This window comes from Arsenicicoccus piscis (assembly GCF_022568835.1).
Lineage (GTDB): Bacteria > Actinomycetota > Actinomycetes > Actinomycetales > Dermatophilaceae > Arsenicicoccus > Arsenicicoccus piscis.
The window spans coordinates 1-115,343 of record NZ_JAKZHV010000010.1; the positions used below are offsets into that span (position 1 = coordinate 1).

At 71.8% G+C, this 115,343-nt stretch carries 101 protein-coding genes, 1 tRNA gene and 1 riboswitch (1 of these 103 running past the window's edge); of the genes, 52 read left to right on the forward strand and 50 right to left on the reverse strand.

Annotated features, from left to right (window positions below; all coding sequences use genetic code 11):
* The 6 genes from MM440_RS15140 to MM440_RS15165 all read right to left on the reverse strand — a co-directional run.
* A partial coding sequence (locus MM440_RS15140; protein WP_241445420.1) for a DUF4350 domain-containing protein occupies positions 1 to 1,241 on the reverse strand: 1,241 nt, incomplete at its 3' end.
* Entirely contained in the window at positions 1,238 to 1,933 is a 696-nt protein-coding gene (locus MM440_RS15145) for a DUF4129 domain-containing protein (protein WP_241445422.1), read from the reverse strand. The genes MM440_RS15140 and MM440_RS15145, both read right to left, overlap by 4 nt.
* Before the next feature lie 11 nt (positions 1,934 to 1,944).
* On the reverse strand, positions 1,945 to 3,165 hold the full coding sequence (locus MM440_RS15150) for a DUF7847 domain-containing protein (RefSeq protein ID WP_241445425.1): 1,221 nt from the start codon (positions 3,163 to 3,165) through the stop codon (positions 1,945 to 1,947).
* Positions 3,166 to 3,222: 57 nt separating this feature from the next.
* Entirely contained in the window at positions 3,223 to 3,831 is a 609-nt protein-coding gene (locus MM440_RS15155; RefSeq protein WP_241445434.1) for a uridine kinase family protein, read from the reverse strand.
* Positions 3,828 to 5,603, reverse strand: coding sequence for a phospho-sugar mutase (locus MM440_RS15160; RefSeq protein ID WP_241445858.1), 1,776 nt, complete (start codon positions 5,601 to 5,603; stop codon positions 3,828 to 3,830). Before MM440_RS15160 ends, MM440_RS15155 begins: the two co-directional genes overlap by 4 nt.
* A gap of 71 nt (positions 5,604 to 5,674) precedes the next feature.
* Positions 5,675 to 6,532, reverse strand: a complete 858-nt coding sequence (locus tag MM440_RS15165) for a purine-nucleoside phosphorylase (protein ID WP_241445436.1) — start codon at positions 6,530 to 6,532, stop codon at positions 5,675 to 5,677.
* 182 nt (positions 6,533 to 6,714) lie between these two features.
* Between MM440_RS15165 and MM440_RS15170 the strand changes: the two genes are divergently transcribed.
* Both MM440_RS15170 and MM440_RS15175 read left to right on the forward strand, forming a co-directional pair.
* A complete protein-coding gene (locus MM440_RS15170) occupies positions 6,715 to 7,092 on the forward strand; it encodes a phosphomannose isomerase type II C-terminal cupin domain (protein WP_241445438.1) in 378 nt (125 codons plus the stop codon).
* Between the two features lie 27 nt (positions 7,093 to 7,119).
* Complete coding sequence (locus tag MM440_RS15175; protein ID WP_241445440.1) at positions 7,120 to 8,553, forward strand: NAD(P)H-quinone dehydrogenase; 1,434 nt, start codon at positions 7,120 to 7,122, stop codon at positions 8,551 to 8,553.
* Between the two features lie 645 nt (positions 8,554 to 9,198).
* On the opposite strand, the gene MM440_RS15180 is transcribed toward MM440_RS15175, so the two are convergent.
* A complete protein-coding gene (locus MM440_RS15180) occupies positions 9,199 to 11,001 on the reverse strand; it encodes an acetyl/propionyl/methylcrotonyl-CoA carboxylase subunit alpha (RefSeq protein WP_241445441.1) in 1,803 nt (600 codons plus the stop codon).
* Between the two features lie 85 nt (positions 11,002 to 11,086).
* Here MM440_RS15180 and MM440_RS15185 point away from each other — a divergent pair, with 85 nt between their 5' ends.
* Complete coding sequence (locus tag MM440_RS15185; RefSeq protein WP_241445443.1) at positions 11,087 to 11,923, forward strand: aldo/keto reductase; 837 nt, start codon at positions 11,087 to 11,089, stop codon at positions 11,921 to 11,923.
* Here MM440_RS15185 and MM440_RS15190 read toward each other — a convergent pair.
* Complete coding sequence (locus MM440_RS15190) at positions 11,920 to 13,041, reverse strand: vWA domain-containing protein (protein ID WP_241445445.1); 1,122 nt, start codon at positions 13,039 to 13,041, stop codon at positions 11,920 to 11,922. The two genes, MM440_RS15185 and MM440_RS15190, sit on opposite strands and share 4 nt — an antisense overlap.
* Positions 13,042 to 13,220: 179 nt before the next feature.
* Between MM440_RS15190 and MM440_RS15195 the strand changes: the two genes are divergently transcribed.
* Positions 13,221 to 14,600, forward strand: coding sequence for a UTP--glucose-1-phosphate uridylyltransferase (locus tag MM440_RS15195; RefSeq protein ID WP_241445446.1), 1,380 nt, complete (start codon positions 13,221 to 13,223; stop codon positions 14,598 to 14,600).
* A 48-nt stretch (positions 14,601 to 14,648) separates the two neighbouring features.
* On the opposite strand, the gene MM440_RS15200 is transcribed toward MM440_RS15195, so the two are convergent.
* The gene (locus tag MM440_RS15200) at positions 14,649 to 15,092 is read right to left on the reverse strand and encodes a MerR family transcriptional regulator (RefSeq protein ID WP_241445454.1); all 444 of its coding nucleotides are present in this window, start codon (positions 15,090 to 15,092) and stop codon (positions 14,649 to 14,651) included.
* A 118-nt stretch (positions 15,093 to 15,210) separates the two neighbouring features.
* Between MM440_RS15200 and MM440_RS15205 the strand changes: the two genes are divergently transcribed.
* Both MM440_RS15205 and MM440_RS15210 read left to right on the forward strand, forming a co-directional pair.
* Entirely contained in the window at positions 15,211 to 16,404 is a 1,194-nt protein-coding gene (locus MM440_RS15205; RefSeq protein WP_241445860.1) for an acyl-CoA dehydrogenase family protein, read from the forward strand.
* Positions 16,405 to 16,433: 29 nt separating this feature from the next.
* Positions 16,434 to 17,984 carry an acyl-CoA carboxylase subunit beta gene (locus tag MM440_RS15210; RefSeq protein ID WP_241445456.1) on the forward strand — a complete coding sequence of 517 codons (1,551 nt, stop codon included), beginning with the start codon at positions 16,434 to 16,436 and terminating at the stop codon, positions 17,982 to 17,984.
* A gap of 46 nt (positions 17,985 to 18,030) precedes the next feature.
* On the opposite strand, the gene MM440_RS15215 is transcribed toward MM440_RS15210, so the two are convergent.
* The 6 genes from MM440_RS15215 to MM440_RS15240 form a co-directional block, all read right to left on the reverse strand.
* Positions 18,031 to 18,717: a Maf family protein gene (locus MM440_RS15215; RefSeq protein WP_241445466.1), complete on the reverse strand. Its 687-nt coding sequence runs from the start codon at positions 18,715 to 18,717 to the stop codon at positions 18,031 to 18,033.
* The gene (locus MM440_RS15220) at positions 18,714 to 19,544 is read right to left on the reverse strand and encodes an alpha/beta fold hydrolase (protein WP_241445473.1); all 831 of its coding nucleotides are present in this window, start codon (positions 19,542 to 19,544) and stop codon (positions 18,714 to 18,716) included. Before MM440_RS15220 ends, MM440_RS15215 begins: the two co-directional genes overlap by 4 nt.
* A gap of 6 nt (positions 19,545 to 19,550) precedes the next feature.
* Positions 19,551 to 21,410, reverse strand: a complete 1,860-nt coding sequence (locus MM440_RS15225) for a Na+/H+ antiporter (protein WP_241445482.1) — start codon at positions 21,408 to 21,410, stop codon at positions 19,551 to 19,553.
* Between the two features lie 9 nt (positions 21,411 to 21,419).
* Positions 21,420 to 23,102 (reverse strand): DUF885 domain-containing protein, encoded by a 1,683-nt coding sequence (locus tag MM440_RS15230; protein ID WP_241445484.1) that lies wholly within the window; start codon positions 23,100 to 23,102, stop codon positions 21,420 to 21,422.
* Positions 23,103 to 23,195: 93 nt separating this feature from the next.
* Complete coding sequence (locus MM440_RS15235) at positions 23,196 to 23,405, reverse strand: acyl-CoA carboxylase epsilon subunit (protein WP_420914179.1); 210 nt, start codon at positions 23,403 to 23,405, stop codon at positions 23,196 to 23,198.
* 112 nt (positions 23,406 to 23,517) lie between these two features.
* Entirely contained in the window at positions 23,518 to 25,128 is a 1,611-nt protein-coding gene (locus MM440_RS15240) for an acyl-CoA carboxylase subunit beta (RefSeq protein ID WP_241445488.1), read from the reverse strand.
* Positions 25,129 to 25,190: 62 nt separating this feature from the next.
* On the opposite strand from MM440_RS15240, the gene MM440_RS15245 reads away from it, so the two are divergent.
* Positions 25,191 to 25,973, forward strand: coding sequence for a biotin--[acetyl-CoA-carboxylase] ligase (locus MM440_RS15245; RefSeq protein ID WP_241445490.1), 783 nt, complete (start codon positions 25,191 to 25,193; stop codon positions 25,971 to 25,973).
* Between the two features lie 88 nt (positions 25,974 to 26,061).
* A complete protein-coding gene (locus MM440_RS15250; protein WP_241445492.1) occupies positions 26,062 to 27,165 on the forward strand; it encodes an adenylate/guanylate cyclase domain-containing protein in 1,104 nt (367 codons plus the stop codon).
* A gap of 42 nt (positions 27,166 to 27,207) precedes the next feature.
* Here MM440_RS15250 and MM440_RS15255 read toward each other — a convergent pair whose 3' ends face one another.
* The 3 genes from MM440_RS15255 to MM440_RS15265 form a co-directional block, all read right to left on the reverse strand.
* Positions 27,208 to 28,032, reverse strand: a complete 825-nt coding sequence (locus MM440_RS15255) for an enoyl-CoA hydratase/isomerase family protein (RefSeq protein WP_241445494.1) — start codon at positions 28,030 to 28,032, stop codon at positions 27,208 to 27,210.
* 103 nt (positions 28,033 to 28,135) lie between these two features.
* Complete coding sequence (locus MM440_RS15260; protein ID WP_241445496.1) at positions 28,136 to 28,765, reverse strand: hypothetical protein; 630 nt, start codon at positions 28,763 to 28,765, stop codon at positions 28,136 to 28,138.
* A 35-nt stretch (positions 28,766 to 28,800) separates the two neighbouring features.
* A complete protein-coding gene (locus MM440_RS15265; RefSeq protein WP_241445498.1) occupies positions 28,801 to 29,364 on the reverse strand; it encodes a GtrA family protein in 564 nt (187 codons plus the stop codon).
* Between the two features lie 39 nt (positions 29,365 to 29,403).
* Between MM440_RS15265 and MM440_RS15270 the strand changes: the two genes are divergently transcribed.
* Entirely contained in the window at positions 29,404 to 30,648 is a 1,245-nt protein-coding gene (locus MM440_RS15270; protein ID WP_284284603.1) for a 5-(carboxyamino)imidazole ribonucleotide synthase, read from the forward strand.
* A complete protein-coding gene (gene purE, locus MM440_RS15275; RefSeq protein ID WP_241445500.1) occupies positions 30,645 to 31,175 on the forward strand; it encodes a 5-(carboxyamino)imidazole ribonucleotide mutase in 531 nt (176 codons plus the stop codon). The genes MM440_RS15270 and purE overlap by 4 nt, the downstream gene beginning before the upstream one ends.
* 183 nt (positions 31,176 to 31,358) lie before the next feature.
* On the opposite strand, the gene MM440_RS15280 is transcribed toward purE, so the two are convergent.
* From MM440_RS15280 to MM440_RS15290, 3 genes are all read right to left on the reverse strand, one after another.
* Positions 31,359 to 32,570 (reverse strand): CapA family protein, encoded by a 1,212-nt coding sequence (locus tag MM440_RS15280; RefSeq protein WP_241445501.1) that lies wholly within the window; start codon positions 32,568 to 32,570, stop codon positions 31,359 to 31,361.
* Positions 32,571 to 32,715: 145 nt separating this feature from the next.
* Complete coding sequence (locus MM440_RS15285; protein ID WP_241445503.1) at positions 32,716 to 34,377, reverse strand: bifunctional UDP-2,4-diacetamido-2,4,6-trideoxy-beta-L-altropyranose hydrolase/GNAT family N-acetyltransferase; 1,662 nt, start codon at positions 34,375 to 34,377, stop codon at positions 32,716 to 32,718.
* Positions 34,377 to 35,114, reverse strand: a complete 738-nt coding sequence (locus MM440_RS15290; RefSeq protein WP_241445511.1) for a cytidylyltransferase domain-containing protein — start codon at positions 35,112 to 35,114, stop codon at positions 34,377 to 34,379. The genes MM440_RS15285 and MM440_RS15290 overlap by 1 nt, the downstream gene beginning before the upstream one ends.
* A gap of 76 nt (positions 35,115 to 35,190) precedes the next feature.
* On the opposite strand from MM440_RS15290, the gene pseB reads away from it, so the two are divergent.
* The 3 genes from pseB to pseI are packed head-to-tail and all read left to right on the forward strand — an operon-like array spanning position 35,191 to position 38,405.
* The gene (gene pseB, locus MM440_RS15295) at positions 35,191 to 36,174 is read left to right on the forward strand and encodes a UDP-N-acetylglucosamine 4,6-dehydratase (inverting) (protein ID WP_241445513.1); all 984 of its coding nucleotides are present in this window, start codon (positions 35,191 to 35,193) and stop codon (positions 36,172 to 36,174) included.
* A 2-nt stretch (positions 36,175 to 36,176) separates the two neighbouring features.
* A complete protein-coding gene (locus tag MM440_RS15300) occupies positions 36,177 to 37,313 on the forward strand; it encodes a DegT/DnrJ/EryC1/StrS family aminotransferase (RefSeq protein ID WP_241445515.1) in 1,137 nt (378 codons plus the stop codon).
* Between the two features lie 27 nt (positions 37,314 to 37,340).
* Positions 37,341 to 38,405 carry a pseudaminic acid synthase gene (gene pseI / locus MM440_RS15305; RefSeq protein ID WP_241445524.1) on the forward strand — a complete coding sequence of 355 codons (1,065 nt, stop codon included), beginning with the start codon at positions 37,341 to 37,343 and terminating at the stop codon, positions 38,403 to 38,405.
* Between the two features lie 96 nt (positions 38,406 to 38,501).
* Here the strand turns inward: pseI and MM440_RS15310 are convergent, their stop codons facing one another.
* Positions 38,502 to 40,757, reverse strand: a complete 2,256-nt coding sequence (locus MM440_RS15310) for an FG-GAP repeat domain-containing protein (RefSeq protein WP_241445526.1) — start codon at positions 40,755 to 40,757, stop codon at positions 38,502 to 38,504.
* A 120-nt stretch (positions 40,758 to 40,877) separates the two neighbouring features.
* Between MM440_RS15310 and MM440_RS15315 the strand changes: the two genes are divergently transcribed.
* From MM440_RS15315 to MM440_RS15325, 3 genes are read left to right on the forward strand one after another with little or no spacing between them, the layout of a single operon-like run.
* A complete protein-coding gene (locus MM440_RS15315; RefSeq protein WP_241445528.1) occupies positions 40,878 to 41,912 on the forward strand; it encodes an LLM class F420-dependent oxidoreductase in 1,035 nt (344 codons plus the stop codon).
* The gene (locus MM440_RS15320; RefSeq protein ID WP_241445530.1) at positions 41,909 to 43,315 is read left to right on the forward strand and encodes a lipopolysaccharide biosynthesis protein; all 1,407 of its coding nucleotides are present in this window, start codon (positions 41,909 to 41,911) and stop codon (positions 43,313 to 43,315) included. The genes MM440_RS15315 and MM440_RS15320 overlap by 4 nt, the downstream gene beginning before the upstream one ends.
* Positions 43,316 to 43,324: 9 nt before the next feature.
* A complete protein-coding gene (locus MM440_RS15325) occupies positions 43,325 to 44,728 on the forward strand; it encodes a hypothetical protein (RefSeq protein ID WP_241445532.1) in 1,404 nt (467 codons plus the stop codon).
* Positions 44,729 to 44,763: 35 nt separating this feature from the next.
* Here MM440_RS15325 and MM440_RS15330 read toward each other — a convergent pair whose 3' ends face one another.
* Both MM440_RS15330 and MM440_RS15335 read right to left on the reverse strand, forming a co-directional pair.
* Complete coding sequence (locus MM440_RS15330; RefSeq protein WP_241445540.1) at positions 44,764 to 46,023, reverse strand: cupin domain-containing protein; 1,260 nt, start codon at positions 46,021 to 46,023, stop codon at positions 44,764 to 44,766.
* Positions 46,024 to 46,028: 5 nt separating this feature from the next.
* Complete coding sequence (locus MM440_RS15335; RefSeq protein ID WP_241445542.1) at positions 46,029 to 46,886, reverse strand: hypothetical protein; 858 nt, start codon at positions 46,884 to 46,886, stop codon at positions 46,029 to 46,031.
* A 123-nt stretch (positions 46,887 to 47,009) separates the two neighbouring features.
* Between MM440_RS15335 and MM440_RS15340 the strand changes: the two genes are divergently transcribed.
* Both MM440_RS15340 and MM440_RS15345 read left to right on the forward strand, forming a co-directional pair.
* Positions 47,010 to 48,176 (forward strand): acyl-CoA dehydrogenase family protein, encoded by a 1,167-nt coding sequence (locus MM440_RS15340; protein ID WP_241445544.1) that lies wholly within the window; start codon positions 47,010 to 47,012, stop codon positions 48,174 to 48,176.
* A gap of 3 nt (positions 48,177 to 48,179) precedes the next feature.
* Positions 48,180 to 49,991, forward strand: coding sequence for a glycosyltransferase family 2 protein (locus tag MM440_RS15345; RefSeq protein WP_241445552.1), 1,812 nt, complete (start codon positions 48,180 to 48,182; stop codon positions 49,989 to 49,991).
* Positions 49,992 to 49,993: 2 nt separating this feature from the next.
* Here MM440_RS15345 and MM440_RS17440 read toward each other — a convergent pair whose 3' ends face one another.
* From MM440_RS17440 to MM440_RS15360, 3 genes are read right to left on the reverse strand one after another with little or no spacing between them, the layout of a single operon-like run.
* Positions 49,994 to 51,274, reverse strand: a complete 1,281-nt coding sequence (locus MM440_RS17440) for an LCP family protein (protein WP_241445554.1) — start codon at positions 51,272 to 51,274, stop codon at positions 49,994 to 49,996.
* Positions 51,267 to 51,719: a DUF2304 domain-containing protein gene (locus MM440_RS15355; RefSeq protein WP_241445556.1), complete on the reverse strand. Its 453-nt coding sequence runs from the start codon at positions 51,717 to 51,719 to the stop codon at positions 51,267 to 51,269. Before MM440_RS15355 ends, MM440_RS17440 begins: the two co-directional genes overlap by 8 nt.
* On the reverse strand, positions 51,716 to 52,399 hold the full coding sequence (locus tag MM440_RS15360; RefSeq protein ID WP_241445558.1) for a glycosyltransferase family 2 protein: 684 nt from the start codon (positions 52,397 to 52,399) through the stop codon (positions 51,716 to 51,718). Before MM440_RS15360 ends, MM440_RS15355 begins: the two co-directional genes overlap by 4 nt.
* A 67-nt stretch (positions 52,400 to 52,466) precedes the next feature.
* Here MM440_RS15360 and MM440_RS15365 point away from each other — a divergent pair, with 67 nt between their 5' ends.
* Together MM440_RS15365 and MM440_RS15370 are read left to right on the forward strand one after the other, a co-directional pair.
* Positions 52,467 to 53,612 (forward strand): glycosyltransferase family 4 protein, encoded by a 1,146-nt coding sequence (locus tag MM440_RS15365; protein WP_241445560.1) that lies wholly within the window; start codon positions 52,467 to 52,469, stop codon positions 53,610 to 53,612.
* 26 nt (positions 53,613 to 53,638) lie between these two features.
* On the forward strand, positions 53,639 to 54,844 hold the full coding sequence (locus MM440_RS15370; RefSeq protein WP_241445569.1) for a hypothetical protein: 1,206 nt from the start codon (positions 53,639 to 53,641) through the stop codon (positions 54,842 to 54,844).
* A 638-nt stretch (positions 54,845 to 55,482) separates the two neighbouring features.
* On the opposite strand, the gene MM440_RS15375 is transcribed toward MM440_RS15370, so the two are convergent.
* Positions 55,483 to 56,976, reverse strand: coding sequence for a polysaccharide biosynthesis protein (locus tag MM440_RS15375; protein WP_241445571.1), 1,494 nt, complete (start codon positions 56,974 to 56,976; stop codon positions 55,483 to 55,485).
* Positions 56,977 to 57,101: 125 nt separating this feature from the next.
* On the opposite strand from MM440_RS15375, the gene glf reads away from it, so the two are divergent.
* Genes glf through MM440_RS15400 form a run of 5 tightly spaced genes read left to right on the forward strand, consistent with a single transcriptional unit; the run spans position 57,102 to position 63,990 of the window.
* Positions 57,102 to 58,289: a UDP-galactopyranose mutase gene (gene glf / locus MM440_RS15380; protein ID WP_241445573.1), complete on the forward strand. Its 1,188-nt coding sequence runs from the start codon at positions 57,102 to 57,104 to the stop codon at positions 58,287 to 58,289.
* Complete coding sequence (locus MM440_RS15385; RefSeq protein ID WP_241445581.1) at positions 58,286 to 60,253, forward strand: glycosyltransferase; 1,968 nt, start codon at positions 58,286 to 58,288, stop codon at positions 60,251 to 60,253. Before glf ends, MM440_RS15385 begins: the two co-directional genes overlap by 4 nt.
* A gap of 6 nt (positions 60,254 to 60,259) precedes the next feature.
* Positions 60,260 to 61,150 carry an ABC transporter permease gene (locus tag MM440_RS15390; protein WP_241445590.1) on the forward strand — a complete coding sequence of 297 codons (891 nt, stop codon included), beginning with the start codon at positions 60,260 to 60,262 and terminating at the stop codon, positions 61,148 to 61,150.
* Positions 61,151 to 61,897, forward strand: coding sequence for an ABC transporter ATP-binding protein (locus tag MM440_RS15395; RefSeq protein WP_241445592.1), 747 nt, complete (start codon positions 61,151 to 61,153; stop codon positions 61,895 to 61,897).
* On the forward strand, positions 61,894 to 63,990 hold the full coding sequence (locus MM440_RS15400) for a DUF6541 family protein (protein WP_241445594.1): 2,097 nt from the start codon (positions 61,894 to 61,896) through the stop codon (positions 63,988 to 63,990). Before MM440_RS15395 ends, MM440_RS15400 begins: the two co-directional genes overlap by 4 nt.
* Positions 63,991 to 64,033: 43 nt before the next feature.
* On the opposite strand, the gene MM440_RS15405 is transcribed toward MM440_RS15400, so the two are convergent.
* The 3 genes from MM440_RS15405 to MM440_RS15415 all read right to left on the reverse strand — a co-directional run bounded on the left by MM440_RS15405 (position 64,034) and on the right by MM440_RS15415 (position 69,471).
* A complete protein-coding gene (locus MM440_RS15405; RefSeq protein WP_241445596.1) occupies positions 64,034 to 65,977 on the reverse strand; it encodes an N-acetylmuramoyl-L-alanine amidase in 1,944 nt (647 codons plus the stop codon).
* Between the two features lie 113 nt (positions 65,978 to 66,090).
* Positions 66,091 to 68,238 carry a SpoIID/LytB domain-containing protein gene (locus tag MM440_RS15410; RefSeq protein WP_241445598.1) on the reverse strand — a complete coding sequence of 716 codons (2,148 nt, stop codon included), beginning with the start codon at positions 68,236 to 68,238 and terminating at the stop codon, positions 66,091 to 66,093.
* A 450-nt stretch (positions 68,239 to 68,688) separates the two neighbouring features.
* Positions 68,689 to 69,471 carry a TIGR03089 family protein gene (locus MM440_RS15415; RefSeq protein ID WP_241445870.1) on the reverse strand — a complete coding sequence of 261 codons (783 nt, stop codon included), beginning with the start codon at positions 69,469 to 69,471 and terminating at the stop codon, positions 68,689 to 68,691.
* 73 nt (positions 69,472 to 69,544) lie between these two features.
* Between MM440_RS15415 and MM440_RS15420 the strand changes: the two genes are divergently transcribed.
* Together MM440_RS15420 and MM440_RS15425 are read left to right on the forward strand one after the other, a co-directional pair.
* On the forward strand, positions 69,545 to 70,843 hold the full coding sequence (locus tag MM440_RS15420) for a hypothetical protein (protein WP_241445600.1): 1,299 nt from the start codon (positions 69,545 to 69,547) through the stop codon (positions 70,841 to 70,843).
* Positions 70,840 to 71,799 carry a DNA-3-methyladenine glycosylase family protein gene (locus tag MM440_RS15425; protein ID WP_241445602.1) on the forward strand — a complete coding sequence of 320 codons (960 nt, stop codon included), beginning with the start codon at positions 70,840 to 70,842 and terminating at the stop codon, positions 71,797 to 71,799. Before MM440_RS15420 ends, MM440_RS15425 begins: the two co-directional genes overlap by 4 nt.
* 42 nt (positions 71,800 to 71,841) lie before the next feature.
* Here MM440_RS15425 and MM440_RS15430 read toward each other — a convergent pair whose 3' ends face one another.
* From MM440_RS15430 to MM440_RS15450, 5 genes are all read right to left on the reverse strand, one after another.
* A complete protein-coding gene (locus tag MM440_RS15430) occupies positions 71,842 to 73,476 on the reverse strand; it encodes a S8 family serine peptidase (RefSeq protein ID WP_241445604.1) in 1,635 nt (544 codons plus the stop codon).
* Positions 73,401 to 74,504: a protease inhibitor I9 family protein gene (locus MM440_RS15435; RefSeq protein WP_241445606.1), complete on the reverse strand. Its 1,104-nt coding sequence runs from the start codon at positions 74,502 to 74,504 to the stop codon at positions 73,401 to 73,403. The genes MM440_RS15430 and MM440_RS15435 overlap by 76 nt, the downstream gene beginning before the upstream one ends.
* A 93-nt stretch (positions 74,505 to 74,597) precedes the next feature.
* Complete coding sequence (locus tag MM440_RS15440; RefSeq protein WP_241445609.1) at positions 74,598 to 75,884, reverse strand: RNA polymerase sigma factor; 1,287 nt, start codon at positions 75,882 to 75,884, stop codon at positions 74,598 to 74,600.
* A 77-nt stretch (positions 75,885 to 75,961) separates the two neighbouring features.
* Complete coding sequence (locus MM440_RS15445; protein WP_241445616.1) at positions 75,962 to 76,336, reverse strand: YciI family protein; 375 nt, start codon at positions 76,334 to 76,336, stop codon at positions 75,962 to 75,964.
* 178 nt (positions 76,337 to 76,514) lie between these two features.
* Positions 76,515 to 76,586, reverse strand: a tRNA-Arg gene (locus MM440_RS15450).
* A gap of 82 nt (positions 76,587 to 76,668) precedes the next feature.
* On the opposite strand from MM440_RS15450, the gene MM440_RS15455 reads away from it, so the two are divergent.
* Complete coding sequence (locus MM440_RS15455) at positions 76,669 to 77,091, forward strand: response regulator (protein ID WP_241445632.1); 423 nt, start codon at positions 76,669 to 76,671, stop codon at positions 77,089 to 77,091.
* 201 nt (positions 77,092 to 77,292) lie between these two features.
* Here MM440_RS15455 and MM440_RS15460 read toward each other — a convergent pair whose 3' ends face one another.
* A complete protein-coding gene (locus tag MM440_RS15460) occupies positions 77,293 to 78,075 on the reverse strand; it encodes a transglycosylase family protein (RefSeq protein ID WP_241445634.1) in 783 nt (260 codons plus the stop codon).
* Positions 78,076 to 78,078: 3 nt separating this feature from the next.
* Positions 78,079 to 78,226, reverse strand: a riboswitch (cyclic di-AMP (ydaO/yuaA leader).
* Positions 78,227 to 78,525: 299 nt separating this feature from the next.
* On the opposite strand from MM440_RS15460, the gene MM440_RS15465 reads away from it, so the two are divergent.
* The 7 genes from MM440_RS15465 to MM440_RS15495 all read left to right on the forward strand — a co-directional run bounded on the left by MM440_RS15465 (position 78,526) and on the right by MM440_RS15495 (position 88,034).
* Positions 78,526 to 79,449 carry a hypothetical protein gene (locus MM440_RS15465; protein WP_241445636.1) on the forward strand — a complete coding sequence of 308 codons (924 nt, stop codon included), beginning with the start codon at positions 78,526 to 78,528 and terminating at the stop codon, positions 79,447 to 79,449.
* A gap of 85 nt (positions 79,450 to 79,534) precedes the next feature.
* Complete coding sequence (gene lysA / locus MM440_RS15470) at positions 79,535 to 80,965, forward strand: diaminopimelate decarboxylase (protein ID WP_241445638.1); 1,431 nt, start codon at positions 79,535 to 79,537, stop codon at positions 80,963 to 80,965.
* A 128-nt stretch (positions 80,966 to 81,093) separates the two neighbouring features.
* Positions 81,094 to 82,416, forward strand: a complete 1,323-nt coding sequence (locus tag MM440_RS15475; RefSeq protein ID WP_241445872.1) for a homoserine dehydrogenase — start codon at positions 81,094 to 81,096, stop codon at positions 82,414 to 82,416.
* Between the two features lie 3 nt (positions 82,417 to 82,419).
* Entirely contained in the window at positions 82,420 to 83,517 is a 1,098-nt protein-coding gene (thrC, locus tag MM440_RS15480) for a threonine synthase (protein ID WP_241445640.1), read from the forward strand.
* Positions 83,518 to 83,535: 18 nt separating this feature from the next.
* Complete coding sequence (gene thrB, locus MM440_RS15485; protein ID WP_241445649.1) at positions 83,536 to 84,513, forward strand: homoserine kinase; 978 nt, start codon at positions 83,536 to 83,538, stop codon at positions 84,511 to 84,513.
* Between the two features lie 345 nt (positions 84,514 to 84,858).
* Positions 84,859 to 86,973, forward strand: coding sequence for a transcription termination factor Rho (rho, locus tag MM440_RS15490; RefSeq protein WP_241445874.1), 2,115 nt, complete (start codon positions 84,859 to 84,861; stop codon positions 86,971 to 86,973).
* Between the two features lie 116 nt (positions 86,974 to 87,089).
* Positions 87,090 to 88,034, forward strand: a complete 945-nt coding sequence (locus MM440_RS15495) for a beta-1,6-N-acetylglucosaminyltransferase (RefSeq protein ID WP_241445651.1) — start codon at positions 87,090 to 87,092, stop codon at positions 88,032 to 88,034.
* Here the strand turns inward: MM440_RS15495 and MM440_RS15500 are convergent.
* The 5 genes from MM440_RS15500 to MM440_RS15520 form a co-directional block, all read right to left on the reverse strand.
* Entirely contained in the window at positions 88,025 to 88,843 is an 819-nt protein-coding gene (locus MM440_RS15500; RefSeq protein ID WP_241445652.1) for a transglutaminase-like domain-containing protein, read from the reverse strand. The two genes, MM440_RS15495 and MM440_RS15500, sit on opposite strands and share 10 nt — an antisense overlap.
* A 166-nt stretch (positions 88,844 to 89,009) precedes the next feature.
* Complete coding sequence (locus MM440_RS15505) at positions 89,010 to 89,300, reverse strand: DUF3349 domain-containing protein (RefSeq protein ID WP_241445889.1); 291 nt, start codon at positions 89,298 to 89,300, stop codon at positions 89,010 to 89,012.
* Between the two features lie 42 nt (positions 89,301 to 89,342).
* Entirely contained in the window at positions 89,343 to 89,711 is a 369-nt protein-coding gene (locus MM440_RS15510; RefSeq protein WP_241445655.1) for a DUF3349 domain-containing protein, read from the reverse strand.
* 7 nt (positions 89,712 to 89,718) lie between these two features.
* The gene (locus tag MM440_RS15515) at positions 89,719 to 90,018 is read right to left on the reverse strand and encodes a hypothetical protein (RefSeq protein WP_241445657.1); all 300 of its coding nucleotides are present in this window, start codon (positions 90,016 to 90,018) and stop codon (positions 89,719 to 89,721) included.
* Positions 90,015 to 91,337 carry an inorganic phosphate transporter gene (locus MM440_RS15520; RefSeq protein ID WP_241445659.1) on the reverse strand — a complete coding sequence of 441 codons (1,323 nt, stop codon included), beginning with the start codon at positions 91,335 to 91,337 and terminating at the stop codon, positions 90,015 to 90,017. The genes MM440_RS15515 and MM440_RS15520 overlap by 4 nt, the downstream gene beginning before the upstream one ends.
* A gap of 395 nt (positions 91,338 to 91,732) precedes the next feature.
* Between MM440_RS15520 and rpmE the strand changes: the two genes are divergently transcribed.
* The 14 genes from rpmE (at position 91,733) to atpD (ending at position 103,630) form a co-directional block, all read left to right on the forward strand.
* Complete coding sequence (gene rpmE, locus MM440_RS15525; protein WP_241445661.1) at positions 91,733 to 91,948, forward strand: 50S ribosomal protein L31; 216 nt, start codon at positions 91,733 to 91,735, stop codon at positions 91,946 to 91,948.
* Positions 91,949 to 92,025: 77 nt separating this feature from the next.
* Positions 92,026 to 93,129 carry a peptide chain release factor 1 gene (prfA, locus tag MM440_RS15530; RefSeq protein ID WP_241445670.1) on the forward strand — a complete coding sequence of 368 codons (1,104 nt, stop codon included), beginning with the start codon at positions 92,026 to 92,028 and terminating at the stop codon, positions 93,127 to 93,129.
* A gap of 5 nt (positions 93,130 to 93,134) precedes the next feature.
* Positions 93,135 to 94,085 (forward strand): peptide chain release factor N(5)-glutamine methyltransferase, encoded by a 951-nt coding sequence (gene prmC, locus MM440_RS15535; protein WP_241445672.1) that lies wholly within the window; start codon positions 93,135 to 93,137, stop codon positions 94,083 to 94,085.
* A gap of 85 nt (positions 94,086 to 94,170) precedes the next feature.
* Positions 94,171 to 94,836 carry an L-threonylcarbamoyladenylate synthase gene (locus MM440_RS15540; protein ID WP_241445674.1) on the forward strand — a complete coding sequence of 222 codons (666 nt, stop codon included), beginning with the start codon at positions 94,171 to 94,173 and terminating at the stop codon, positions 94,834 to 94,836.
* 9 nt (positions 94,837 to 94,845) lie between these two features.
* The gene (locus MM440_RS15545) at positions 94,846 to 95,991 is read left to right on the forward strand and encodes an MraY family glycosyltransferase (RefSeq protein WP_241445676.1); all 1,146 of its coding nucleotides are present in this window, start codon (positions 94,846 to 94,848) and stop codon (positions 95,989 to 95,991) included.
* A gap of 32 nt (positions 95,992 to 96,023) precedes the next feature.
* On the forward strand, positions 96,024 to 96,500 hold the full coding sequence (locus tag MM440_RS15550; RefSeq protein ID WP_241445678.1) for a hypothetical protein: 477 nt from the start codon (positions 96,024 to 96,026) through the stop codon (positions 96,498 to 96,500).
* Positions 96,497 to 96,748: an AtpZ/AtpI family protein gene (locus MM440_RS15555; protein ID WP_241445680.1), complete on the forward strand. Its 252-nt coding sequence runs from the start codon at positions 96,497 to 96,499 to the stop codon at positions 96,746 to 96,748. The genes MM440_RS15550 and MM440_RS15555 overlap by 4 nt, the downstream gene beginning before the upstream one ends.
* A 76-nt stretch (positions 96,749 to 96,824) precedes the next feature.
* Positions 96,825 to 97,637: a F0F1 ATP synthase subunit A gene (atpB, locus tag MM440_RS15560; RefSeq protein ID WP_241445682.1), complete on the forward strand. Its 813-nt coding sequence runs from the start codon at positions 96,825 to 96,827 to the stop codon at positions 97,635 to 97,637.
* Between the two features lie 130 nt (positions 97,638 to 97,767).
* A complete protein-coding gene (gene atpE, locus MM440_RS15565) occupies positions 97,768 to 97,974 on the forward strand; it encodes an ATP synthase F0 subunit C (protein WP_241445691.1) in 207 nt (68 codons plus the stop codon).
* A gap of 47 nt (positions 97,975 to 98,021) precedes the next feature.
* The gene (locus tag MM440_RS15570; RefSeq protein ID WP_420914180.1) at positions 98,022 to 98,624 is read left to right on the forward strand and encodes a F0F1 ATP synthase subunit B; all 603 of its coding nucleotides are present in this window, start codon (positions 98,022 to 98,024) and stop codon (positions 98,622 to 98,624) included.
* Entirely contained in the window at positions 98,624 to 99,436 is an 813-nt protein-coding gene (locus MM440_RS15575; protein ID WP_241445692.1) for a F0F1 ATP synthase subunit delta, read from the forward strand. Before MM440_RS15570 ends, MM440_RS15575 begins: the two co-directional genes overlap by 1 nt.
* A gap of 68 nt (positions 99,437 to 99,504) precedes the next feature.
* Positions 99,505 to 101,139 (forward strand): F0F1 ATP synthase subunit alpha, encoded by a 1,635-nt coding sequence (gene atpA / locus MM440_RS15580; protein ID WP_241445694.1) that lies wholly within the window; start codon positions 99,505 to 99,507, stop codon positions 101,137 to 101,139.
* A gap of 77 nt (positions 101,140 to 101,216) precedes the next feature.
* Positions 101,217 to 102,146 carry a F0F1 ATP synthase subunit gamma gene (locus MM440_RS15585; RefSeq protein ID WP_241445696.1) on the forward strand — a complete coding sequence of 310 codons (930 nt, stop codon included), beginning with the start codon at positions 101,217 to 101,219 and terminating at the stop codon, positions 102,144 to 102,146.
* 23 nt (positions 102,147 to 102,169) lie between these two features.
* Complete coding sequence (gene atpD / locus MM440_RS15590) at positions 102,170 to 103,630, forward strand: F0F1 ATP synthase subunit beta (protein WP_241445698.1); 1,461 nt, start codon at positions 102,170 to 102,172, stop codon at positions 103,628 to 103,630.
* Between the two features lie 111 nt (positions 103,631 to 103,741).
* On the opposite strand, the gene MM440_RS15595 is transcribed toward atpD, so the two are convergent.
* From MM440_RS15595 to MM440_RS17445, 4 genes are all read right to left on the reverse strand, one after another.
* Positions 103,742 to 105,052, reverse strand: a complete 1,311-nt coding sequence (locus MM440_RS15595; protein WP_241445700.1) for a glycosyltransferase family 4 protein — start codon at positions 105,050 to 105,052, stop codon at positions 103,742 to 103,744.
* An 82-nt stretch (positions 105,053 to 105,134) separates the two neighbouring features.
* Positions 105,135 to 106,013 (reverse strand): glycosyltransferase family 2 protein, encoded by an 879-nt coding sequence (locus tag MM440_RS15600; RefSeq protein WP_241445702.1) that lies wholly within the window; start codon positions 106,011 to 106,013, stop codon positions 105,135 to 105,137.
* On the reverse strand, positions 106,006 to 107,022 hold the full coding sequence (locus MM440_RS15605; protein WP_241445704.1) for a glycosyltransferase family 2 protein: 1,017 nt from the start codon (positions 107,020 to 107,022) through the stop codon (positions 106,006 to 106,008). Before MM440_RS15605 ends, MM440_RS15600 begins: the two co-directional genes overlap by 8 nt.
* On the reverse strand, positions 107,019 to 108,257 hold the full coding sequence (locus MM440_RS17445) for a WecB/TagA/CpsF family glycosyltransferase (RefSeq protein WP_241445713.1): 1,239 nt from the start codon (positions 108,255 to 108,257) through the stop codon (positions 107,019 to 107,021). The genes MM440_RS15605 and MM440_RS17445 overlap by 4 nt, the downstream gene beginning before the upstream one ends.
* 259 nt (positions 108,258 to 108,516) lie before the next feature.
* On the opposite strand from MM440_RS17445, the gene MM440_RS15615 reads away from it, so the two are divergent.
* The 3 genes from MM440_RS15615 (at position 108,517) to MM440_RS15625 (ending at position 112,021) form a co-directional block, all read left to right on the forward strand.
* A complete protein-coding gene (locus MM440_RS15615) occupies positions 108,517 to 110,139 on the forward strand; it encodes an MATE family efflux transporter (RefSeq protein ID WP_241445715.1) in 1,623 nt (540 codons plus the stop codon).
* 72 nt (positions 110,140 to 110,211) lie between these two features.
* Positions 110,212 to 110,766: a serine O-acetyltransferase gene (locus tag MM440_RS15620; RefSeq protein WP_241445737.1), complete on the forward strand. Its 555-nt coding sequence runs from the start codon at positions 110,212 to 110,214 to the stop codon at positions 110,764 to 110,766.
* A 61-nt stretch (positions 110,767 to 110,827) separates the two neighbouring features.
* Positions 110,828 to 112,021 (forward strand): hypothetical protein, encoded by a 1,194-nt coding sequence (locus MM440_RS15625; protein ID WP_241445739.1) that lies wholly within the window; start codon positions 110,828 to 110,830, stop codon positions 112,019 to 112,021.
* A 19-nt stretch (positions 112,022 to 112,040) separates the two neighbouring features.
* Here MM440_RS15625 and MM440_RS15630 read toward each other — a convergent pair whose 3' ends face one another.
* The 4 genes from MM440_RS15630 to MM440_RS15645 all read right to left on the reverse strand — a co-directional run.
* Positions 112,041 to 112,583: an acyltransferase gene (locus tag MM440_RS15630; RefSeq protein ID WP_241445741.1), complete on the reverse strand. Its 543-nt coding sequence runs from the start codon at positions 112,581 to 112,583 to the stop codon at positions 112,041 to 112,043.
* Complete coding sequence (locus MM440_RS17450) at positions 112,583 to 113,956, reverse strand: O-antigen ligase family protein (RefSeq protein ID WP_241445743.1); 1,374 nt, start codon at positions 113,954 to 113,956, stop codon at positions 112,583 to 112,585. Before MM440_RS17450 ends, MM440_RS15630 begins: the two co-directional genes overlap by 1 nt.
* Complete coding sequence (locus tag MM440_RS15640; protein ID WP_241445746.1) at positions 113,953 to 114,900, reverse strand: Wzz/FepE/Etk N-terminal domain-containing protein; 948 nt, start codon at positions 114,898 to 114,900, stop codon at positions 113,953 to 113,955. The genes MM440_RS17450 and MM440_RS15640 overlap by 4 nt, the downstream gene beginning before the upstream one ends.
* Before the next feature lie 108 nt (positions 114,901 to 115,008).
* Positions 115,009 to 115,343, reverse strand: the 3' end of a protein-coding gene (locus MM440_RS15645) for a glycosyltransferase family 2 protein (RefSeq protein ID WP_284284575.1). Its footprint extends 643 nt past the window's final position; 335 of the gene's 978 nt are visible here — the last part of the coding sequence; its start codon lies off the right edge, out of view; the stop codon is at positions 115,009 to 115,011.

Consider the following 115,343-nt stretch of genomic DNA (forward strand, 5'->3'; position numbering starts at 1 on the left):
CCTCCTGCAGGGCTGCGAAGGGCATGGCTGCGCTCGCGCGACTTCGCGTAGAGCCGGCCGCGGCTGCGGGTGGTCTCGATCGCCCGCACCACGACGGGCAGCGGCTCGACGACCAGTCGGCCGAGGCGGCGCCCCCGCCACAGCATGGTGGCGAGCACCGCGATCCCGAGCAGATAGACCAGCGGCGTGAACCACACCGGCAGCACCGCGAGCGGGTCGGCGTCGCGCTCGACGGGCGCGCCCGCCTCCGCACCGCCGTCGTCGCTCGGGACGAACCACACGACCCGCGGGTTGTCCGAGAGCAGCCGCAGCGCGAACGCCGCGTTGGTGTCGGAGGTGGTGCTCTGGTTGGTGAGCGGCCGAGTGGCGCCGAGGACGTCCACCGCAACGGAGTCCTTCGTGCCTTGCGTGCTCAGCAGGCCGTACCCACCGCTCACGGGGAAGCAGCTCTGCCAGCCGAGCTCGCTCTGTTCGCCGAACGCGTTCGCCCTGAAGATGTAGCTGCCCGGCCCGGTGGTGATCGTCGTCACCTGGTCGAACCGGGGGTCCGCACAGGTGGCGAACGTCGATGCCGACCCGGAGCCCCCGGAGCCCGAGCCGCTCGACCGGTCGTCGAACCCCGCGTAGTCGCCCTCCTGCACCGGGAGCCCGGTCGCCTCGTCCACCGCGGCGGCGGGCAGGCCGGCCAGCACCAGCCGCGCATAGCTGTCCCGCACCGACGCGATGGTCGTCATGGCGTCGCTGTAGACCTCGCTGCTGTCCGACACGACCAGCGTCGCGCCGCGTCGGTCAGCGTCGGTCGAGGCCGCCGAGGCCGTCGAGGCCGTCGAGGCCGTCGAGGCCGTCGAGGCCGTCGAGGCATCCGAGGCATCCGCCGACGCCGACGCCGACGCCGACGCACCCACGGACTGCGTGATGGCCCTCAGCTCGGCCTGGGTTCGCACGACGTCCACGCGGATCCCCTTGGCGCGCAACACCTCCACCAGCGCCTTGGTGCCGAGCCGCCCGGCGTTGTCGGGGTCGAGCGGGGTCTGGTTGCCACGGGGCCAGGTCGTCACCGCGAGCACCGCGACCGCTGCCACGACGACCGCGGCCCACAGCAGCGCGGACCGGATCTTGCCGCCGAGGCCGCGCTCGACGGGGCGCGCGGCACCGCTCGGTCGTGCCGTGTCGCTCGGGCCCGCAGCGCCGTGCGCGCGTGCGGTGTCGACACCGGCTGGAGGCACCCGCGTGCTGCTCATCGGGTCACCCTCGTCGTCGGGTGGCCCGGGTTGTCCTGGTGGTCCAGGTGGCCCGCCGCGGCGTGAGCACCGCCCGTGCCGTCGGCGTGCACCGGCCTGGCCGCGGCGAGCCGCTCGCCCAGGTCGAGCACGGCGACGACCTGATCCCGGCTGCTGCGCTCCTCGGCGCTGGAGCGATGACCGTAGGCCGCGCAGTCGAACCACCGTGCGGCGTCAGCGATCTCGTCGCGCTCGTCGGGGAAGGTGCGGCCCGCGACGGCAGCGATCTCGGTCACCGTGCGGCCCGGCACGTCGCCGAGGACGGCCCGACGGTCCAGGTCGGACACGATCGCGCGGAAGGCATCGACCAGCGCCGAGTCCAGCCGACCGTGCGCGAGGTGGTCCGTCGCGAGCGCGCGATAGTCGGCGGAGGTGAGGCGAGGGTCTACCAGATCAGTGGCGCGAGCGTCCTTGGCCGACAACGGATCCCGCCGAGCCGTCCGCAGGTAGCGCCAGGCGCCGGCGGCCAGGACGAGCACGAGGAGGGCCAGCACCACCCAGCCGAGGAGCGGCGACCCGCCCTCGCCACCGGCCAGCGCCTCCTGCAGCCAGTTCCACAGGCGTTCGAGCAGGCCTGGGCCAGAGTGATACTCGGGCTTGGCGAGCTCCTCGGCGAGCCACGATCTGGCCTCGTCGGGACCGGGCTCGAGCACCTGGACCAGCATCACCGTTGCGGCTGGCTCTGCCCGAGGCTCTGCAGGAGGGTGATGTCGAAGCCTTCCTTGCGCATCCGCTGGTCGAGGTAGAGCAGGCAGACGACCGCCGCCGCGAACGGCGACACGATCGCGGTGGCGAGCACCTGGGAGAGGAGGCTGCTGATCATGCTGAACACGAAGGCCATCGTCTGGTTGTTGGGGTCGATCATCAGCGGCGCGGCGACCCCACCGATGAGCTGCAGCGGGAAGCTGAGCACGCTCGAGGCCACCGACGTGATCAGGCCGCTGACCACGAGGATGCCGAAGATGCGCCAGAACGAGCCCGACACCAGGCGCCACGACCGCCGGAAGGCCTGCAGCACCGGCGAGCGCTCAAGCACGATGACGGGGGAGAGGAACATCCAGCGGGTGTAGAGCCACACGGCGATGACGACCAGCGCGATGGCCACGAGCACGGTGACCAGGACGGCGAGGCCGCTCGGCGCCGTCTCGAAGGAGTTCGAGCTGCTGATCAGCGCCCACAGCGCCACGCCGCCGAGGCCCAGCACCAGGACGAGCCACACGATGCTGGTGAGGATCGAGGCCCCGACGCTCGGCAGGATGCGGCTGCGGGCGGCCCGCCACGTCTCGCCGATGGTGGGCTTGCGACCGAGCACGGCCTCGCTCGCCACGTGTGTGAGCAACGCGGTGAGGACGATGCCGGACAACCCGAACGGCAGCATCGCCGCGGCCAGCCCACCGCCGAGGGAGAGCACCGAGCGGGTGTCGGGGACGGCGTCGGCGTTGGTGGTGGAGAAGATCGACCAGTCCACCCCCGACGCGAAGAGCCCGAGCAGCGGCAGCGAGATCACCAGGGCGACCAACTGCACGACGAGCGCCAGCCCGATGGTCGAGGCGGGGTTGAAGCGCAACAGCTTGATGGCGCCGTCGAGGATGTCACCGAGCGAGAGCGGCCGGATCGGCACGATGCCCGGCTTGAACGCCTGCCACGACGGGTAGCCCTGCTGGTAGCCGGGCTGCTGGTAGCCCGGCTGCTGGTAGCCGCCCTGCTGATAACCCGGCTGCTGGTAACCCTGCGCGTAACCCGGCTGCTGGTAACCGGGCAGCGGCGGTGCGGGCGGCGGCTGGGTGGGCTGCGGCGAAGGCTGCTGGTCCGGCTCCGGCACGGGTGCCGTGGGATCGCTGGGCTCGCGCCCCTGCCCCGGTGCCTGCCAACCCGAGTCGCTCATGTCCACCCCTGTCGAGTCGGGGCGTGACGATCACTACCCCCGTCTGTGGAGACGCTATCAGCGCCGGGCCAGCGCCTCCGCGCGCGACTCGGCCCGTCGCGGCGTGAGCGGGGTCGCCCCGAGTCGCCGCTGCCGGGCGATCACCTCGGGTTCCTGGCGCTTGAGCAGCAGCCCGCGCCGCCACAGCGTCAGCGGTGGCTTGCGGTGCTCGCGCAGGTCGCGGGCCAGCCGCAACCAGAAGGTCAGTCGCGGGTCGCGGCACACGCACCACGCGTCGGCGAGCAGGCCCTCCTGGCGCAGCACGGCGATCGCCTCCGCCGCGAAGATCCCCTCCGCCAGCACGTAGTCCGTGGGTCGAGCCTGCAGCTCGTGCTCACCGACGCGCCGCGACGCACTGATGTCGTAGACCGGGAGGCGGGCGCTGCCGGTGTGCACCAGCTCCGCGAGGACGGCTACGGCGCCGACGAGGTCCCAGCTGGCCGGGTCGTCCCAGTCGGGGATGCCCAGCTGGCCGATCGGCAGGCGGGGGTCGTCGCCGTCGAGATAGAAGTCGTCGAGCCGCACGATCGGCCAGCCGTGCCGCTGGGTGAGCCGCTCGCACAGCCGCGACTTGCCGGCGCCGCTCGGCCCGCAGACCACGACGACCCGCGCCGCCGCACCCCTCACGGGGCCGTGAGCGCGCGGAACGCGTCGACGAGCGCGGCGAGTCGTTCGGCGGCACGCCGGCGCGCCTCGGGCAGCCCGTCGTCGCCCGCACCAGCTGCACCGGCACCACCACCCGCACCACCACCCGCAGCCGCACCACCGGCCGCCGGCTCGATCACCTCGAGATAGACCTTGAGCTTGGGCTCGGTGCCGCTCGGGCGGACGATGACCCGGCTGTCGTCGTCGAGGTAGTAGCGCAGCCCCTCGGTCGGTGGCAGGTCGGGCGAGCCGACCGTCAGGTCGTCGGCACGCGAGACCTGGTGCCCGGCAACGGTGCTCGGCGGGTTGGCCCGCAGCCGCGCCATGATCTGCCCGATGATCGCGAGGTCGTCGACCCGCACCGAGAACGCATCGGTGGCGTAGACCCCGTGCCGGCGAGCGAGGTCGTCGAGGACGTCCAGCAGCGTGCGTCCCTGACCGCGCAGGATGGCGGTCATCTCGGTGAGCAGCAGCGCAGCGCTGATGCCGTCCTTGTCCTGGACGTGCTGCGGGTCGACGCAGTAGCCGATCGCCTCCTCATAGCCGTAGGTCAGGCCCGGGACCCTCGCGATCCACTTGAAGCCGGTCAGCGTCTCGGCGTGGGCGATGCCGGCGTCACGGGCCATCGCGGCGAGCAGCCGCGACGAGACGATCGAGTTCGCGAACACCGCGCCGTCGCCGCCCAGCCCACCCGCGCCGACCCCGTCGACGCCAGCAGTTGCATCAGCACGACCAGCAGCACCACCACCAGCAGCCAGCCGGTCGATCACGTGCTGACCGAGCAGCGCCCCGAGCTCGTCGCCGCGCAGCATCCGCCAGGTGCCGTGGTCGTCGACGGCCGCGGCGCACCGGTCGGCGTCGGGGTCGTTGGCGAGCACCACGTCGGGGCGGACCGAACCGGCGAGGGCGAGCGCGGCGTCGATCGCGCCCGGCTCCTCGGGGTTGGGGAAGGCCACGCTGGGGAAGTCGGGGTCGGGCGCCTGCTGGCTGGACACCTCGTGCGGCGCGGGGAATCCCGCTGCGGCAAAAGCCTTCTCGACGGTGGCGGACCCGACGCCGTGCAGCGAGGTGTGCACGACGGATACCGCGCGAGGCGCGTCGGGACGGACTACCGAAGCAGCCGCGTCGACGTAGGCCTGCTCGATCTCGTCGCCCAGGGTTTCCCAGCCGTCCTCCACCCGCGGGACGGACGCGACCGAGGGGACCGCCGCGATGTGCGCGGCGATCTCGGCGTCGACCGGGGGCACGATCTGCGAGCCGTCGCCGAGGTAGACCTTGTAGCCGTTGTCCTGCGGCGGGTTGTGGCTCGCGGTGACCATCACGCCGGCGTGCGCGCCGAGGTAGCGGATCGCAAAAGCCAGCACGGGCGTAGGGAGCGGGCGGGGGAGCACCATGGCCCGGCCACCGGCCGCGACGACGACCGCCGCTGTGTCACGGGCGAATTCGTCGGACTTGTGTCGCGCGTCGAAGCCGATGACGACGACCGGCTCGGGCTCGCCGCCCTCGTCCTTCAGCCAGGCGGTGAGGCCGGCCGCGGCGCGGATGACGACGGCGCGGTTCATCCGGTTGGGTCCGGCACCGATGGCACCGCGCAGCCCGGCGGTGCCGAACTCGAGCATCCCGGCGAACCGGTCCGCCAGGTCCACCGCGGCCGCCTCGTCGCCACTCTGCGCGGCGGCGATGACGGGCGCGAGCTCGCTACGGGTGTCGGGGTCGGGGTCGTCGTCGAGCCAACGCGTCGCCAGTTCGACCAGCTCGCCGGCCTCGCCGGCCTCGGTCGGCCTGCCGGCCTCGGTGGGCCCGCCGGCTGCGGTCGACTCGCCGCTCACTGGTCGTCCCCCTCGGCGATCGTGCGCACCACCTGGGCCAGCAGCAGGCCGCAGCGCGACGCGGCCTCGCGACCGGCGTCCAGGACCTCCTCGTGCGACAGCGGCTGGTCGGAGATGCCCGCGGCGAGGTTGGTGACCAGGGACACCCCGAGCACCTCGAGGCCGACGTGGCGGGCGGCGATCGCCTCCAAGGTGGTGGACATGCCCACGAGGTCACCCCCGATGGTCATCGCCATCTGCACCTCCGCCGGCGTCTCGTAGTGCGGCCCGCGGAACTGGACGTAGACCCCTTCGTCGAGCCCGGGGTCTACCGTCTTGGCGATCTCGCGCAGGCGAGGGGAGTAGAGGTCGGTGAGGTCCACGAAGGTCGCGCCCTCGAGGGGCGAGGTCGCGGTGAGGTTGATGTGGTCGCGGATGAGCACCGGGGTGCCCGGGCCCCACGCGGGGTTGAGCCCGCCGCAGCCGTTGGTGAGCACGATCGAGCTGCAGCCGGCGTCCGCCGCGGTGCGCACGCCGTGCACCACCGCGCGCACACCGCGTCCCTCGTAGAAGTGGGTGCGGGTCCCGAAGACCAGCGCCCGGCGACCGGTGTCACCGATCTCGACCGAGCGCATGACGCCCGAGTGCCCGGCGACGGCCGCCTTCGCGAAACCCGGCACGTCGGTGTTGTCGATCGTGGCCTTCGTCTCGCCGATCAGGTCGGCCGCGCCGCCCCAGCCCGAGCCGAGCACGAGGGCTACGTCGTGCCGGTCCACCCCGGTGCGGTCCGCGATCACCGCGGCCGCGGCCTGGGCCACCGCGAACGGATCGGTGGCGGGGTCGCTGAGGTCCAGGGCAGGCGCGTTCGTGCTCATGGGGGTCAGCCTACGGCGCGGGGGTCCCGGGCGTGGGCGCAGGCAGGGCTCCCACGAGGCTCGACGCCGCACGAGACGCAGCTAGAGTTGCGCTGGTCACAGTGGGTGGCCCGGCGACGGGCTACCCTGCGCAAGCCAGCAGACCCACCAGCCTCCCGCTGCCGAAGCAAGGACGTAGCACCATGCCCCTGGACGACCCCCGCACTCGGGTCTTCGTCGCCGAGCGTCCGTGGGGCCAGTTCGAGCAGTTCGTCCACAACGAGCGCGTGACGGTCAAGATCATCACGGTCCTTCCCGGACGCCGCCTGTCGCTGCAGCGCCACGAGAACCGTGGGGAGCTGTGGATCGTCCTCGACCACGCGATGCGGGTGGAGGTCGGCGACCAGGAGTGGGACGCCATGCCCGGCGAGCAGGTCTGGGTGCCCGACCACACGCTGCACCGCCTCAGCAACACCCTGTCGACCCCCTGCCGGGTGATGGAGGTCGCGTTCGGGCCCTTCGACGAGGCCGACATCGAGCGACTCGAGGACGACTACGCGCGGGCCGACCCCGAGGCCTGAGCGGCCCGATGATGGTTGGATAGAGCCGTGATCGAACGCACCTCGTCCGTCGTCATCCTCGGTGGTGGCCCCGGTGGCTACGAAGCCGCCCTCGTCGCCGCCCAGCTCGGCGCCTCCGTCACGGTCGTCGACCGCGACGGCCTCGGCGGCTCGTCGGTGCTCACCGACTGCGTCCCGAGCAAGGCCCTGATCTCCACGGCGTCGTTCATGACGCGCCTGGACGACACGCGCGCCCTCGGCGTGCACCTCGAGGACCCCGTCTCCGGTCACACCTCCGACCCCGAGGTCGACGACGTCGCCGTCGCCGACCTGCCGATCATCAACCGGCGCATCCTCGACCTGGCGTCCGCCCAGAGCGCCGACATCCAGGCGCGCCTCGAGAGCGAGGGCGTCCGGATCCTGCGTGGCGTCGGCCGGCTCGTCGGGCCGCTCGAGGTCGAGGCCACCCCGGCCGACGGCGGCGACCCGGAGCGGCTGACCGCCGACGTCGTGCTCGTCTGCACCGGCGCCACCCCCCGGGTGCTGCCCACCGCGATGCCCGACGGCGAGCGCATCCTCACGTGGAAGCAGATCTGGGACCTGCCCGAGGTCCCCGAGCGGCTCATCGTCGTCGGCTCCGGTGTCACCGGCGCCGAGCTGGCGCACGGCTACCTCGCGCTCGGCTCCGACGTCACCCTCATCTCCTCGCGCGAGCACGTGCTGCCCGGTGAGGACCAGGACGCCGCCAAGGTCATCGAGGACGTGTTCCAGCGACGCGGCATGACCGTGCTCTCCCGCTCGCGCGCCTCCGCCGTGGAGCGCCGCGGCGACGGGGTCGTCGTCACCCTCGACGACGGCCGCACCGTCGAGGGCTCGCACTGCATCATGGCCGTCGGCTCCGTCCCGCAGACCGACGGGCTCGGGCTCGAGGAGGCTGGGGTAGCCCTCGCACGCTCCGGACACATCGAGGTCGACCGCGTCTCGCGCACGACGGCGCGGGGGGTCTACGCCGCGGGGGACTGCACCGGAGCGCTCCCGCTCGCGTCGGTCGCCGCCATGCAGGGCCGCACCGCGATGTGGCACGCGCTCGGCGACGCCGTCGCGCCGATCAACCTGCACGGCGTCTCGGCCACGATCTTCACCGATCCCGAGATCGCCACCGTCGGCGTCTCCCAGCGCGAGATCGAGGACAAGAACCTCGACTGCGCCACCATCACCATGCCCCTCGGCACCAACCCCCGCGCCAAGATGGACCGCGTCACCGATGGCTTCATCAAGCTCTTTGCCGCCTCGGCCTCGGGCGTCGTCGTCGGCGGTGTCATCGTGGCGCCCAAGGCCTCCGAGCTGATCTTCCCGGTAGCCCTCGCCGTCACCAACCGCCTCACCGTCGACCAGGTGGCGCACACGTTCACGGTCTACCCGTCGATCACCGGCACCATCGCGGAGGCCGCCCGCCGTCTCCACCCCTCCAGCGAGGTCTAGGCTGCTCGCCGGCCGCTGCCCGGCGCCCGCGCCGAGACGTCGGTTGGTGACCGAGACGGCGGTTAGCCACGCGCAGGGCCTCGACATGGTGGTTAGCCACCGAAACGGCTGTGACAGCGCGCATCTCGGTGCCGAAGTGCCGCGTCGGCGTGCTTGGCGTGACGAAGTGCCGTCTCGGTGGCCACGTGCCATCTCAAGCAGGGGTAGACCGTGGCCTCTGCGCCCGCGTCGGCGTTGGCTGCGTGGGTGGGCAGCTAGGAAGCCTGACCGAGCCCGACGCCCGTGCTGACATGGCGGTTAGCGACCGAGACGGCGGTTAGCCACGCGCGGCACCGCGCCGACACGGCGGTTGGTGACCGAGACGGCGGTTAGCGCCCGGCGCCCGCGCCGACACGGCGGTAGGTGACCGAGACGGCGGTTAGGAACGCCCCGCGCCTCGACATGGTAGTTGGCCACTGAAACGGCTGTGACAGCGCGCGTTTCGGTGGCGAAGTGCCGTGTCGGCGCGCTTGGCGTGACGAAGTGCCGTCTCGGTGACCAAGTGCCATCTCACGCCCGACGCAGGCGCGTCACCCACGACACGCGTCACCCACGACACGCGTCACCCACGACCCGCGGAAGCGACCTGAAAGCAACCGAGAAGGGCTACTCGGCGTCCTTGATCTCGACCAGGACGGCGCCGTTGGAGACGGTCTCGCCGACGTTGGCGGCGATGGAGGTGATCACGCCGGCCTTGTGGGCGTTGATGGGCTGCTCCATCTTCATGGCCTCGAGGACGAGCACGAGCTCGCCGGCCTCGACCTGCTGGCCCTCCTCGACGGCGATCTTGACGATGGTGCCCTGCATCGGCGCGGTGAGGTGGTCGCCGGACGCGGCCGCGCCGCCACGCGAGCCGCCACCGGCGCGGCGGGGGGCCTTCTTCTTGGCCGCACCACCAGCACCACCAGCACCGCCGCCACCCAGCGACAGGTCACCGGGCAGTGAGACCTCGAGGCGCTTGCCGCCCACCTCGACCACGACGGTCTGGCGCGGACCGGACTCCTCGGCGCCCTCAGCACCCTCGGAGCCGCCGGCGTAGGGCGGGATGTCGTTGTCGAACTCGGTCTCGATCCACCGGGTGTGGATGCGGAACGGCTCGGCCGGGTCCTCGGGGGCGAACGCGACGTCGCTCACGACCTTGCGGTGGAAGGGCAGCACGGTCGGCATGCCGTCGATCTCGAACTCCGCGAGCGCGCGGCGGGACCGCTCGAGCGCCTGCTGGCGGGTGCGGCCGGTGACGATCAGCTTGGCGAGCATCGAGTCGAAGTTGCCGCCGATGACGTCCCCGGTCACGACGCCGGAGTCGACGCGCACGCCGGGGCCCGACGGCGGGTTGAAGACGGCGACTGTGCCGGGGGCCGGCAGGAAGTTGCGGCCGGCGTCCTCGCCGTTGAGGCGGAACTCGAAGGAGTGGGCGTGCGGCTCGGGGTCGTCGTAACCGAGCTCCTGGCCCTCGGCGATGCGGAACATCTCGCGGACCAGGTCGATGCCGGTGACCTCCTCGGTGACCGGGTGCTCCACCTGGAGGCGGGTGTTGACCTCGAGGAAGGAGATGGTGCCGTCCTGGGCGACGAGGAACTCGCAGGTCCCGGCGCCGTGGTAGCCGGCCTCCTTGAGGATGGCCTTGGACGCGCGGACGAGCTCGGCGTGCTGCTCGTCGCTGAGGAAGGGCGCGGGGGCCTCCTCGACGAGCTTCTGGTTGCGCCGCTGCAGCGAGCAGTCTCGGGTCGAGACGACCACGACGTTGCCGTGCTGGTCGGCGAGGCACTGGGTCTCGACGTGGCGCGGCTTGTCGAGGAAGCGCTCGACGAAGCACTCGCCGCGGCCGAACGCGCTGACCGCCTCGCGGACCGCGGAGTCGAACAGGTCCGGGATCTCCTCGATGGTGCGGGCGACCTTGAGGCCACGCCCGCCGCCGCCGTAGGCCGCCTTGATGGCGACCGGCAGCCCGTGCTCCTTCGCGAACGCGACGACCTCGTCGGGACCCTCGACCGGGTCCTTGGTGCCGGGCACCAGCGGGGCGTTGGCGCGGGTGGCGATGTGGCGTGCCTTGACCTTGTCGCCGAGGGCGTCGATCGCCTCGGGGGAGGGGCCGATCCAGATCAGCCCGGCGTCGATCACGGCCTGCGCGAAACTGGCGTTCTCGGCGAGGAATCCGTAGCCCGGGTGGACGGCGTCCGCGCCCGACCGCTTCGCGATGTCGAGGATCTTGTCCTGCACGAGGTAGGTCTCGGCCGAGGTGCTGCCGTCGAGGGCGTAGGCCTCGTCGGCCACCCGGACGTGCAGCGCGTCGCGGTCGGGGTCGGCATAGACGGCGACGGACGCGATGCCGCTGTCGGTGCACGCACGAGCGACGCGGACCGCGATCTCGCCGCGGTTTGCGATCAGAACCTTGGAGATGGACGCCATGGCCCGGACTCTAGTACGGACCGAGCACGCCCACCCGTCGGCAAGAGACGGATCTTCGTCACATCCCGGGCTAGGGTGGGGAGACATGAGCGTGCCTCGCATCTTCCTCAATGACGGCCACAGCATCCCCCAGGTGGGCTTCGGTGTCTGGCAGGTGCCGGACGACGAGGTCGCCGAGGCGGTCCACGTAGCGCTGGAGGTCGGCTACCGCCACATCGACACCGCCGCGATCTACGGCAACGAAGAGGGCGTCGGCCGAGCCCTCAAGGTCACCAACGTCCCTCGCGACGAGCTCTTCGTCACCACGAAGGTGTGGAACTCCGACCAGGGCTACGACTCGACCCGCAAGGCGCTGGACACCTCCCTCGCCAAGCTGGGGCTGGACCACGTGGACCTCTACCTCATCCACTGGCCGTGCCCCGAGGCCGACCGGTACGTCGACACCTGGAAGGCCATGCTCGAGCTCAAGGAGTCCGGCAAGGCGCTGTCGGTCGGCGTCTGCAACTTCCAGCCCGCGCACCTGCAGCGGCTCATCGACGAGACGGGGGTCGCGCCGGCGATCAACCAGATCGAGCTGCACCCCTACCTGCAGCAGGACGAGCTCCGGGCGTTCAACGAGGAGCACGGCATCGTCACCGAGGACTGGAGCCCGCTGGCCTCCGGCAAGGACGTCATGGACGACGAGACGATCTCCGAGATCGCCGAGGCGCACGACGTCACGCCCGCCCAGGTGATCCTGCGCTGGCACGTCCAGCTCGGCGACGTCGTGCTGCCGAAGTCGGTCACGCCCGAGCGGATCCGCTCCAACCTGGACCTGTTCGACTTCGAGCTGTCCGGCGAGGAGATGGCCGCGATCGCGGCGCTGGACCGGGGCATGCGGACTGGCCCGGACCCCGACACGTTCAACGAGGGTGCGCGCTAGTCCCGACCGGACGGCTTGAGCCAGAAGAACAGGATGATCAGCAGGACGGCGGTCACGAGCGCGCCGGCCGTGGGTCGGCCGCTCGCCGCCGTGCTGCTGACGTCAGCAGTGCGCGTCCCGCCGGTCGTCACGGTCGAGTCCGTCGTGCCCGTAGACCCCGTGGTCCCGGTCGTGCCCGTAGCGCCGCTGGTGCCGCTGGGGTTCGAGCCGGCCCGGGCGGCGGCCAGGACGGACTGCAGCGTCCGGGTCAGCTCCCAGCTGGTCGAGGCGTCCTGGTAGGTGCCGTTGGAGGCCGACGCGATGCACTGCAGCTGGCTTCGCGCGGCCGAGTCGACCGCCAGGCCGACCGTGTGGATCGTGACGCCGATGCCGCGGTCCTCGAGCGCCTTGACGGCGTCGCACGGGTCCTCGTAGCACGACTCCTTGCCGTCCGAGACGAGGATGACCGTGCGCCGGCCGCCCGACCCGAGGTCGTCGGCGGCCTGCCGCAGTGCGTAGCCGATCGGCGTGTCCCCATGGGGCGTAAAGGAATTCACCAGGCGCTTCAGCGTGGGGCGGTCCAGCGGGCCGACCGGGTGCACGAGCCGGCTGTCGCGGCAGGCGGCTGCCGTCGGCGGTCCCTTGACCTTGATCGTCGAGCCGTAGACCCGCAGGCCCACCTGCGCGTCGTCGGCCGTCTCGTCGATGATCCGCGTCAGCGCGGTGCGTGCCGCCTGCATTTTGGTCTCGCCGCTGCCTGCCGGCTCGGCCATCGATCCGGAGTCGTCGAGGAGCAGCAGCACGCGGGCCGGCCCGGTCGCCACCTGCTGGTTGGAGCCCTGCTGGTCGGTGCCCTGCTGGGTGGTGGCCTGGCCGGTGGGGTTCTGCGCGCCACCGTCCGCGCCGGGCACCACCGCGCTGGCCAGCGGGCCGGGCGTGACGGGTGCGGCCGTCACGGTCCGGGTGACGGTGGGGACGACGGTCTGCGTGACGGTGGGCCGCGCCGTCGCGGTGAGGGTCGGGAGCGCCGCCGGAGTGGCCGTCGTGGCCGGGTCGCCCGCGCCGAACGGGTCGGCGCAGCCGCTCAGCAGCACCAGGCCGGTGACGGCGACGGTGGCGGCGAGCGGGCGGCTGGGCATCGGATCCTCCGACGTAGGCGAGGGCAAGGGAGCGAGGCGGCGAGGTGGACGGTCTACGTCAGAGTCGCATGCAACTGGGACAGAAGGGACATGAGTGACGCGGTGCGCTCCACTCGTGACCGACCCGCAACCCATCTGCAACCGCCACCGCCACCGCGGGCTACCCATAAACTGGCGCCATGAGCGCGCAAGGTCTTCAGCAGTCCGTCGACAAGATGCGAGCGGCCGGTCAGGCCGAGGAGTCCATCAACGCCTTCACCCACTACTACCGCCTCCTCGAGGAGGGCTACCAGGGGACCATCGCGGAGGACGAGATCGAGCCGGTCGAGGGCCTCGACGCGCTCGCCGACCTGCACTTCTCCGACGAGCAGCTGAAGGACGCGATCGCCAAGACCGTCGTCATCAAGCTCAACGGCGGCCTGGGCACGTCCATGGGCATCACCGGTCCCAAGGCGGCGCTGCCGGTCATGGAGGGGCTGACCTTCCTCGACGTCATCGCCAAGCAGGTGCTCGCCATCCGCGAGCAGTACTCCGTAGAGCTCCCGCTCGTCCTGATGCACTCCTTCCGCACCCGCGACGAGTCGCTACAGATCCTCGCGAAGTACCCCGACCTCGCGGTGGACGGCCTCGACCTGGACTTCCTGCAGAACGCCGAGCCCAAGCTCACGGCCGACGCGCTGGAGCCGGTCGAGTGGGCCGCCAACCCCGACCTCGAGTGGTGCCCGCCGGGCCACGGTGACCTGTTCGTGGCGATGCAGGCGTCCGGCGTCCTCAAGGCGATGCGCGACAAGGGCCTGAAGTACGCCTTCATCTCCAACTCCGACAACCTCGGTGCCGTCCCAGACGCCCGGGTCGCGGCCTGGATGGCGGCGTCCGGGGTGCCCTTCGGGATGGAGGTGTGCCGGCGCACCCGCTCGGACCGCAAGGGCGGTCACATCGCTCGCCGCAAGGCCGACGGACGCCTCGTCCTGCGTGACACCGCGATGGTTGTCGAGGGCGAGGAGGACCAGTTCCAGGACATCTCCAAGCACACGCTGTTCAACACCAACAACCTGTGGATCGACCTCGACGCGCTGGCCGAGATCCTCGACGCCAACGGTGGGGTGATGGGTCTACCGATGATCGTCAACCACAAGACCGTCGACCCGGCCGACAAGAAGTCGACCAAGGTCATCCAGATCGAGACGGGCATGGGCACCGGCATCGAGGTCTTCGAGGGCGCGGATGCCGTTGTCGTGGAACGCGATCGGTTCAAGCCGGTCAAGACGACCAACGACCTGCTGGTGCTGCGCTCGGACTTCTACGAGCTCGACCTGGCCGGCCGGCTGGTCGCCTCGCGCTCCGGTGACGAGCCCTTCGTCGACCTGGACGGCGACCACTACAAGGTGCTGGCGCAGTTCGACGAGCGCTTCCCGCAGGGGGCGCCCAGCCTCACCGCCTGTAACAGTCTCAAGGTCATCGGCGACGTCACCTTCGGCGAGCGGGTCGTGTGCACCGGCGACGTCCTGATCGAGGCGCAGACCCCCACCTTCGTCGAGGACGGCGCCGTCCTGTCGTAGACCGGACCGGGGCGGCTCGGGGTCGCCGCCGCGAGCTCGCGGGAGTGGCTACGGGCTGACGCTTCTCGCCGACCGCCGCGAGGTCTGCCCTGCAGTGTCGGAGGCCAGCTCGGCGCGGCAGCGCGCCTCGAACTCGCCGAGCTCGCGCAGCGCCTCCTGGACGTCCAGGAGGCGCTGCTCCAGGTCCGCCCGCCGGTCACCGATCTGACCGAGGACGTACTCCAGCTGGGCGCGCTGGCCGTGGACGTCATCGTAGAGGTCGACGATCGTACGGATCTCCTCGAGCGGGAAGCCGAGCCGCTTGCCGCGCAGGATGAGCTGCAGCCGGGTGCGGTCGCGGCGGCGGAAGACGCGCACCGTGCCGCGCCGCTCGGGGGAGAGCAGGCCCAGCGACTCGTAGTGCCGCAGGGTCCGGTGGGTCACGCCGAAGTCGTCGGCGACCTCGGCGATGGACCACTCGTCCTGTGCCGTGGTGGTCTGCGGGCTTGTCATGCCGACCAGGATGCTTTACGTTTACGTCAACGTCAAGAATGCCCCGCACACGTCGCCGCACCCACCCCTCCGCGGCGACGACCCGGCCACCACCGTCGCTGCCGAAGGGACCCGCCCCATGTTCGAGCTCACCCGTGACCACGAGGACTTCCGCCGCACCGTGCGCGAGTTCGCCGAGGCCGAGATCGCCCCGCACGTCGCCGAGTGGGACCGTGAGCACCACTTCCCGGCGGACCTGATCCCGAAGCTCGGTGAGCTGGGCCTGTTCGGCCTGGTCGTCCCCGAGGAGCTCGGCGGCCACAAGGACGCGAGCGGCGAGGGTGGCGAGTTCACCTACCTCTGCCTCGCCATCGAGGAGCTCGGCCGGGTGGACCAGTCCATCGGCATCACCCTGGAGGCCGGGGTGGGACTCGGCATCAACCCGATCCTCACCTACGGCACGCAGGAGCAGAAGGAGCGCTGGCTGCCCGACCTCGCCGCCGGCCGCACCCTCGCGGGCTTCGGCCTGACCGAGCCGGACGCCGGCTCCGACGCCGGGGCCACCAAGACCCGCGCTCGCCTCGAGGACGGCGAGTGGGTCGTCGACGGCGCCAAGTCGTTCATCACCAACTCGGGCACGAACATCACGTCGCTGGTCACCGTCACGGCGCGCACCGGCGAGACCGAGGACGTCAAGCCCGAGATCAGCACCATTATGATCCCTTCTGGCACACCGGGATTCACCGTCGCGCCGCCCTACCACAAGCTCGGGTGGAACATCTCCGACACCCACGGCCTGTCCTTCGAGGGCGTCCGCGTCCCCGAGGCCAACCTGCTGGGGAAGCGCGGGCACGGCTTCAAGCAGTTCCTCGCGACCCTCGACGACGGACGCATCGCCATCGCCGCGCTCGCCGTCGGCTGCATCCAGCGGATGCTCGAGGAGTGCGTCGCCTACTCCTCGACCCGCCTCGCCTTCGGGCGGCCGATCGCGGTCAACCAGGGCATCTCCTTCCAGGTCGCCGACCTCGCCGTCATGGCCGAGACCGCCCGGCTGCTCACCTACAAGGCCGCCTGGCTCAAGGACGAGATGGACGCCGGTCGCCGCACGGCCAAGGAGGTCAAGCAGGCCGCGTCGATCGCCAAGCTCTACGCGTCGGAGGCGGCGGTGACCTCCACCCGGGTCGCCACGCAGGTTCTCGGCGGCAACGGCTTCATGGAGGAGTACCCCGTCGCGCGGTTCTACCGCGACTGCAAGATCCTGGAGATCGGTGAGGGCACCTCGGAGGTGCAGCGCATGCTCATCGCCCGCGGTCTCGGGCTCCCCGCCGCCTGACGGCCGTCCGCAGAAAGGACCCGGTAGAGATGACGCAGGCTTCCGACCCCAAGGTCGCGCAGGTGCGTGCTCGGCTCCAGGCCGCGCACGACGCGTCCGCAGCGCCGACCGAGCAGGCCGCAGCCAAGCTCGCCAAGCAGGGCAAGCTCTATGTGCGAGAGCGGATCTCGTTGCTGGTCGACGACGGGTCGTTCGTCGAGGACGGACGCTACGCCAACGCCCTGGCGGACGGGCTGCCGGCTGACGGGGTGGTCACCGGGCGGGGCACCGTCGACGGCCGGCCGGTCATCGTGGTTGCGAACGACCCGACGGTCAAAGCGGGTTCGTGGGGTGCGCGAACGGTCGAGAAGATCGTGCGTGCCACCGAGACGGCGCTGCGCGAGGAGCTGCCCGTCTTCTGGTTCGTCGACTCGGCCGGTGCGCGCATCACCGACCAGGTCGAGATGTTCCCCGGGCGGCGCGGCGCCGGGCGCATCTTCCACAACCAGGTCGCGCTGTCCGGCAAGGTGCCCCAGATCTGTTGTCTCTTCGGGCCGTCCGCGGCCGGCGGTGCCTACATCCCCAGCTTCACCGACCTCGTGATCATGGTCGACGGCAACGCGTCGATGTATCTCGGGAGCCCCCGGATGGCCGAGATGGTCGTGGGGGAGAAGGTCACCCTCGAGGAGCTCGGTGGCGCGCGGATGCACTGCACCGTCTCCGGCGTGGGCGACCTGCTCGCCGCCGACGACGCCGAGGCGATCGAGCTGGCCCGGCTCTACTTCTCCTACCTGCCGCAGAGCTGGCGCGGCGAGCTGCCCGTCTTCGACCCCGAGGCGCCGATCGAGCCGCTCACGGCCGAGCACGTGCCCGAGGTCGAGTCGGTGCCGTTCGACATGCACGACGTCATCGACCGGCTCGTCGACGACGAGCAGTTCTTCGAGGTCAAGCCCGACTTCGCCGCCGAGCTGATCGTGGGTCTCGGGCGGATGGAGGGCCGGACGGTCGGCTTCGTCGCCAACAACTCGGCCGTCAAGGGTGGCGTCCTGTTCAGCGACTCCGCCGACAAGGCAACGCGATTCATCACGATGTGCGACGCCTACTCCATCCCGATCGTCTACCTCGCCGACGTGCCCGGCTTCATGATCGGCTCGGAGGTCGAGCGTGGCGGCATCATCCGGCACGGCGCCAAGATGGTTTACGCCGTGTCGATGGCGACCGTCCCGCAGATCTGCGTCGTCGTCCGAAAGGCTTACGGCGCAGGGCTCTACGCGATGGGCGGGCCCGGTTTCGCCCCCGACGCCACGATCGCGCTCCCGACGGCGCGGATCGCCGTGATGGGGCCCGAGGCCGCGGTCAACGCGGTCTACGCCAACAAGATCGCCGCCATCGAGGACCCCGCCGAGCGCGAGGAGTTCGTCCGCACGCGGCGCGAGGAGTACCTCGAGGACGTCGACCTCGAGCGCCTCGCCGCCGACCTCGTCATCGACGACATCGTCGACCCCGAGGACCTGCGGGCAGACCTCGTGCGCCGGCTCGCCTACGCCGCCGGCCGCGACCGCCACTTCGCCACGAAGCGGCACGGCATCTCACCCGTCTGACGACCGGCCGTCTCGAGGGGTGCAGACCGCGGTTGGTGCGCTCGGGTCAGGAGATCAGCCGCTGCACGGAGAACCAGCCGATGTCGAGCTGACCGAGCAGGTCGCGCAGCAGCGGCAACGAGACGCCGACGACGTTGTGGTAGTCCCCCTCGATCGCCGTGACGAACGGGCCGCCGAAGCCGTCGACGGTGAAAGCGCCTGCGACGCCGAGCGGTTCGCCGGTCTTGATGTAGGCACGTATCTCGCGGTCGGACAGGTCCGCGAAGTGCACGACGGTAGATCCGACGGCACCGATCGAGCCGCCGGTGCCCTTGCGGTCCAGGTCGCGGTTGTCGATCAACCAGTGCCCGGTGTGCAGCACCCCGGAGCGCCCACGCATCAGCTCCCACCGGTCCCGGGCGGCCTCGGGAGTGCCCGGCTTGCCGTAGGCGACCCCGTCGATCTCGAGCACCGAGTCGCACCCGAGCACCAGCGACTCGTCGGGGACGTCCTGGTGGCCGAGCCCCCAGGACAGGCGGGACGCGACGTCCTCGCACTTGGCGCGGGCGAGCAGCAGCGCGACGTCGCTGGGCGTCAGCGGGTCCGCACCCTCGGGCAGCGCAGCGCTGGCCTGTGCGACGGCGCCGTCCTCGTCCACCTCGGACACGCAGACGACGGGGGCGATCCCGGCGCCGCGCAACGTCTTCAACCGCGCGGAGGACGCCGACGCGAGGACGAGCGGGATCTGCTTCATGGCCTCAACCCTAGCCCCGGGGCCAGCCCGGAGACGAAGCTCGCCAGCGCGTCCGCCACGGCCTCGGGGTGCGTCACCGGCGCGAAGTGCGTGGCGCGCGGGACGGTCACCGTCGTCGCTCCCGCGTGCGCCGCAGCCGCGAATTCCTTGGCGTGCAGGCCCAGCTGGTCGAGCTGGCCGTTGACGAGCAGCACGGGGGCGTCGACGTCGCGCAGCAGCTCCGGGCCGCACCGGGCCATCACCGCCGCCCAGGCGGACGGCAGTGCTGCGTAGGCCCCGCCGCCGCCGACCACGGCCGCCACGTCGAGGTCGGGCGCGATGCGCACCAGCACGCGGTTGACCGCCCGCGCCAGCCGCTCGTGGTCCACCCGGGTCGACAGCCCTGCGAACCCCCGGTAGACGACTGCGAGCCGGCTGCGTGGGTCGGCGCTGGCCCCGAGCAGGGCAAGTCCAGCTAGCCGGCCGGGGTGGTGCGCGGCCCAGTCCAGCGCGACGTAGCCACCCAGGCTGTGGCCCACCAGCACGTCCACCCGCTCCGACTCAGCCGACTCAGCCGACTCAGCCGACCCAGCCGACTCAGCAGACTCTCCCGAGTCTTCCGACCCCGTCGACCCTGCCGGCCCTCCCGACACGGCCGCCGACACCGTCTCCAGCGCACCCTGCCAGGTGAACGTCTCGGCCACCCGGGAGCCGTGACCGGGCAGGTCGGGGGTGACGAGCTCTACGCCGGCGAGCCGGTCGGCGAGCAGCGCCGGGTAGGCGTCCCAGAAGCGTGCGCTCATCCGGGTGCCGTGCACGAGCACGAGCCGGACGGCGTTGGGGGACAAGGGTGCTCAGCTCCCGAGCAGGTCGTCCACGAAGCACCAGCGCCAGTGCTCACCCGGCTCGATCGAGCGCATCACCGGGTGGTGGGCCGTCTCGTAGTGCTTGCTCGCGTGCTTGCCGACCGAGGAGTCGCAGCACCCGACGTTGCCGCAGGTGAGGCAGAGCCGCAGGTGGACGGGGGTGAGCCCCTCGGCCTTGCACTCGAGGCACCCGTCGTGGCTGGTGGGCTCCACCATGACGGGCGCCTCGGCGAGGTGCTCGCACGGGCTGTCGGGGATCGACGGGGTGAGCATCTCGCCGCGGACGGCGCGGGCGCGCTGGTCGAGGCGGCTGATCATCGACTCCTCGACGTCCAGGCTGGCGAGCGCCGCGTCGAACACCTCGGCGTCGGTCCAGCCCTCGGAGCGCACCTTCAGCAGCTCTTCGCGCTCGGCGGCCAAGGTGGCGAGCCGGAGCCGGCGATAGGTGTCGGACGGGGTGTCGACCTCGAAGGACGGGCGCCCGAGGCTCTCCCAGATCGCGTTGGTGCGCCGCTCGGCCTCGTCGCGGATGCGCTCGGCGACCGGGTCGCCCGGCTCGGTGAGGTGGTCCAGCTCGGCCATGCCGGCCGCGGTCGTGCGCTGCATCAGCGTGGCCATCTGCAGGGCGTCCTCACGCGGGTCGGGTCCGTGGACGTCGAGCCGGCGGGCCAGCCAGGGCAGGGTGAGCCCGAGCAGGAGGAGGGTGCCGGCCGTGACGACGAGGGCGATGAACACCAGCACGTCGCGGTAGGGCACGTCGGCCGTGAGCGTGAGGGCGGCTGCCAGCGTGACCACGCCGCGCATACCGGCCCAGGAGATGATGACGGACTCGCGCCACGGCCTGGCGTCCTCGGGGTGGCGGCGCACCCGCACCAGGGCCCGGGTGGCCATCACCCAGACGACGCGCAGGACCACCACGGCCACCAGTACGGCGAGCGCGGCCAGCACGACCCGGGTCGCGCCGAGGTCGCTGGTGAGGGCGTTCTCCACGATCGTGCTGGCCTGCAGGCCGATGAGCAGGAAGACGGTGTTCTCGAGGAGGAACTGGACCGTGGCCCAGTTGGTGCGCTCCGACACCCGGCTCGCCGCGGTCTGCACCATCGGCGCCTTGTGGCCGAGCAGCAGGCCCGCGACGACCACGGCGAGCACCCCCGACGCGTGCAGCTCCTCGGCCGGCGCGTAGGCGAGGAACGGCACGACGAACGACAGGCTGACCAGGGTGATCGTGTCGGTGGTGCGCTTCTGGACCAGGGCGACGAGCTTGGCGACGACGAAGCCCACCGCGATGGCGATGACGACGGCCTTCACGAAGTCCCACAGGACTCCGCCGACGGTGACGGCCGCCCCGAGGGCGACGGTCGCGGTCCGCAGGCTCACCAGCGCCGTCGCGTCGTTGACGAGCGACTCGCCCTCGAGGATGGTCACGACCCGTCGCGGTAGACCGATCTGTCGGGCCACGGCGGTGGCGGCCACGGCGTCCGGCGGGGCGACCACCGCCCCGATGGCGAACGCAGCCGCGAACGGGATGGGCAGCAGGGCGGTGAGCAGCAGGGCTACGCCGAGCGCGGTGAACAGCACCAGCCCGATGGACAGCCAGCCGATCGCGGAGGCGTTCTCCCGGAAGTCGATCAGCGAGGTGGCCCGGGCCGAGGCGTAGAGCAGCGGCGGCAGGATCCCGATCAGCACCAGCTCGGGGGCCAGCCCCGGCTGGTGCACGAACGGCAGGTAGGAGCCGATCAGACCGACGACGAGCAGCAGCAGCGGGGCCGACGCCGAGTAGCGCCGGGCCACGGCCGCCACCGCCAGCACCGTGAGGGCCAGCAGGACGAGGGTGATGAGCAGCTCCACGCCGCGAGTCTAGGGCCGCCCGAGCACGGCCTCGCGCAGGGTGTCGAGCCCGACCCCGCCCACGTTGAGGGCCCGGGTGTGGAAGTCCTTGGGGTCGAAGGCGTCACCCTCGCGCTCGCGCACGTCGTCGCGCAGCTGCAGCCACAGCCGCTCGCCGATCTTGTAGGACGGGGCCTGGCCGGGCCAGCCGAGGTAGCGGTCCAGCTCGAAGCGCAGCGACGCCTCGTCCATGTTGGAGTGCGCGCGCAGGAAGGCCCATGCCTTGTCGTAGTCCCACTCGCCGCCGCCGACCTCGTCGGGGGCGGGGAAGTGGCAGTGCACCCCGATGTCGAGCACGACGCGGGCGGCGCGCAGCGACTGCGCGTCGAGCCAGCCCATCCGGTTGCCCGGGTCGTCCATGAAGCCCAGCTCGGCCATCAGCCGCTCGGCGTAGAGCGCCCAGCCCTCACCGTGCCCGGAGGTCCACGCGAACAGCCGCCGCCACCGGTTGAGGGTGTCGGCGCGGAACACGGTCTGGGCGACCTGCAGGTGATGGCCGGGCACGCCCTCGTGGTAGACCGTGGTCAGCTCGCGCCAGGTGGAGAACTCGGTCACGCCCTTCGGGACCGACCACCACATGCGCCCGGGGCGGGTGAAGTCGTCGCTCGGCCCGGTGTAGTAGATGCCGCCGGTCTGGGTGGGGGCGATCAGGCACTCGATGGTGCGGACCGGCCCGGGGATGTCGAAGTGGGTGTCGGCGAGGGCCGTGATGGCGTCGTCGGCCTTGACCTGCATCCAGGCCTTGAGCGCGTCCTTGCTCTCGAGGAAGTAGCGCTGGTCGGTGTCGAGGATCTCGATGGCCTCGGCGACCGTCGCGCCGGGCCGCACCGACTCGGCGACCTCCTTCATCGCCGCGGTGATGCGGGCGAGCTCCTGCTGGCCCCAGGCGTAGGTCTCCTCGAGGTCTACGGCAGCACCGAGGAAGCCCCGGGACAGCAGGCCGTAGCTCTCGATGCCACACGCGTCGTCCTCGGGGGCCTCGTCCAGCAGCTCCTCGCGCAGGAAGGTGCCGAGCGCGGCGTAGGCGCGGCGGGCCTGGGCGACCTCGTTGGCGAGCCGCTCGCGCAGCTCGAGCGGGAGGTCTACCGGACCGGCGAGGGCGTCGGCGAGGAAGGTCGCGAAGTAGCCGTCGTCGGCCGTCAGGTCCTGGCACTGCTCGATGCAGCGCTCGACCTGGCGGCGTGGGGTGATGTTGCCCTTCTCACGGGCGGCGAGCAGCGACTCCTCGAACTGCTCGAGGGCGACCGGCACCCGGGACAGGCGCAGCGCGATGGTGGCCCACTGCTCGACCGTGTCGGTCGGCATCAGGTCGAAGATCGCGCGGATGTCCTGCAGCGGCGACGCGATCACGTTGAGGGACATCTCGAGCAGGCCCGCGGCGTGCATCTCCTCGGCGAGACCCAGCCGCTCGCGCATGGCGGCGATGGTGACCTCGTCGATCTCGTCCACCGGGTCGACCGCGGCCAGCGCCGCGAGGGTGCGCCGGCGCAGGTCCGACTGACGCTCGAGCCCGTCCGGGCTGAAGTCGTCGAGCAGCTCGTCGTAGCCGCTCACCCCCACGTAGGTCGCGGTGATGGGGCTCAGCTCGACCAGCTCGGAGACGTAGTCCTCGGCGATGCGGTCGACACGGGTGCGGGCGCGTGCGGTGGTCACGGCTCCGACCGTAGCCGACCTCCTCGCCCCGCGCCCGACGACGAGGGGTGTCAGCGGGTGGGACGGGCTACCGGGTCGCGGCCCGCCAGGCCGCTATCGGGTCGCGGCCCGCCACGCTGCCGAGGTGCGCCGACCGCGGGCTCCTTGCGGGCGCACGCCGAGGTTGCCGGCGCGCGAGGCCCAGCGGCTGAGCTCGGGCGCCGGCGCAGCCGCGTCGTCACCTCCGGAGCTCGCGGCGGCCACGACCAGCACCAGCGCGGCGAGCTCCTCGGGTGTCGGGGAGCCCTTGACGACGGTCAGCATCGGTGCCGCTGCTGGCGCTGCCGCTGTGGTCGGCGCTGTGGTCGGCTCGCTCATGCCGCTCGTCCTCTGCTCGGGCTGGTCGTGCTGCTGGTGGGGGTCGTGCTTGTGGGGGTCACAGCGGGATGTTGCCGTGCTTCTTCGGGGGGTGCTCCTCGCGCTTGGTGCGCAGCGCCCGCAGCCCCTGGACGACCTGCGCCCGGGTCTGCGACGGCTCGATGACGGCGTCGATGTAGCCGAGCTCGGCCGCGATGTAGGGGTTGGCGAGGTGGTCTTCGTACTCCTTGATGAACGTCGCGCGCGCCTCGTCGACCGAGCGGCCCTCCGCGGCAGCCGCCGCGAGCTCCTTGCGGTAGAGGATGTTGACCGCGCCCTGCGCGCCCATCACCGCGATCTGGCCGGTGGGCCAGGAGATGTTGAGGTCGGCGCCGAGGTGCTTGGACCCCATGACGTCGTAGGCGCCGCCGTAGGCCTTGCGGGTGATGATCGTGATCTTGGGGACCGTGGCCTCGGCGTAGGCGTAGATCAGCTTGGCGCCGCGGCGGATGATGCCGTTCCACTCCTGGTCGGTGCCGGGCAGGAAGCCGGGCACGTCGACGAAGGTGATGATCGGGATGTTGAAGGCGTCGCAGGTGCGCACGAAGCGGGCGGCCTTCTCGGAGGCGTCGATGTCGAGGCAGCCGGCGAACTGCATCGGCTGGTTGGCGACGATGCCGACGCTCTGACCGTCCACGCGACCGAAGCCGACGATGATGTTGGGCGCGAACAGCGCCTGCACCTCGAGGAACTCGCCGTCGTCGAGCACCGTCGAGAAGACCTGGTGCATGTCGTAGGGCATGTTCGGCGAGTCGGGGATGATCGTGTTGAGCGCGAGGTCGTCCTCGTTGGGCTCGAGGTCCTCGGTCGAGCCGTAGAGCGGGGCGTCCTCCTGGTTGTTGCTCGGCAGGTAGGCGAGCAGCGCCCGGACGTAGTCGATGGCGTCGTCCTCGTCGCTGCCCATGTAGTGCGCGACCCCCGACTTGGAGTTGTGCGTCGTGGCGCCGCCAAGGGCCTCCATCGCCACCTCCTCGCCGGTGACGGTCTTGATCACGTCCGGACCGGTGATGAACATGTGCGAGGTCTGGTCGACCATGACGGTGAAGTCGGTGATGGCGGGGGAGTAGACCGCGCCGCCGGCGCACGGGCCCATGATCAGCGAGATCTGCGGGATGACGCCCGAGGCGAGGACGTTGCGGCGGAAGATGTCGCCGTAGCCGCCGAGCGAGAGCACGCCCTCCTGGATGCGTGCACCGCCGGAGTCGTTGAGCCCGATCACCGGGCAGCCGACCTTGAGGGCGAAGTCCATGACCTTCACGATCTTCTGCGCGACGACCTCGCCGAGCGAGCCCCCCATGATGGTGAAGTCCTGCGCGAAGACCGCGACCTGGCGACCGTCCACCGTGCCGTAGCCGGTGACGATGCCGTCGCCGTAGGGCCGGTTCTTCTCGAGGCCGAACGCCATCGAGCGGTGCCGGGCGAACTGGTCGAGCTCGACGAAGCTGTCGTCGTCGAGCAGGGCGGTGATGCGCTCGCGGGCGGTCTTCTTGCCGCGCGCGTGCTGCTTCTCGACGGCCTTCTCGCTGGCCGCGTGGACGACCTGGTCGTGCCGGTGGCGCAGGTCGTCGAGGCGACCGGCCGTCGTGGCGAGATCGAACGAAGGCTCAAGAGTGGATGCAGCGTCAGCCATGGGAGCACCTTAGCCTTGGGCCCGTGGTGGACGCTCTCCGACGAGATGTGATTTCGAGCCTAGTGAGCGAGCGGCTCGCCGGTCGCGGGGGTGACCCCTGGGTAGGCCTCGACGTCGTCGACGCGGTCGGCTCGACCAACGCCGAGCTGCTGCGCGACCCGCGTCCGTGGCGGGTCCTCACCACCGACCACCAGCAGGACGGCCGCGGCCGGCTGACGCGCCCCTGGCAGACCCCGGCAGGCGTAGCCATCGCGGTCTCGGCCTGCGTCCCCGTCCCCGAGGCGCGGATGGAGTCCCTCGGCTGGCTGCCCCTGCTCGCCGGCCTCGCGATCCGCTCGGCGATCCAGCGCGCCGGGGTCGACGCGGTCCTGAAGTGGCCCAACGACGTCCTCGCCCCGGTCGACGGCGAGCGCAAGCTGTGCGGGATCCTCTGCGAGCTCGCGCCCGGGCCGGCCCCGGGGGTGGCCCTCGCCGTGCTCGGCGTCGGCGTCAACGTGCACCAGACCCGCGACCAGCTCCCGGTCGACACGGCCACCTCTCTCGCCCTCTGCGGTGCCGTAGACCCCTCGCGCGAGGTGATCCTTGCCGACTTCCTCGCCGAGGTGGCGACCCGCCACCGGCAGTGGATCGCCGGTGGCGACCAGCTGGCCGCGCTCGTCGACGACTACCGCGCGGTCTGCGCCACGATCGGGCGCGAGGTCGACATCCACATCCCGGACGGCGGCCTCGTCCACGGGGTGGTCGACGCCGTCGACGACGACGGCCGACTGGTGCTGACCAGCGCTGGCGGGCGCACGGTCTACTCGGCCGGAGACGTGGTGCACGCGCGACTGCGCCCCGCGTGACCGACTTGCGACCGGGAGCGTGACCCACGTCACCTAGCATGAGAGCAGACGCAAGGTCCCGACCGGCCCGGGTGGCCAAGGAGGCAGGGTGGAGCCGTACGACGAGTCGTCCCTCGACGAGGGGCTGGTCCCGGCACACGTCGATCCCTTCGTCGAGGCGCTGCAGGAGCGGATCCTCGGTGCCCCGCTCGACCTCGACCGCCGCGCGGTGGCCCGCGAGGTGGGGGTGTCGTTCCGCACGGCCGAGCGGTTCTGGCACGCCCTCGGTTTCCCTCCGGTCACCGACGGCGCGCACGCCTTCTCCCGCACCGACCTCAAGGCGCTGGAGATCATCGCCGAGCTGGTCCGCAGCGGGCGCCTCGACGAGTCGACCGCCCTCGGGCTGACCCGCGCCTTCGCCCGGACCACCGACCGGCTGTCGGTGTGGCAGACCTCGCTGCTCGCCGAGGCTCTCTCGCCCTGGCAGCAGGGGGACGTCGAGCTCTCCCGCGCGCACCTCGCCGAGGGGCACGACTCGACCCGCGCCGAGCCGGACGAGTCGACCGCCCGGGCCGCCGTCTCCGCGCTGGCCGAGCTCGCCGACGAGCTGGAGCCGCTCCTGGTCTACGCGTGGCGCCGGCACCTGACGTCCGCCGTGGCCCGCATGGTCTCCGACGCCGACCCCGTGGCGATGGGCCCGGGTGGGCTGCGCCGGTGCGTGGGCTTCGCCGACCTGGTGGCCTTCACCTCGCTGGTGCGGCGCCTCTCGGAGCGCGAATTGGCACGCGTGGTGCAGCAGTTCGAGGCCGTGTGCTCCGACGTCATCACCGCTCACGGTGGCCGGGTGATCAAGACGGTGGGCGACGAGGTGCTGTTCGTCGCCAAGGTCCCGGCCGACGGCGCACGCATCGCGCTCGACCTGGTCGCCGCCATCCACGCCGACGACATGCTGCCGCCGGTCCGCCTGGGCCTGGCGTACGGCCCCGTGGTCTCGCGGCTCGGCGACGTCTTCGGCACGACGGTCAACAAGGCGGCTCGCCTGACCGCCGTCGCCCCGCGCGGCCGGATCCTCGTCGACGACGTGCTGGCCCAAGAGCTCGTCGACGCGCCCGGCCTGGTCACCGTCAAGCAGCGCAGCCGCACCCTGCGCGGCGTCGGTGTCGTCACGCCGTCGCTGCTGTCGCCCGGCCTCGGGGACTCGCTGCTGGCGTAGGTCGTGGCAGCCGGGCAGTCGAGGGCCGGGTCAGGGCTCGACTCAGACCTCGGTCGGGCCGGGCCAGCGTGGCCGACGCTTCTCGGCGAACGCGGCAACGCCTTCCGCCCGGTCGGGGGAGAAGGCGGTCGCCCGCCAGCAGCCGTCCTCGACCTCCAGGCCGGCGGCAAGGTCGACGTCGGAGCCGAGGCGCATGGCCTTCTTCGCATTGACTACTCCCACAGGGGAGTTCGCCGCAATGACCGTAGCCAGCTCCAGGGCGGCCGTCCGCGCCTCGCCGGCCGGGACCACGCGTTCTACGGCACCGAGGGTGAGTGCGTCGGCGGCGCTGAGCCGGGCTGCGGTGAAGATCATCGACGACGCCCGACCCCACCCGACCCGGCGCACGAGCAGCTGGGTGCCGCCGCCTGCCGGGATCACGCCGACGGCGACCTCGGGCAGCCCGACCGTGGCGCCGTCACCGCAGACGATGATGTCGCAGGACAGAGCCAGCTCGAAGCCACCGCCGAGTGCGAAACCGTCGACGGCCGCGATCGTCGGCTGCGGCAGGTCGAGGACCCCGTTGTAGGCGGCGCGAGTGATCGGTCGCTGCGCGAAGATCTGGGCGTCGGTCAAGGAGTTGCGCTCCTTGAGGTCGGCTCCGACGCAGAAGGCCTTCGCGTGGGTGCTGGTCAGCAGGACCGCGCGGGTGTGCGGGTCGGCGGCCGTCCACCGGGTCGCCGCACCGAGGTCGCGGGCGAGCGCGGTCGAGACGGCGTTCATCGCCTCGGGACGGTCCAGCGCGATCTCGAGCACGTGACCGTCGTCGCCGTGGCGGGTCAACGTCACATGGTCGTAGACCGGTAGGTCGGCTGGGGTGGTGGCCATCGGCGACTCCTTCGTCGTGGTCGGTCTGGCGAGGTGGTGCCGCCTCGGCGACTGGGACGCCATCGTCGGGAGCGGACCCGAGGGCGAGCGGACGCTCTACGGGTCAGAGCTCGGTGAGGTCCTTGAGGGTGACGTCGCCATCGGAGGTGGACCAGCGGGTGTCGTCGACCGAGCCCTGCTGCTGGCTGACGCCCGTGATCGTGCGGTCGCCGGTGTCGAAGACGCGCACCCGGTCGCCGGTCTTGACGGCCAGCCGGTGCTTGTCGGGGAAGATCGCGTAGGCGCTGTCGTTCTGGCCGCCCGAGGACGCCGGCGAGCCGAGCTCGGCCGGCCACCAGTCGCCAGACCGGCCGGAGCCCTTCGAGTCGGAGCCCTTCGAATCGGAGCCCTGAGACGCGGACTGCGACGCTTCGGGGTGCCGGTGCTTGGCCTGGTAGTCGTCCCGGCTGTCCCGCGAGCTCCCTTGCGAGGCAGCGCCGTTCGAGTCGCCGGAGCCGGCGGACGACGCGAGGTCGCCGGCTGCTGCCGCCACCTTGGCCTTGAGGTCGTGGTTGCCCATCTCACCGATCTGGGTCATGCCACCGGCCATCCACTGCCCCGAGCCGCCGAGATCCGGGTGGGAGAACTGGGCGGAGCGGCCGTTGCCGCGGTCGACCGCTTCGGCGAGAGCCGAGACTCCTGCCTCGCTCAGGCCGTGTCGCTCGGCGATCTCCTTGATGCGCTCGGTGCTCATGAGTCCTCCTGCGGTTCGGTGGGTCTCGCCCCAGGCTAGCGCCGACGTGCGGGCGCTGCGGACTCGCCCGAGCCGGCTCCCCGGTCACCGAGGGGCGTCTCGTCCTCCGGGGCGATCTCGGTCGTCGGGACGCCGGTGAACACGAACCGGCGATAGGTCAGGAACCGGAAGATGGTGCCGATCCCGATCCCGACGAAGCGGGCGAGGTTGTCCCACGCGATGCCGTGCAGGCCGAGGCCGTAGCGGCTGAGATAGAGAAACCCCGCCGTGATGACCAGCGCGATGGCGTTGAACAGCACGAAGAGCGCCGCCTCGTGACCCACGTGTGCGCGGCGCTGGTGTCGATAGGTCCAGTGCCGGTTGCCCAGCCAGCTGAAGATCGTGCCCAGGATCGTCGCCACGATGGACGCGGTGGTCGGCTTGTGCGCGAGGAACCCGTCCGTCGGCCCGACCGGCCCGAACACCAGCAGGTTGTAGGAGCCGGTGTCCACGATGAACGCGCCCAGCCCCACCGTCCCGAACGCGAGAAGCTCGCGCCACAGCCGCCGCGCGAGCCCCGTGAGGCGCTGCAGCAGGGTGCGCGGTCGCTCGTTGGGCATCCATCCAGGGTAGACCGGCTGCCGACTACCCTGGACCGCGTGACCTCAGAGCGCTCTGACCTCCCAGCCGCCCCAGCAACGTCGTCGGCGGAGCCCGCCTCGTCGCCCGCGCCCCAGCGCACCCCGGGAGGGTTCCCGGTCGTCGGCATCATCGGCGGGGGCCAGCTGGCCCGGATGTGCGCGCAGCCCGCGGTCGGCCTCGGCATCACCCTGAGCGTCCTGGCGGAGTCGGAGTCGGCGGCCGCCGCCCTGGTCGTCCCGAGCGCACCGGTCGGTGAGCACACGTCGATCGAGGACGTCCTTGCGTTCGCCGAGCACTGCGACGTCGTGACCTTCGACCACGAGCACGTGCCCGCGGACGTGCTGGCGGCCCTGGTGGACTCGGGGGTGTCGGTGCACCCACGACCCGACGCCCTGGTCTACGCCCAGGACAAGCTGGCGATGCGGCGACGACTGACCGAGCTCGGTGTCCCGTGCCCCGCGTGGGCCGAGGTGCGCGACGAGGGCGAGCTCGAGGCGTTCGGTGCCGAGCACGGCTGGCCGGTGGTGCTGAAGACGCCGCGAGGGGGCTACGACGGCAAGGGAGTTCGGGTCATCGGTAGCGCCGCCGAGGCCCGCGACTGGCCGCTCGCAGACGGTCTGCTGGTCGAGGAGGCCGTCCCCTTCAGCCGCGAGCTCGCGGTGCTGGTGGCGCGGAGCCCGATGGGTCAGTGCGCCGTCTGGCCGGTCGTGGAGACCGTGCAGACCGACGGCATCTGCACCGAGGTGCTCGCCCCCGCGCCCGGGCTCCCGGACGACCTCGCCGCGGCGGCGAGCCAGGCGGCGCTGACGATCGCGGGTGCGCTGGACGTGACCGGGGTGATGGCCGTCGAGCTGTTCGAGGTGCCGGTGGGTGATGAGAGTGATTCTGGCACAACGGGATTCGTCGTCAACGAGCTGGCGATGCGTCCGCACAACAGCGGCCACTGGACCATCGACGGTGCCGTGACGAGTCAGTTCGAGCAGCACCTGCGCGCCGTCCTCGACCTGCCGCTCGGCGACCCGCGCTCGCGAGACCGGTGGACCGTGATGGGCAACGTGCTGGGCGGGGAGTACCCCGAGCTCTACCCGACGTATCGGCACCTCATGGCGCGCGACCCCGCGATGAAGTTCCACCACTACGGCAAGGACGTGCGGCCCGGCCGCAAGATCGGGCACGTCAACGTCGGCGGCGACGACCTCGATGATCTACGCGAACGCGCCCGCCACGCAACGCAGTTCCTTCAAGGAGTGATCACCGAATGAGCACCGAGACCACCCGTCGTCCCGTCGTCGGCCTGGTGATGGGCAGCGACTCCGACTGGCCCGTCATGGAGCTGGCCGCCCAGGCGCTCGACGAGCTCGGGATCGCCTACGAGGCCGACGTGGTCTCGGCGCACCGGATGCCGACCGAGATGATCGACTACGGGCGCTCGGCCTCCGACCGCGGGCTGCAGGTCATCATCGCCGGCGCCGGCGGTGCGGCCCACCTGCCCGGCATGCTCGCCGCCGTCACGCCGCTGCCGGTGATCGGCGTGCCCGTGCCGCTGAAGTACCTCGACGGCATGGACTCGCTGCTGTCCATCGTCCAGATGCCCGCCGGTGTCCCGGTCGCCACCGTCTCCATCGGCGGCGCCCGCAACGCCGGGCTGCTCGCGGCCCGCATCATCGGCGCCGGCACCGACGCCGAGGCCCAGCGCGTCCGCGCCGCCATGGTCGACTTCCAGTCCGCCCTGCGCGACGAGGCCCACGCCAAGGGCGCCCGCCTCCGCGACCGCACCCAGGCCCCCTGACCTGGCCCCGGCGCCGACACGGCACTTAGGCGCCGAGATGGCACTTGGAGGCCGAGATGGTTGGTGTAACAGCCGTTTCGGTGACGGACTGCCGGTTCGTGGGGGTGGACGTGACCAGCTGCCGTCTCGGTCGGTAAGTGCCGTCTCGGTCGCCAACCGCCGTGTCGGCAGCGCGACGAGCGGTCAGCGGGCAGGGCAGCCCTGGTCGAGGGCGGCGAAGTCGGCGAGGGCGGCGGTGCGGGCGGAGCCGGTGAGGTGGCGGGGGAGGCCGCCCTCGATGAGGGCGGGGGACCAGGCCATGGTGGGCGTGCCGCGGGGTGGGACGGTCAGGGTGAGGACGCCGGTCTTGCGCTGGACGCCGGAGCCGCTGCCGAAGACGAAGTTTCCGAGGCCGTAGGCCACGGCGGTCGAGCCGACGGTGTCGGTGGTCTGCTGGATGTGGGCGTGGCTGCCGACGACGGCGTTCGCGCCGGCAGCGGACAGGCGGGTGGCGAGCTCGACCTGGCGCGGCTTCGGGCATCGCACCCGCTCGCTGCCCCAGTGCAGGTAGGCGAGGATCACGGCGTCGGGGTCCTTGGCGCGGGCGGCCCGCACACCCGCCTCCAGCCGTTCGAGCCCGCCCGGCGTGTCCAGGTAGGCCATGCCCGGCTTGTCGGGCCCGGCCGTCCAGTTGAGGTGCGGGTCGAGGACGTCGGACGCGCCGAAGACGACCACCGAGCGGCCACGCACCGTCGTGGCCCAGGGGGCGTACGCCTGGTCGGCGTCCTTGCCGATCCCGATGACGGGCAACGGGTTTGACGCCGTGACGGCCAGCATCCGACGCAGCCCCTCGGCGCCGAAGTCCATGCCGTGGTTGTTGGCGGCGGTCACCACGTCGACACCCTGCTCCCGCAGCACGTCGAGGATGCGCGGCGGCGCGACGAAGGTGAACGGCTTGTCCTGCGGGTGCAGGCCCGCACTGCTCTCGGCGACCACGGTCTCGAGGTTGACCATCGCCAGGTCGGCGGCCGCGAGCTCCTTGCCGACCTCGCCCAGGCCCTCGGTGAGCAGCGAGCCCGCGACGCCGTGCGACTGGGTGTCGCCGCCCAGGGCGATCGTCACGGTCTCCTTGGTGCGCGGCGGCGGGAGGTCGGTAGACCCGGTGGTGCCAGTCGTGGCATCTCCGCCGGTCGGTGCCGCTGGGGTGGTCGACGCGCCACCGGTCGAGGCGGCCGACGAGGGCGACGTGCCGGACGACGGCGACGAGGACGCGGCTGCCTGAGCCGAGGTGCGGTCGTCCCGATCGGCGGAGATGCCGGCGAGGGCGCCACCGGCTACGACGACGCCGACGACCCCGGTCGCGACGGCGGCGGCCGATCGCCGGAGGCGGTGGATCGGGCGGTTCGAAGGTGGCATCGGTGCGTCCTCGCTGTGCGACGTCCGGCGCAGCCCCTGACGTCTCGTGGTGTTGCGTCCACTCTACGTAGGGATTGCCCCGGTCCGCGCACGCCGCACGCCGTCGAGGGTGGTCGGGTGGTCGGGCAGCGCAACGCTCAGGCGATCAGGATGGCCGACGTGTCGATCGCTTGCGGTAGCGCTCGAAGCCCGCCGCGTCCGGCGGCAGGTCGGCGACGTAGTCGGCGGTCGCGAACAGGCGCCGCGACGGCTCGTTGTCGGTGTGGACGACGGCGAGGTAGGACCGCACGTCGGCGGTCTGGGCCAGGTGCTCCTCGGCTGCCAGCAGCATGGGCGTGGCGAGCCCCTGCCCACGCGCGCTCGGCGCGACGGTGATCGACACCTCCCAGTCGTCGTGCCCCTCGTGGTCCCAGCGCACGGTCCCGACCTGCCCGCCGTCCGGCCCGGTCACGATCAGCAGCACCCGGTCGTCCCGCTCCAGCGAGCCGCGCAGCCATGCCACGTGGTCGTCGTAGACCAGCTCGTCGCTGCTGCGGGACAGCGCGCGCGTCTGCGGGTCGTTGCGCCAGTCGAAGAGCGTGCGCGCGTCGTCGAGGGTCGCACCACGGACGGTCAGGCCCTCGGAGGTGCGCGGACGCCCGGCGGTCGCGGCGACCTCCCAGGTGTGCACCACCCGGTAGGCCCCGAGCTCGTCGACCAGCTCGCCGGCACGACGCGCCGCAGCCTCGCGGACGTCAAAAGCGTTCGGGGACAACCACTCTCGCAGCTCGCTCACGGCGGTGTCCTGCTCGGCCTGGTCGAACGCCGGACCCCCGAGCCCGAGCGCGGCGCCCGCGTCGACCACCCTGCGGTAGCCCTCGACCTGGTTGTCGACCGCGCACACCAGCGCCATCGGCACCTGCACGCAGCACAGCTCCCAGACCGACGTGCCGGACGCGCTCACCACCACGTCATGGGTCGTGTAGAGCTCGGGCAGGCTGCCCGTCGGCGGCGTCACCGTGAGTGCCAGGCCGGGGTGCGTCGCGGCCACCTCGGCGACCGCGGCCTGCGCCGCCGGCTGCACGACCGCGGTCACGGCAAGCGGCACGCCGGTGCGCCCGAGCACGTCGAGGACGCGGGGCGTCAGGCCGGTCGGGTCGGCCCCGCCCATCACGACGAGCACCCGCAGGCGGCCATCGGCATCCTCGGCAGCATCCCCGGGAGCCACGGCATCCCGAGCGACACCCTCCCGAGCGGCAGCCCCACCGTCACGACGACCGCGCAGACGGCTGATGTCGGTCCGCAACGGCGTGTAGCGGGCGCCCAGGGCCAGCCAACGCGCAGGCACGCCGGGACGGGCTACCTCGTCCGCGCCGATGGTGGAGTCGACGACCACGTGGGCTGGCCGCCGGCCGAACTCGCTGTCCTCCATGGCGGACAGCAGCACCCGCTCGGAGCGCTCAGCCAGCGCGGCGAGCAGGTCGTCGTGCAGCCGGTAGGTGTCCACGTGGATCACGTCCGGCAGCGCACCAGCCCCAGCGCCACCACCGGTCTCAGCACCACCACCAGCCCCAGCACCACCACCAACTCCAGCCCCAGCACCACCACCCAACGCCGCCAGCATCTCGGCGCTCTGCGCGTCGGCGGACAGCGGGACGACCGGCAGGTCGGCGTGCGCGAGCAGCTCGGTCAGGAAGGGCCCGTCGACCCAGCCGGCGAGGGTGACGTTGTGGCCGCGCGAGCGGGCCTCCTGGGCGAGGGCGACGGCGCGCACGACGTGACCCACCCCGATGCCAGGACCACCGTGGGCGACGAGGGCGACCCGCATCAGCCGTCTTCCAGGGACTTCTGGCGGACCTCGGCGTTGATGGCGACGAGGTCGGGGCGCGAGCGCAGCGTCGAGACGACCTCGCGCCACCGGGGCGGCCGCGAGGCGCCGCCGGGGAGGGCGGCCACGAGGGACCGCAACGCCTCGAGGTCCTCGGGCGTGTCGAGGGTGACGCGCAGGTCGTTGGACGGGGGCGTGACGGTCAGCCCGAGGAGTCGATAGGTGTCGGGGTCGGCGTAGAGCCCGGACGTCACGTGGATGCGGTCGTGGCCGGTGGCGGTCGCGTCGATGCGGCGCAGCGCGTCGGCGGTGGCGAGCTCGACGTCGAGGCCGCGGGGGAGCGAGCGCACGAGGACCGTCGAGACGTAGTCGTGCTCGGGAGCGCCGCGCCAGGCGCCGGCGACCGCGCCGATCAGCTCGGGGTCGAGCAGCGGGCAGTCGGCGGTCAGGCGCACGACGGCGTCGGGGCGGTGCTCGTCGACGGCCTGCACGAAGCGCTGCAGCACGTCGGCCTCCGAGCCCCGCACGACGGGGCAGCCGAGCGACGCCGCGAGGTCGGCCACGGCGGTGTCGGAGTCGTGCGTAGAGGTGGCGACGACGACCTCGTCGAGGCCCGTCGCGGAGCGGGCCGCGCGGACGACCCACTCGAGGACGCTACGGCCGTGCAGGTCCTCCAGGACCTTGCCCGGGAGGCGGGTCGACCCGGTGCGGGCCTGGATGACGGCGACGATGCGCATGCGGCTTCCTCAATCACTGGCGTCCGAGGTGTCACGCGGTAACGTTTGGTCAATCCGCTACGCCTCAGGAGGCACGATGTCCATGCTGTCAGGTTCCTCGATCCTAGTCACCGGAGGGACTGGCTCGTTCGGCAAGGCGTTCATCCGGGAGGTGTTGGACAACCACGACCCGCGCCGCGTGATCATCTACAGCCGGGACGAGCTCAAGCAGTACGAGTGCCGCCAGCTGTTCGGCAACGACCCCCGCCTGCGCTGGTTCATCGGCGACATCCGCGACCTGCCGCGCCTCAACCGCGCGATGCACAAGGTCGACTACGTCGTGCACGCCGCCGCGCTCAAGCAGGTCGACACCGCTGAGTACAACCCCTACGAATTCGTCAAGACCAACGTCATCGGGTCGCAGAACGTCATCGAGGCGTGCATCGACGCGGGCGTCAAGAAGGTCGTGGCGCTGTCCACCGACAAGGCCTCCAGCCCGATCAACCTCTACGGCGCGACCAAGCTGACCGCCGACAAGCTCTTCATCACGGGCAACCACTACGCCGCCGCCTACGACACGCGCTTCTGCGTCGTCCGCTACGGCAACGTCATGGGCTCGCGCGGCTCGGTCATCCCCTTCTTCCGCAACCTCGCCGCGGCCGGCGAGTCGCTGCCGATCACCGACCTGCGGATGACCCGCTTCTTCATCACGCTGCCCCAGGCCGTGAAGTTCGTGACCGACTCGTTCGAGATGATGCAGGGCGGCGAGCTCTACGTGCCGCGCATCCCGTCGATGAAGATTACCGACCTGGCCCAGTCCGTGGCCCCCGGTGCCGCGATGCACGAGATCGGCCTGCGTCCCGGCGAGAAGCTGCACGAGGAGATGATCTCCGCCGAGGAGGGTCGTCGCGCGCTGCTCATCGGTGACCGTTATGTCCTGCAGCCCGACCTGGCGTCCTGGGGCTACACCCCGCCGGAGCACGGTGTGCCCGTGCCGGACGGCTTCCACTACACCTCCGACAACAACGACCAGTGGTTCACCGGCGAGGAGATGATGCAGATCCTCGAGACGGAGGTCTGAGCGTGCTGCCCTACGGCCGGCAGTCCATCGACGAGTCCGACATCGAGGCCGTCGCGCAGGTGCTGCGCGGCGACTGGCTCACCACCGGCCCCGCCGTCGCGGCGTTCGAGCGCGACGTCGCCGACGTCGCGGGCGTGCCCACCCCGGCGGTCGCCGTCACGTCCGGCACGGCCGCGCTGCACGTCGCCTACGCCGCGGCCGGCGTCGGCCCCGGCGACCAGGTCATCACCACGCCGCTGACCTTCCTCGCGACCGCCACCTGCGCCGCGATCCTCGGGGCCGAGATCGTCTTCGCCGACGTCAGCCCCGACACCGGCAACCTCGACCCCGCCTCGGTGGCCGACAAGATCACCGACCGCACCAAGGTCGTCGCCGGGGTCGACTACGGCGGCCACCCGATCGACGCGCCGGGCCTGCGCGAGGTGATCGGCGATCGCGACATCCTGCTGCTCGAGGACGCTGCCCACTCGGTCGGCGGCAGCCTCGACGGCACCCCGGTCGGGTCGCTCGCCGACCTCACGACGTTCTCGTTCTTCCCCACCAAGAACCTCACCACGGCCGAGGGTGGTGCGGTGGTCGGTCTCGACCCCGAGGTCGTAGCCCGGGCCCGCACCTTCAAGGGCATCGGCATGGTCCGTGAGCCGGACCAGCTGCGCGTCAAGGACGAGGGCGCGTGGTGGTACGAGATGCCCGAGCTGGGCCTCAACTACCGCCTGCCCGACGTGCTCGCGGCCCTCGGCTCCAACCAGATGAAGCGGCTCGCGCAGTTCAAGGAGCGCCGCCAGGCGATCACCGACCGCTACAACGAGGGCCTGGCCGGTCTGGACGAGCTGATCCTGCCGACCCGGCGGCCCGGTGCCGAGCCGGTCTGGCACCTCTACCCGCTGCGCATCCGCGACGGCCGCCGCCGGGCGCTGTTCGACCACCTGCGGGCGTCGGGCATCGGCGTGCAGGTCAACTACATCCCGGTCTACTGGCAGCCGTGGTTCGCCGACCGCGGCTACGAGCGCGGGCTCTGCCCGGTCGCCGAGACCTACTACGAGGGCGAGATCTCGCTGCCGATGTATCCCGACCTCACCGACCAGCAGGTCGACCAGGTCATCGGGCTGATCCGCGACTTCGTCACGCACCAGCACTAGCACCACCGCACCCATCAAGGAGAGCGCATGAGCGCCACCACCCCGTCGGTGACCATCGGCGACCACCACGTCGACCGCGACCACACCCCGTTCGTCATCGCCGAGATGTCGGGCAACCACAACGGCTCCCTGGACCGCGCGCTGGAGATCGTCGACGCGGTCGCCGGCACCGGCGCGCAGGCCCTGAAGATCCAGACCTACACCGCCGACACGATCACGATCGACGCCGACACCCCCGCGTTCCGCGTCGAGGACGCGCACGGCCTCTGGGGCGGGCGCAACCTCTACAGCCTCTACCAGGAGGCGCACACCCCGTGGGAGTGGCACAAGCCGATCTTCGACCGCGCGCGCGAGCTCGGGCTCGTGCCGTTCTCGAGCCCGTTCGACCCCACGGCCGTGGCCTTCCTCGAGGACCTCGGCGTCGAGTGCTACAAGACGGCGTCGGCCGAGATCGTCGACCTGCCGCTGATCCGCGAGATCGGGCGCACCGGCAAGCCGATCATCATGTCCACCGGCATGGCGACCCTGCGTGAGATCGACGCGGCCATCAACGCGGCCTACGAGGGCGGCTGCTCCGAGCTGGTCCTGCTCGCCTGCACCGCGTCCTACCCGGCCGACCCCAAGGACGCCCACCTCGCCAACATCGACCTCTTCCAGAAGGCCTTCGGCGTGCCGGTCGGGCTGTCCGACCACACCCTCGGCCTCGGGGTGGCCGTCGCCGCCGTCGCGCTCGGTGCCGTCTGCCTGGAGAAGCACGTCACCCTGTCGCGCTCCGACGGCGGCGTCGACAGCGAGTTCTCCATGGAGCCAGGGGAGTTCGCGATGATGGTCCGCGAGAGCGAGGCCGCTCGCCTGGCCGCGGTCTCACCGCCGAAGACCGGACCGACCGAGTCCGAGAAGTCGGTGCTGCGACTGCGCCGCTCGCTCTACGTCACGGCCGACGTGCGCGCCGGCGACGAGGTGACCCGCGACAACGTGCGCTCGATCCGCCCGGCCGGCGGCCTGCCGACCGACCAGATCGACCTCGTGCTCGGTCGCACCTTCGCGCGCGACGTCGAGCGCGGCACCGCGCTCACCTGGGACCTGATCTAGCCGCAGGAGCTGGCCGAGGCGAGGGGCGGCGTCCTGCTGGACGCCGCCCCTCGTCGTGCGTGCTGCTCGGCCGGTGGCTGACGGCCGCTCAGCTGGTCAGCCCGCCCAGGTGAACGGACCGCCGCCCTGGTTGAACTGCGCCATGTTCTGCAGGTCGTAGACCCCGTCGCCGATGAACCAGCCGTCCCACATCGCGCCGTCGGTGCCGAGCAGGAACAGGCTGGTGGGGTTGCCCGTGAACCGCTCGGTGCCTTGGATCTGCGTGAAGCCCTTGAAGCTCTGGCTGGCGACCGTCTTGATCTGCCCCCACTGGGCGGCCGCGACGCCACCGCCGCCGTAGAGGACCAGCGCGCCGGACGACGCGTTGCGCGCGACGATGTCGGGCCGGTTGTCGTAGTCCGCGTCGCCGACGCCGACGATCATGTCGTGCATGGTCCAGCCGGCCCCGATCTGCACGCGCGGCAGGAACGCCGACCCGTAGACCCCACCGGTGCCGGACCCGCGGTAGAGCCAGAGCGTGCCCGCGGTGTCGCGCGCGACCAGGTCGGCGTTCGTGTCGCCGTCCCAGTCGCCGACGGCCGTGATGGTGAAGCCACCCCAGCCGCGACCGATCACCTGACCCGGCCGCACGGCGCCACCCTTGACGGCGTAGAGCAGCAGGTCACCGGCGGCGTCGCGGGCGAGGATGTCCGACTGCCCGTCACCGGTCCAGTCGCCGGCGGCGATGATGGCGTTGAAACCGCCCCAGCCGGAGCCGATCTGCTTGGGCGTGCCGGTCGGCTTGTTGACGTTGAGGACGTTCGGGTAGACGAGCAGCGCGCCCGCCGAGTTGCGGGCGAGCAGGTCGCCCGCGCCGTCGCCGGTGTAGTCGGCCGCGCTCTTGGTGGGCTGCTGGCGGATGGCGAACCCGGTCGGGACCGAGGTCGCGCTGTCGTGCGCGAAGCCGATGTTGGTGGCGTAGCTGGTCCCCTGGTAGCGCACCGACACACCCACGTCGACGGGGTCCGTGGTGTCGGCCGGGGTGCTGTCCGTGGTCGACAGGTACCAGAGCGACCCGTCGAGCGCCTGCTTCGGGTAGCGAGCGGTCGTGTTCGCCGCCGTCGTGAAGACGGTGACCACCGAGCCGTTGGCGAGCCGGCGCTTGACGTCGGTCGTCCCGTCCGCCTTGTTGACGACGAAAAGCACTGTGCCGTCGGGGGACTGGGCAGCATCGCGACCGCCGGCGGTGTTGGCCAGCGTCGTCGTCGCACCGGTGGTGGTGTTGACGATCGCGATGCCGCTGCCGTCGGTCCGGCTGCCGATGAGGATCGAGCTGTCCCCGCCGTAGACCGCGCCCTGCAGGAACGTCGACGGCGTCACGCTGCGCGTCGTCCGCGCGAACCGGTCGTAGACCGTGATGGTCCCGCTGGTCGCCTTGGCGGGCCCGTCGGCGGTGTGCGCCACCGAGCTCCACGCCAGGTAGCGACCGTCGGCCGACCAGGAGGGCGTGACGTTGTCGCGGGCCGAGGTGGCCCAGACGGACTGGCCGCCGAGCCCGTCGGCGCGCTGGGCGACGACCTCCCAGGTGCCGGCGGCGTTGAGCCGCGAGTACGCCATCCACAGGCCGTCGGGGGAGAACGCCGGTGCCATCGTGTAGGCACCGCCGCTCGCGGTCGTGACGCCCTCGGACACGTCGCTCTGCTGCAGGATGCCGAGGGCCTGGTCGGTCGTGCTCACGACGTCGACGTAACCGGGGCCGGCGTCCTCGGCCGTGGCCAGCGACCCCCCGGCGGTGCCGTCGGGGGCCGGGATGGCGCACGACTTGGCGACGCCGTTCTGGGTGAAGTCCAAGGTGTAGGTCGCGCCGAAGAACGGGTTCATCCGGCGATCCAGCGCGGTGGTGGCCGTCGCCGGGACGGTCGCCGCCGTCTGCCAGGTCGTCGACCCGTCCCGCAGGCGCTTGAGCGTGTAGCTGGAGGTGACCCCGCTCTGGGCGTCCCACGCGAAGTAGGTGCGGTCGCGCAGCTGGATCGCCTGCAGGCCGAGGCCGGTGCACACGGTCGCGGCGGGGGTCGGATTTGCCTGCGGTACAGCGCGCTTCGCGCCGGACGTGGGGGACTGGCGCTGTGGCGACGTCTTGGGGGCGGACGCGACGACCTTGCCCCTCTGGTGGCTGCTGGGCCGCGGGGCGTCGTGCCGGTCGGCGACGGTGGGCTGGCCGAGCGCGCGCTGCACGACCGGCTTGGGCTTGGCGCTGCCGACGGTGGCGGCGCCGCCGACCGCGCTGGCGGTGACGGGGAGCAGGGGCACGGCGAGCGCGGCCGCGGCACCGGCCGCGAGCGCGAGCGTGGCGTGGGGGGAGCGTCTGGACATCGGATCTCCTGGGCGGATTGTCTACGCAGGGTGAGCGATTGTGTACTTAATGTGACAGAGCATACGACTCGCACCCCCGCGCGCGTGGACGGGCCCGCCGAACGGTGACAGGGTGACCCCATGCGCTTCGGACTCTTCATCCCACAGGGCTGGCGGATGGACCTCGTCGGCATCGACCCGTCTCTGCACTGGGGGGTCATGGCCGGGCTGGCGCGCCGCGCGGACGCCGACCACCAGAACTGGGAGTCCATCTGGGTCTACGACCACTTCCACACCGTGCCGATCCCCTCGCACGAGGCGACCCACGAGGCCTGGAGCCTCATGTCGGCCTTCGCGGCCGTGACCGGTCGGGTCCGGCTGGGCCAGATGTGCACCTGCATGAGCTACCGCAACCCGGCCTACCTCGCCAAGGTCGCGGCGACCGTCGACATCATCTCCGAGGGCCGCGTCGAGATGGGCATCGGCGCCGGCTGGTACGAGCACGAGTGGCTCGCCTACGGCTACGGCTTCCCGCGCGCCGGTGAGCGGATCGCGCGGCTCGCCGAGGGCGTCGAGATCTTCCGGCAGATGTGGACCCGCGGCGAGGCCACGCTGGACGGCAAGCACTACCAGGTGGACGGGGCGATCTGCGCGCCGCGACCGCTGCAGGGCACGACCATCGACGGGTCGCCGCGCAACGGCATCCCGATGTGGGTGGCGGGCGGCGGCGAGCAGAAGACGCTGCGCATCGCCGCCGAGTACGCCGACTACACCAACTTCGACGGCACGCCGGAGGGCTTCGTGCACAAGAGCGAGGTCCTGCGTGGTCACTGCGCCGACCTCGGCCGCGACTTCGACGAGATCGTCCGGTCCGCCAACTACAACGTCGTCATCGGGCGCAACCAGCGCGAGGTCGACGACCGACTTGCTTGGTACGAAGACCAGCTCGTGCGCGCCGGCGTCGACGCCGACCGGGCCCGCGGGCAGCGTGAGGACCTCGCGCGCCAGCCGCTCGTCGGCACACCGGACCAGATCGCCGAGACCCTCACGCGCCTCGAGCAGGACGGGATGACCTACGCCATCACCTACTTCGCGGAGGCCGCCTACGACACGTCCGGGCTCGAGCTGTTCGAGCGCGAGGTGATCGGGTCGCTCCACCGACACGGCCGCCGGTGAGCACGAGCGCGGGCAGCACCGCGCGCGCCGGCGTCCTCTATCTGCTCGGCACGGCGCTGCAGGGGGTGGCGCTGCTCGTCATCACCCCGTTCCTCACCTCGACCCTCGGCGCCTCGCGCTACGGGGAGGTCGCGGTGGGGCTGGTGCTGGTCCAGATGGTCTACACGGTGGCGGTGGCGGGGCTGCCGACCGTCATCCTGCGCGAGTGGCACCAGGACGAGCAGGGCCCGCTCGTCGGCCGCGGTCTCGCCGGCGCGATGATCGGCTTCGGGCTCGCGCTCGGCGTCGTCGGGTCGCTCGTCGCGGTCGTGGTGGCGCTCACGACGGACATCCCGCTGCTGCGCGGGGTCTCGCTCGCGTGGAGCGGCGCCGGTCTCACGGGCGTGGCGGCCGGCCAGGCCGTGATGCGCGCTCGCCAGCACCCGGTGGGCTTCTTCGTCCTCGCGCTGGCCTCGACGGCCGTCGCCCAGCTGGCCGGCCTGCTCGCGGCTCGGGTCGACCCCACCCCCGAGGCGTTCCTCGCGGCCTACGGCGTGGCGCTGGTCGCGAGCGCCGGCCTCGCCGTGCTGCTGACCCACCCCATCGTGCGCTGGGGGAGCGTCGCGGCCCGGGTGCGCGCCGGGCTGCGCCTCGCGCTCCCGATGCTGCCGCAGGCGGTCGCCATGATCGGGCTGCTCACCGGGGACGTCTACCTCGTCATGGGGCTGCTCGGCAGCGGCGCGACCGGGTCCTACCAGGCGGCGCTCACCACCTTGGGCAACATGCCCTTCGTCTTGTCGACGGCCCTGTTCAACGCCTGGGGACCCTCGGTCTACGCCCGGCCGCGGGAGGCTCGCTGGCCCTACGCCGCGTCGACCGGCACGCTGCTCACCGCGTTCGTCGCCGTGGGAGGAGCAGGGGTAGCCCTCCTCTCGCCCTGGCTCGTGCCGATCCTCGCGCGCGACCCCAGCTTCGACCACCTCGCCATGGTGCGGGCCGTCGGGCCGATGGCGGCGGTCGCCGTGTTCTACCTGCTCTTCCAGGGCGCGTCGCTCGCGGTCGTGGACGCGGAGCGCACCGGCTGGCTGCTGCGCGCCGCGCTCTCCGGGCTGGTCACCCTCGGAGTCGTCGGCAGCGGGCTGGCGCTGGCCTTCGCGATCCCCGGGATGGCACTCGGTCGCCTGCTCGCCTACGTCGTGCTGGCGGCGGTCGCGATGTGGGCCGGGAGCCGGATCGGCGGGCTGCACTGGGACGCGCGCCGGCTCGGGCCGGTGCTGGCGTTCACCCTGCTCGTCACCGTGCTCGCGGGGGGCTACCTTCCCTCGACCGGCCCTGGAGCCGTGCTGCGGCTGGTGCTCGCGGGCCTGCTGGCGCTCGCCGGACTGGCCGTCGCGCCTCGGCTGCTGCGGCTGGTGCGCCGCTAGACTCGCGCCATGGTCACTCCGCTCGTGCACATGGGACTGGGTTTCGACGACCTGTTGGTTCCCGCCCTCGTCGAGGCCGGTTTCGAGACCAAGGATCTGGTCATGGTGCTGCGGACCGACGCCAACATCGCGTGGGTCAAGAAGCACACCCCACGGGCCACCGTCGTCCGGCTGCCCTACCGGGAGGCCCTGTCGGCCAACGTCGTCTCCGGCCTCACGCCGCACGCCGCGCTCAAGCGGGCCGCCGCGGGGGTCGGGCTGGACGTGCTGGACCTGCTGGTCAGCGAGCGGGCCGTGCGGCGCAACCGGGTGGACGCCGCCATGAACTTCCTCAACCTCGCCGCCGAGGAGCTCGAGGCCGCGATCGCCGGTCGCGGCCCCGTCTTCGCCCTCACCGAGTTCACCGTCGTGTCCGAGCTGCTCACCGCCGGTCTGGTGACCCACCACGGCGGGCTCGCGACCTGGCCGCGCACCATGCGCCTGCCGGCGGAGCGGTTCGGCCTGTTCGGGGCACCGCTCGGCATCGACCTGTTCCGCCGCACGGTCACCGACGAGGCCGCCGTGGAGCGCGGCCGCGAGTACCTCCCCGAGTGGTTGGAGAAGCAGGGCCGACCGTCCTACTTCGCCTCCAACAACAAGGTCGAGTCGCGCCAGGAGATCATCCGGCTCGCCAAGGACCGCATCGCCGAGTTCGCCGTGGACCGCGGCACCAACATGCAGCTCCCCAAGCCCACGGACTACGCCCGGCTCCCGTGGCTCAACCCGATCCGCTCCCGGATGAACCTGCGCACCTACCAGTCGCGTCACTGGGACCCGCTGCCCGAGCGGTTCGTCTTCATGCCGCTGCACGTGCAGCCCGAGTCCAGCGTCGACGTGATGGGCCGCGAGTGGCGCGACCAGGCCTACACCGCCGTCGTGCTGGCGGACGCGCTCGCCGGCACCGGCATCACGGTGGCGGTCAAGGAGCACGCCAACTTCATGTGGCGGCGCGACCCCGACTTCTGGCCGGTCCTCGACCGGCACCCCGGTGTGGCGTGCGTCGACCCGCACGGCGACTCGCGCCAGATGGCCCGCGACGCCGTCTTCACCCTGACCGCCACCGGGACCGTCGGCCTCGAGGCGGGCCTGATGGGTCGCCCGGTGGTGAGCGGGGCCGCGATGCCGTGGACCGAGCTCGGCAACATCGCCTACCTCGAGCGCCCCGACGACCTGACCGAGTTCGTGGCCGAGCGCGGCTGGGAGCACCTGCACGAGAGCCCGCAGCGGATCGCCGACTGGTTCGCCGAGGACTACGTGCGCAACTCCTGGCTCGGCAACGTCCTCGACCCGCCGCGCGTCCCGGAGGTCCTCGAGCCGGACAACCTGCGCCGCCTCGGCGCGGCCTTCGCCGAGGCCGCCGCCACGCTGCGCTGACGCCGGCGCTGGTTCCTCACGAGGCGGCGCGCCGGTCAGGCCGGCACGACCACGCCGCGGCGCAGCAGCTCGCGGGTGACGCCCACCCCGAGCTCGGCGGCGGTCACGACCGCGCCGTCGAGGAGCCGGTCGAGGCCGGCCCGGTCCACGTCGCCGGACTCGACCACCAGGCTCGCGACGCGCGAGCTCAGCCGGAGCCGGTCGGCCGAGACGTTGCCCGTAGATCCAGCGCCGGCGTCCGGCGCGACCGTCAGCTGCAGGTGCGGGCGCAACCGCACCCGAGAGTGGTCGGTGAGGTCGAGCGCGGCCTGCACCTGAGCGACCGGGGAGACCGGTGACGTGCGTGTGCTGGAGCGGTCTCGTCGGGCCAGGGCCGCGGCGACATCAGCGGGCTCGAGCTCCGAGATCGCCTGCAGCAGAGCGTCTTTGGCCTGCTGGAAGACGTCGGGCGCGGTGCTGGCGAAAGCCTCGGCGGTGCTGAGGTCGGCGCCGAGCGGCAATGACCGGCGGATCTGTTCGTCCCGACCGAGGCGGCTCATCGCGGCACTGCTCAGCTGGTGCGCGACCTCGTGGACGGTCCAGCTGTGCACGCCGATCGTCACGTGCGACGACACCTGCCCGAGCGCCTTGGCCGAGTGCAGGAAGCCGCGCGGCAGATAGAGGCAGTCACCGGGCTCGAGCACCGTGTCGATGACGGGCTCGCCGAGCGCCGCCTCGGCCACCTCGGCGCGGCGCTCGTCCCACGGGTCGGAGCGCAGCGGAGCGGGATGGACGGGTTCGTGGATCCGCCAGGCCTTGCTGCCCGATGTCTGCAGCACGAAGACGTCGTGGATGTCGTAGTGAGCGGCGAACCCCTGGTTCTGCGGGGGCGTGATGTAGGCGTTGATCTGCACCGGGTGCCCGAGGTCCTCGGTCAGCTGCTGGCCGAGCTCGAGCAACGGCGGCCAGGTGCGGTGCAGCCCCTGGCCGACCAGGGTGGCCCCGTCGGCGAACAGCGCGAGCAGGTCGTCGTCGCTCACCTGGTCGGTCACCCCGGCCCCGACCCCGCCGCCGCGGGTGAACGCGCGGTCGGGCAGCGCGGAGCCGTCCTTGGCGACCCGCAGGAACGGCGTGCGTAGACCGCGCCGCGAGACCAGCTCGTCGATCGCGTCCGGGCCGAACAGGTCGTCGAACGGCTGGGGCAGGTCGGCGGCGCGCACGAGCAACGGCCGCGACCCCCACGTCGAGGACGCGAAGTCCTCGACATGGGGGCCGACGAGCCGGCGCAGCGCAGGACGCTCGCGCTGGGGACCCACTGCTGCTAGCGGGGCTCGGCGCCCGCGTCGGCACCGCCGTCGGCGCCGTGGTCACGGTCGTAGCCTGGGTCCACCACACCTCCGCGGCCGGCCTCGGCGTCGGCACCGTGGTCGGCGCCGTGGTCGCGGTCGTGGCTGGTGCCTGCGCCCGCGTCCGCACCGCCGTCGGCACCGTGGTCGCGGTCGGTGCCCGCGCCGCCGGCCACACCGGAGCGCCCGGCCTCGGCGTCGGCACCGTGGTCGGCGCCGTGGTCACGGTCGTGGCTGGTGCCCGCACCCGCGTCCGCGCCGCCGTCGGCGCCATGGTCGCGGTCATAGCCCGCGTCGCCGGCCGGGGCGTTCTCGAGGTCGGTCTGGGTGCCGAGCGGCTCGCTGCTGTCGTTGCGCGCCCGGTCCTCCATCTCCTCGGTCGTGAGGACGTGGACCTCGCCCTCGGCGGGGGCCGCAGCACCCGCACCGCGCCCGGCCTCGGCGTCGGCACCGTGGTCGGCTCCGTGGTCGCGGTCGTGGCTGGTGCCTGCGCCCGCGTCAGCGCCGCCGTCGGCGCCATGGTCGCGGTCGTAGCCCGCGCCGCCGGCCACACCGGAGCGCCCGGCCTCGGCGTCGGCACCGTGGTCGGCGCCGTGGTCACGGTCGTGGCTGGTGCCCGCTCCCGCGTCAGCGCCGCCGTCGGCACCGTGGTCGCGGTCGTAGCCCGCGCCGGCCGCACCGGCGTCGGCGCCCTTGTCATCGGTGGGGTAGAGCCCGGAGGCCGACACCGCACCCGCCTCGCCGTCAGCGGCGGTGCGGAAGACGTCGCCGTCCTTCGCGGGCACACCGTCGGTGGTGTCGTCCCGGCGGTCGCGCATGTTCTCGTCCGACATGTGTCCTCCTCGTCGAGGGGGCGTGGCCAAAGTGCCGCTGCCCGTCTGGTGTGCTCGACGCTATACCCGGGCCGCACGTCGCGCATTCCTGGCGGGCCCAGGTGGCAAGGGTAGGCTCGGCGTGTGCGAGCCACTGCTGACTTCGACCTGTTCAAGACCTCCGACGACCACGAGGAGATCCGCGCGGTGCTGCGCGAGGTGGTTGCCGAGAAGATCACCCCGCACGCCGCCGAGGTCGACGAGACCGGCGCCTTCCCGCAGCACGCGTTCGACGCGCTCCGCGCGCTCGACCTGCACGCCCCGCACATCCCCGAGGCCTACGAGGGCGTGGGTGCGGACGCGCTCGCCACCTGCATCGTCATCGAGGAGGTCGCACGCGGCTGTGCCTCCAGCTCGCTCATCCCCGCGGTCAACAAGCTCGGCACGATGCCGCTGATCCTCGGCGCGGACGAGGAGGTGCTCCAGCGCTACCTGCCTCCGGTAGCCCGTGGCGAGGCGATGTTCTCCTACGGCCTGTCCGAGCGGGAGGCCGGGTCCGACACGGCGGCGATGCGCACGCGCGCCCGCGCCGAGGGCGACAAGTGGGTCCTCAACGGGCAGAAGGCGTGGATCAGCAACGCCGGCGTGTCCGAGTTCTACACCGTCCTGGCCGTGACCGACCCCGACGGACGCCGGGGTGCCAACATCACCGCCTTCGTCGTCGAGAAGGGCGACGAGGGGTTCGGCTTCAGCGAGCCCGAGCGCAAGATGGGCATCCACGGCAGCCCCACGCGCGAGCTGCATCTCGACAACGTGCGGATCCCCGACAGCCGCCGGGTCGGCCCCGTCGGTGACGGGCTGAAGATCGCGCTGCGCACCCTCGACCACACCCGCATCACCATCGGTGCGCAGGCGGTCGGCATCGCCCAGGGAGCCCTCGACACGGCGCTCGCCTACGTCAAGGAGCGCAAGCAGTTCGGCAAGGCCATCGCCGAGTTCCAGGGCCTGCAGTTCATGATCGCGGACATGGCGATGGAGCTGGAGGCGGCCCGCCAGCTCGTCTACGTGGCCGCGGCCCGGTCCGAGCGCGACGATGCCGACCTGCCCTTCTTCGGCGCGGCGGCGAAATGCTTCGCGTCCGACGTCGCGATGAAGGTCACGACCGACGCCGTCCAGCTGCTCGGGGGAGCCGGCTACACGAGGGACTTCCCGGTGGAGCGGATGATGCGCGACGCGAAGATCACCCAGATCTACGAGGGCACCAACCAGATCCAGCGCATGGTGATGGCCCGCCAGCTGCTCAAGGGCTGACGCATGACCGGGTCCCCGCGCGTCGCGGCCGTCCTCGTCACCTGGAACCGTCGTCAGCTGCTGGCCGAGTCCATCGCTGCGCTGCAGGCCCAGACCTACCCGCTGGCGCACCTCGTGGTCGTCGACAACGCCTCGACCGACGGCACCGCCGAGGACCTGGCCGTCGCCGAGGGCATCGACGTCGTCACCTCGAGCCGAAACACCGGTGGCGCAGGCGGATTCGCGATCGGGCTGCAGCGGGCCCTCGCGCTCGGCTGCGACGCCGTCTGGTTGATGGACGACGACACCGTCCCGACCCCCACGGCGCTCGCGGCGCTCGTCGCGGCACGAGACGAGTTCTCGCTCGGCACACCGGCGCTCGTCGCGAGCAAGGTCGTGTGGACCGACGGCCGCGACCACCCCATGAACACGCCCCGAGCGAATCCCTTTGCGACACAGCAGGAGAAGGACGCCGCCGCGGCGATCGGGTGCATCCCGGTGCGCACCGCGTCGTTCGTCTCGATCCTCGTCGACGCTGCCGTCGTGCAGGACCGGGGCCTGCCGGTCGCCGACTACTTCTTGTGGAACGACGACTTCGAATACTCCGCGCGGCTCGTCAAGGGCGGCCACGGGCTCTACTGCCCGGCGTCCGTCGTCGTGCACAAGACCAAGACCTTCGGCTCGTCGGACGCCGACCCGGGCAAGCGGTTCTACTACGAGGTCCGCAACAAGGGCTGGGTCTTCGGGCGCTCGCGCTCGCTGTCGCCGAAGGAGAAGCTCGTCTACGGCGGCTCGACGCTGCTGCGCTGGGGCCGCACGTTCGCGCACTCGACGGACCGGTCCACGCTGGGCCGCGAGCTGCTGCGCGGGGCCAAGGACGCGCTGATCGCCGGCCCGCGCTCGACCGAGGCGTTGATCGCCGAGGTAACCCGGCCGGTCGACGGCGACACGCCGCTGGAGGACCCGAGCGCCCGGCGCGAGGACTTCTCGGTGCTGCTCAGCTGCTACGCCAAGGACGACCCGGGGCTGCTCGCCGACGCGGTGCGCTCGGTCACCGACGAGCAGACGCGTCGGCCGGCCCAGCTGGTGCTGGTGCTCGACGGGCCGCTCCCGGACGCCCTGCGGACGACGGTCGACGAGCTGGCCGCCGCCTCGTCGGTGCCCGTCACGCTCGTCCCGCTGCCGGCCAACGTGGGGCTCGGCCCCGCGCTGCAGGCCGGGCTGGCCGCGTGCGAGCACGACATCGTCGCCCGCATGGACGCCGACGACATCACGCTGCCGCAACGGTTCGCCCGGCAGGTGCCGCTGCTCGAGCAGGGGTGCGACCTGGTCAGCTCGGCGATGCTCGAGATGGGCGCCGACCGGCACGACATCGTCGGCCGGCGGGTGCCACCCCTCACTCCCGAGCAGATCCGGGCGACCAGCCGCTTCGCCCAGCCGTTCAACCACCCCACCGTCGTCTACCGCAAGACCCTGGTCCAGGCGGTCGGTGGCTACACCGACCTGGCCAACATGGAGGACTACCTGCTGTTCGCCAAGATGATCCTGGCCGGTGCGCAGGTGGCCAACGTCGCCGAGCCGCTGCTGCTCTACCGGGTCGGCCAGGGCGCCTACGCCCGGCGCGGTGGCACCGGGATGCTCGCGACCGAGTGGCGCCTGCAGCGGGCGTTCCGCGAGATCGGCTTCACCACCGCGGGCCAGCAGGCGCGCAACCTCACGGTGCGGGGGGTCTACCGGCTGGTGCCGGAGTCGTTGCGCAAGAACGCCTACCGGGCCCTGCTCGCGACCCGGGGCGAGCGGCGTGCAGACCGCCGGGGCGAGCGCGAATCCGGCTGAGGTCAGCCGGTCTTCACCAGGTCGGACGCCTCGATGGGCTCGTCGTTGCTGATCTTGTCGAAGATCGCCTTGGCCTTGGTCGAGTCCCACTTCACGGCCGTGCCGGCGTAGGTCGAGTAAGACTCGGTCTCGATCGGGACGACCGTCGACAGGGTCGAGCCGGAGCTGGTGCCCTTCATCGTGCGCAGCAGGGTGACCATGTCCATCATCGACGCGTCCTGGCCGATCGTCAGCCCGCTGCTCGCCGCATGGGTGAACGACCAGTAGCGCCAGGGGAGCAGGACGGTCGCGGGGCTGAGCGCCTTGCTCATGATCGCCGAGAGGAACTGACGCTGGCGCTCGGCGCGACCGATGTCGCCGCGCGGGTCGGAGTAGCGTGCGCGCACGAAGCCGAGGGCGTTGGCGCCGTTGAGCGTCTGGGTGCCCTTCTTGAGGTTGATGCCCGCGCGCCAGTCGTTCATGTCGAACGGCACGTCGATCGTGACGCCGCCGAGCGAGTCGACGACGGACGCGAACCCGGCGAAGCCGATCTCGACGTAGTCGTCGATCCGGACGCCGGTGTTCTGCTCGACGGTGTCGACCAGCAGCTTGGCGTTGCCCTGGGTCGGTGTGGCGTTGATCGAGAAGGACGCGTTGATCTTGTTCTTGCGGTGCCCCGGGATGGACACCCAGCTGTCCCGGGGGATCGACATCATGACGGCCTTGCCGCCGTTGCCGGGGACGTGCACCAGGATGATCGAGTCGGTGCGCGCGCCCTCGTCGGAGCCCGTGGACAGGTCCTGCTTCTGCGCGTCGGTCAGGCCCGCGCGCGAGTCCGAGCCGACGAGCAGGTAGTTGTGGCCACCGGCGTTGGTGGGGCGGTCGTCGGTGGGCGTCGCGTCGACCCGAGTCACCTTGTTCCACGCGTCGATCGGAGCCCACACGAGGAAGGCGAGCCAGAGGGCTACCAGCACCGCGATCCAGCGCAGCCAGTGCCGACGGCCGCGCGGGCGGCGGGAGCGTGGGGGACGGGGAGCGCGGGTCGCGCCACCGGACACCGGCCGTGCGGGCGCGTCGTGCTCGCTGCGGTGCAGGTCCGGGTCGGCGTCGCGCTGGTCGCGCACGGGGCGTGCGCCGTCCGCCGGACTGGCCGCACGGGCGGGGCCGGTGGCGGCGGAACGGGCCCGGGACTGGTCGCGGCGGCGGGTGCTCTCGGTCCAGCGGCCGGCCGGGGCACGGGTGTCGATGACGTAGGGCTCGTGCTCGTCGTGGTCCTCGTGGTCGCGGGACGGGTCGTCAGTCACGATGGGTCGAGGTGCCTTCGTCGTCGGGGTCGGTGAGCGTGGAGCGGTCCTGGGCCTGCCTCCCCGGCTCGGTGGGCGCCTCCATTGTGGACCAGCGAGAGGTGAGTTCCGGGTAGCGACGCAGGGATTCGTCGAGCGCGATGCGCCGCGCCAGCCTCGTGTAGCGCGTCTCCATGTCGCGGAACTTCAGGTAGGAGTTCATCGCGTAGCCGAGGAACGCGACCACGAGGATGTAGAGCACCATGTCGGCGCCACGGCCGACGCCCACGAGGTTGGCGAGGTGGGTCCAGGTGTTGGGGACGAGCACGGAGAAGATCGCGACGATCCCGAAGAGCGCCATGCCGAGGCGGCGCAGCGCCTGGGTGCGGGCACCGCGCACGGTGATCAGGCGATAGACGACGACCATGACGGCGGCGACCAGGAAGGCCTGGATCAAGAGCTTCATCGCAGCATCAGCTCCACGAGGATGTTGACGGAGTTCCACAGCGACTGACCCTTGGACATCGAGTAGTCGGTGTAGAGGATGTGGACCGGTGCCTCCTCGTAGCGCAGCGGCCGACCATCCAGCCGCATCTCACCGAACTGGGCGACCAGCTCGGAGGCGTGCGCCATGCGGTTCTGGGTGATGTCGACCCGCTCGACCACCGGCCGGCTCAGCACGCGTAGACCGTTGTGCGCGTCGGTGAGCCGGGTGTGCGTCGTGGCGTTGGTGTAGGCGACGGCGAGGCGCAGCACGAGCTTCTTCAGCCGGGACGGCTGGGTGCGCTCGTCGAGGAAGCGGGAGCCGATGACCAGGTCGAGGTCGTTGCGGCGCAGCTGGTCGAGCATGACCAGGACGTCGTCGATCTGGTGCTGGCCGTCGGCGTCGAAGGTGACGACGTACTCCATGCGCGGGTCGGCGAGCGCGAACTCGAAGCCGGTCTGCAGCGCGGCGCCCTGCCCGAGGTTGACCGGGTGCTGCACCAGGTGCGCACCGGCCGCCAGCGCCTCGGCTGCGGATGCGTCGCGGGACCCGTCGTCGACGCAGACGACGTTGGGGAACGTGGCTCGCGCGTGGCGGACGACGTCGCCGATGACCGTTGCCTCGTTGTAGAGCGGCACCACCAGCCACACGTTCTCGTTCACCCGTGACACGATACGGGCTAACGGAACAGGGCACGCGTAGGGCGCGCCTGCGGCGAAGGGTAGGTGGATGAGCGCAGCGGCACCCCACCTGCTTGTCGTGACGACGAACCTGCACCAGAACGCCGGAGGCGTTCAGGAGCACCTCAAGGCGCTGCTGCCCCGGTTGGTGGAGCGCGGTCTACGGACGACGGCGATCTATCTCGGCGACCCCGAGCCGCCCCAGCTCGTCGACGGGGTGCAGGTCCTCGCCCTGCAGCGGCACCTGGACGTGCGCGAGGTCCTGGGGGTGCCGCACCCCGGCGACTGGGGCCGCATCGAGCGGCTGGTGCGCGACGGCGACCTGCTCGGCGGACCGCCGGTGACGGCGATCGCGACGCACACCCGCTTCTTCCCGATGAGCTATCTCGGGGTGCGGCTCGGCCGCCGCCTCAACATCCCGACCCTGCACACCGAGCACGGCGGCGGCTCGGTCATCACGGCCTCCGCGCCCTATCGCGCCACCAGCCTCGCCGTAGACCTCACGATGGGTCGCGCGGTCCTGCGCGGTGCCGATCGGGTCCTCGCGGTGTCCGAGCGCTCGGCGGCGTTCGTGGAGCGGCTCAGCGGCGTGTCCGCCCACGTGCTGAACAACGGCGTCGACCTGGCGTCCTGGGAGCGGCCGAGAGGGGTGCGCGCCCCGGCGGGTCCGCGTGCTCTGGTGTTCGTCGGCCGGCTGGTCCCCGAGAAGGGGTGGCGCACCTTCCTCGACGTCGTCGAGGCGGCCCGGGGGGCCGGTCACCCGGGGACGGCGCACGTCTTCGGCGCTGGGCCGGACGAGGAAGCGGCCCAGCGCGAGGTGACGACCCGCGGCATCGCCGACGTGGTCTTCCACGGGCACGCGACCGCGGCGCAGATGGCTCCCGCGCTGAGCGGCGCGGTCTTCGTCAACCCGACGCTGGCGGCCGAGGGCTTCCAGCTCACCCTCGTCGAGGCGGCGGCCGCCGGGGCGTCGGTCGCGAGCTACGCGGTGGGCGGCGTGGACGAGCTGGGCCACGCCGGGTGCGTCGACCTGACCAGCGTCCCCCAGGGGGACGAGGCCGGGCTGACGCAGAGCGTGCTCGCCCTGCTGGCGAGCCCGCCCCCGGAGGTGGTGCACGACGACCTGGCCCGGTGGGACTGGGATCATGTCGCGGACGCCTACCTCGAGCACGTGCGGGCCTTGCGCACCCGCTGAGCCGGCGCGCCACGGTCAGGAGCACGATGGACATCCAGAACCACTTCTACGGTCACAGCGCCCTGCTCGCGCAGGCTGCGGGGTTGCCGCGGGCGCGTCACCTGGCCGGTCTGCTGCAGCACGGCTGGGTGGGGCGCTCACCGCTGCAGGTCAACTTCGGCGACTTCCCCGACGTCGGCGCGGCCGGTGACGGCCGACGCCTGCTCGTGTGGACGCACGAGTCGCGCGCCTGGAGCCCCGACCCCCGCCCGACCCGGCCCACGACCCCCATCGGCGCGCCCTGGCTCTACGCCGTGGCGGTGGCGTCCGGCGCGGGTCCGGGACCCTCGGGGGTTCACATCCCCCGTCCCACGACGGTCGCTGACGCCCGGCCGGTGATCATGCCGATGCACGGCACCCACGTGCTGTCGGTGCAGACCGATCACGGTGAGCTCGCCCGCTACTACGCCGACACCGAGGGCTCGTCGCTGGTCTGCCTGCACCACGAGGACCTGGCGCGCCCCGAGGTGGTGCGCGCCTGGGCCGCGGCCGGGCACGAGGTCGTGTCGGCCGGCGGGCGGTTCGACCCGCTCTTCCTGCCGCGTCTGCTCACCGGCCTCGGCGGGGCGTCGCGGGTCGTTTCGAACCGGCTGTCCACGTCGGTGTGGTACGCCGCGTCGCTGGGCGTGCCCTCCTGCGTCCACGGTCCCCGGGCCCTGATGGCGGGGGAGTCCCCGGACGTCGTCGAGCGGCTCGAGCGGCTGTGGCCCGAGGTGCACACCACCAGCCCGGACGTCGACGCCGTCCGCGCGGTAGCCGACGCCGAGCTGGGCGCGCAGCACGTCCGCGAGCCCGAGGAGCTGCGGCGGCTGCTCGGCTGGGAGGGTGCCTTCTCGGCGCGCCCGGCGTTCGACTACTGGCTCGGCGCGCCGCTGCAGAAGGCCGCGACCGTTCTCGGGCTGCGTCGACGTAGCGCCGGCGCTCACCAGGTGGAGCCGGCGGGCGTGGGTGGCGAGGCTGGTGTCGAGTGTGGGGTTCAGTCTGGTGGCCCGTCAGAGGTTGAGTCGGGTAGCGCGTCAGGAGTCGGGTCCGGTAGCGCGGCAGGTGTTGAGTCGGCTGACGGGCACTCCTCGTTGGCCGCGCAGCCGAGCCCGCTCTCGTTCCTGCGCCACCCGCTGTCGCACCTGCCGCGGCAGCTGCCCCGCTCGACCTGGGCGGGCGAGCCCGTGCCCTGGCTGCGGCCGCCCGCCTGACCTGGCGCCCTGCGGTGGGCCCGAAAACTCCGCAGCGGCGCAGGAATGGGGATCTGCGCAGGAACGCGTGAGAGGCCGCCCTCCCGACCCTGCGCACCTCACGGGGTCGTGCGCAGGTCACGGCATCCTGCGCAGATCCACGCCTCGACCACACCTCGACCACGCCTCGACCATCCCGCGACCCGATCGGCAGGCGAGCCGCCCTCGGGTGCGGCCCAAGGTCTACGGGGTCGTGGTGGTTGGCGCCCTCATCACGGCTCCCCGCGTACCGCTCGGCGTACCGCTCGGACGGATTTATGGCCCGATCTACCCGCTTTGACCGTTCAAACTCCCGTGGATCCGGCCGAGGCGCACGGCAGCTGCGCGGGAAACGGGGATCTGCGCACGAACGCGTGAGACGCCGCCCTCCCGACCCTGCGCAGGTCACGGGATCCTGCGCAGATCCACCCGGCCCGGGCCATCCCACGTCCCCGGTGGCCGACCAACCGCCCCGCGGCGTACCTCCCGGACGGATCCATGGCCAGATCCACCCGTTGTGACCGTTCAAACGCCCGCGAATCCGTCCGAGGCGCACGGCGCCGATCGCGTAGACCTCCCGCTGACCTACGGACGTAGACCCACCGACCCAGCCACGGCCCTCAGCGACCCAGCACCCGCCGCAGGACGTGCAGGGCGAGCAGGCCGAGCGCGACGGCGACGAGCAGCCGGGTCCACTGCAGCACGCCGCTCGTGGGCAGCAGCGCACCGAGCGCGCAGCCGACCGCCCCGATGGCGAAGGGTCGAGCGAGGACCCGCTCGTGCCAACGGATCTCGCTGACCCGGCGACGCAGCAGCGCGACGCCCACGAGCTGGGCCAGGTAGGCGAGGGGGTAGCCCGCGGCCACGAGTCGCAGGTCCAGCGAGCCGAGCAGTGCGGCCCCGAGAACGCCGATCCCGAGCGACAGGGGAGTGACGAGGGCGAGGCCGAGCGTGCGCCCGGAGAGGAACACCAGATGGGCGTTCGCGAGATACCCGATGGCGAGCACGGTGCCGAACGCGGCGATCGCGGCCGACGCCGTGAAGTGCACCGGGCGGTAGGTCGCGGGGGCGAACAGCTGCAGCAACCAGGGCGCGAGCACGGCGACGCCGCCGGCGACGGTCGCGGTGAGCGAGCCGATGTCTACGGTGGTGCGCTCCAGGACGGCCGCGCGGTGCGCCGGATCCGCGGCGTAGACCGTGGGCGCCCACGAGTTGTTGAGCGACGAGGTCACCACGCCGGGGGCCGCGCCGAGCAGCAGCGCCGGGCTGAGCAGCGCCGCCGCCGCCCGTCCCGCGAGGCCCGAGGCGACGAACAGCAGCCCGTAGCTCGTGCAGTAGAGCGCCACCAGGTGCGGCAGGATCGGCAGTCCCATCCGCAGGGCCGCGGCGAACGCGCCGGGCTCGAGCGACCGCTCGGCTCCGCGCAGGCAGAGCCCGAGCCCCACCAACCCGGCGAGGGCGTAGCCGAGCAGCACCCCCACGAGGTAGACCGTGGCGGTGCGTTCGCGGACCAGCAGCAGCACCAGCCCGAGGACGGGCCCGCCGAGCGTCGCGAGCACCGAGACCTGCACGAAGGCGAACGGTCGATCGAGCACCCGCAGCATCGCCTGGGCGTCCTCGACGGCGACGAAGCAGCCACCGGCGAGCAGGGCGACGACGGCCGCCGACCGCACGTCGGGGTCGAGGGCGGCGCCCCAGAGCGGGGCCGTCGCAGCGCCGAGGAGTGCCACCCCGAGGCCAAGTGCCGAGCCGCGCAGCAGCAGGGCTCGCGCGCCTGCCGGGCCGGCGGCCGTGGCGAGCCCGGTGCGGGTGATGACCGACGGCATCCCGAGGCTCGCGACCATCATGGTCACCTGCAGGACGACGAGCGCCTGGACCACGAGTCCCATCTGGGCGGGCTCGGTCGCGAAGACGCGGGTCAGTGCCGGCGTGACGAGCGTGTTGGCGAGGATGGGGCCGGCCGTGCCGAGCGCGTAGATCGCCCCACGCCCGAAGACCCCCCGGCTCGCTGCTGCCGCAGCGGCCTGCCCATCGGTCTGCGCGCCGGCGCCTGGCCCGGCTGCCGCGGCGGCCTGCTCACCAGCCCCCGACGTGGCCGTCTCCTGCGAGTCCATGGTCCGGTCAGCGTAGTGCCGCAACCCCTCGGCGTGGGACGCGGTCGGGCGCTCGCACGGTAGTAGCCTGTCCACCAAGTTGGCCCGAGGCCAGTTTTCCCCCATCCAAGGAGAGTGGACCGATCGTGGATGCCGACCTCGTCGTCGTCGGATCAGGACTGTTCGGGCTGACCGTCGCCCAGCAGGTCGCGGAGCGCTTCGACAAGAAGGTGCTGATCGTCGACCGGCGCAGCCACGTCGGGGGCAACGCCTACAGCGAGATCGACCCGGCCACCGGCATCGAGGTCCACAAGTACGGCGCGCACCTGTTCCACACCTCGAACCAGCGGGTCTGGGACTACGTCAACCGGTTCACCTCGTTCACCAGCTACGTCCACCGGGTCTACACGAACCATGGTGGCGAGGTCTACCCGATGCCGATCAACCTCGGCACGATCAACCAGTTCTTCCGCTCCGCCTACAGCCCCGACGAGGCCCGCGCGCTGATCCGCGAGCAGTCGGCCGAGCTGGGCGACAAGACCCCCGAGAACTTCGTCGAGAAGGGCGTGTCCCTCATCGGGCGGCCGCTCTACGAGGCGTTCATCGCGCACTACACCGCGAAGCAGTGGCAGACCGAGCCCGAGAAGCTGTCGGCCGACATCATCAGCCGCCTCCCGGTGCGCTTCACCTACGACAACCGCTACTTCAACGACACCTACGAGGGTCTGCCGACCAACGGCTACACGAAGTGGCTGCAGACGATGGCGGACCACAAGAACATCGAGGTGCGCCTCGACACCGACTTCTTCGACACGAGCCAGCCGGTCAACAAGGCGAGCGTCGTCGGCAACGTCCCCGTGGTCTACACCGGGCCGGTCGACCGCTACTTCGACTACGAGGCGGGCCGGCTCGGCTGGCGCACCATCGACCTGGAGGAGCAGCGCCTCGACATCGGCGACTTCCAGGGCTGCCCGGTGATGAACTACCCGGACGCCGACGTGCCGTTCACCCGCATCCTCGAGTTCCGCCACTTCCACCCCGAGCGGGAGATGGCCAAGGACAAGACGATCATCCACCGCGAGTACTCTCGCTTCGCCGAGACCGGTGACGAGCCGTACTACCCGGTCAACACGCCCGAGGACCGGCAGCAGCTGCTGACCTACCGCGACCTCGGCGCGGCCGAGGAGGGCGTGCTGTTCGGTGGCCGACTCGGCACCTACAAGTACTTCGACATGCACATGGCCATCGGCGCCGCGCTGAGCATGGTCGACAACAAGCTGGCCCCGCACTTCGAGGGCGGCCAGACGCTGGAGAGTGGAGGAGTGGACGCATGAGCACCGAGGTGACCGAGCAGGTCGCGCCGCAGCGCGAGTCGATCGCGACCCGCGTCGACGAGGACGGCTACCGCGTCGCGTCCCGCGTGATGTTCCCGCTGGACGGCGACCTCGACGTCCTCGGCCTCTACATCGACTTCGTCAAGAAGGACGGCCAGGGGTCGATCCACCCCGACGACGTCCTCGGCCGGCACAGCGTCAAGGTCCGCGCGGGCCGACGGATGTCGTTGGGCTCGTACTTCAACGCGTTCCCGGCGAGCTACTGGCGCCGCTGGACCGTCGCGGACCACGTGCGGCTCACGGTCCGCACGAGCGGCGACGGCAACCTCATCGTCTACAAGTCCAACGCGCGCGGGAACCGGCAGCGGGTCGAGTCGGTGCGCGTGAGCGGTGCCGGCACCGTCCACTCGTTCGACCTGCCGCTCACGACCTTCGGCGATGGCGGGTGGTACTGGTTCGACCTGGTGGCGGGCACCGAGGCGCTCGTGCTCGACGGCGCCGACTGGTCCGTCCTCGCCGGCGACCAGCCGTTCGGCCGCACCACGTTGGCGGTCACGACGTTCAACCGCCCCGACTACTGCGTGCGCACCATCGGTGCGGTGGCTGGTGACGCCGACCTGCGCAGCGTCCTCGACGAGCTGATCATCGTCGACCAGGGCAACCAGAAGGTCGAGGCGGAGGACGGCTTCGAGGCGGTCGCGGCCGAGCTGGGCGACCAGCTGCGGGTCATCAACCAGCCGAACCTCGGCGGCTCCGGCGGCTTCGCCCGCGGGCAGTACGAAGCGGTCACGCAGGGCCGCAGCGACTACGTGATCCTGTTGGACGACGACATCAACCTCGAGCCCGAGAGCATCATCCGGCTCACGGCGTTCGCCGACATGTGCCGCAAGCCCACGCTCGTCGGTGGGCACATGTTCGACCTGCTCAACCGCTCCGCCCTGCACACCTTCGGCGAGATCGTAGAGCCCTACCGCTGGCAGCCGGCGCTGCCTGCCGCCAACCAGATCCTCGGGCACGACTTCAACCGCCGGGGGCTGCGCGAGACGCCCTGGCTGCACCAGCGGGTCGACGTCGACTACAACGGCTGGTGGATGTGTCTGATCCCCACCAAGGTCATCAAGGAGATCGGCCTGTCGCTGCCGATCTTCATCAAGTGGGACGACTCCGAGTACGGCCTGCGCGCCAAGGAGGCGGGCTACCCCACGGTCTCCCTGCCGGGCGCGGCCGTCTGGCACGTGTCCTGGCTGGACAAGGACGACCTGGTCGGCTGGCAGGCCTACTTCCACGAGCGCAACCGGATCATGACCGCGCTCATGCACTCGCGCTTCCCGCACGGCGGTGACGTGCTGCGCAACTCCGAGCTGAACGACCTCAAGCACCTCGTGTCGATGCAGTACTACACGATGACCGGTCGGCTGAAGGCCCAGGAGGACCTGCTCGCCGGGCCGGACCGGCTGCACGAGATCCTGCCGAAGCGGCTGGGGGAGCTGCGCGCCGACGCGGCCAACCACGACGACTCGGTCCTCAAGCCCGAGTTCGACCAGTACCCGATGGTCCGCTCGCCCAAGCCGCGTCGCCCGCGCAAGGTCGAGCAGCCGGGCCCCGGCACCGTCGCGCTCGAGGGTCTCAAGGCCGTGGCGCGTCAGTTCCGGCCGCTGCGCCCGGGTGCCTACGACAACCCGCAGACGCAGGTCGCGCACAAGGACAACAAGTGGTGGAACGTCGCCCAGCACGACTCGGCGCTCGTCACCAACGCCGAGGGCACGGGCATCGCGTGGTACCGCCGCCGGCCGGAGCAGATGCGCTCCATGCTGATGCAGTCGAGCCTCAACCACGCCCGGCTGCTCGCCGAGTGGAAGAGCCTGCGCGAGACCTACCAGGAGGCGTTGCCCCGGATCACCTCCTTCGAGGCCTGGGAGAAGACCTTCGGCATCGAGCGCGGCGACGCGCCCGATCAGCACTGATCGCCCGTGCTGCCCTCGAGCGAGCTGGCCGACGAGCCGCTGAAGCAACCCGGCCGCTCGGCCGGGTTGCTGGAGATCCCGCGCTGGCGGTTCCTGCTGTCCCTGCTCGTGCGCAAGGAGCTGCGGGTCCGCTACCGCGGCTCCGCGCTCGGGCTGCTCTGGAGCTACGTCAAGCCGGCCGTCCAGATCATCGTGTTCTACCTCGCGCTCGGGAAGTTCCTGCGGCTCGAGGACAGCATCCACAACTACGTGATCTATATGTTCTCCGGCATCGTGATGGTGAACTTCTTCAACGAGATCTTCGGCAACACCACGAAATCCATCGTCTGGAACGCCGACCTGGTCAAGAAGATCTACCTGCCGCGTGAGCTGTTCCCGGTCGCCAGCGTGTGGGTCGCGTTCATCCACTTCGTGCCGCAGCTGCTCGTGCTGATCGTGGGCGCGCTGTTCCTCGGCTGGCGTCCCGGGCCGCTCAACCTGCTCGCCGGCCTCGGCGCGATCACCATCATCGGGCTGCTGGCGCTCGGGCTCGGGCTGATCTTCGGCTCGCTGAACGTGCTGTTCCGCGACGCCGAGAACTTCGTCGACCTGATCGTCATGGTCGCCACCTGGATGTCGCCGGTGCTCTACACCTGGCAGAAGGTCCACGACGTGGTCCCCGGCTGGCTGTGGACGGTCTACCAGCTCAACCCGCTGACCGCGGCCGTCGAGCTCGCGCACTACGCGTTCTGGGTGCCGACCCGCGGGGTGGTGCCGGACGGCGCCAACGCCGCCACGCTGATGCCCCCGCACTGGATCTGGTGGGGCGCCACCGGCCTCGCGATCGCGATGGTCGTGGTGGTGATCGGCCAGCTGGTCTTCCGTTCCTTCGAGTCGCGTTTCGCCCAGGAGCTGTGAGTGAGCACTGCCACCGACCTCACGGTCGTCGACGTCGAGCACGTCGACAAGCGCTTCACCTTGCGCCACTCCCACTCGCTCAAGGAGTGGGCGATGTGGACGGTGCGCGGTCGCAAGGGTGAGCTGGCCGAGACCTTCCTGGCGCTCGACGACGTGTCGATGCAGATCCGCCGGGGGGAGTCGGTCGGGCTGCTCGGCTTCAACGGGTCGGGCAAGTCGACCATGCTCAAGCTGCTGTCCGGCGTCATGCTGCCCGACAGCGGCACGATCGGGATCCGCGGCCGGATCGCCGGCCTGATCGAGGTCGGCGCCGGCTTCCACCCCGACCTCACCGGCCGCGAGAACGTCTACCTCAACGGGTCGATCCTCGGCATGAGCGAGAAGGAGATCGACGCCAAGTTCGACCAGATCGTCGCCTTCTCCGAGATCGAGAAGTTCATCGACACCGAGGTCAAGTTCTACAGCTCGGGCATGTTCCTGCGGCTCGCATTCGCCGTCGCCGCGCACTCCGAGCCGGACATCTTCCTGATCGACGAGATCCTCGCCGTCGGGGACGAGCCGTTCCAGCGCAAGTGCATCGAGCGGGTCCAGGAGCTGCGAGCCCAGGGGCAGACGCTCGTCGTCGTCACGCACGACCTGGACATGGTGCAACGCGTCTGCCAGCGCGGCGTGGTCCTGAACAAGGGGCACAAGGAGTTCGACGGCGACATCGTCGGCGCGGTCGCCCACCTGCGCGGTGAGCGATGACCGCCTGGCTCGGCGTGCTGCCGGCCATCCTGGTGTGCGTGCTGGTGCTGCTGGTCCCTGGCCTGCTCGTCGGGCTGCTGGCCGGGCTGCGCCGTGAGATCGCCTGTGGCGCAGCGCCGCTGCTGTCCTTGATGACACTGGGTCTGGCGATCTTCGCCGCCACCAAGTGGCACCTCTCGTGGGGGATCGTGCCGCTGCTGGTCGGGCTCGTGCTCGCCGTCGTCGTGGTCGCCGGTCCGCTGCTCGTAGCCCGGCTGGTCACCGGCAGGCTCGCCGGTCGCCGGTCGCCCGCGTCGGTCAGCTCGACCACGTCGGGCGCCTCGACCGGGTCGGTCAGCTCGACCACGCCGGTCAGCTCGCCGTTCCTCGCGTGGGGCCGCGGCGACGTCGTGTTCTTCCTCGCCTGCACCGGCCTGTGCGCGCTCGTCGTCGCCGCCGTGGTGATGGCGGGCATGAGCTACCCCGACAACATCCAGCAGACCTTCGACGCACCCTTCCACGTCAACGCCATCGAGCGGGTGGCCGAGCTGCGCCGGGCCGACCCGGCGACGATCGCGTCGGTCTCCAACACAGTCGCGCCCGGGTTCTACCCGCCCGCGTTCCACGACATCGGCGCGCTGCTGGTGATCTACACCGGTGTCGATGCCATCACCGCCGCCAACGTCGTCGCGCTCGTGACGGCCGCCGTCGTCTGGCCCCTCTCGCTCGGTCTGCTCGCCGCCGTGCTGCTGCACTCGCGGCGCGCGGGGCTCGCCTACACGCTGTTCGCCGGCGCCGTGGTGGTGGCCTTCCCCTACATGCTGCTCAGCTTCGGGGTGCTGTGGCCCAACGCCCTCGGCATCGCCGTGCTGCCCGCGGTGGTGGCCCTGGTCTACGGCGTGGCGGTGCGCGACCCCGGCGCGCGGGTGGGCTGGGTCGTGGCGCTGTGGGTCGTGCTGGTCAGCCAGCTCGGGCTCTACTACGCCCACCCGGGCACCAACTTCGCGTCGGTGGCGCTCTGCCTGGTCCTCGCGGTGCACCTGCTGGCCCGGCTCTGCCGCTGGCTCGCCGGGCGCGGCGTGGCCGGCCTGGTCGCCATCCCGGTTGTCGTCGTGGTCGCGGTGCTCGGCTCGCGGGCCGCGTTCGCCCTGCTGTCCGGCTACCCGGCGGTCGCGGCCGTCAAGAAGTTCAACTGGCCCGCCGTCCAGTCCATGCCGCAGGCGCTCGGCCAGGCCATCTCGCTTGGCGTCGACACCCCGCCCTCGCTCGTCGTCGGCCTCGTCGCCGCGTTCGGCGCCCTGGTCGCCCTGCGCAGCCCCCGGCTGTGGTGGCTCCCGGTCACGCACGCCTTGATCGGGTGGTTGTTCCTGCTCGCCTCCGCGGAGGACTCGCCGCTCTCCCAGGACCTCACCGGCTTCTGGTACAACGACCGGTTCCGGCTCGCCGCGCTGCTGCCGATCACCGCCGCCCCGCTCTTCGCGATCGGGCTGCTGCGGATGCACGACGCCTTCGTGCCGTGGGCGCGCGGGTGGCTGGACCGCCCGCTGCCCGCTCTGGCGCCAGCCGCGCGGGCGGTGCGGTCGCTGCTCGGTCGCCCCGCACTCACCACCGGTCTGGCGCTGCTGCTGGTCGCCGTGCTCGTGCCGCTGCCGAGCGCGCTGCGGCACGCCCGCACCTACATCGCGGCGCGCTACATCGGCGATCCTGGGCGAATCCTGGTGTCCGGCAACGAGCGCGCCGACTACGAGGCGCTCGCCAAGCAGCCCGACCCGCAGCAGGCCGTCGTCGGCAACCCGTGGGGTGGGGCGGTCTACGCCGGGGTGCTGTCGGACCGACCGGTGATCTTCGGCCACCTCAACAACACGCTGAACCCCCAGCTCAAGCTGATCGCCGAACAGTTCCGGGACTACCAGAGCGACCCCGCGGTCTGCGCCGCGGTCAAGGCCCTCAACATCGGCTACGCCGTCGAGGACACGTCCTACTTCGACAAGGGCAGCAAGGGCTACCTGCGCTACCCGGGGCTGAACGACCTCGCCGGCGTGAAGGGGCTGACCCCGATCACCAAGGACGGGACCGTGACGACGTACCGGGTGGAGCCCTGCGCGGTGCGCTAGGACCCCACCCGGTCGGTGGTGGCTCGGCTGGTCCGGATCGGCCTCAGGAGCGGTGGATCGACGCCGTGCCGGTCGCGGTGCGCTCGTCGATGTAGCCGTTCTGGAACCACTGGCGCCGCACACCGGAGGCCACCTGGTAGCCCTCGGAGGTGGGCATCCCGAGCGAGCCGTTGGGGCCACCCGCCGCGAAGTAGGCCGCGTTGATCGCGCCCGAGGTGCTGAAGCCACGCCCGGCGTAGTTGACCATCACGGTGCCGTTCTGGAAGGACTGCAGCCAGCCGCCACGCACCGCCTGGCCGGTCGCGATGGGCAGCTGCAGCGGCGAGCGCTGCGGGCCGCCGGTCTGCCACCAGTAGGCGTGCAGACCGCCCGAGAGGTAGGCCGGCTGGTTGTTGGTGGTCCAGGTGACCGAGTTGCCCTTGCTGTAGGGCACGTACCAGCCACCGGGGGCCTTGGTCTCGTCGTTGATCGCGTAGCCCACTCCGTCCAGCCCGCCGAAGCGCGACCAGGCCGCGTCGATGCCGGGGCCGACGATCGCGGTCCCGCGGGGGGTGGCGTAGATGCGCTGGTTGCTGGTGAAGACGGTGCGCTTCACCGAGCTGCTGAGCGCGGACTCACCGACGTTGACCAGACCCCACTTGGCGGCGCCGCCGGTGGCGACGTAGCGCTTGTAGATCGGGCTCGAGAAGGTGCCGTTGCTGTAGCCCGCGAGCGCGGCCGCGCCGTCACGAAGCTCGTTCAGACGGGGGTAGAGGTAGCGCCCCGGGCACGCGGTGTTGCTCGAGTCACGGTGTCCCGCAATGTTGTTGGCGAGGTAGGCCGAACCCTTCGGGTACTTGCTGGTCGTGCCGTTGTACTCCGAGTACAGCGTGGTCTGGCCGTAGGGCTTGATGTAGAACTGCGACAGCCGCATGGCGATGCCCTGCTTGAGGGCGGTCATGCCGGCGGCCGGCACCGACGTGGTGTCGTAGTTGCCGAGGATCGAGATGCCGAACGTCGCCTGGTTGAAGGAGTCGGCGTGGGCGCCCTGCACGGTCTTGTTGAGCCCGCCGAAGCGGCCCTCGAAGCGCTGGCCGTACTTGTCCACGATCATGTTGTAGGCCACGTCGCACCAGCCGAGCGTGCCGGTGTCGTAGGCGTAGATCCCGCGGATGATCGAGGCGCTCTGCGCGGCCGTGTAGTTGTTGGAGCCGGCGGTGTGGTGCACCACGATGACCTTGGTCGTCGGGCGGATCGTCGGCACGCAGCCGTTGCGCAGCCGCTCGTTGGCGCCCCAGCCCGCGCGCGAGATGACCGAGGGGACGTAGGCCGCGTTGGCGGCACCGGGGATCGCGGTCGGCGTGAGCTGGGCGTCCGCCGCGGTCGTGGGCGAGGTGATGGCCGCCAGCTGGGCGGTCTTGAGCAGGTCCTTGGCCTCGGGGGCGACGCGGATCTGCACCCGCTGGGCGCCGTCGACGAAGATCGGCTCGGTGCCGATGCGGTGCGCGGACGCGTCGCCGCGGTCGTCGACGGTGAGCTCCTGCCAGTCCTGCCACCCCTTGTCGGTCAGCACGCGGACCGCGACGGTGGCCTTGCTCGCCAAGGTCGTGTCGGTCGGCCAGGTGAGGCCGACGAGGTCACCGCTCGCGGCGACCTCGACGACGTTGTCGTCGCTCTGGCCGGCAGCGAGCGCGGCGGGACGGGCCGCGGTGGCGGCCTTGCCGGTGCTGTCCACGACGGCACCGTCGGAGGTGCGCGGAGCCGACGGGGCAGCGATCACGCGGGTCGACGGCCCGGAGGCGGTGACGCTACGGACCTTCTGGGTCTTCAGCGCCACGTGCTTCACCGTGGGCGTCACCACGCCGTTGCGGGCCGGGGCCGCGCTCGGCGCGCTGACGGTGAAGCTGGGGGCCATGACGAACGCCAGGGTGAGCGCTCCGCCGGCGGCCAGCGCGCCACGCAGCGGGCGCTGGGTAGAACTCGAGCTGGGGGTGGGGTCCTTCGTCACGATCGGCTCCGCTTCGTCTCGTTGCTGATGGCTGGGGGTGATGGTCGAGCTGGGGTTGGGGCTGGTTCGAGCGCCGGCCGCTGGGGACGCCCGCGGTGGGACGTGGTGCCTGGTCACAGCCACCGCCCGGGGGTGGTCGTGGTCAGCCGCTGCCGCGGGTCGAGGGTGGCCGTGGTGGACGAGAGGGCTCGGCCGCGGACCAGCCAGGTGCTGCCGGCCGAGTCCGTGGCGAGCAGGTCCCCGCGGCCGTCGCCGGTGAGGTCACCGACCCCCGCCAGGGCGGGGTAGCCCCCGAACCCGGTCGCGAGCTGCACCCGCGGCCGCAGCCCGTCCCGGCCGTCACCGGTGTAGAGCCACAACGTCCCGGCGGCGTCCCGAGCGACCAGGTCGGGGCGGCCGTCGCCCGTGATGTCGCCGAGCGGCAGCACGTCGCGGTAGATCTGCCAGCCGGTGCCGATGGTCGTCAGCCCCGCCAGCAGACCGCCCGTGCCGTTGCTGGAGACGCGCCGCAGGGTGCCGTCGGCGAACCGGACGAGGACATCGCTCTGCCCGTCGCCGTTGAGGTCGCCGACGCCGAACGCCTGCACCGCCCCGGTGAGGTCGGTGCGCACGGTGACCGGGCTGCCTACGGACGTGGTGGTGCTCGTGGCACTGGCGGCCGTGACACGCAGGAGCTGCAGCGTGCCGGTGCCGGTCAGCGCGACGACGGTGTCGCGGGTCCCGGCGATGCGACCGGCGGTGGCGACCGAGCGCGAGGTGGCGAGGACACCGGCCGCCCCGGGGGCGCTCGCGACGCCGGTCGGGACGCTGAACGAGGGGACGGCGCTGATCGTGGTGCCGGCCGTGCCCGCCACCTTCGTGCGCTGGGTGAGCGCGCCGCTCGGAGCACGCAGCAGCAGGTCGGCCGCGCGGTCGCCGGACAGGTCACGAGGAAAGGCCGCGGGCGTCGGGGTGGCGACCGTGAACAGCGTCGAGCGGGCGACCGAGGTGCCGAGCGCGGAGCGCAGGGCGTCCCCGGTCACCGTCACGCTCCCGCCGCTGCCCTCGACCCGGGCGCCGGTGATCCGGCCTCCGAGCTCACCCCGACCGTCGCGCGACACCACCACCAGGCGGGTGAAGGCACCGATCGCGGGGTAGGCGCGCTCCAGCGCGGACACCGGCACCGCGGCCGACCAGGAGTTCATCGGGTTGACGGCGCTGCGGTCCCACGGGTCGGCCTTCGCCGGCAGGTAGGGCGTGCGGCCGTCGGCGGTCATGCTGCCGTTGGAGGAGGAGAACTGCGCGTCGATCGGGACGCCGCCGTAGGTCAGCGTCACGCCCGCGGTCGCCGCCACGGCGGCGTCGGCGCCGGCCGTCTCGACCCGGGTGCCGGCGAAGTTCTGGCAGGTCGAGGTGTCGCACAGGTCGTAGCCGGCCGAGCGGGGGTGGGCGAGGAAGTAGGCGGCGTAGGTGCGCGCAGCCACTGCCTGGGCGGCCAGCGCCTGCACCGGCCAGGAGCCGGGGCTCTCGGCGGGCACGACACCGCGCAGATAGGTCTCGAGGGGAGTGGTCAGGACGGGCACGAGGATGCTGCCGGAGCGCACGCCCGCGAGGCTACCGCGGTAGCGCGGCCCCGCCTGGCCCGTGCTGGTGAACGTCGAGAGAACCCCGGTCGTATTCTGCTGCAAGGAAATTCGTCCGGTGGCGCTCGACGTCAGCGCCTTGCGTGCGCCCGCGCTCGTGCGGAACCACAGCGCGAGGGCGGTGCTGCTGGGGCCGCTCGGGAGGTCTACCTCCCAGGCGGTGATGGGGGTGCTGACGCCGGCGACCGTGTCGACCGTCGGCAGCGCCTTGCTGACGCCGTCGACGACCGCGACCAGGCCCGGCTCCGCCTTGACCCGCACGCTGCGGCCGAGGCGGCCGTCGACCGCGACGCGGATGGGCCGGTTCGCGAGGACGGTGCGCGTGGTGCCGGGGTAGTAGAAGCTGGTGATCTCGCCCCAGCCCTTGCCGAGCAGGGCCGCCCGGTAGGCGCCGTACTGCGACATGCCGCGGCCGTGGCCGAAGCCCTTGCCGACGAGGTGCAGCACGCCGTCGGCCGGCCGGACCGTGACCTCGTTGGTGGTGACGGCCGGCACGGTTGCTGTGGCCGGGGCCGGCGCGGTCGCTGCGGGCGTGGCCGCTGTGGCCGTCGTGGCGGTCGCGCACGTCATCGCGAGCGCGACGGTGCCGACCAGCGCAGCACCACCGGCGCGGCGCGCACGAGTCAGGACGAGAGGCACGGGGGGATCCTTCGCAAGACGGTGGCCGGTAACGGAACGTCACCGGGGAGGTCTCCATCGGATCACAGAAAGTAACGATTAGGAACGTTAGATCGTCCAAACTCCCGATCTAGAGTAATGACACGGCTGTGTTTCCCGAGGAATATGGGGTAATTGGTGCCTTTGTTTCCTCTGTGGCTGGTGTGACAGTCACTCTGCGTGTTCTCGTCTGTGGCGGCGGTGGAGAGGCCATGTCGGGGCCGTCCAGGAGGTGTCGAGGCCTCGGACCCCCTCGCCGAGACGGCAGTTGGCCACCGAGACGGCTGGTGTAGCGGCCGTCTCGGCCGCTAGGTGCCGTGTCGGTCTACAGGTGCCGTGTCGGCAGAGCGGGCAGGGCAGGGGCGGGCAGAGGCGGCGGCAGGCCAGGACAGACAGCGGGACGCCGCCAGGGCCGGAGAAGCGGGAGAGCCGTCAGGCCTCGAGGATCAGGGCCCGGTCGGCCTGCTCGGGGGCAAACCGGTCGGGCCAGTCCTCGGGGGCGGCGCCGTCGGCGGTGCGCACCAGGACGACCGATCCAGCGCCGGCCCAGACCGAGGCCGCGACCTCGAGGAGGGCGGCGGTCCGGTCCGGCGCGCCGGCGACGAGGATGCGCTCACCGGTGCCGGGGGAGTCCGAGCCGGCTCCCGGCGAGGTCGGCGCGGCGACCAGCTCGTCGTAGCGCACGGCTCGCCCGGGCGTGATCAGCGCAGGTCGTGCCGGGTCCACCTCGGGGGCGGCGAAGGCGCGGCGGTCGGGGTAGGAGGCGAGCTCGGCGGCCTCGTCCATGGCGTGCGAGGGCAGGGCGCCGGGGTGGGACCGGGCGAGGGCGGCGAGGGTGACCACGATCGCGGCGTCGGCGGCCTCGGCCAGCTCGACGGAGTCGGTCACGACGACGGACGCGATCGCGAGGGTGGGGTCGTCGGATCCGAGTGCGGGGTCGGCGACGTGGACGCTCGCGCCGACGGCCCACCCCGCGAGAGCCCAGTAGACCGTGCGCCAGTGCGGCGGCAGGGCGAGCACCACGACGTCGCCGGGCTGGATGTCGAAGTCGCTGGTCAGCGCGTTGGCGGCCTTGGCCACCCAGTTCGCCAGCACCCGGCCGGACAGCTCGATCCGCTCGCCGCGGGTGGGTCCGGGCAGATCGTCGTAGCAGGTGATCCGGGGCGCCGCAGGATCGTCGGCCAGCAGGCTCGGAAGCAGGTCGGCGGCGGTCATCACCCCGTCACTCTAACGGCCCGGATCCGTCCTCGGGATCCCGGCACCAAGGTGGGGGTAGGCTCGCTGCACCATGGCGAAGCTGACCGGTCCGGACGACACCCCGAGGGACGCGCACGCGGTCACCGTCGCGGTCGTCGGCGGGGCGGACTCTCCGCACGACATCACCCTCGCTCGTCACCTCGCGGACGCCGGTCACCACGTCCGGCTCGAGGCGCTGGGGGCCCGCGGTGCGGCCGAGTGGATCGCCATCGGGCGTCGCCTCAAGGAGGCCGAGGTCATCCTCCTCGTCCACCCGCAGGGGCAGACGCTGCTGCCCTCGTCGATCGTCACCGACGTGTCCCGGGCCGGCTCGACGGAGGGCCCGCGCCTGGTCACCCTCCTCGACGACCATCCCGGCGCCTCCGACGCCGCGACGCAGAACCTCGCCGAGCGCAGCCTGTGGCGCCGCGTGCTCACCCGCAGCCACGTCGTCGCGACCCCGGGCCACGGCACTCCGCTGCCCCGGGAGGAGCTGCGCGACCTGGTCCGGCTGCCGCTGCCGCGCGACGACGAGAACTCCTGGATGGACTACGTCGGACGGATCGAGTCGCTGCTCGCGCCGGTGGCCGCCGAGGAACCGCACCGGGTGCAGCCGGCCTCGGGCGCCACACCGGGTCTGCGCGGCCTGGTGGAGCGGGCGCGCGTCGGCGTGCGCCTCGCGATCCGGCCGCGCACCGTGCACCTGGTCGCCTACGACTTCCCCGAGTGGGTCCGGCCGACGGACGTGCTGGCGTCCTACGAGGAGGCCGACGAGCAGCGCGACCTCGCCCACACCCTCGGGCTGCCCTGGGTGGGTGACGAGATCCGCGCGTGGGCCGCGCTCGGGGCGCTGGCTGCGGTCATCCGGCTCCGCGACGGCTCGGCCCGGTCGGCGCTCGTGCTCGACGCGTCGGGACCCCGCTCGCCGTTCACCCGCTGGGCTCGTGCGGTGGGGTTCGCCCCGCTGGAGCTCGGTCCGCACGACGAGCTCGACTCGGCCGGGCTCAGCGAGGGCTCCCTCGACGTGATCACCCGGCTCCATCCCGGCGGGGTGACCGCCGACGACCTCGACGGCACCGTCATCGAGTCGTCCTGGTTCCTCAAGCCCGGTGGCCTGCTCGTCGTGACCGTCCCGCTGTCGGACGGCGGCGCCGCCGGAGGGGTAGACCGTGCCCGCCTGCGTGCCTCCCTCGCCCGGGCCGACGGGCACGGCATGCCGCTGGTGGGCGACGTCGACAAGGATCTTGGCGAGCGACTGCGTGACGCCGTGGTGGGCGCCCGCGAGGCGCGGCACCGCGAGCAGGACGAGGCCTTCGCACTGGTGCGCCTGACCTTCCGGCGGCGGGCGTGACGGTGGCCGCCTCCCAGCCAGTCGCCCCCGTCGCGTCCCGGACGCTACGACCCGAGCGCCCGCTCGACCCCGCCCTCACCCTGGCCTGCCTACGTCGGGGTGGCGGCGACCCGACCGGGACGACCACGCCGGACGGCTCGGTCTGGCGGGCGCTGCAGACCCCCGACGGACCGGTCACGCTGCGCGTGCGGGCGGACCGGTCGCTGGGGGAGGTGACCGCAGAGGTCTACGGGCCGGGTGGCGGGTGGGCCCTGGAGCAGCTGCCGTCGCTGCTCGGTGAGCTCGACGACGACTCCGGGTTCGTCGCTCATCACGAGCAGGTGGCGCGGGCTCGGCGCCGGGTCCAGGGTTGGCGGATCATCCGCACCGGGCTGGTCATGGAGGCCCTGGTCCCCGCCATCATCGAGCAGAAGGTGACCGGCCAGGAGGCCTTCGGCGGCTATCGCCGGCTGGTGCGCCGGTTCGGCCGCGCCGCTCCCGGGGTCGGTGCGCGGCTCGGCCTGCACGTCGCACCGACGGCTGCGGGCTGGGCGGCGGTGCCCAGCTGGGAGTTCCTCCAGGCGGGTGTCGACGCGTCCCGGTCGGCGACGATCGTGCGCGCCGCGAAGGTGGCCGATCGGCTCGAGGAGTGCATCCGGCTGCCCCTGCCGGAGGCGCATCGCCGGTTGCGCGCCGTGCCCGGGATCGGCGTCTGGACGGCAGCGGAGACGCGTCAGCGCGCCCTCGGCGACCCCGACGCGGTGAGCTTCCGGGACTACCACCTCGCGGGATTCGTCGGCGTCGCCCTCACCGGCGAGCGCGTCGACGACGAGGGGCTCGCGCGCCTGCTCGAGCCGTACGCCGGCCAGCGCCACCGGGCCACCCGCCTTCTCGAGCTCACCCACGGGATGCCGGAGCGGCACGGCCCGCGGCTCGCTCCGCGCGGTCACCTGCCGGTGCGTCGGGGACGCCGCTGAGCCTCAGCCCCTCGAGCCGCCCCCCTCAGCGACCCACCGACCTCAGGGCCGGAACGTCACGACCGTTGGTCGCGAGGCCGACGGGTAGCGGATCAGCCCGAGGTAGACCCGACCGGCCGTCAGCCCGGACCAGCGGGCCGTGACGGTGGTCGAGCCACCGGCGGCGATGGTCACCGGGTTGGGCGCCACGCTGAGGCTGCCGGTCCTGGCGCCGGGAAGCAGCCAGCGGGACAGCGTGAAGGACGCGGTCCCGGGAGCGGCGTAGACCACGGCGGTGAGCCGGTAGGTGCCCGCCGGCAGCCAGTCGACGTCCAGCTGCTCGTTGGCCGAGGACGTGGCGGACGAGGCGTAGGTCTCCCAGGTCCCCTGCGCCGTCCGACGCTGCAGCTCCAGGTCCAGGTCGGTGCCCGCCGGGGTGGCCGCGGTGAGCGTGAAGCGAGCCAGCTCCAGGTCACCGGTCGTGAACGCCGTGCCGGGGACGGTGGTGCCGGGTGCCCCCGACGCCGACTGGGTGACGGCCGCGACCGGGCCGAGCACCGTGGCGGTCTGGGTGGTGGCGAACGGCGACGAGACGGTGAAGGCCTGGCTGCCGGTGGTGCCGCGCACGCTCAGCTCCCTGGGCACCGCCAGCTCGGCGCGCGCCACGAGCGGGAGCCGGACCGTGGTGGGTCCGCTGAGGGTCAGCCAGCCCTGGCTCCAGGTGCCGAGCTGGGCGGTGGACCGGGCGATCCGCACACTGACCGGCACGGCCTGGCCGATCGAGGAGGCGGTGACCGACGTGGGGACGGTCACTGTGAAGCCGGGCAGGCTCGCGGTGACCTTCCAGGTGCCCGTCACGAGCGGCAGGAACGTGCGTCGGGTCGTGACCGGCGCAGCCAGGTGGCCCACGGCGATGGACGGCCCGTTGAAGTCGACCGCGCGCAGGGCGGGCGCTCCCGTCGCGACCCCGAGGCCCTGCAGGTAGCCGTTGTAGGACGACGCGGGCGCGTCGAGCACCAGACCCGGGTTGAAGGCCGGTCCGGGCCGCAGGTAGCCCGCGCCGGACGCGAAGACGTCCTTGGTCGCGAAGGTCGTGGGATCGGCCGTCGTCATGAGGGCGGACTTCACCATCATCGGTGTCCACCGCGGGAAGCGGGAGAGCAGCAGCGCGGCCGCACCAGACACGTGCGGGGTCGACATCGAGGTGCCGGACATCGACTCGAACGCCGATGGTGCCGTCGTGGACCAGGTGGTCGGCGGGACGGCGGCGATCACGTCGGTGCCCGGCCCGGCCAGGTCGGGCTTGAGGAGGTTGTCGTCCGAGGCCGGTGACGGGCCGCGCGAGGACGAGGGCGCGACGTCGATCGTGCCGGTCCACGTCGCGTTCGCGACCGTGGTGACCCAGGGGCTGGGGTTGTTGGCGGGCTCGCCGTACTCCCCGTAGTTGCCGGATGCGGCGGCCACGAACACACCGGCGGCTGCCGCTCCCTTGAAGGCCAGCTGCACCGGGTCGTCGAGCGTGTCAGAGGCCCCGCTGATCGAGTAGTTGAGCACGTCGACGCCGTCCGCGACCGCCTGGTCGATGGCGGCGACGATCGAGTCGTCCGGGCAGCCGGAGTCGTTCACGCCGTCGTGATCGGTGTCGGCCGCGTAGTTCCAGCACACCTTGTAGACCGCGAGGCTGGCACCCGGGGCCACCCCGGCGCTCGCGGGGTAGGAGCGCGGCTGCCGTCGGCGAGGGTGACCGTCATGGGAGTGGAGCGCCCGACGGCGGTGGAGGCGGTGTGGCTACCGTGCCCGGAGCTGTCGCGCGGCGAGGCCCACTCCCGACCCTTGGGGTCCGTGCTCGTCGGCGCGACCCAGCCGACGGCGGGCGGGAACGAGCGCGCCGAGATCAGCGTCGTGCTGCAGGTCGCCACCGACCACGCGTCGGCGCTGGTGCGCCCGGGCAGCAGGCCCGAGCAGTCCCCGCGGAAGGTCGTGCCGTCCGCCTTGCGCATCACCGTGGTCGAGGTCGTGCCGGCCAGCCGGTAGGGCGCCCCCACGGTCGTCGACCGGGTGGCGACGGGCAGCGGCGCGCCGGCGAACGACGCGTTCTCCGGCCACACCCCGGTGTCCAGGTCGCCCACGACGATCCCGCGCCCGGCGGCCGACGGTCCGCCTGCAGCCCCGAACCGCGTCGCGTAGACCCCACTGGTCCCGGTCAGCCCCAGGCGGTCGGGCGTGCCGACGACGACCGGCCGGCGCACGGTGATCTTGTGCACCGACAAGACGTCGCTGCGCGCTGCGAGGGTGCGGGCCTGCTCCGGGGTCAGCCTGGCGCTGAAGGCGTTGAGCGCGACCGTGAGATCGCGCTGGACGCTCACGCCGACGGCGGCCGCGGCGGCCCGGTGCGAGCGGGTCAGCCCGGCCCGGTGCGCTACCGACTCGGTCGATCCCGCGTCGAAGACGATCGGCGCTCCCGCCGCCCGCGCCGTCCGGGCCGCGTGCTGGGCCGCCGAGTCGGCGCGCATCGTGACCAGGTAGCCCGCTGGTGCGCGCGTCCCAGCGGCACTGATGGCACCGCCTGCACCGCCGGCGTTGGCGGCACTGCCGGCGCTGCCCGCAGCTGCGGAGGCAACGGGCGCCAGGGCCGTGAGGGGGAGCACGCCGCTGAGGGCGAGGGCCAGGGCCCCGAGGACCGCGGTGCTGCGAAGGCGCTGGGGGAGGTGAGGCGTAGCGAGCACGGGGGTCTCCGTCGTCTGGGGGTCGACGACACTATACGTAGATAGCTGGCTACTCAGTGCTCGCATTCACCGGTCCCCGGTGGTGACTCCCCGTCAACGGCCGTGGACTTGCCTCAGGTTGTCCGCGGCGCGGCCGGCGAGGATCGCCCGCTCGCCGGCGTTGCGCGTCCGGGCGGCGGCGTCGGTGAACGCCGCGCTCGCGGCGCCGTGGCGCCCGGCCCGCTCGAGCAGGTCGCCCCGCACGCTCGGCAGCAGCGGAGAGCCGCCGAGCGCGTCCGGGTCGAGGGCGTCCACGACCGCCAGCCCGGCCTCGGGGCCGAATGCCCGTCCGTGCGCGACTGCGCGGTTCACCTCGACGACAGGACCCGGCGCGGCCCGCGCCAGGATGTCGTACAGCCCGGCGATCCGCACCCAGTCTGTGGCGTCGGCGCTGCGGGCGCGGGCGTGCTGGGCGGCGATCGACGCCTGCAGGACGTATCTCCCGACCGGTCTGCCGCGAGCGGCCAGCCGCTCCGCCTCGCGCAGCGCCGCCAGCCCGCGACCGATCAGGTCGTGGTCCCAGCGGCTGCGGTCCTGGGCCTCGAGCAGCACCGGCTCGCCCGTCTCGTCGACGCGGGCCGCCGAGCGGGAGCCCTGCAGCTCCAGCAGCGCCTGGAGCCCGAGCACCTCGGGCTCGTCGGGCGACAGCTCGGCCAGCATGCGGGCGAGCCGGATCCCCTCGGTCGCGAGGTCTGGGCGCATCCAGTCGTCGCCGGCCGTCGCGGTGTATCCCTCGTTGAAGATCAGGTAGATCACGGCCATCACGTCATCGAGCCGCGCGACTCGCTCGGCAGCAGCGGGCAGCTCGAACTCGGCGCGCACCTGCGCGAGCGTCTTCTTGGCGCGCGAGATACGTTGTCCGACAGCAGATTCCGCGACCAGGAAGCCGCGAGCGATCTCTGCGGTGGTCAGTCCTCCGACCAGCCGCAGGGTGAGCGCGGCGCGTGAGTCGGGGCTCAGGCTCGGGTGGCAGCAGAGGAAGATCAACCGCAGCACGTCGTCCTCGATGTGCTCACCGAGGCTGTCGAGGTCGGTCACGGCAGCCTCCTCGCCCTCGGCGTGCTGCAGCTCGGCCACCTTGCGGCGCAGGGTGTTGGCACGACGGAAGTGGTCGACGGCACGGCGCTTCGCCGTGGTCATCAGCCAGCCGGCCGGGTTGTCGGGGACGCCTGTCGTCGGCCACTGCTCCAGCGCCGCGACGAGCGCGTCCTGGACGAGGTCCTCGGCGAGCGCCAGGTCGCCGGTCAGCCGGGTCAGGGCGCCGACGAGACGGGCCGAGTCGGCCCGCCACGCCGCGTGGACCACCTGGCGAGGGTCGCCCGGCTGGGTCTCTGCCTGCACCTGGTCAGTCTAGGGAGGCCGGTCTCGGGGGAGTGGTCCCCGGAGACCGGCCCAACGAGGCCGGCCCAGGAGACCGGTCAGGCGCCGGGCTCCTCGGGGCCCTCGGAGATCTGGCGCAAGGTCGCGACCACGGTCACCTCGGGCCAGTGCTTCGCGTGCAGCTCGGCGAACTCCCGCTGGTCGGCCACCGCAGCCTCGAGCGAGGGGTAGTCCATGATCGCCCAGCCGCCGACGACCTCCTTGGCCTCGGCGTACGGCCCGTCGACCCGCGTGACCTCGCTGTGGCGCACCACGAAGTTGACCGCGTCCTCCGTGCCGTAGAGCCCTCCGCCGTCCAGGAAGATCCCCTTGGCGGCGCGTTCACCGATGTGGGCGTCCATCGCCTCGAACAGCGCCTGCGGCGGCGTGCCGATGTTCTCTTCCATCCGGACGAAACCCATGAAACGTGGCATCTGAATCACTCCTGCTGGTTGCTGGTGGACTGCTGTCATCCCTACGTCGAACGGCGTCGACCGGTTTCGACACGCAGCATGAAGGATTTTCGCGGCGGTGCGCCAGCACGAGGGCCAGGACATGACGAAGGCCAGGACCCGGGGGGGTCCTGGCCTTGCCGATGCCGTGAGTGCGCGGCGCCCCCTGCAGGATTCGAACCTGCGCACCCGCCTCCGGAGGGCGGTGCTCTATCCCCTGAGCTAAGGGGGCTCAGGACCGAGGGGACCGGACGCCAGGGGCGACCGGGTCCAAACGGTGCGACGACAGACGATAGCAGCCTAGTCTTCGTTTCATGCAATGGGATCCGGCGGGGCTGGGCGAGGACATGGATGCCGGCCGGGTCCTGGTGTGCGACGACACCGAGCAGATCCGCCAGCTGATCCGGGTGAACCTCGAGCTCGAGGGCTACACCGTGCTCGAGGCCGGCGACGGGCTGGAGGCGCTGGAGATCCTGCGCGACCCCGAGATCCCGCTGCCCGACGTGGTGACCGTCGACGCCCTGATGCCGCGCCGCGACGGCTGGTGGACGGTGCAGATGATCCGGGCCGACCCGCGCCTGCAGCACCTGCCGATCGTGATGGTCACGGCCTCGGTCCAGCAGCACCACCGGATCCAGGCCGAGCAGGCAGAGGTGGACGGCTTCATCGGCAAGCCGTTCGAGCTGGACGAGCTGCTGGCGATGGTGGGGATCTTGGCGGCGAGCGGCCGCGTGTAGGTGCAGCGGCGAGCGGCCGCGTGTAGGTGCAGCGGCGAGCGGCCGCGTGTAGGTGCAGCGGCGAGCGGCCGCGTGTAGGTGCAGCGGCGAGCGGCCGCGTGTGAGTGCAGCGGGTGAGCACACCGACGCCCCAGGACGATTCGGGGTCGTCCTGGGGCGGCGGGCTCCGCTGGCTGCGCGTGCCAGCGGGGTCTGGGATGACTAGCGGGCCATCAGGCGCGACCAGGTGGCCGGGCCGGGGATGCCGTCGGCGTCGGCGCCGGTCCAGCCCTGAGCGCGCTGGAACGAGGCGACGGCGGCCTTGTCGGCGGCGGTGAAGACCGGGCCGGGGCCGACCCGGTAGGAGTCACCGAAGCCCTTGGCCACGAGGCGCTGACCGAGCAGGGTGGTCATCGCGCTGGAGTGGCCGAGGCTGAAGGTGCTCGCCCCAGGGAAGGCCAGCGACGACGCACGCTGCACGTGCTTGACCGAGCCCATCGAGCTCTTCGGCGTGGTGCGGTAGGCCTTGGTCGAGGAGCTCTTGGTGGAGGAGCTGGAGCGCTGGGTGGTGACCTTCGAGGTGCGCGAGCTGCTGCGCGAGGAGGTCACGGTGTCGGCGCTGGACGCGCCACCGTTGCTGCGGCCGAGGCCGGCCTTCTTGGAGCACACCGGCCAGGCGCCGGGGCCCTGGCCCGCGAGCACGCGCTTGGCGACGCGGATCTGCTCGGCCTTCGACGCGTTGTGCGCCGAGCCGCTGCCGCCGTAGGCGCGCCAGGTCGAGCCGGTGAACTGCAGTCCGCCGGAGAAGCCGTTGCCGGTGTTGATCGACCAGTTGCCGCCGGACTCGCAGGCGGCGACCCGGTCCCACACCCCGTCGTCGGCGTGCGCGGACGTGGAGGTGGCGATCCCTGCACCGGCGGCGAGGGCGGCTCCGGCGATGCCGGTCGTCGCGGCCCGGGCCAGTCGGCGCGAGGGCAGGGTGGCGTGACGGGGGGTGTAGCGCAAAGGAGTTCCTTTCCTGACGACGCCTGCGAAGTGAGCTGTCGGGTTCGGGCGGTCAGGTGCCCGGTCGCTGGCGCGACTTCACCCCGAGGGCCGGCAAGCCGGCCCGAAGTGGGTCCTCCACCGTCGTCCTTCCCCCTGGCGGCTCCTCGCGGAGGTGTCCGCCGGACGACGCTCGGCGAGGCGGACACGGGTGTATGGGTGTGTGATGGCTGCGAGTCTGTTGACCGGCTTTCCGTCCGGGCTCCGGACGGCCCCCGCTGGTCGGTTCGGCTCGCAGCAACCACCGTAGGTCGATCCGGCGGCCGTGCCAACGACCTCGGGACGCTGGACCGGGTCAGCGAAAGCCCGAACGGGTGGTCTCGCGGCACCCAGGGTCAGAATGTGTGCGTGGGTGCACCGAGCGTTACGAGTTCCCGCGGTGACAAAGGTCACACGCCTAGGATCGCCGCCATGGAGCTCCGTGACGTCGCCGCCGCTGCGGCCGTCGCGTGGCCGGCCGTCGTCGCGGCCCAGCTGGCGACCGCTGCGCAGGACGTGCTGGCAGGGGACGGGTCGGCGCCCGACGCGTCAGCACCGGACGATCTGGGGCCCTCGTGGTCGGCGGCCGCGGTGCCGCTGGGTCGCGACCGCAGCGGTGCCGGTGACCTGCGCAGCGCGCTCCCGCTGCGGCTCGCGGCGGCTACGGGCGACGCGGTGCCCACCGTGGTCGACCGGCTTCTCGAGGCGCTCCGGCGGCAGGGGGAGCAGCCCGGCGCCATCGCCGACGTGCGGGTGGTCGGCGGGCTCCTGGAGCTGCGCGTCGACGACCGCGTCCTGGCGAGCGGGCTGCACGCCCTGGCTTCGGTAGACCTCCCGCGGGCCTCGTCGTCCCCGTCGCCGGCCCCAGCCCCCACCCTCGACGGACCGACGGCGTGGCGGCGGCGCGACCGCAGCAACCCGGTCTACGCGGCCGCCCTGGCGCACGCGCGGTGCGTGCGCCGGCTCGCTCAGCCCGACGACGACCCACCCGACGACGACCCACCCCATGACGACCTAGCCGAGGCCGACCGGGCCCTCGCCCTGCTCGCGCTGGAGACGCCGGCGGTCCTGCTGCAGGCGGGCGCGACCGACCCGGCCGACCGCACCGCCCCGGCCGACCACACCGGCCTGACCGACCACACAGGCCTGACCGACCACGTCCCCGCCGACGTGGACCAGCGGGTGATCGTGCGCCACCTCGAGGAGCTGGCGCGTGGCATCCTGGACCGGCTCGACCCGGCCCCCGGCGCGAGCGGCGCAGAGCGTGCCCCCGTGCCGCTGGTGACGGACGCGACCCGCTCGGCGCTCGCCCTCGGTCTGGCTGGGCTCGGCCGCCGAGCTGCGACGCGGCTGTAGGCCCCGGCCCCAGGGCCGGACCGGGACCGGGACACGGACCAGCCAGCACCACGAATCGTCAGCTCCCCGAAAGGCTTTCAGGCACATGCACGCACACGAGGCAGGCGCGCTCCACTCCGACGGCTACTCGGCCGCGCCGGACTGGCTGCCGTGGCCGACCGACCTGAACGCCCTCGAGCCCGAGCTCTGGCCGCGGCACACGACCCGCGACGCGGACGGTGCGCTGTCCCTGGGCGGGGTCGACGTGCGCGACCTGGCGAAGGAGTTCGGCACCCCGGCCTACATCCTGGACGAGGACGACTTCCGTTGGCGAGCAAAGGAGTTCAAGCGTGCCTACGACGCGGCGTTCGCGCCGGTGTGTGGGGGGGCGGATGTCTTCTACGCCGGGAAGGCGTTCCTCACGACCCAGGTGGTGCGCTGGCTGGTCGAGGACGGGCTGAACCTCGACGTCTGCACGGGCGGCGAGCTCGCCGTCGCGATCCGCGGGGGCATGCCGGGTGAGCGGATCGGCCTGCACGGCAACAACAAGTCGCGCGCGGAGATCGAGGCCGCGCTGGACGCCGGGGTGGGCCGGATCATCGCCGACAGCTTCGACGAGCTCGACCGGATCGTCGAGATCGCCTCGGCCCGTGGGGTGGTCGCGCCCGTCATGGTGCGCGTCACGGCGGGCGTGGAGGCGCACACGCACGAGTTCATCGCCACCGCGCACGAGGACCAGAAGTTCGGCTTCTCGCTCGCCGGCGGGCTCGCCTACAAGGCGTGCGAGCGCATCCTCGCCGAGCCGTCGCTGCGCCTGCTCGGCCTGCACAGCCACATCGGCTCGCAGATCTTCGAGACCAGCGGCTTCGAGCTGTCCGCGCGCCGGATCCTCGGCCTGCACGCCCGGGTCTCGCGCGAGCTCGGTCACGACATGCCCGAGCTCGACCTCGGCGGCGGGTTCGGCATCGCCTACACGACCCAGCACCACCCGCTCGGCCCCGACCAGCTGGGCACCGAGACCGCCGAGATCGTCCGGCGCGAGTGCCAGGCCGAGGGGGTCGTGGCGCCGCGCGTCTCGATCGAGCCGGGCCGGGCCATCGCCGGTCCGTCGACCTGCACGCTCTACGAGGTGGGGACGGTCAAGCCGGTGGAGCTGGATGGCGGCGGGGTGCGGCTCTATGTCTCGGTCGACGGCGGGATGAGTGACAACATCCGCACCGCCCTCTACGGCGCCGACTACTCGTGCGCGCTCGCCAACCGTGCCTCCGAGGCGCCCCCGCAGATCGCCCGCGTCGTCGGGCGGCACTGCGAGAGCGGCGACATCATCGTGCGCGACCACTACCTGCCCGCGGACGTGCGCCCGGGCGACCTGATCGCCGTGCCCGGCACCGGCGCCTACTGCCGGTCCATGGCGAGCCAGTACAACCACACCCCGCGCCCGCCCGTGGTCGCCGTCACGGACGGACGCGCCCGGGTCATCGTGCGCCGCGAGACGGTCCAGGACCTGCTCGCTCTCGACGTCGACGCGTCCGTCTGACGGCGCACGCTCGAGCCCCCCGGGCGTCCACGAGTAGAGACGTCCCCGTCCCGTAGGGTGGACCTCCCGGCTCGGGCCCGCTGGCCCACGGGAGGATTCCGCACGTGATCAAGGAGCAGAGCCCCACCATGGAGAGCGACAAGCAGACCCCCATCCGCATCGCGTTGCTCGGGTGCGGCGTGGTCGGTGGTGCGGTGGCGACCCTGCTCACGGCCAACGCCGCCGACCTGGCGGCCCGGGTGGGTCGCCCGCTGCAGCTCGTCGGGATCGGCGTGCGCCGGCTGGACCGCGACCGCGGCCTGGACCTCGACCCGGCGCTGTTCACCCTGGACTCCGAGGAGCTGGTCACCCGCGCCGACATCGTCGTCGAGGTCATCGGCGGCATCGAGCCGGCCCGCAGCTTGATCCTGCGGGCGTTCGAGCACGGGGCCTCGGTCGTCACGGCCAACAAGGCCCTCCTCGCCGAGGACGGTCCGACGCTCTACGCCGCCGCCGACGCGGCCGGCGTCGACCTCTACTACGAGGCGGCCGTCGCCGGCGCCATCCCGCTGCTGCGCCCGCTGCGCGAGTCCCTGGCCGGCGACGACGTCACCAAGGTGCTCGGCATCGTCAACGGCACCACCAACTACGTGCTCGACAAGATGGACTCCACCGGCGCCGGGTTCACCGAGGCCGTCGAGGCGGCCCAGGCGCTCGGCTACGCCGAGGCCGACCCGACCGCCGACGTCGAGGGCTTCGACGCCGCCGCCAAGGCGGCGATCCTCGCGAGCCTCGCGTTCCACACCCGGGTCAGCGCCCAGCAGGTCTACCGCGAGGGCATCACCGAGGTCAGCGCCGCCGACGTGCAGGCCGCCAAGGACATGGGCTGCGTCGTCAAGCTGCTCGCCATCTGCGAGCGCAGCGAGGACGGCGGCGTCGGCGTGCGGGTCCACCCGGCGATGATCCCGCGGACCCACCCGCTCGCCGGGGTGCGCGAGGCCTTCAACGCGGTCTTCGTCGAGGCCGACGCGGCCGGCGAGCTGATGTTCTACGGGCGCGGTGCCGGTGGCAACCCCACGGCGAGCGCCGTCCTCGGCGACCTGGTGGCGGTGGCCCGGCACCGGGTCGGAGGAGGCCGGGGGCCGGGGGAGTCCGCCTACGCCGACCTGCCCGTCCTCGACATGGGCGACTCGCGCACGCGCTACTTCGTCAGCCTAGACGTCGCCGACGAGCCAGGTGTGCTCGCCGCTGTCGCAACGGTATTCGCCGACAACGCCGTCTCCATCGAGACGGTCCGCCAGCAGCAGGTCCGGGCGTCGGGCGACGACAGCTACGACGACGGGCAGCGCGCAGAGCTCGTGATCGTCACCCACGCGGCGCCCGACAGCGCGCTCGCGTCCACCGTCGAGACCCTCCTCGAGCTGCCCCAGGTGCACGAGGTGTCCTCCGTCATGCGAGTCGAAGGAGACTGACCCATGGCCCACCAGTGGCGCGGCGTCATCAATGAGTACCGCGAGCGGCTGCCGCTGCTCGAGGGAGCCCCGACCATCACGCTGCACGAGGGTGGCACCCCGCTCATCGAGGCGGGTCACCTCTCCGACCTCGTCGGCGCGCAGGTCCACCTCAAGTACGAAGGGCTCAACCCCACCGGGTCGTTCAAGGACCGGGGGATGACCACGGCCATCTCGGTCGCGGCCGCGCAGGGGGCCAAGGCGGTCATCTGCGCGTCCACCGGCAACACCTCCGCGTCCGCGGCGGCCTACGCGACCAAGGCGGGCATGACCTGCGGCGTGCTGGTGCCGGACGGCAAGATCTCGCTCGGCAAGCTGAGCCAGGCCATCGCGCACGGCGCGACCCTGCTGCAGGTCGACGGCAACTTCGACGACTGCCTCACCCTCGCGCGCAAGCTCTCCGAGGCCTACCCGGTCGAGCTCGTGAACTCCGTCAACCCGGCGCGCATCGAGGGTCAGAAGACCGCGGCGTTCGAGATCGTCGACGCCCTGGGCGACGCCCCCGACATCCACTGCCTGCCCGTCGGCAACGCCGGCAACATCACGGCGTACTGGCGCGGCTACGGCGAGTACACCACCGATGCCGTAGCCGCTCCCGGTGGCCCTGGGCCCGCCACGCACCGTCCGCGGATGTGGGGCTTCCAGGCGGCGGGTGCCGCCCCGATCGTGCTCGGTCACCCCGTGGACCAGCCCGAGACCATCGCCACCGCCATCCGGATCGGCAACCCGGCGTCGTGGCAGCAGGCCGAGGCCGCCCGCGACGAGAGCGACGGGGTGATCGACAAGGTCACCGACGAGCAGATCCTGCACGCCCACCGGCTGCTGTCGAGCAAGGAGGGCGTCTTCGTCGAGCCCGGCTCCGCCGCCTCCGTGGCCGGCCTGCTGCTCATGGCCGAGCGCGGGCTCGTGCCCGCTGGCGCGCGCATCGTCTGCACGGTCACCGGTCACGGCCTGAAGGACCCGCAGTGGGCCCTCAAAACCGCCGACGGCGACGAGGTCGTCCCCACCAAGGTGTCCGTGGACGCGGTGAGCGCAGCCACGGCCCTCGGCCTCGAGGGCTGAGCCGCGTTGTCGGGCTCCATGTCGAGCAGCGAGTCGATGGCGGCGCCCGGTCCGGGGCCGCTGCCCGAGGGCCTCGCCGTGCGGGTCCGGGTGCCGGCGAGCAGCGCCAACCTGGGTCCGGGCTTCGACTCGGTCGGGCTCGGCCTCGGGGTCTATGACGAGTACCACGTGACGGTGACCGGCGAGTCGCTGGTCATCGACGTGACCGGCGAGGGCGCCGAGGAGGTGCCGCGCGACGGCCGCCACCTGGTCTACCGCTGTCTCGCGCTGGGGCTGACGCGGCTCGGCGTGCCGGTGCCGGCCGGTCTACGGCTGACCTGCCGCAACGCGGTGCCGCACGGGCGGGGGATGGGCTCGTCGGCGACTGCGGCCGTCGCCGGCTTCGCGGCCGCGTCGGCCCTCGTGTCCCTCGCCGTCGACGGCACGGGCGAGGTCGACCTGGACTTCTGCAACGACCTCGCCGGTGAGGTCGAGGGCCACCCCGACAACTCCAGCGCCGCGGTCTTCGGCGGGCTGACCGTCTCATGGTCGGACCACCCGCCCGCCGTCACGCCGGTGCGCACGGTGCGCCTCGACCTGCACCCCGACGTCGTGCCGGTGGTGCTCGTCCCGGACGCCCAGCTGGCCACGGCCACCGCCCGCGCCGTGCTGCCCGGTGAGGTGCCGCTCAAGGACGCGGCGCTCGGCGCCGGACGCGCCGCGCTGCTGGTCGAGGCCGCGACCCGGCGCCCCGAGCTGCTGCTGCCCGCGACCCGGGACTGGCTGCACCAGGAGTATCGCCGCCGCGCCTACCCCACCTCGATGGCGCTGCTGGACACCCTGCGTGAGCGCGGGCTCGCCGCGACCATCAGCGGTGCCGGGCCCACCGTGCTGGTCCTGGCCGAGCGCGAGCACGTGCCCTCGGTGCTGGACCTCTCGCTGCCCCCGGGGTGGCGCGCGCTGACCCCTGGGGTCGCCGAGCACGGTGCCACCGCGACCGTGTTGCCCTCGGTCTGACCCGGGGCGTGCGTGTCGCGCTGCTGTCTCGCCCCACGGAAAAACGCGCGTCTGGGGTGGGGCGATGCAGGTCAGAGCGGGGAATGGTGGTATTTTTGAGTTGTTGGCAGTGCATGTGCCGTGACGGCCACCGTCGTGACTGACGGGAAACGGTCCGGATCTCGAGGCGCAGCTGCCGCTCCACTCCTTCCTTCTGGTGCACCACGACCTCACTCGCGTGAGCAGGGTCGCCAGGCGGGGGCGTACCCAGAGCCCATCTCAGCCCTGTCATCGCTGAGCGGCTCACACGTGGCCTTGGTGACCTTGCCGGCCAACGACATCGAGCGAGGGGAAGGAACCTTCGTGATGGACCTCATCGAGCTCTCGGCCCAGGGCGGCGACGCCGCAGCGGGCGAGGCTCCCAAGCGCACTGGTGCACTGAGCGCCATGCGTCTGTCCGAGCTGCAGCAGGTGGCCAACGAGCTGGGCATCTCCGGCACCGCCAAGATGCGCAAGAGCGATCTGCTCACCGCCATCCGGGAGCGCCGCTCCGGCGGCTCTGCAGCCAGCACCCAGAGCGCCCCGACGCAGCGGGACACCACCGACGAGCGTGGCGCGACCTCCGAGCAGGGCGGCACCCGGCGCACCCGACGCGCCGGCGCGCCCGCAGGAGCGCCCACCTCCGGTGGCCAGCAGACCTCCGACCAGACTTCCCGGCCGGCCGCGCAGCAGGACTCGGGCTCCGGCCCCGCCGACCGCGCGGGTGCTGAGCAGGCGGTCGAGGAGGCCCTGGCGCGCCGCGCTCAGCAGGCCCACCAGGACGAGCCGGGCAGCGCGCGCACCGACAGCGCCGACCGCACCGAGCGCGGTGACCGCAGTGACCGCAGCAACCGGGACCGGTCGGGTCGCGGCGAGCGCTCGGGCGAAAACGGCGACCAGTCGCGCTCGCGTGACAACGACCGCGACGGCAGCCGCGACTCCCAGAACGCCGGCCAGCGCAACCGCCAGCAGGGCCAGCAGCGGGACGGCCAGCAGCGTGACGGTCAGCAGGGCCAGCAGCGCGATGGCCAGCAGGGCCAGCAGCGCGACCGGCAGAACCGCGACGGCAACCGTGACAACCAGCGCGACAACCAGCAGCGCGACAACCAGCAGCGGGACCGTCAGCGGGACAACAACCGCGACAACCGTGACAACCAGCGCGACGACGAGCCCGGTGGTCGGCGGCGCAACCGCAACCGGAACCGCGACCGCAAGCGTCGGGGCCGTGGCGAGGACTACCAGGGCCTGCAGGGCCAGGAGGTCGAGACCTACACCGAGGACGACGTGCTCGTGCCGGTGGCCGGGATCGTCGACCTGCACGACAACTACGCGTTCGTGCGCACGTCCGGCTACCTGCCCGGCCCCAACGACGTCTACGTGCCGCTCGGGATGGTCAAGAAGCTCGGCCTGCGCAAGGGCGACGCGGTCCAGGGCGCCGTCAAGGCCAACCGGGACGACCAGGGCGGCCAGCAGAGCGGCAACCGAGCCAAGTTCAACGCGCTCGTGCGGGTCGACGCCGTCAACGGCAAGGACCCGGAGGAGGCGCGCAACCGCGCCGAGTTCAACAGCCTCACCCCGCTCTACCCGCAGGAGCGGCTGCGCCTGGAGAACCCGCAGAACAACCTGACCACCCGGATCATCGACCTCGTCGCCCCGATCGGGAAGGGCCAGCGCGGTCTGCTCGTCAGCCCGCCCAAGGCCGGCAAGACGATGATGCTGCAGGCGATCGCCAACGCGATCACCACCAACAACCCCGAGGTCCACCTCATGGTCGTGCTCGTCGACGAGCGTCCCGAGGAGGTCACGGACATGCAGCGCACCGTCCGCGGCGAGGTCATCGCCTCGACCTTCGACCGGCCCGCGGGCGACCACACCACGGTCGCCGAGCTGGCGATCGAGCGGGCCAAGCGCCTGGTCGAGCTCGGGCACGACGTCGTCGTGCTGCTCGACGGCATCACCCGCCTGGGCCGTGCCTACAACCTCGCGGCCCCCGCGAGCGGGCGCATCCTCTCCGGTGGTGTCGACTCGGCCGCGCTCTACCCGCCGAAGAAGTTCTTCGGTGCGGCGCGCAACATCGAGCACGGCGGCTCGCTGACGATCCTCGCCACGGCCCTGGTCGAGACCGGGTCGAAGATGGACGAGGTGATCTTCGAGGAGTTCAAGGGCACCGGCAACATGGAGCTCAAGCTGTCGCGCGAGCTGTCCAACCGCCGGATCTACCCCGCGGTGGACGTCAACGCGTCGGGCACCCGACGCGAGGACATCCTGATGTCCGCCGAGGAGCTCAAGATCATGTGGAAGCTGCGCCGCGTCCTCGCCGCGCTGGACAACCAGCAGGGCCTGGAGCTGCTCCTGGACCGCATCAAGAAGACCTCCACCAACATGGAGTTCCTTATGCAGGTGCAGAAGACCACGCCGGGTGCGCTCGGCTCCGACGACTAGCTCGACCCAAAGCCGCTGCCCCAAGGCCCCGCCTTGGGGCAGCGCGCGTTATCCTCACCGCGGGCGACGCCATTCCGGCCACCTGCACCGTGGGCCACACCGAGCCAGGGGGATTCGTGAGTCACCGTGTCTGCTACGTCGTCATGTGTCACAGCAGGCCCGACGCCGTGCTGCGTCTCGTCCGCCGCATCCGGGAGCTGTCGCCGACGGCCGACGTGCTGGTGCGCTTCGACGTGGACGACCTGATCACCGACGAGCAGGCCGCCGCAGCCGGAGCGTCCCTGCTGCGCAGCCAGATCCCCGTCTCGTGGGGCGCGTGGTCGATGGTGGAGGCCGAGCTCGAGGCGTTCCGGGTGGCCACCGAGCGGTTCGACCCAGACCATGTCGTCCTCGTCTCCGGGACGGACTATCCCGTGCGGGACCTCGCCGCCTGGGAGCGCGAGGTCGCGGCCCAGGGCGACGACGCGTGGGTGGCGATGGACGAGCCCGCAGACCCCACGATCGGCTCGCACTCCTGGCGGGTGCTGCGGAGCCGGACCTTCCCCGGGTCGCTGGCCGCCGCGGCGATCCACCGCGGTGTCCTGGCGGTCGGGCGGCTCAGCGGCCGGCGCCTGCTCGTCCTGGTCAACACCGACGCGGGCATCTGGTGCGTCGGGCGCCGTCGACCGGCCGGCGAGGCGCGGTCCTTCGTCAAGGCGTCCCAGTGGGTCACCTTGTCGCGCAACGCGATCCAGGTGCTGCTCGACACGCAGGCCCAGGGCGGCCCGCTGGTCGACTTCCTCTCCACGACCCGCATCCCCGACGAGATCTTCGTGCCGACCGTGCTGAGCGATGACCCTCGGGTGAGCGTCCGCTCACGGCCGACCACGCACGCGTCGTTCGCGTCCGGTCTACCGAGTCCTGACCCGGTCGACGCCCAGGTGATCGCCGACGCCGTCGCCGCGGGCGCGGTGTTCGTGCGCAAGGTCGACCCCGACGCCAGCGCGGAGCTGATCGCGACCGCGGACGCCGCCGCACGGTCTACGACGTCGACGCAGGGCGAGGTCGATCGTCAGGCCTGAGCGGCCTCGTGGCAGGTGACCGTCATGAGCTGCAGCCAGGGGGCGCCGTAGGTCGTCACGAGCGCCACGTCGGCGGCGTCGCGGCCGTGGGCGATCTTGACCCGACCCTTGCGCCGCACGCCGTGACGCGGGTCGAAGTCGTACCACCGGTCACCGATCCACACCTGGACCCACGCGTGGAAGTCCATCGCGGTGGGCAGCGGCGGCACGTCCATGTCGGGGAGCAGGCCGCAGGCGTAGCGCGCGGGGATGTTGAGCGCGCGGCACAGCGAGATCATCAGGTGGGTGAAGTCGCGGCACACGCCTTGGCCGGTGCTGTAGGCGTCGACCGCCGTCGAGATCGCGGTCGTGGATCCCGTGGTGTAGGTGAGGTAGTCGTGCACCCACTCGCTGATCGCCTGCACCCGCTGGTAGCCCGGCTCCAGCTGACCGAACCGCGACCAGGCGATGTGCCCGAGCACGTCGGGGAGGACGAACCGGCTCGCCAGCGTGTAGACCAGGACGTCGTCCGGCAGGTCGGCGGCGCGGGACTCCTGGGCCGTCTCGTCGGCCTCGTCCAGCTCGTCGGGCACGATCGCCTGCGCCTTCCAGGTCATCGTGGTCTGGCCCGTGGGGAGCACCATGCGGTGGCAGAGGTTCCCGTAGAGATCGCGGTACTCGTGCTCGACGACGTCACGGTCGTTGCTGCGCTCGGCGCCGATGATCGGGACCCGCTCGGTGCTCTCCGGCGTGGTCATGAAGATCGCGGCGGTGGGCTGGGTGGTCTGGTAGCGGAAGGTCCACCCGAGGTCGAGGGTGCGGGTCTGCATGGAGCGATTCCTTCGTGGGGAGGCGGTCGGGGGCCGCGGCACTGCGGGCGGTGCTGATGGTGCGGTGGTGCGGGCGGTGCGCACGAGTCGGTCAACGACGATGCGGTCCGGCCACCGAGGCGAGCCGGACCGCAGTCGCGGAGGATGACAGCGTGCTGTCGAGGACCTACTGGGTGCTGGTCTCCCACTCCTCGACAGGCCAGCCCTTCTTCTGCAGGCGGGCTGCGACGCGCCTCATGTCCGTCTCGGACGGCAGCTCGTCGGTGACGTTCGTGATGCCCACGCCGATGTCGATCTTATCGGCTGGGATCACCCGCGCTCGTCGAAGCGCCTTGCCGACCTGCTTGACCTCCTCGTCGGTCAGCCGCCGACGCAGCAGCGCCAGCATGGGCAGGTAGTCCTGGTCGGGCACCCCGTGAGGGTAGCCCGCCCGGAGCCAGCCGACGATGCGGGACATGATGTTCACGCGTCAACCTTCACACGAGGAGTTGGGCTCGGGCTAGAGGTTGCCGTCGCTGTCGGGGGACGCAGCCGGGTCCGCGAGCGGCCAGCCGGCGGCCGCGAGGTGCGCGCTGACCCGGGCGACGTCCTCGGGGGACGGCTTGAGCAGGATCTGGCTGCGGATGCGCGAAGCGATGTCGTCCTCGCTGATCGGCTCACCCTCGGACCGCTCGTGCCGCAGCGCGGTCGCGACCTGGATGATCTCGTCCTCGGTGAGCTGACGGTGGAGGATGCCCAGCAGGGCGACGTAGTCCTCGCCCGGGACACCGTGGGGGTAGCCGGCGCGCAGCCAGCTGAGGACCCGCTGCACGACGCTCTGGCGCGTGGGGGCGTGCTCGGTGCTGCTCGGGCTCGACGTGGTAGGCATGGCCGGATCAGCCCTTGTCCTTGAGGATCGGGTAGATGTGCTCGAAGCTGAGCTCCTTGCCGAAGCCCGACGCCACGATGAAGGTGATCCCGAGAGCGATGGCGGCGAGCACCACGGCGAAGCAGACGACCGCGACGAGCTTGCCGATCGGGTGCGGCGCCTGGTGGTCGACCTCGGCGTCGCCGCCGGAGCCGTAGGCCATCGAGCGGACGCCGACCGCGAAGAGGGCGGGGAGCCCGGCGCCGAGGATCAGGCCGGCTGCGAGCACCTTCCAGGCGGCGTCGAGGGCGAGGGCGACGTTGTTCATCGCGCGACCTCCTTCGAGGACTCGGTGGTCTGGAACGAGGTGGTGTCCGTGGGCGTGCTGCCGAGCGGGGTGCCGGTGGACGCGGTGGTGTCGGCCGCGCCGACGGTGACGGACTTCTTGGCCACGGCGTTCTTGGAGGCGGACGGCATGTCGGTCCACTCGTCGTTGACGTTGTTGGGGTCGATCTTGTCGTGCTTGCTGCGCAACCACATGTAGCTCGAGAGCCCGACGAGGAGCGCGAAGATGGCTACCGGGCCGACGGTGTCGCCGAGCAGGTGACCGATCCACCAGGTGACGCCACCGACGAGCGCGGCCAGCGGCAGCGTGATCAGCCAGGCGGCGACCATGCGGGCGGCGACGCCCCAGCGCACCTCGGCGCCGCGGCGGCCGAGGCCGGTGCCGAGGATCGAGCCGGTGGCGACGTGCGTCGTCGAGAGCGCGAAGCCCAGGTGGCTCGAGGCGAGGATGGTGGCCGCGGAGGCCGACTCGGCGGCCATGCCCTGGGGCGAGGAGATCTCGACCAGACCCTTGCCGAGCGTGCGGATGATCCGCCAGCCGCCGAGGTAGGTGCCGAGGGCGATCGCGAGGGCGCAGGCGAACTTGACCCACAGCGGCACGCCGTCCATGACGCCCTGGTGACCCGACGCGATCAGGGCGAGGGTGATGACACCCATCGTCTTCTGCGCGTCGTTGGTGCCGTGAGCCAACGAGACCAGCGAGGCGGAGCCGATCTGACCCCACCGGAACCCGGTCTCGGTGAAGCGCTTGCTGACGCCCTCGGTGATCCGGTAGATCAGCCAGGTGCCGACGGCCGCGATGAGGCAGGCGATGACGGGGGAGAGCAGGGCGGGCATGACGACCTTGCCCATCACCCCGCCGAGCTTGTGGCCGTCGCCGAACCAGTTGACGCCGCTCATGCCGACCGCCGCGATGGTCGAGCCGATCAGGCCGCCGAACAGGGCGTGCGAGGAGCTGGACGGCAGGCCGAGCAGCCAGGTCAGGAGGTTCCAGAGGATGCCGCCGATCAGGCCGGCGAGGACGATCATCAGCAGCGGGGCGCCCATGAGTGACTGGATCGGGGCGCCGTCGCTGGACTGGATCTTGATCACGGCGTTGGTCACCGTGAGGGCGACCTCCACGGAGAGGAAGGCGCCGACGAGGTTGAGGACCGCGGAGAGCGCCACTGCCGTCTTCGGCTTCAGGGCACCGGTGGCGATGGACGTCGCCATCGCGTTGCCGGTGTCGTGGAAGCCGTTGGTGAAGTCGAAGGCGAGGGCGGTGACGACGGTCAAGCCGAGGATGAGGAGTTCAGAGCTCACGTCAACAGTGTGGGGCACGAAGGGGCCCCCCGGAACAGGCGATCGGATCGTTCAGGGCCGAACGAGGTGTTGTTCATGCGTTGTTCACCCAAAACGCGCCCCATTCTCCGTTCGGACGTCCGGTTGGCGCCGCCTAATGGGCAGGCGCAGCACGCTGGTCGGTGGTAGGTCGGCACTGGCGCAGGCAATCAGAGGCGATCGGGCACGCTCGGACTCGGCGGCTCGACCCCCAGCTGCTCGCGAGGACAGGGGAATGCGGGGCTGGGGCGGCGCGTTGGAGGGGAGGTGCCGCATCTGGCACAATGGAGAGGTTGCCGGTTCACGAGCGAGGGCCCTGCCTATGGGGGCAGCTCCCGTAGACCTCGACCCGGCGCAGAGACCACCGAGGAGTCGCAGTGAAGAAGGACATCCACCCGACGTACGTCGAGACGCTCGTGACGTGCACGTGCGGCGCGCAGTTCACCACCCGCAGCACGGCCGCGAACGGCAAGATCAACGCCGACGTGTGCTCGCAGTGCCACCCGTTCTACACCGGCAAGCAGAAGATTCTCGACACCGGTGGTCGCGTGGCCCGCTTCGAGGCCCGCTACGGCAAGAAGGCCGCCAAGTAGCTTCCCCGCAGGCCGGTTCCGTCCGCAAGGACGGGGCCGGCCTTCGTAGTTCCGTGATCCCCCGAGAGGCCGCCCCGATGTCGACCCGCAGCGAGCACCCCACCTTGGCCAGCGCGCAGGCGATCGTCGCCGAGCACGCCGACCTCGAGCAGCAGCTCGCCGACCCGGCGGTCCACGCCGACCAGGACGCGGTCCGCAAGGTCAACAAGCGCTACGCGGCGCTCGGTCCCACGGTCGCGGCCTACCGCACCGCCGTCGCGGCCCAGGGTGACCTCGAGGCGGCGCGCGAGCTGGCGGCCGAGGACGCGGCGTTCGCGGCCGAGGTGCCGGCGCTCGAGTCCGCGCTGACCCAGGCGCTGGAGCGGCTGCGGGTGCTGCTCGTGCCCCGTGACCCCGACGACGACCGCGACGTGATCCTGGAGATCAAGGCGGGCGAGGGCGGCGAGGAGTCGGCGCTGTTCGCGGGCGACCTGCTCCGGATGTATCTGCGCTACGCCGAGCAGCGTGGCTGGTCCACCGAGCTGCTGGACGCTACCGAGTCCGACCTCGGGGGCTACAAGGACGTCTCGGTGGCGGTCAAGAGCAAGGGCACCCCGGCCCCCGGCGAGGCGCCCTGGGCCCTGCTCAAGTACGAAGGTGGGGTGCACCGCGTGCAGCGCGTCCCCGTGACCGAGTCGCAGGGACGCATCCACACCTCGGCCGCCGGCGTGCTGGTGATGCCCGAGGTGGAGGATGTCGCCGAGGTTGAGCTGCACGACGCCGACCTCAAGATCGACGTCTACCGCTCCTCGGGGCCGGGTGGTCAGAGCGTCAACACGACGGACTCGGCGGTGCGGATCACCCACCTGCCGACCGGCGTCGTCGTCTCCTGCCAGAACGAGAAGTCCCAGCTGCAGAACAAGGAGTCGGCGCTGCGCGTGCTGCGCGCCCGGCTGCTGCAGATGGCCCGTGACGAGGCGGCCGCTGCGGCGTCGGACGCCCGGCGCTCCCAGGTCCGCACGGTCGACCGGTCCGAGCGGATCCGCACCTACAACTTCCCCGAGAACCGCATCGCCGACCACCGCACGGGCTACAAGGCCTACAACCTGGACCACGTGCTCGGCGGCGACCTGCAGCCCGTGGTGCAGTCGGCCGTGGAGCTCGATGAAGCCGCTCGGCTGGCCGCCGTGGCCGGTCAGTGACGTCGGTGACCTCCCCGACCTCGCCGACCGCTGCGTCGGCCACGGTCCGGGGTGCGGTCCAGGACGTCGCGGGCCGGCTCGCGAGCGCGGGGGTCCCGTCGCCGCGGTTCGATGCGGTCGCGCTTTTGGCCCACGTCCTCGAGGTCCCGCACGGCGAGGTAGAGCGCTTGGTCGTCCTGGGCGCCCCGCTCCCGGACCCTGCCGCTGCAGCGCTCGAGCCCCTGGTCGCCCGCCGGGTCGCGCGGGAGCCGCTGCAGCACCTCACCGGGCGCGCCGCGTTCCGCCGGCTCGAGCTGCGGGTCGGGCCGGGAGTCTTCGTCCCGCGCCCCGAGACCGAGCAGGTGGTGCAGGCCGTGCTGGATGAGCTGACCGGGCTGCTGGAGTCGGCCGGGTCTGCCGGGTCGGCCGGTTCTGCTCCGGTCGTCGTCGACCTCTGCACCGGGTCCGGTGCCATCCCGCTGGCGGTGAAGGACGAGGCCCCGCAGGTCCAGGTGCTGGCCGTCGAGCTGTCCCCCGAGGCGCTGACCTGGGCCGAGACCAACCGCAGCCATCTCAACCTTGACGTGACGTTGATGCTTGGCGACGCCACCCTCGACCCGAGGTCCACCCCCGAGCTGGCGGCGTTGCGACCGCACCTCGGTGCCGTCGACGTCGTCGTGAGCAACCCGCCCTACATCCCGCTGGGCATGGTCCCGCGCGACCCCGAGGTGCGCGACAACGACCCTGAGCTCGCGCTCTACGGCGGCAGCGCCGACGGCCTGGCGATCCCGATGGCGGTGGCCGACCAGGCGGCCCGCCTGCTGCGGCCGGGCGGGCTCCTCGTGATGGAGCACGCCGACGTCCAGGGGGCGGACCTGGTGGCCCGGCTGACCGCCGCCGGCCCCTGGCGAGACGTCGTGGACCGGCTGGACCTGTCCGGGCGGCCGCGCTACGTCCTGGCCCGGCGTCATGGCTGACGCGGTGGCCGACGTGTTGGCTGACGCGGTGCCCGACGTCGTGGCTGACGAGGGCTTGTCGGTGCCGACCACTAGGCTGACCGGCATGAGCGAGCGCATCGACTGCACGAGTCCCGAGGGGCGCGCCGCCGGGGTGGCCGCCGCGGTCGCCGCGGTCCGCGCCGGCGAGGTGGTGGTGCTGCCGACCGACACGGTCTACGGCATCGGCGCCGACGCCTTCAGTCCCGAGGCAGTGACCCGCACGCTGGCGGCCAAGGGCCGCGACCGCGACATGCCGCCGCCGGTGCTGATCCCGTCCGCACGCACGGTCGACGGGCTGGCGACGTCCGTGCCCACCTACGCGCGCGACCTGATGGAGCAGTTCTGGCCGGGCCCGCTCACGCTCGTGCTGCTCGCGCAGCCGTCGCTGATGTGGGACCTCGGCGAGACCAACGGCACCGTCGCGCTGCGCATCCCGCAGGACGAGATCGCGCTCGCCGTCCTCACCGAGGTCGGTCCGATGGCCGTGACCAGCGCCAACCGCTCGGGTGAGCCGGCTGCGGTGACCATCGAGCAGGCGCAGGAGCAGCTGGGCGACGCCGTCGCGGTCTACCTCGACGGCGGGCCGTCCGTCGGGGGGCTGGCCTCGACCATCGTCGACTGCACCCAGGACGTGCCGCGGGTGCTGCGCGCCGGCGCGATCGCCGAGGAGGACCTGCAGCGGGTGCTCGGCGACCTGGCGCTCGGCACCGACGAGGACCTCGAGACCTGAGGTCGGGCGTTGCGCGAGTACCTGTTCATCTTCGTCATCGCTGCGGCGACCACCTTCGCGACCACCCCGCTGGTGCGGGCGTTCGCGATCCGGGTCGGTGCGATGACGGCGGTGCGGGACAGGGACGTGCACGTGGTGCCGATCCCGCGGCTCGGGGGAGTGGCCATCCTGCTCGGGTTCCTGGCCGCGGTGCTCGCGGCGTCGCGGCTGCCCTACCTCGGCGGCTACCTCCCGTCGGGGTCCGGCGTCGCTGCCCAGAGCATCATGTCCGACGGCCGGATCATGGGTGTCGCCGTCGGAGCGACCCTGGTCTGCCTGGTCGGCGCCATCGACGACATGCGCGAGCTCGACTGGCTCACCAAGCTCGCCGGTCAGTTCCTGGCGGCGGGGATCATGGCCTACCAGGGAGTCCAGCTGCTCAGCCTGCCCATCTTCGGCGAGCAGACCGTGCTGCCGCTCTCGGTGCTGATCGCGCTCACCATCATCATCGTGGTGGTGTCGACCAACGCGGTGAACTTCGTCGACGGCCTCGACGGGCTGGCCGCCGGCATCGTCGGCATCGCCGCGCTCACCTTCTTCGCCTACGCCTACCTGCTGTCCCGGTCCTACAACCCGCCCAACGTGTTCTCGTCGGCGACCTTCATCTGCGCCGCCCTCGCGGGCTGCTGCATCGGCTTCCTGCCGCACAACTTCTATCCTGCCCGGCTGTTCATGGGTGACAGCGGCGCGCTGCTGCTCGGCCTGCTGCTCTCGGCCGCGACCATCTCGATGACGAGCATCGACCCGAGCCAGGTCGACCAGGGTGGTGGCGGCTCGGGTCAGGCGTTCGCATGGGTGCCCATCGGTCTCCCGCTCGCGATCTTGTCGCTCCCGCTGCTCGACGTCGTGCTCGCCGTGGTGCGGCGCACCCGTGCCGGGCGCCGCCCGTGGCACCCCGACGCCCACCACCTGCACCACCGGCTGCTGCGGATGGGTCACCCGCACCCGGTCGCCGTGCTGCTCATGTATCTGTGGGCCTCGATCGTCTCGTTCGGCGCGCTCGGCCTCGCGGTCGTCGACGACTGGTGGCCGCTCGCGGCCATCGGCGGTGGCGTCCTGCTCGCCAGCCTGCTGACGTTCAGCCGACTGGGGTCGCGTTCCCAGGAGACTTTGTGATAGTTTTCACAAGCGGCCGTTCGAGCCGTCCTGTGACCGAGGCGATGCTGCGCGGGGCGCTCGTCCCGACCGGCCTGCTGCTTCCGCTCGCCGCCCTCGGGGGCTGGCTGGCGGACGGCCCGGCCGGTGCGGGCTCGGCCGTCTTCGCGGTCGTCCTCGTGGCCGGCTTCTTCACCGTCGGCTTCCTCGGCGTCCGCGAGGTGGTCAAGTTCGACGGTGGGCTCAGTCTGATCGGTGCGCTCCTGGTCTACGGCACCCAGCTCGGCATCTTGATGCTGGTCCTGGTGCTCGCCCGGGACGCGCCGTGGGTCCGAGAGGGCCCGGTGGCGGTCGCCGCCGTGGCGGCGACGCTCGCCTGGCAGGGCGGGCTGACCGCCGGGTGGCTGCGCGGTCGGCACCAGGTCTACGACCTGGAGCGCGAGCGGGAGGATGCGGACCGCGACCAGGCGGGCCAGGATGGGGCGCACGACCGGCGCGCACCGACGACGCAGGCGAAGGAGGAGACGTGACCGACCACGAGGGGACCACCCCTTCGCCGGACGCTCCGAAGGAGACGCCGCGATCGGCGCACTCGCTCGCCCAGTCGACGGCCACCGACGTCACCGCCTACCTGCTGGCCGGCCCCATCACCTTCGGCGCCATCGGCTGGGCGATCGACGAGGTCGCCGACACCTCCTACGGGGTCGCGATCGGCGCGTTGTTCGGCATGGCCGTAGCGCTCTACCTGGTGTGGTTCCGGTACGGTAGGTCCCGATGAGGAGACAGCGTCGGGTCCCACCTGTGAAAGCCCTTATCCTTGACCCTGATCAGCAGACCTCATTGAGGAGACGCACGTGAGTTTCACCGCCGCCCTGGCGCTGGCCCCCTCGTTCGCGACCGAGGACGGTGGAAGCTTCGAACCGCCGGCGCCCGCTGAGTTCTACCAGCCGGTCGGCACGCTGCTGGGGGTCGAGATCACCCGCTCGATGGTGCTCGCGCTGGTCGCGTTCGTCATCCTGGCGGTCTGGCTGCTCTCCACCACGCGCAAGGCTGCGGTAGTCCCGAGCAAGGCGCAGTGGATGACCGAGCAGATCTACGACTTCGTCCGCAACGGCATCTCGCGGGACATGATCGGCAGCAAGGACTTCATGCGGTTCACGCCGCTGCTGTTCGCCCTGTTCGTCTTCATCCTGCTGAGCAACCTGTTCGGCTCGCTGCCGCTCGCGAACTTCCCGATCATGTCGCGCATCGGCTTCCCGATGGCCCTGGTGCTCATCGTCTACGTGATCTACCACGCCGTGGGCATCCAGAAGCACGGGCTCGGTGGCTACTTCAAGTCCATGGTCCCGCCCGGCCTGCCCAAGGCCATGGTCCCGATGATCTTCATCCTCGAGCTGAGCACCTTCTTCCTGGTCCGCCCGCTCACGCTGTGCCTGCGACTCTTCGGCAACATGTTCGCCGGCCACATGCTGATGGGCGTGTTCATCCTCGGTAGCACCTACATGATGCTGTCGGGCAGTATCGGCCTGATGGCCGCCTCGGTCGGTGGCTGGGTGATGACCTTCCTGATGCAGCTGCTCGAGTTCCTGATCCAGGCGATCCAGGCCTACGTCTTCACCATGCTGGCCGCCTCCTACTTCGGTGGCGCCGTGGCCGACGAGCACTGAGCGGACGCTCGGCGACCCCGAGCCCGCCGCGTGCTGTCACCCGAACCTTTCTGTCCCACAACTGAACACACCCCTGAACGACCGGGTCGGCCCTTGGCCCGGGACATCTATCAGAAGGAAGAAATCGACCATGACTGGCTCCATCGCGATCATCGGCTACGGCCTCGCCTGCATCGGCCCTGGCATCGGCATCGGCCTCATCTTCGCTGCGCTGCTCAACGGCATCGCTCGCCAGCCCGAGGCCGCCGGCCTCCTTCGCCCGCAGGCCATCTTCGGCTTCGCCGTCGCCGAGGCGCTCGCGATCCTCGGCTTCGTCCTGTTCTTCCTCGCCCGATAACGACCTCGGTCGCACCGAGCGAGATCGTCCGAGCGAAGGAGTAACGCGTGCAACTCGTCAACAGCGTGGCCGCTGTCGCCGTCGGCCTCCCGGCAGCAGGGGAGGAGGAGTCGGCGCACGGCAACCCGATCATCCCGCACATGCCGGAGTTCATCTGGAGCCTGATCATCTTCGGGCTCTTGTGGTTCGTCGTGGCGAAGTACGTCTCGCCGCGGCTGGAGCAGGCCTACCAGGCCCGCAAGGCGGCCATCGAAGGTGGCATGAGTCAGGCCGAGGAGGCCCAGCGCGAGGCCAACGAGGCCAAGGCCCGCTACGAGGCCCAGCTCGAGGACGCGCGCGACGAGGCCGCGCGGATCCGCGAGGAGGCCAAGGAGCAGGGTGCGGCGATCATCGCCGAGATGCGTGCTCAGGCCGGCGCCGAGGCGTCGCGCATCATCGAGAGCGCGCACCGGCAGATCGAGGCCGACCGCCAGCAGGCGTCGGTGTCGCTGCGCTCGGAGGTCGGCCGCCTGTCGATCGACCTGGCGAGCCGCATCGTGGGCGAGTCCCTGCACGAGGAGACCCGGCAGAAGGGCATCGTCGACCGCTTCCTCGCCGAGCTCGAGTCCGGTGCGATCACGCCCCGGTCCGCGAGCGGGGACGAGCGCTGATGCAGGGCCAGTCCCGCACCGCGCAGGCCGAGACCCGTCGCTCGCTGCAGGCCGCCCTGGACTCCGGGGCGGACTGGAGGCAGCTGTCGGACGACCTGTTCAACGTGGTCGCGCTGCTCGACAGCAACGTCACCGTGCGTCGGGCGCTGGCCGACCCCACCCGTGAGGCCGACACTCGTCGCGGCATCGCCGACCGGCTGCTGCGCGGCAAGATCGGTGACGCGGCGCTCGGTGTCGTGACCGCGGCGGTCGGCTCGCGCTGGTCGCACGAGCGGGACCTCGCGACGGCGCTCAACGAGGCCGCCGTCGAGGCCCAGGTCGCCATGGCGGACGCCGCCGGGCGCGCCGACGACGTCGAGGAGCAGCTGTTCCGCTTCGAGCGCACCGTCGCCGCGAACCCCGAGCTGCGGGACGCCCTCGGCGACCCGGCGCTCCCGGTCGACCGCAAGCTGTCGATCGTCGACCAGCTGCTGGGCGACCGGGTGCACCCCGAGACCGCTCGGCTGCTCCGCCAGGTCGTCCTCAACCCGCGGGGCCGTCGGTTCGGCCCGGCGCTCGAGGACATCCTCGACGTGGCCGCCCGGCGGCGCTCCCAGCTGGCTGCGGTCGTCACCGTCGCCACCGAGCTGGACCAGGCCCGGCACGACCGGCTCGCCGCAGCCCTCGGCTCGATCTACGGCCGGCCCGTCCAGCTGAAGGTCGTCGTGGACCCCGCGGTGGTCGGCGGCATCCGGGTGCAGGTCTGCTACGACGTCATCGACGGCACCATCTCGAGCAAGCTCGACAGCGCACGACGGCACTTTGGCGCCTAGCCCGCCGTCATCCGATCATCCACAGGACGCACTTCCGGTCCGCCGGACCACATGAGGAGAGATACACAATGACGGAGCTTTCGATCCGTCCGGAGGAGATCCGGGACGCCCTGGACCACTTCGTTCAGTCATACGAGCCCGGTGCGGCCACCCGCGAAGAGGTCGGCATCGTGGCGGACGCCGGAGACGGCATCGCCCACGTCGAGGGCCTGCCCTCGTGCATGACGAACGAGCTGCTCGAGTTCGAGGACGGCACCCTCGGCCTGGCGCTGAACCTCGACGTGCACGACATCGGTGTCGTCATCCTCGGTGACTTCGCCGGGATCGAGGAGGGCCAGCAGGTCAAGCGCACCGGCGAGGTGCTCTCCGTCCCCGTCGGCGACGCCTTCCTCGGCCGCGTGGTCAACCCGCTCGGCCAGCCGATCGACGGTCTCGGCGAGATCCGCGCCGACGCCCGCCGCGCGCTCGAGCTCCAGGCGCCGACGGTCGTCCAGCGCAAGTCGGTCCACGAGCCGCTGCAGACCGGCATCAAGGCGATCGACTCGATGATCCCGATCGGTCGTGGTCAGCGTCAGCTGATCATCGGTGACCGCCAGACCGGCAAGACCACGGTCGCGGTCGACACGATCATCAACCAGAAGGCCAACTGGGACTCCGGCGACCCCGACAAGCAGGTGCGCTGCATCTACGTCGCGATCGGCCAGAAGGGCTCGACCATCGCGTCGGTCCGCGGCACCCTCGAGGAGGCCGGCGCGCTCGACTACACGACGATCGTCGCGGCCCCCGCGTCCGATGCGGCCGGCTTCAAGTACCTCGCCCCCTACACCGGCTCGGCCATCGGCCAGCACTGGATGTACCAGGGCAAGCACGTCCTCATCGTGTTCGACGACCTGTCCAAGCAGGCCGAGGCCTACCGCGCCGTGTCGCTGCTGCTGCGCCGCCCGCCGGGCCGCGAGGCCTACCCGGGTGACGTGTTCTACCTGCACTCGCGGCTGCTCGAGCGTTGCGCCAAGCTCTCGGACGACCTCGGCGCCGGCTCCATGACGGGTCTGCCGATCATCGAGACCAAGGCGGGTGACGTCTCGGCCTACATCCCGACCAACGTCATCTCGATCACCGACGGACAGATCTACCTGCAGGGTGACCTGTTCAACGCCAACGTGCGCCCGGCCGTCGACGTGGGCATCTCGGTGTCCCGCGTCGGTGGCGCCGCCCAGATCAAGGCGATGAAGGACGTCTCCGGTCGTCTGAAGGTGGACCTCGCGCAGTTCCGCGCCATGGAGGCGTTCGCCATGTTCGCCTCCGACCTCGACCCCGCCTCGCGCCAGCAGCTGGCTCGTGGTGCGCGCCTGGTCGAGCTGCTCAAGCAGCCGCAGGCCTCGCCGATGCCGGTCGAGGAGCAGGTCCTGGTCGTGTGGGCCGGCACCTCCGGCAAGCTGGACGAGGTCGCCGTCGAGGACGTGCGTCGCTTCGAGAGCGAGTTCTTGGACTTCGTGCGCCGTGAGCGCCCCGGCATCCTCGACGGGATCCGCGAGACCAAGAAGCTCGACGACGCCAGCCGCGCGGCCATGGCCGACGCGATGGACGCGTTCTCGTCGCAGTTCCGCTCCGGCACGCCGCACGCCGGCGTCCACGCCGGTCACGAGGAGTTCGGCGAGCTCCCCGAGTCCAGCAGCGACCGCGCGCAGATCGAGAAGCACTAGGTCCGCTCGTCCCCGGCCACCCGGCCGGGGACGGCGGTCCCTTCCAGGCACGAGCAGACGAAGAGAGGCGGAAACACATGGGTGGGCAGATGCGGGTCTACCGCCAGCGCATCCGGTCCGTCACGGCGACCAAGAAGATCACCAAGGCGATGGAGCTCATCGCGGCCTCGCGCGTCGTGAAGGCGCGCGAGCGAGTGCTGGCCTCCGCCCCCTACACGCACGCGCTCACGCACGCGGTGTCGGCGGCGGCGACGTACTCCTCCGAGGAGCACCCGCTGACCCGTTCCGCTGACGCCGGCACCCGTGCCGGCGTGGTGATCGTCACGAGCGACCGTGGCCTGGCCGGCGCCTACTCGGCGTCCGCGCTGAAGGCGGCCAACGAGCTGATGGAGCGGCTGCGGGGTGAGGGCAAGGAGGTCGTGCCCTACCTGGTCGGTCGCAAGGCGATCAGCTGGTTCAAGTTCCGCGACCGGGACTTCGCCGCGTCGTGGGAGGGCTTCTCGGACTCCCCGAAGCCGGAGAACGCCCGCGAGATCGCCGACCGAGTGATCGCGGACTTCCTCACCCCCGACGAGGAGGGCGGCCTGAGCCAGGTCCACGTGGTCTACACGCGGTTCCGCAGCATGGTCACCCAGGAGGCGCGCGACCTGCGGCTGCTGCCCCTCGAGGTCGTCGAGAAGGGCGCCCGCGTCGAGGTCGACGAGGGTTTCGTCGAGCAACGCGACGAGGGTGAGCTGCAGCCGCTCTACAGCTTCGAGCCGGACGCCGACACGGTCCTGGACCAGCTGCTCCCGCAGTACGTCGCGTCCCGCATCTACACCTGCCTGCTCGGCGCGGCGGCCTCCGAGCTCGCCGCACGTCAGCGGGCGATGAAGTCGGCGACGGACAACGCCGAGGAGCTCATCAAGACCTACACCCGGCTGGCGAACCAGGCTCGCCAGGCCGAGATCACCCAAGAGATCAGCGAAATCGTGGGCGGCGCCAACGCCCTCGCCGACGCCAAGTAAGCCGTCCAGAGGAGACACGCACCATGAGCACCAGCACTCTCGAGCACACGAAGGACGCGCCCTCTGGGGGCGGCGTCGGGCGCATCGCGCGCTCGGTCGGCCCCGTCGTCGACATCGAGTTCCCCGCGGACTCGATGCCGCACATCTACAACCTGCTGCACGTCGACGTCGAGCTCGACGGTGAGACCAAGACGCTGAACCTCGAGGTCGCCCAGCACGTCGGCGAGGACATGGTCCGCGCCATCTCGCTGCAGCCGACCGACGGCCTGGTCCGCGGCGCTGTCGTGCGCGACACCGGCGGCCCGATCACCGTGCCCGTCGGCGACGCGACCCTCGGCCACGTCTTCAACGCCACCGGCGAGTGCCTCAACCTCGAGCCGGGCGAGCGGCTCGAGGTCAACGAGCGCTGGGGCATCCACCGCAAGGCGCCGGAGTTCGACCAGCTCGAGTCCAAGACCCAGATGTTCGAGACGGGCATCAAGGTCATCGACCTGCTGACCCCCTACGTCCAGGGTGGAAAGATCGGCCTGTTCGGCGGTGCCGGTGTCGGCAAGACCGTCCTCATCCAGGAGATGATCGCCCGAGTCGCGCGCGACCACGGTGGTGTCTCGGTGTTCGCCGGCGTCGGCGAGCGCACCCGTGAGGGCAACGACCTGATGGTCGAGATGGAGGAGGCCGGCGTCCTCGGCCAGACCGCGCTCGTGTTCGGTCAGATGGACGAGCCGCCGGGCACCCGCCTGCGCGTCGCCCTCTCGGCGCTGACCATGGCCGAGTACTTCCGCGATGTGCAGAAGCAGGACGTGCTGCTCTTCATCGACAACATCTTCCGCTTCACCCAGGCCGGTTCCGAGGTGTCGACCCTGCTCGGTCGCATGCCGTCCGCCGTTGGCTACCAGCCGACGCTGGCCGACGAGATGGGTGTGCTCCAGGAGCGGATCACCTCGACCCGCGGTCACTCGATCACCTCGATGCAGGCGATCTACGTGCCGGCCGACGACTACACCGACCCGGCCCCGGCCACGACGTTCGCCCACCTCGACGCCACCACCGAGCTCTCGCGTGACATCGCGTCGATGGGCATCTACCCGGCCGTGGACCCGCTGACCTCGACGTCGCGCATCCTGGACCCGCGCTACATCTCCCAGGACCACTACGACACCGCGGTCCGCGTCAAGGGGATCCTGCAGCGCAACAAGGAGCTGCAGGACATCATCGCGATCCTCGGCATGGACGAGCTCTCCGAGGAGGACAAGATCCTCGTCAACCGCGCTCGTCGCATCCAGCGGTTCCTGTCCCAGAACACCTACGTCGCCAAGCAGTTCACCGGCATCGAGGGTTCGACGGTCCCGCTGGCCGACAGCATCGAGGCGTTCACCAAGATCGCCGACGGCGAGTACGACCACGTCGCCGAGCAGGCCTTCTTCATGTGCGGTGGCCTCGACGACGTCGAGCGCCAGTGGGCCGAGATCCAGAAGTCCCTCTGACGCGCCGCTGACGGCGGCGCCGGCCTCGGTCGGCGCCGCCGGACCACCGGACCAGAGCGCGAAGGCCGCCACCCGATCGGGTGGCGGCCTTCGTCGTTGTGGCTGGGTCGGTCAGCGGGCAGCGCGCTCCTGCACCTCGCGCAGGAAGGTCTCCATCGCCGCGGCCTCGAGGCCGGGCGTGAAGCCCGCCTCGACGGCGCGCCGGCCGGCCGCACCCATGGCACGGCGGCGGTCCGGGTCCTGCGCGAGGTCGACCAGCGCGTCGGCGAGCAGGTCGGCCCGCCCGGCGTTGACCACGTGGCCCATGGCCCCGTCCTCGACCAGCTCGGCCACGCCGGCGATGCGGGTGGTGACGACCGGCAGCTCGGTGGCGAGCGCCTCCATCAGGACGACGGGCAGGCCCTCCTGGAAGGACGGCAGCACGAACACGTCGGCCCAGTGGTACCAGTCCAGGATGTCGTCCTGGCCGACCGGCCCGAGCAGGGTGACCGACGAGGCCAGCTGGTCGGCCTCGATCTGGTGGGTCAGGGTGGCCGCGAGCTCGCCGGCGCCGATGAACCGCACGTCGACCGCGACGCCGCGCGCCTGCAGTTCGCGAACCGCGTCGAGCAGCACCGGGCCGCCCTTCTCGGGCACCAGCCGACCCACGTAGAGCACCCGCAGCGGCTCGCCGTCACGCCCGGCGCGCTGGTCGGCCGGGGGCACGAAGCGGTCGGTGTCGACGGTCATGTGGACGATCGACATCTTGGGCCACTCGACCGGGTCGACCAAGCGCATCAGCTGGCTGCGGCAGAAGTCGGAGATGGCGGAGATGCCGTCGGCAGATCGGACCTTCGCGGCCAGGTCGACCTTCTCGACCCGCTCGAACTCGGTGGGGCCGTGCATGGTCATCGACCAGGCCCACCCGGCGTCCGGTCCGTCCAGCAGCCGCCCGAGGGCGACGGTCAGCCGCGCGACATCGGCCGAGACGTTGGCGAAGTGCACGTGGACGTGCCGCAGCCCCCGCTGCTCCATGTAGTGGTGCAGCACGACGGCCTCGGCGAAGTAGAAGCCCTGCCACAGCCGCGACCGGGCGGTCAGCTCGCCGCTGCGCAGCGCCTGGGCGAGGACCTTGGCGTAGGCGCGCGGCTCGCGCGCCGCCAGGGCGCGGTGCGCGGCGAGGATCTCCGCCCGCGGCGCGTCCTTGATCGGCGTCGTGGTGGCGGCGTCGGCGCGCATGGCGGCCGAGCGCAGTTCGCTCTCGGGGCAGGTGCTGATGGTGAACGTGTCCACCTCGACCCCGCGCTCACGCAGCGCGTGCACCTCGCGCTCGATGAAGGTGTGCGACAGCTTGGGGTACTGGCTGACCAGGTAGGCCACCCGCAGCGGCCCGCTCGGGGCGGTGCCGTCGACGTCGCTCGGGGCAAGGGCGGGACTCGTCATGGCTGGTAGCGGCTTCCTCTGGGGGACTGGTCGGGCAGGTCGGGGCTGGTCCGAGACTGGTGGGGCTGGTGGGGGAGAAGCCTCACCGCGTGGAGGCGTCCCGCTCCCAGGTGGTGGTGTCGGCGCGGCGCGCCTTGAGCCGCGCGGCGACCGTCACGCCGAGGTAGGCGATCGCCGCGGGCACCAGCGTGGGTCGACGGCGCACGAGCCCACCGAGCGCGGACACCGTAGACCCCGTGCTCGCCGTGAAGTCGTGGGCGTCGGAGCCGGGGAGCTCACCGGCGGCGGCCACCCGGGCTACCTCGGCGTTGCCCTTGGCGATGCGGACCCGGACCTTGAGCAGGTCGGCCGCCGTGCGGGGCGCCTGCACGGCGAAGGTGCCGGGCACGATGATCCGCTCGCTCTGCTCGAACAGGCGCTGGATGAACAGGTCGTCGGCGTTGAGGTCGGGGAAGCGGTCGAACCGGGCGCGACCCGCCTGCGACAGGCCGTAGATGCCGAGCCCGACGAGGCCCTCCTTGACGTAGGGCAGCTCGCGGAAGCAGGCGTAGTAGGCGCGCACGACAGGGTCGCTGTCGGACGTCACGAAGCGCACGTGCGGGGACGCGGCGCGTGGGGCGTCGGTCGACAAGGCGTCCACGAGCTGGTCGAGGGCGCCGGGGTCGAGGACGATGTCGGCGTCGAGGAACAGCCGGGGGAAGGCCGTGGCGGCTGCGTCGCCCTCGTTGAGGGCGTTGGCCTTGCCCGGGGTGGCGAGGTCGAGGACGACCAGACCGGGCAGCCGGTCGGCGTAGGAGCGGGCGACCTCCACGGTGCGGTCGGAGCACCCGTTGGCGGCCACGACGACCTGCAACGGGCGCTCGGTGGAGGAGGCCAACGACTCGAGGCAACGGCCGATGACCCGCTCCTCGTCGTGCGCCGGGATGACGACGGAGGCCGCGAACTCGGTCGGGTCAGACATTGGTGCGCCCCATCTCGTGGTCCGCGCGCTGCAGTCGGCTGGCGTAGAGCCGAGCCGCCGGCTGGAAGCGAAGCGCCTTGGCCTTCAACGCGATTCGCCGGTTGCTCGGGTTCAACCGGGCAGCGAGCGCGAAGTGCTCGGCGGCGGCCGACGCGTCACCGGCGCGCAGCGCGGCGTCGCCGGCGTTGAGCGCCTGCTGGGTGGAGCCGCAGGCGAGCCGCAGCTGCAGATAGCTGCGCTCGTCGTCGGTGAGCGTGTCGCCGAAGCCGTCGAGCACGTGCTGGAGCACCAGCTGCTCACCGGAGTACATCCGCTCGTGCTGGGTGGACAGCGACCCCGACGTGCGCCGGTAGAGCGCGTGCGGCTTCTTCTGGAAGCTCACCCGCCAGCCGCTGTAGATCGCCCGCGCCCAGAAGTCGTAGTCCTCGCAGACGCGCATCGACTCGTCGTAGCCGCCGAGCTCGACCCACATGGCCTTCGGGAACAGGCTGAACACGGCGACGAAGTTGAACTCGAGGATCTGCGCGCGCTGCTGGTCGTCGGCCGGGTAGCCACTCGGCAGCACGGTGCGCCCGGGCGTGATGCCGGCGGAGGTCATCAGGTAGCCGTCGGAGGTGACGAACCGGCGCCCGCTGCCGTCTGCCGCGAGGACAGCCATGGCGTCGGCGACCATCGGCGGCAGCGCCAGGTCGTCGGCGTCCAGCGTGAGGATGTAGTCGCCCGTGGCCGCGGCGATCGCGGCGTTGCGGGCCGCCGGCAGCCCGCGGTTGGGCTGGGTGACGACTCGGACCAGGTCGCCGTAGGCCGCCGCGATGGCGGCGGTGCGGTCGGTCGCACCGTCGTCGGTGACGACGACCTCGATGTTGGGGTAGGTCTGGGTGAGCGCGGAGCTGATCGCCGCACCCAGGTAGCTCTCGGCCTGGTAGGCCGGGATGATGATGCTGACCAGGGGCTCAGCGGTGGGGGACTGAGCGGTGGGGGACTCAGCCTTGGGGGACTCAGCGGTCACGACTTCTCCGTTGCCTTCCAGGTGCGGTAGAGGAACAGCGGGTTGCCGAGCACGTAGCGCCGCCACATCCGGCGCGGCTCCTTCAGCAGCCGCCACACCCACTCCAGGCCGACCTCGCGCAGGAACAGCGGTGCGCGCGGGATGGTGCCAGAGGTGATGTCGAACAACGCGCCGACGCCGAAGCGCACCGGCACGGTCAGCTGGTCGTGGTGTGCGGTGAGCCAGGCCTCCTGCTGCGGGACGCCCATCGCGACGAGCAGGACGTCGGCGCCGCTGGCGTTGATCCGCTCGATCACCTGGTCGGTCTCGGCCTCGGTGAAGTAGCCGTGCTGGGTCCCGGCGATCTTCAGGCCCGGGTGGTCGGCCACCATGATCTCGGCGCTCGCCTGAGCGATCCCGGGCCGGGCGCCGAGCAGGAACAGCGACAGCCCCTCCTTCGCCGCGCGGGCGCACAGCAGCGGGAACAGGTCGGTGCCGTTGACGTTCTCACGGACGGCGTGCCCGTGCCGGGTGGCGGCGATGCGCACGCCCACGCCGTCGGGCCACACCCGCGCCATGTCGTTGAGCGCCGAGCGGTAGGCCTCGTCCTCGCACGCGATGTTGAGGCACCCCGGGTTGACGAAGGCCGCCAGCCAGCGTCCCTCGCCGGCATAGCGCCGCGGGTCCGGCCGGTCGCGCACGGCCGGGTCCAGCGCGTGCTCGACGATGAAGTCGATGGCCTGCGACATGGTGTCGTTGTCGATCCGCACCCCGAGCAGGCTGAACGCGCGCGGGGCGTCGAGCCCGCCGCCGGTGTGGCCGCCGGTCACGAGGTAGGTGATCCCGGCCTTGGCCGCCAGCTTGGCGGCCGCCCGCAGCGAGCGGTCCTCGTCGATGGGGTCGACGACGTGCGTGATGCCGAGGTCCTGACGGGCGCGCTCCTGGGAGAACAGCCCGGCCTGGTTCGTCGACGGACGGGTCGACGGGCGGTCGGTAGAGCCGTCGGCGACCGTCGTCTGGTCAGGCGCCGGCGAGATGACGGCGGCCGGGCGCGGCTGCGGCTCGGGTCCGACGAATCGCATGTCGCCGGCGGCCACCGACAGCAGCTGCGCGAACTGGCCGCCCGGGGCGTCCCCGCTGAACGTGCGCAGCGTGAACGGCCGGCCGTCGGGCCCGACGACCTCGCCGTGCTCGAACACCCGACCGGTGCGCGCCAGCCCGTAGACGGCGCGGGGCACCCACACCGGCGAGAGCACGACGAGGAGTGCGGAAGCGACCTGCTTGTCCAGGATCTTTGCCCTTCTGTGTTGTCCCGGCTGCCGCCCACTGGCCCCCCAGCAGTCGGCCGGTCACTGAGTGTGACAAGCCACGGGTTCAGGGAGATCTTACCGGGAGGTCCCCCCGCGGCAGGGGGATCTGCGGATACGATCGAAGGCGACCACCTACCTGACGTGTGCCCAGTGACGTGCCCGTCCACCCACCGAATCTTCACCACGACCGGGAGCCTGACGCCACGTGACACCTTCATCCACGACCCCGCCCCCGGGACCCGACCTCCAGGGCCCGGCCGCGGAGCAGGAGGAGGGCGAGACCTTCTTCGAGGGGGATCCCGTGGACGGCATGCCGTCCGCCGGGGGGCGCCTGCGCACCCTGCTCACCGGAGCCAGCTGGCAGTCGCTCGCTCAGCTCGCGCCGCTGGTGATCAACCTGGTCCTGACGCCCTACATCATGCACGGGCTGGGCCTGCCGATCTACGCCATCTTCATCCTGGTGTCGACGGTGCAGTACTTCCTCGCCGCGATCGACGGCGGCATCGGCCCGAGCGCGCACCGCTACTTCACGCTCTACGCCGGGCGGGACGACAAGGTCGCGACGACGCGGCTGCTCACCTCGCTGGCCACGCTGATCGCCGCGTCGGCGACCGTGCTGTTCGTCGTCGCCTGGCTGCTCGCCCCGGCGATCGTCGACTTCTTCGGTGAGGTCACCGACGCCGACCCGAGCGGCGCCATCTTCCTGCTGCGCGCCCTGGTCGTCATCGTGGCCGTCGGTCAGCTGCGCGGGCTGTTCGCCTTCGTGCTCTACGCCCAGCAGCGCTTCGCGTTCACGAGCCTGACCATGCTCCTCGGCCACGCGGTCTACACCGTGGGGTTGATCTGGACCATCGAGGGTGGCCACGGCCTGCGCGGGGTCGCCTACACCCTGCTCGTGCAGCAGGCGGTGGCGACCGTGCTGCTGCTCGTCGCGCCGCTCAAGCACCTCACCCGCTCCGGCGTGCGGTTCGTCGACAAGGCGACCTTCGCCGACTTCTTCCGATACGCGTGGAAGGTCCAGTTCTCCAGCCTGCTCGAGCTGACCGCGGTCTACGGCGACACCTTGATCGTCGGCCGGCTACGGCCGATGGACACGGCCTACTTCGGTCCCGGTGCGACCTTCGCGCAGCAGCTGCGGATGATGCCGATGAACGCCTTCACGCCGATCCAGTCGCTGCTCGGCCGCGAGGTCGGGGCGCGCGGCGAGGCCGGCGCCCTGCCGGAGTTCGAGCGGGTACAGCGGCTGTGGGTCAAGGCCGTCACCGGCTGGGTGGCCATCGGCGCACCGGCGGCCTACTTCGGCGTCCAGGCGTGGCTCAACATGGGTCGCCCGCTGCCCGGCACGGTCACCGCGGCGCTCCTCGTGGCCGGCCTGTTCCAGCTGCTCGCGGTCGTCCTGGTGATCTGGTGCCTCGTGCTCGGTCGCTCCGACCTGGAGCTGCGCTACGGCATCGCCGGGCTGGTCCTGAACCTCACCCTCACCATCGCGCTCATCATCCCGTTCGGTGTCGTCGGCTCGGTCGTCGCCACGGCCATCGCCGCGTTCCTCGCCACCTGCTACCTGTGCTGGGTGGTGCGCCGCGAGCTCGAGCTCACCGTGCGCCTGCCGCTGCAGGACGTCCCGGTGCTGCCGGCGCTCGTCGCCGCGGCCGTCTCGGCCGTCGGCGTGTGGGGCGCGAACCATCTGGTCGGCCCAGTCGTTCCTCATGGGGCGCTCGGTCTGGTGACCTGCGCCCTCGGGGCCCTCCCCGCCGTCGTCGCGTACGCCCTCCTCACCTTCGGTCCCGCCGAGATCCGCCGCGTGATCGCCCGGGTCCGAGGAGGCTGAGCGGCTCACCGGCCCGGTGCGCCCCACACCACGACATTCGTAGACCCGTCCCCGACCCCCGCAGAAGGACCCATGACCGACGTGACCCGCACCGGATCGGTGAGCGAGGCGCTCGCCGAGGCCCGTGCGCTGCTTCGTGCCGACTTCCCCCGCAACCCGTTCCCGATCCAGCGGGTCACCTTGACCATCTGGCGGCTGGGGCAGTGCCTCAACGGCCGGCCCGGTCTCGCGGCCTTCGCGGCCCGCCGGGTCGTCCAGGTCGCTGACGTCATCTGGACCCGCGGCATCATCGGCGCCGAGCTGCCCACCCAGGTGGTGGCCGGCCCGGGTCTGCAGCTGGCGCACGGTGGCCGCGGGGTGATCCTGCACTACTACACGACCCGCATCGGGGACCGCGCCTCCATCTATCACCAGGTGACCATCGGCGTCCGCGACGACCGGTCGGCTGCCACCCTCGGGGATGGGGTGTTCATCGGCGCCGGCGCCAAGATCCTCGGTCCGATCCACGTCGCCGACGGCACCCGGGTCGGGGCCAACGCGGTGCTCACCAAGGACACCGAGGGGCACTGCACCTACACCGGCGTCCCGGCCGTGCGGGTAGGGGAGCCACGGGTGATCGAGCACTGACCCGTTCCACTCACCACGCACCAGCACCCACCGATCGATCAGCACCTGGGGGACAGCGCACATGACCGATCAGCACCAGCCGCACGACCAGCAGCACGACGACCAGCACGACCCCGCACCTACCACGGTCAAGCCGCCGCCCTGGTTCCCCTGGGTCGCCGGCCTGGCGATCGTGGGTCTCGTGGGAGCGAGCGCGTACGCCTGCACCCGGGACGACGATCTGGGGGGCACGGCCGGCCCGACCTCCACCGCCGGCCCGTCGCCGAGCGCGAGCAGCGCGAGCAGCGCAACCCCAGGCGCCTCCGGGCCGCTCGACCAGGGCACCGCCCCGAGCCGGTTGTGGAACCCGCAGACCAACGTGTTCACGCTCGACGTGAGCAAGGCGCCGGTGCACCAGAACTCGCCGGGCTTCATCAAGAACCTGCAGGGCCAGATCACGCCCAACTACGGCGGGATGGTGGCGCTGAACGCCTACCACTACAACCCGAGCTACTACGTCGTCGACGCGAGCACCCCGAAGGTCAACATCGCGTTCTACGACTGCCAGAACAAGAAGTACACGCCGGACGGCCTGTTCAACGGACCCAAGTACTTCCAGAACGTCCCGATCCCCGAGAACGCCATCCCGGCCACCGGGACCGACTCGACCCTGTCGATCTACTCCCCGGACACCGACCAGGTGTGGGAGCTGTGGGTGCTGCGCAAGCAGAAGGCCAACCCCAAGCAGTGGGAGGCGTGCTGGGGCGGCCGGATCGATCAGGCGTCCAAGAGCGCCGGGCAGTTCCAGATGCCGTTCGGCGCGAGCGCGTCGGGGCTGGCGACGATCGGCTCGATGATCACGCTGAGCGAGGCCCAGGCCGGCAAGATCGAGCACGCCATGGCGCTGAACCTCATCGCCCCGGGCGACTGGCAGCGGGTGTGGTACCCCGCCAACCGCTCGGACGGCAACGACCGCAGCCCCAACGCGATCCCCGAGGGGGCGCGACTGCGCCTGGACCCATCGGTCAACGTCGACACGCTGAAGCTGACGCCGCTCGGCAAGGCCGTCGCGCGGGCCGCCCAGAAGTACGGCTTCATCGTGGTCGACACCGCCGGCGCCGTCGCGGTCATCGCCGAGAGCGGCACCCGCGTGCAGAAGGAGACCGGCAGCGACCCGTGGAAGCCGATCCTGGGCGCGGTGCCCAACTACAAGCAGCTCGAAGGCTTCCCGTGGGACAAGCTCCAGGTGCTCCAGCAGGACTACGGCAAGCCGTAGCCGCACGGTGCCCTGCGGGCTAGGAGCGAACGCCGATCTGGCGGGCGGGCGAGCCGCCGTAGATCGTGCCGGGCGGCACCTCGCCACGCACGACCGAGTTGGCCGCGATGATCGCGCCGTCGCCGATGCGGGCGCCGGGCAGGATGGTGGCGCCCGCGCCGACCCACACGTCGTCGCCGATCACGACGCCGTCGCCGGACCAGTCCTGGGAGACGATGGTGCGTCCGGGCGCGGTGCCGTGGTTGCTGCCGACGATGGTGATGTGCTGGGAGATCAGGCAGTCGCGCCCGATGGTGATGGGCGCCCCGGCGGTGCGGATGTTGTTGAACTCGCCGATGTAGGTGCGCTCGCCGACGGTGAGACGGCCACCGGTCAGCCCGCCGCCGTCTCCCACCCAGATGACCGTGGGGCCGATGACCGAGACCTGGTCGGCCAGGTGGCAGCGGCTCACGTCACCGCCGAACTGCACGCGGGTGATGCGGGCGCCGGGGTTGGCCCGGCGCAGCCGCTCGGTGGCGAGCACGGAGTCCCGCACCCAGCGAGCGACGTCACCGAGGGCCATCAGATCTCTCCTTCGTCAGAGCCGACCACCGCGGCCGCAGTTGTCGGCTCGGGCACGCCGGCGGCGATCTCGTCGGCGCGCGGCAGCACCATGAGCTGGCGACCGACGATGCCGCCGATGAGCCAGAACAGGTTGTTGGGCAGGGGATAGGGGTTGGGGCTCGACATCGAGGGGAAGAACCAGTAGCAGGTCGCCGCGATGAGCATGAGCCACCAGACGAACCGCTCGCTCGAGCGGGCCGGCCGGTTGACGACCAGGAACAGCGCCGGCCCGAGGGCGACGCAGAGGATCCACATCAGCGCGCCCGGCAGACCGGTCTCGGCGGCCCGGGACAAGAAGGTGTTGTGGATCTCGATGTTGATGTTCGTCACCGGGTAGGTGTCCGCCTGGCGGATCCAGTTGGCGCCGATGTCGAGGTAGCGCCCCCAGCCGATCCCGAAGATGGGGGACTCGGCGACGATCCGCAGGCCGGCCGCGTTGGTGTTCTGCCGGTCGTAGAGCGAGCTCTCCATCGTGAACCGCTCGATGAGCGGGTTGGCGATGGGCGGGACGGCCAGCAGGATGAACGCGACCACGCCGACGAACGACGCGATCAGCGCCGGCAGCCGCCGACGGATCTCCGGCACGAGGTAGCCGATCACCAGGAGGGCGACGATGGTGGCGAGCCACACCGAGCGGGTGAGGCAGAGGATCGTGCCGAGCGCCGACAGCACGATGCCGACGAGCGCGACCCGGCGCCAGCCACCGCGCAGCTTGGTGTAGAGGATCGAGGACGCGAACAGCGCGAGCCCCATGGTCATCCCGTTGGGCTCCGCGGACGCGAACGGTCCACGCGCCCGCCCGAAGAGGATGCCGATGTTGGGGTCCATGATGTAGCTCGGCCAGACCAGCGCGTGCGGCCCGATGATCTCGAAGATCGCGGTCAGCCCGAGGTAGATCCCGATGAGGCAGAGCGTCTTCAGCAGCATCACCCGACGCCTGCTGGTCGAGAAGATCAGCGGCCCCAGGCAGAACATCAGGAACGGGACGATGATCCGGTCGAGCAGCGCGTAGGCCTTCGCCGTCTCCAGCAGCACCCCGTGGCTGAGCGCGGAGCAGGCCGTCCAGACCACCAGCACCGCCATGATCACGTAGACCGGCTTGAACCGGAGGCGCTCGACGCGCGGGTCGAGCAGCAGCAGTCCCACGGCACCGGCGAACAGGATGCGGTCGGGGCCGATGGGGAAGCCAAGGTAGTTGCTGTAGCCCGAGAACATGTTGAACACGAGCGAGCCGAGGAACAGCCAGACGTAGGCGGGCACCCCGTTGGCGTCGTCGGCCTCCCGGCTCGGGAGACCGACGACCCGAGTCGACGAGTCGGTCGCGGCGGTCACCGGCGCGAGGTGGCCTGCGAGCGCGGGGTGGTCTCGACGCCGGCCGTGCCGTCGGTGCGCTCAACGACGCCGTCGGTCCGCTCGGTGCGCACAGTGCTGTCGGTGCGCTCGACCCGCTCGACGCGGGTGGCGCGCCGGTTCTCGCGGCGGGCGGCGCGGGCGGCGAGCAGCAGCGCCAGGCCGAGACCGAGGACCAAGCCGATCAGGGCCAGGGTCTGCTCGCGCGAGGACTTGTCGGACGCCGTCACTTCGGCCTTCTTGACGAGGGTCAGGTCAGCGGCCGTCGAGCTGTTGGCGACCATGTTCTGGTACTTCTGCGACAGCGCTTCCTTCTGGACCGCGAGGCTCGCGAGCTTGACCTGGGCGTCCTCGTAGGTCTTGCGGGCCTCCGCGAGGGCGGTCGCCGAGCTGCCGGTGCCGGAGAGCTTGCCGACGCGGTCGGCGGCGGCGTTGCTGGCCGTCTGGGCCGCGGCCCACTGGGCGGCGATCTTGTTGTAGTCGGCGAGCGCGGTCTGCGGGCTGCCCTCGGCCTGGCTGCCGTTGACCTGCTTGACCAGGTCCTCAGCCGTCTTCTGCGCGGCGGCGACGGCCTGGTCCTGGTCCTTGGACGTGGCCTCGATGCGCACGACCGAGGAGTCCGGGATCTCCGAGGCGGCCATGGTCACGCCCTCCGGGACCTCGGTCTGGCCCGCCACGCCGGAGTCGTTGACGTAGCGGGCGTAGTTCGACGCGAGCGAGGCCGCAGCGACCGGGAAGCCGGCGATCGCACCGGAGGACAGGTCGCCCTTGCCCACGGCCACCCGCGACTCGGCGGTGTAGGTGGTGGGGAGCATGGCGGCGACGAGGAACCCGATGATGGCGCCGATGATCGGCAGGACGGCGGCGAGCCACCACCGCTGACGCAGGGCGTTCAGCGGCGTGGCTGGGGTGGTGACAGTGGACACGGTTCTCCTTGATGGTCACCCCACGGACGGGGTGTCTGCTGGTGCGGTCCTCGTCGTCGAGGCTGACTTCTCGTTCCAGGGTACGGCGCGGCGCTGAACGTGCGGGCGCTACAGCCGACCCACGAAGGCCTTGCGGCGCGCGGCGGCGATGCCCTGGCCCACGCGCTGGGGAACGCACGAGAGGGCGAGGACCCGGGCCGCCTCGGCGGTCGGGTGGGCGAGCAGGCTGGCCCGGGCGTTCGCGCGAGCCTCGCCGTGGCGCCCCTCGAGGAGGTACTCACGGGCGATCCGGCGGCGGTCCTGGCTCATCCGGGCGTGCAGGGCGGCGCTCGCCCCGGGGTCGGTGTGCCGGCCGTCGTCCAGCGCGTGCTGGGAGATGGCCAGGGCCGCCTCCAGGCTCGGGATGATGTTGCGGGTCGAGTCGTTGGCGCCGTGGATGCGGT

Coding starts and splice junctions, on each gene's coding strand:
- MM440_RS15510 (WP_241445655.1), bottom strand. CDS start 89,711: ATGCCTACCACGTCGAGCCCGAGCAGCACCGAGCACGCCCCCACGCGC.
- atpE (WP_241445691.1), top strand. CDS start 97,768: ATGACTGGCTCCATCGCGATCATCGGCTACGGCCTCGCCTGCATCGGC.
- MM440_RS15185 (WP_241445443.1), top strand. CDS start 11,087: ATGAGCGTGCCTCGCATCTTCCTCAATGACGGCCACAGCATCCCCCAG.
- MM440_RS15325 (WP_241445532.1), top strand. CDS start 43,325: ATGGTCACTCCGCTCGTGCACATGGGACTGGGTTTCGACGACCTGTTG.
- atpA (WP_241445694.1), top strand. CDS start 99,505: ATGACGGAGCTTTCGATCCGTCCGGAGGAGATCCGGGACGCCCTGGAC.
- pseI (WP_241445524.1), top strand. CDS start 37,341: ATGAGCGCCACCACCCCGTCGGTGACCATCGGCGACCACCACGTCGAC.
- MM440_RS15205 (WP_241445860.1), top strand. CDS start 15,211: ATGTTCGAGCTCACCCGTGACCACGAGGACTTCCGCCGCACCGTGCGC.
- MM440_RS15355 (WP_241445556.1), bottom strand. CDS start 51,719: ATGAAGCTCTTGATCCAGGCCTTCCTGGTCGCCGCCGTCATGGTCGTC.
- MM440_RS15280 (WP_241445501.1), bottom strand. CDS start 32,570: ATGCCACCTTCGAACCGCCCGATCCACCGCCTCCGGCGATCGGCCGCC.
- MM440_RS15165 (WP_241445436.1), bottom strand. CDS start 6,532: ATGAGCACGAACGCGCCTGCCCTGGACCTCAGCGACCCCGCCACCGAT.
- rho (WP_241445874.1), top strand. CDS start 84,859: ATGGACCTCATCGAGCTCTCGGCCCAGGGCGGCGACGCCGCAGCGGGC.
- MM440_RS15415 (WP_241445870.1), bottom strand. CDS start 69,471: ATGACCGCCGCCGACCTGCTTCCGAGCCTGCTGGCCGACGATCCTGCG.
- MM440_RS15310 (WP_241445526.1), bottom strand. CDS start 40,757: ATGTCCAGACGCTCCCCCCACGCCACGCTCGCGCTCGCGGCCGGTGCC.
- MM440_RS15285 (WP_241445503.1), bottom strand. CDS start 34,377: ATGCGGGTCGCCCTCGTCGCCCACGGTGGTCCTGGCATCGGGGTGGGT.
- MM440_RS15315 (WP_241445528.1), top strand. CDS start 40,878: ATGCGCTTCGGACTCTTCATCCCACAGGGCTGGCGGATGGACCTCGTC.
- MM440_RS15625 (WP_241445739.1), top strand. CDS start 110,828: ATGACCGATCAGCACCAGCCGCACGACCAGCAGCACGACGACCAGCAC.
- MM440_RS15180 (WP_241445441.1), bottom strand. CDS start 11,001: ATGGCGTCCATCTCCAAGGTTCTGATCGCAAACCGCGGCGAGATCGCG.
- MM440_RS15170 (WP_241445438.1), top strand. CDS start 6,715: ATGCCCCTGGACGACCCCCGCACTCGGGTCTTCGTCGCCGAGCGTCCG.
- prfA (WP_241445670.1), top strand. CDS start 92,026: ATGTCGACCCGCAGCGAGCACCCCACCTTGGCCAGCGCGCAGGCGATC.
- MM440_RS15515 (WP_241445657.1), bottom strand. CDS start 90,018: ATGAACAACGTCGCCCTCGCCCTCGACGCCGCCTGGAAGGTGCTCGCA.
- MM440_RS15385 (WP_241445581.1), top strand. CDS start 58,286: ATGAGCACCGAGGTGACCGAGCAGGTCGCGCCGCAGCGCGAGTCGATC.
- thrC (WP_241445640.1), top strand. CDS start 82,420: ATGGCCCACCAGTGGCGCGGCGTCATCAATGAGTACCGCGAGCGGCTG.
- MM440_RS15235 (WP_420914179.1), bottom strand. CDS start 23,405: ATGCTGACCGTCGTCAAGGGCTCCCCGACACCCGAGGAGCTCGCCGCG.
- purE (WP_241445500.1), top strand. CDS start 30,645: ATGAGCACCGAGACCACCCGTCGTCCCGTCGTCGGCCTGGTGATGGGC.
- MM440_RS15195 (WP_241445446.1), top strand. CDS start 13,221: ATGAGCGCGCAAGGTCTTCAGCAGTCCGTCGACAAGATGCGAGCGGCC.
- MM440_RS15345 (WP_241445552.1), top strand. CDS start 48,180: ATGACCGGGTCCCCGCGCGTCGCGGCCGTCCTCGTCACCTGGAACCGT.
- MM440_RS15190 (WP_241445445.1), bottom strand. CDS start 13,041: ATGCCCAGCCGCCCGCTCGCCGCCACCGTCGCCGTCACCGGCCTGGTG.
- MM440_RS15255 (WP_241445494.1), bottom strand. CDS start 28,032: ATGGCCACCACCCCAGCCGACCTACCGGTCTACGACCATGTGACGTTG.
- MM440_RS15290 (WP_241445511.1), bottom strand. CDS start 35,114: ATGCGCATCGTCGCCGTCATCCAGGCCCGCACCGGGTCGACCCGCCTC.
- MM440_RS15335 (WP_241445542.1), bottom strand. CDS start 46,886: ATGTCGGACGAGAACATGCGCGACCGCCGGGACGACACCACCGACGGT.
- MM440_RS15445 (WP_241445616.1), bottom strand. CDS start 76,336: ATGCCACGTTTCATGGGTTTCGTCCGGATGGAAGAGAACATCGGCACG.
- MM440_RS15475 (WP_241445872.1), top strand. CDS start 81,094: ATGGAGAGCGACAAGCAGACCCCCATCCGCATCGCGTTGCTCGGGTGC.
- MM440_RS15370 (WP_241445569.1), top strand. CDS start 53,639: ATGGACATCCAGAACCACTTCTACGGTCACAGCGCCCTGCTCGCGCAG.
- MM440_RS15630 (WP_241445741.1), bottom strand. CDS start 112,583: ATGGCCCTCGGTGACGTCGCTCGCTGGGTGCGGGACTCCGTGCTCGCC.
- MM440_RS15540 (WP_241445674.1), top strand. CDS start 94,171: ATGAGCGAGCGCATCGACTGCACGAGTCCCGAGGGGCGCGCCGCCGGG.
- MM440_RS15265 (WP_241445498.1), bottom strand. CDS start 29,364: ATGCCCAACGAGCGACCGCGCACCCTGCTGCAGCGCCTCACGGGGCTC.
- thrB (WP_241445649.1), top strand. CDS start 83,536: ATGTCGAGCAGCGAGTCGATGGCGGCGCCCGGTCCGGGGCCGCTGCCC.
- MM440_RS15500 (WP_241445652.1), bottom strand. CDS start 88,843: ATGCAGACCCGCACCCTCGACCTCGGGTGGACCTTCCGCTACCAGACC.
- MM440_RS15200 (WP_241445454.1), bottom strand. CDS start 15,092: ATGACAAGCCCGCAGACCACCACGGCACAGGACGAGTGGTCCATCGCC.
- MM440_RS15260 (WP_241445496.1), bottom strand. CDS start 28,765: ATGAGCACCGAGCGCATCAAGGAGATCGCCGAGCGACACGGCCTGAGC.
- MM440_RS15600 (WP_241445702.1), bottom strand. CDS start 106,013: ATGTCTGACCCGACCGAGTTCGCGGCCTCCGTCGTCATCCCGGCGCAC.
- MM440_RS15465 (WP_241445636.1), top strand. CDS start 78,526: ATGGAGCTCCGTGACGTCGCCGCCGCTGCGGCCGTCGCGTGGCCGGCC.
- MM440_RS15215 (WP_241445466.1), bottom strand. CDS start 18,717: ATGAAGCAGATCCCGCTCGTCCTCGCGTCGGCGTCCTCCGCGCGGTTG.
- MM440_RS15150 (WP_241445425.1), bottom strand. CDS start 3,165: ATGAGCGACTCGGGTTGGCAGGCACCGGGGCAGGGGCGCGAGCCCAGC.
- MM440_RS15585 (WP_241445696.1), top strand. CDS start 101,217: ATGGGTGGGCAGATGCGGGTCTACCGCCAGCGCATCCGGTCCGTCACG.
- MM440_RS15575 (WP_241445692.1), top strand. CDS start 98,624: ATGCAGGGCCAGTCCCGCACCGCGCAGGCCGAGACCCGTCGCTCGCTG.
- atpD (WP_241445698.1), top strand. CDS start 102,170: ATGAGCACCAGCACTCTCGAGCACACGAAGGACGCGCCCTCTGGGGGC.
- MM440_RS15210 (WP_241445456.1), top strand. CDS start 16,434: ATGACGCAGGCTTCCGACCCCAAGGTCGCGCAGGTGCGTGCTCGGCTC.
- MM440_RS15505 (WP_241445889.1), bottom strand. CDS start 89,300: ATGTCCCGCATCGTCGGCTGGCTCCGGGCGGGCTACCCTCACGGGGTG.
- MM440_RS15595 (WP_241445700.1), bottom strand. CDS start 105,052: ATGACGAGTCCCGCCCTTGCCCCGAGCGACGTCGACGGCACCGCCCCG.
- MM440_RS15365 (WP_241445560.1), top strand. CDS start 52,467: ATGAGCGCAGCGGCACCCCACCTGCTTGTCGTGACGACGAACCTGCAC.
- lysA (WP_241445638.1), top strand. CDS start 79,535: ATGCACGCACACGAGGCAGGCGCGCTCCACTCCGACGGCTACTCGGCC.
- MM440_RS15455 (WP_241445632.1), top strand. CDS start 76,669: ATGCAATGGGATCCGGCGGGGCTGGGCGAGGACATGGATGCCGGCCGG.
- MM440_RS15375 (WP_241445571.1), bottom strand. CDS start 56,976: ATGGACTCGCAGGAGACGGCCACGTCGGGGGCTGGTGAGCAGGCCGCC.
- MM440_RS15240 (WP_241445488.1), bottom strand. CDS start 25,128: ATGGCTGACGCTGCATCCACTCTTGAGCCTTCGTTCGATCTCGCCACG.
- MM440_RS15400 (WP_241445594.1), top strand. CDS start 61,894: ATGACCGCCTGGCTCGGCGTGCTGCCGGCCATCCTGGTGTGCGTGCTG.
- MM440_RS15420 (WP_241445600.1), top strand. CDS start 69,545: ATGGCGAAGCTGACCGGTCCGGACGACACCCCGAGGGACGCGCACGCG.
- pseB (WP_241445513.1), top strand. CDS start 35,191: ATGTCCATGCTGTCAGGTTCCTCGATCCTAGTCACCGGAGGGACTGGC.
- MM440_RS15620 (WP_241445737.1), top strand. CDS start 110,212: ATGACCGACGTGACCCGCACCGGATCGGTGAGCGAGGCGCTCGCCGAG.